This is a genomic window from Acinetobacter larvae, assembly GCF_001704115.1.
Lineage (GTDB): Bacteria > Pseudomonadota > Gammaproteobacteria > Pseudomonadales > Moraxellaceae > Acinetobacter > Acinetobacter larvae.
In genome coordinates this window covers 57,672-173,014 of record NZ_CP016895.1, presented here as the reverse complement: position 1 = coordinate 173,014, position 115,343 = coordinate 57,672, and the positions used below count along the sequence as shown (strand labels likewise).

Below are 115,343 nucleotides of genomic sequence, written 5' to 3'. Positions count from 1 at the left end.
ATTAAAAATTGTTGATAGCTCAGGTAAAGCATGTGATTCACTCTCTGGTATTAAGGGTGTATTAATTAGTGCCGCAACAAATAAATATTTATCAACTGACCCAACTGCTTTGCTCAATACCAAAGTCATTGATACTACACCTGCTGAAAATAAAGATAAGAAACCTGTCCATGTACAGATATTAGATCAGACTCAAGCCATTAACTTTAAAAACCCAACTGCAATAAAACCTGATGCAGAAGGTGTTATTAAACTTGCAAGTCAATATTATCAAGCAACAGAAGGGTCTATCGCAGCTCAAAATGTTCAAGCTGTTGTCGATTACACTTTAATCTATAACTAAGTTTTAGTTTAAATTTTGACAGCCCGAAGGAGGAGCGAAAATATGCGCCAAATATTTAAAAATTTATTTAGCAGTGCCGTGTTAATGGCATCCTGTAGCAGCTTTGCAGGTGTAACCGTACAAGGCACACGTATTGTCGTTCCTTCTAATGCCAAAAGCGTCAGTGTTCAATTACAAAATCAGTTTGAAACACCGGCATTAGTACAAGTTTGGCTCGATACTGGTGATATGAATATCATTCCGGATGCCAGCCAAATCCCATTTTTATTAACGCCAGCATTGACACGGGTTGAAGCCAATAGTGGTCAAGTGATTCGGATCTTACCGCTAGGTACGCCACAACTGCCACAAGACCGAGAAAGCTTATTTATTTTTAATATGCTAGATATCCCACCCGAAAATGTTGATACAGCAGAACAAAATAAACTAAGTTTTAATGTAAGAACGCGCATAAAATTATTTTATCGCCCAGCATCTCTACAAATGTCACAAGATAAAGCATTCCAAGCTTTAAAGTTTCAATATGATGTGCAACAGCAAACCATTGAGGTAAATAACCCAACACCATATTTTATCAACTTTTCTAAAATTATTTTAAGTGCAGATAAAGAAAATCAAAGTTTTGAGCAAGCACTCATGGTAGAACCATTTGCCAAAGCTTCATTTAAAAATATTCAATCACATATTCACCCCAATCAGATTAAATATTATTTAATCAATGACCTAGGTGGCGAAAATAACTATAGCACTGCCTTGCCTCAAGTAACACCGTAAAAGGGTATTTATGTTAGGCTCATCTCAAATCTGCTTTTTACTCTGTTGTATGATCTATGCAATACTCATACAGCAGAGTTATGCACAAGAATCTGAGGAAAATATAAATCATAAAAATTTAACTGCGCGTAATCAACAAAATTTTGTCTTTGATACAACTTCACTGTATGGGGTTAATCGTGATATTGACCTAAGTATTTTTAATATTTCTCATTATGTTGCGCCGGGACTCTATAATGTCAGTCTAACTATCAATAATAAAGAATCGATTGATACTACTGTAAAATTTGATCATGCGGATGCATCGAGCTCCGCTGTATTATGCTTGGACCCGAAATTACTAAATCTACTGGATTTAAAAGAGAAATTATTAAAAGACTTATTACAACAAGAAAATGAATGTCTGAATATTAAAGATATAAACCCTGATGCATATTATGATTTCAGTTTATCACAATTAAAATTAGATCTTTATATCCCACTGGTCGCGATACAACAACGTCCAGAGGGATACATTAATCCCAAAAGATTTGATCAAGGTGTGAGTTCAGCTTTTATTGCCTACAACGCCAATATGCATAAGAATGATCAGCAAACCCAAAACTACCTCAATTTAAATGCTGGGGTAAATTTTGCTGGCTGGTATTTTAGACATAACGGTTATTTTGAATCCACAGATGAGGGTGATCTTGGTCGCTATCGCTCCAGTCAAAATACATTATATCGAGATATAGATCGTTTACGTTCACGCTTAAGTTTAGGCGAGTTTTATAGTAATAATCTGCTCAGCGAAAACCTTTCCTTAGTCGGTGTGCAGTTGGCATCAGATGACAATATGTTGCCTTGGAGTATGCGTACTTATGCACCTATTATACAGGCTGTTGCCAATACCAATGCCTTGGTGAAAGTGTTTCAAAATGGTCAGAAGATTTATGAAAAATCAGTTCCTGCTGGTGCTTTTGAACTCACCGATTTAAATACCTCAGCAAATGGTGAATTAACTGTTGAAATCATCGAAAATGGTGGTGAGAAACGTGTGCTGTATTTTCCGATGCAGCTTAATATCAATTTATTAAAAAAAGGTTTACTGCAATATAATGTCGCCTATGGTCGTTATAAAATTGCCAATAAACTTACCCAAGAACAAGTTTTTCAAGCCAATCTCAATTATGGTTTAACCAACCATCTCACGATCGGTAGTGCGATGACCTTCGCTGAACCCTATAAAAGCATTTTAGTCTCTGCCAGCTTAAATAGTCTAATCGGTGGTATCAATACGACTGTTGACTACAGCCGTGCCAATTTATATGGGCAAGATCGAGATGGTCAACGCTACCAGTTTAAATATAGCTACTTCTGGGAAGCACAAAATTTAAATATTAATGCCAATCTATCTAGACAGTCTCGTGATTATCAAACCGCAAATAATACTTTATCGATTGCTAACTATGATCAACTCAATGACGACGAATACCGCAACTTATGGAATAACAACAACCTTAAAACTCAGTATAGTTTATCCCTGAGTAAGTCCTTTCAAGATCGACGTTGGGGCTCATTCCAAGTTGCTTTCTATCAAAACACGTATTGGACTGATCAGCAGCATTACAACCAATATACCTTTAGTTATGGTAATCGCTGGCATAAACTCAACTACAATTTAGGGGTAAACCATAGCCAAGATCGTTTCGACAACCAAAAAAACAATACATACTATGCCAGTATCTCAATACCGCTTGAATGGCGTAAAAGTAATTTATATTTAAGTAGCAATATACAACGTGCTGAATCAGATGCAATGCGTTCTGACAGTGCCAATGTAAATCTGAGTGGTACAGCAGGTCAGGATAATAATATAAACTTTGGTATAGGCATCAACCGCAATGATTATGGCAATGGGCAAAATATAGCTTATAGCGGCAATATGAATTATTTACACCCTTATGTAAATCTAGGTGCAACACTTTATCATGATGAGCATGACAGTCAGTATTCACTGTCTGCCAATGGGGGAGTAGTTGCGCATCGTTATGGTATCACTGCAACCAATCATCTCAACGACACCTATACCATTGTTCATGTCGACAAAGGTCGTGCTGCGGGTGTCAATAATGCTTGGGGGATTCGTCTAGATCGCTTTGGTAATGCCATCTATAGTACGAGTTCACCTTATGCTTATAATCTCATTCAAATTGACCCTGAGCTTATGCCTGCCAATATGAATATAAAATCAAACCAAGCAACGGTTATTCCAAGACAATATAGCTCAACTTTGGTTAAATTTAATGCCGAAATTAGCTCACTCTATGTATTACGCATTCAAAGCCCTTTGGGTAACTTACCCATGGGTGCCGAAGTTCGTACGGCAGCGCAAAAAGTGATTGGACGACTTGCACAGTCTAACCAAGTTTTACTCGATCAATTTGATCCACAACAAGATCACCAACTCACCGTGGTTTGGGGTGATATGCAGCAAAATCACTGTCAGATTCAGCTGCCACGCCTCAAAAGTAATAAAGACCAAGCCTTACAAATTGTGCCTGTGGAATGTCAATAGTATGAAAATAATACCGTCGTTATGTGCTGTGAGTATGCTACTGATCAGTGTACAGACTTATGCGAAGTGCACCCCCAACTTGAATCCCGTCACCTTTAGTTTAGGTGGTAATAACCTCATTATTAATAAAATGCTCAATAGTAGTCATCGACAAATCCCCAAAGATGCCCAGCCCTACCCTGATCGTTATGATACTGTTTTTAATAGTTGTGCGAACATAATAGGGCAAAAGACAAACTCTTTTTTTATTATGGAAGCTGACTCAAGTCTTAATCCAAATGACAGTGCAACATTTAGTACCTTAAGTGGTCCACGAAAATTTTTAGCCATTAACGCCAATGAGATTAGTATACCCGCTGGTGCTACGGCTCCCAAAGTTTATATTTCTTTTGCTGTGTATGATCCTAGACCAGAAAATGCCGGACCAACAGCAGTCATTACAGAACTGAACCGAGAATATCCGATTCTTAAAGGAGATGGCGTAAGAACGAAAACCATTGGTTTAGTCCTAGATAAAGTCTATTTATATATTATTCCAGACCAAAACTCGATTCCTGGTGAATATAAAATTAGTAATATACGTATTGGTCATTTTTTTACTCGAAGCTATGATATTCTTGGTAACGTTATTCATAGCTCAGAATCAAAAAAAGTTCCAGTCAATATTTCCCCAGCACTCACTTTTCAAATTAAAAATTCAACCTGTGCTTTAGATCAAAAAAATTACATGGTTAAATTAGATCCTGTACTCGTTGGCGAGTTTAAAGGCATTCATCAAGCAACCAAAGTACAAAATCAGAATATCATCTTGAAATGCCCAGATGAAAGTCAAGGCATTGGTTTTAATGCCACGCTGACAGATAATCATCCTCAAGCCGAAGCCAATGACTTTGGGCTACTGAAAAACCAGATTCCCACAGATCAGGGCGGTGCAAATGTCAGTATTGTTCTGCTCAACAATAACAATACTGCACTACCCATCAGTACGGGAGAAAATCAAAAAGTCTTTTCATTTGGCGCTTTAAACAGTAGTAAACAAGTGATTTTCCCACTTAAAATAGGCTATCAAGCAACCACCTTGCCCATTCGTCCTGGTCAGGTAAAAGCCGTTGCCAATATTAATGTGGATTATAATTAAGCGATGTTGGCTATAATTTCTTTCTCAATTCAGTCAAAATCTGTTGCACTACATTCCGCTGAAATGATTGCTCATGAAGTCTAAAACCGCCATACGCAGTTTACTTGCGCTCATTATACTAGGCGCAGCATATCTATATGCTTCACCTTATTGGGTGCTTTATCAAATTAAAAATGCTGTTGATCAAAATGACCAACACAAACTATCGCAATATATTGACTATCCAAGTGTACGTCAGAACCTTAAGCAGCAGTTACAAAGCCAAATTGCAGCACAATTGCAACAACCTGATCAAGGTGTATATGCTGAATTAGGCATGAAGTTCGCTAGTGTATTTACAGAAAAGATGCTGGATCAAATGATCCGCCCAGAAACGCTTGCTCTGCTATTACAAACAAAAGCACAAGCAAAAGCACTACAACACCCCAATACACAGCAATCAACAACACAGCCCACTGCGTCTACTGAGACACCTACTGCCCCAAACTCAACAGCTTCTGATTTAGCCTATCATACGGCGTATCAATCTTTTAGTCGCTTTAGGGTTTCAGTTGCAAATACAGCACAAGCAACCACACAAATCGATATTGTCCTAAAACGTCATGGGTTGAGTTGGCAAGTGAGTGAGATTATTTTACCCAATGGCATCAAATTTTAGTTGTATCAGATCAATATAGCGTAATCATGCGCATCCCTCGTAAAGATAAATAAGATTACGCTATAAAGGTAACAACGGCTCTTGCCTTGTCACAGGGACTTAACGGACTAGCGATATACAATACCGCCATCCGTTAAAATAGATTGTCCAGTAATATAATCCGAATCTTCACTGGCCAGAAAAGCAACCAGCGCAGCGACGTCATCCGGTGTTTGTGCTCGACCCAATGCAATACCGTCTACATATTTTTTGTAGGTTTCACCGATGGCAGCACCCGTAATCTCTGCAAAACGCTGATCAATCTCAACCCACATATCGGTACCGACAATACCCGGACAGTAGCCATTTACGGTAATACCATGACTGGCATATTCTTTGGCTGCAGCTTGTGTTAGGGCACGCACGGCAAATTTACTGGCAGAATATAAACCCAATAATGCAAAACCATCTTGCCCTGCAATAGAACAGGCATTGATAATTTTACCTTTTTGTTTCAGCGCCATAAACTTGGCTGCCGCAGCTTGAATCCCCCACAGCACACCACCGACATTGATATCCATAATCCGGCGGAATGCTTCGGGCTGAGCATCGCTCAATGCTTCCACCTGTGCAATACCAGCATTATTGATCATGATATCAAAGCCACCCAACTGCTTTTCGGCATGATCAATTGCTTGTCCCACCTCATCACGCTCTGCAATATTGGCGACATACGTCGTTGCTTGGACACCCAATGCTTGAATCTCAGCTTCGACAGCTGCCAATTTATCTGCATTTAAATCGACCAATGCGATATTGACGCCTTCTTGTGCCAAACGTAAAGCAATACCACGACCAATACCTTGTGCCGCGCCAGTCACTAGCGCAACTTTCTGTTGTAGACCTCTAGGCATATGATGCTCCTGAGAATAAAGAACCCAGCACAGGCAATATCTATCAAATTAAGTTTGATCACATCGCATATGCGGAGTTCGGTCAATATCCAGCTTAGATATGAATGGCACGTTGCATGGCTGCCAAAATCGACTCATGCATGGCTTCAGATAAAGTTGGATGTGGAAAAATAACCTCTGCAAGACTTTCGTCTGTTGCTTCCAGAGACTTGGCGATGGCAAAACCTTGAATATGTTCTGTCACTTCATGACCAACCATATGCGCACCCAGCAGTTCACCACTCTTGGCATCAACCACTGTTTTCACAAAACCCGCTGCCGCAGCCAAGGCCAAAGCCTTGCCATTGGCTTGAAAAGGGAATTTACCAACACGTACGGCATAGCCTGCTGCTTTAGCTTTTTGCTCAGTTAAACCAATGCTAGCCACTTGCGGATGGGTAAAAATACATGCAGGAATATTGTCACGATTCAATGGATGAACATTTGCGACCCCAGCAATTTTTTCTACACAGAGGATGGCTTCATGGCTGGCTTTATGCGCCAGACACGGTGCACCAGCAACATCACCAATGGCATAGACACCAGCAATATTGGTCTTACACCATTCATCTACCTGAATAAAACCAGCCTTAGTTTCTAGACCCAAAGCATCCAACCCCAAGTCGGTAAAATTAGCTTTTACCCCCACCGCAGATAACACGTGGTCGACCACAATCTGCTGTGTACCCTGACTATTTTCTAGGGTACAACGAACTTGACCGTTTTCGATTGCAATATCTGACACCGCTGTTTCGGTCAAAAGCTGCATACCTTTTTGCTCAAATTGCTTTTGCATATATTGTGCAACTTCAAGGTCTTCACTGGGCAATATATGCTTGGCAATATCGACCAAAGTCACTTGGCAACCTAGATCTTGATATAAACTGGCGAATTCACTGCCAATAGCACCCGAGCCAACCACCAATAAAGACTTAGGCAGCCGTGTCGGTTGTAAGGCATGATGATAGTTCCAGACATATTCACCATCGACCGGCAATTGTGCTAACTCTACGGCTTTCGCACCCGTTGCCACAATAATATGTGGCGCACTGACTTGCGTCGTTTTACCCACAGCATCTGTTAACTGTAGCTGTGATTTACCCAGAAACTTGGCTTTGGCTGTCAGCACTGTCACTTGGTTTTTTTTCAGCAAATGCGCCACACCTTGTACCAATTGTGCGGAGACCTGACGACTATGTTGCACCAAGGTTTTCATATCAAAATCGATATGTTCAATGTTAAAACCGAAGCGTTGACTATGTTTGAGTTGTTGTGCCAATTCAGCACCTCTTAGCAGTGCTTTGGTCGGAATACATCCCCAATTCAAACAAATCCCACCCAAATGTGTAGACTCAACCACAGCCGTTTTTAAACCCAATTGTGCGGCGCGAATGGCGGCCACATAGCCGCCAGGTCCTGCGCCAATCACGATAACATCAAATTGAGTATCTGACATGCGCGCCTCCTACACCAAAATTAAAGCTGGGTTTTCAACAAACTGCTTTAAGCTCGCCAAGAATTTTGCACCCAACGCACCATCAATTACCCGATGGTCACAAGAGAGCGTTGCGGTCATCATCTGTTGAACATGCACCACACCATCCACCACAACAGCGCGCGCTTCAGATGTACCCAAGGCTAAAATTGCCCCCTGTGGTGGATTAATAATGGCATCGAATTGTTTAACACCAAGCATGCCCAAATTGGAAATACTAAAACTTCCGCCTTGAAATTCATCGGCAGCTAATTTACCCGTCTTCGCCCGTGTTGCTAGATCCAGCATATCTGCTGAGATTTCTGCCATGGATTTACGATTGGCGGCTTTAATAATTGGGGTAATTAAACCCGCATCGATGGCCACAGCAATGGCAATATCCGCTTGTTCGAACTGTAAAATTTGTTGATTTTCTTCATCAAATTGCACGTTCACTTGCGGTACTTTCATTAATGCTGCTGCAGTGGCCTTGATGAGCATATCGTTAATCGACAATTTGACTTGAGGAACAGTCGCATTAATTTGTGCGCGTAGACTTTGTAAAGCCTCTACGTTCAAGTCAACTGTCAAACGGAAATGTGGTGCATTACGCTTTGCTGCTTGTAGGCGTGAAGCAATCGCTTTACGCATAGAAGACATTGCGGTAGTGCTAAATGTTGCTGTCGCGGCAGGTACAACGGAATCCGTTACTGTACCCTGCTGTGCAGCACTTGCAGCACGTTGTCGATCATATACCGCCTCGACATCTGCCTTACAAATGCGCCCACGGCTACCCGTACGACGACAATCATGCAAGTTAATACCCCAAGTCTTGGCCAAACGTCGTGCGACTGGTGTTGCGTCTAAATCACTGTCATCAGCATGAGAAGCTCTAGCAGATTGATTCAACTGTTGACGTGGTTCGGGCCATTGCCCACCTGCGGCCTGTACTGTGCTTTGCAGGTCTTTTACGCTAATACGGTTTGCTCGCCCCGTACCTACAACTTGTGTCAAATTAATATTATGTTTTGCCGCAAGCTGATCAGCATGCGGTGTTATAAATAAACCATGCGCCGCTTGATAACCTTGCAATGCTGCCGGAATCACAACGTCTTGTCCCGCAACTGTTTGCTTTGCAATAGCGGGTGTTGCTGTTGATGGCGAAGCATTCATATGAACAGGTGCGCTAGTCGCCGCCGCTACAGGCGAATCTGCTGTAGGCAGTGCTGAATCATTTTGTACGGATGATCCTGTAGCGAAAGCATCATTATTGCTCTTTTCGGTGGCATCGCTGGTTGCTCCTAGCGTTGCCAAATATGCTGCGATCTCTGCATCTGACACACTGGCATCAGCACAGACCGCAATAATACCGCCCACCAGTAACGTCGCGCCAGGTTGCGCCACAATTTTGCGTAAAGTGCTGGCAAAGGGGGCTTCGAGTACATTGACAATTTTTGTGGTTTCAATTTCACAAATATCATCACCTTTCTCAAAAGACTGACCTTCTTCTAGCAACCATTGAGCAATTGTCCCTTCTTCCATGGACAATCCCCATTTTGGGATCTCCAATGTTTTAATATCGCTCATATTAGGCCTCCAGTGTTTTACGTACAGCCTGTTCAATACGTGCAACGCTTGGTAACCATTCAACTTCTAACACAGGTGAGAAAGGTACAGGCGTATGCGGTGGTGTAACCAATTCAATCGGTGCTTTCAATGCATAAAATGCTTTTTGTGCAATCAACGCGGCAACATCATGTCCAAAACCACAGCGCGCTGCAGATTCATCAACAATAACCACACGCCCTGTTGCAGCAACAGACTCTAAGATACCTTCTTCGTCTAATGGCGAAATTGTTCTTGGATCGACCACTTCGACGGAAATTCCTTCTTTCGCCAGTTTATCGGCAACTTCATTGGCACGATGTACCATCAAACTCAACGCGATAATAGTGACATCCGTCCCCTCACGGGTATAGTTTGCCACACCGAATGGAATGCTATACGTTTCATCAGGCACTTCGCCTTTGATGTCATAAAGTAGTTTATGCTCGCAGAAAACGACAGGATCATCATCACGAATCGCTTGCGTCAGTAGCCCTTTCACATCATATGGACTCGACGGTACAACCACTTTCAAGCCAGGGACTGCAGCAAATACGTTATATGGTGATTGAGAGTGTTGTGCTGCTGCAGAGAAACCCGCACCAATCATGCCGCGCACCACCATCGGTGCTTTGGCTTTACCACCAAACATATAGCGAAATTTCGCAGCTTGGTTATAAAGCATGTCATGACACACACCATAAAAATCCATGAACATTAAATCTGCTACAGGGCGTAAACCAGTTGCTGCTGCACCTGCTGCCATACCAATAATGGCTGACTCAGTAATGGGTGTATCAATAACACGTTCTGAACCAAACTCGCTCCACAACCCTTTGGTCACGCCTAAAACACCACCAAAGCCTTCTAACTTATTGTCATCTGTGTTTTTACCACCATGTCCACCACGAACATCTTCCCCTACTACAATAACAGTTGGATCACGGCGCATTTCCTCTGCAATCGCTTCCTTGATTGCGTTACGATAGCTTTTTATTGGCATTCTTCTGGCTTCCTTTTAGTAAGACACATAAACATCGCTAAGCAATTGCGAAACCGCTGGATATTCAGCAGCACGCGCTTTGGCTACAGCGTCATCAACTTTTGCTTTAGATGCAGCATCAATTGCATCCAACTTGGCTAAATCCAGTTGCCCTTTCACTTTTTCTCTAAATATTTTCAATGGATCACGGTTTTCTTTGACCTCGTCCAATTCTTCTTTGGATCGAATCAAACCAGGATCCCCCTCAAAGTGCCCATAGAAACGATTGGTTATGGTTTCAATGACACTTGGACCTTCACCACGTCGAGCGCGCTCAATAGCAAGCTGTGCTGCATCATAAACTGCAAAGAAATCAGTCCCATCCACTTTTACAGCGGGCATACCAAAAGCCGCCGCTCGACCTGCAATATCTTTACTCCCTACCGCATAATCATGCGCAGTGCCTTCACCAAAACCATTATTTTCAAAAATAAAAACAACAGGTAATTTAAGCACTACTGCCATATTCATTGCTTCAAAGGTAAGACCTTGGTTGGAACCACCATCCCCAGTAAAAGACAGTCCTACACCCCCCGTTTTTAGGGTTTTAGCCGTTAAGGCTGCACCAACTGCCAAAGGTGGACCCCCTCCCACAATCCCATTGGCACCTAACATTCCTTTGTCTAAGTCTGCGATATGCATGGATCCGCCTTTACCACGACATAAGCCTGCATCTTTACCAAAGATTTCCAACATCATTTTGTGAATATCACAGCCTTTCGCAATGCAATGCCCATGCCCACGGTGTGTAGAAGTAATATAGTCTTGGTCATTTAAATTTTCACAAACACCAACTGCAACAGCTTCTTCACCGCTATAGAGATGGATAAATCCAGGAATATCACCTGTATTATTTTCATCATGCAACCGATCTTCGAACTCACGTATATCGCGCATCCGTTGATAAGCTGCCAGCAATTGTTCTTCCGTTAATTGCATAACTTTGATCCTTATTATTAACATTCAACCTTAACTGCTTAGCTTAGAGTGAATTAAAATCTACAGGGCTAGCTATTTAATCTATTAAAATTGCTTCCAGAGCCTCTAAACTATGCATTTAAAGTTCTTAAACGAAACTGACGTACCGCTCATTTATATAAAAGGATTATTTTAAAAATAACTATTAGACTAAAAAGATATAAGCAGCGCATTAAAACTAAAAATTAACAAAAACAATGCGTTAATTAAGAAAAATGAAATTGTAAATTTTTATTATTTTTCAATAAGATAAAAAACAAACCTTTAACCAACCCTCAATAAATATACTATTTGTTTTTTGTTTTCGACTAAACAGACTTTTATTCGAATTTAATTAGAATTTATTGATTAGCACATAGCATTTTTAAAAACAAATAAAGCCTTAGTATTTTACTTGGTTTTAAATAATAGCATAAAACCGAATAAATCCCATGCAAAAATTTATTATTCTGTCATATTCAGCCAATAATATAGTAAAGCGGCAAATGATAATAACATCACACTTTATTATCGATTATTTTACTTCAACAAAAATAGCGAATATGATCTTATTATTGATGATGAAAATATTGAAAAAATCATTTATTTTATACTATGAAAGTTATCGAAATTTGGTTAAATTTAATTGTATGTTTAATAGACAGTGTCAAGTTCTTGGTTTCACCTCAATCGCGGCAATGTCCTATCGCGCACGAGCGTATGTCATACACTTGATGCATGACGACTACGACATCATGCCGGATTTACACTCTACAGCCACAACATAAAGGAATATGTTATGAATCTGTCGAAATATCCGCTGCTTAATCTTCAAAAGCAGCATCTGATGAATCACTCCCCACTGGAGGCTGCGCCTCTCATAGCGTTATCCCAACAGGAATCCAGCCAATATTTTGAGCGTTCTATTTATAAATGTCAGTCTGAACTAAAACAAGTGGCACAACATGCCAATATGGCTATAGGTATCACAGATCATCAAGGAACACTGCGTTGGACTTGGAGTAGTCAACTCATGCGTAACGCAGCAGAACATGTCAATTTTATTGCAGGAGGTCATTGGTCAACTCAAGCGGTAGGTCGAAATGCAATTGGTTTAGCACTCAATCAGCATCGTGCAAGTTGTGTCAATTCACATGAAAATCATATGCATAGTGTGCGTGATTGGGTCTGTTATGCGGCACCTATCGTTGACCCTCTGACAGGAAAGTGCCATGGTATCCTCAATCTCTCAACGAAAAGTCAACATCACAACAGCCTTGGACTATTAGCGGTAGAGCATTGTGCCAATATCGTTCAACAAGCGATCCGCACAGAGCAAAATAATTTGCTCTACCTTAAAGGGTTGGGTACACCTTATGCTTTATTTAATGGACAATTACTCACCCTAACTCATCGACAGTTAGAAATCCTCTGTATTCTTGCATTACATCCTGATGGCTTGCATTTAGAAGACTTACATCAGGCACTCTATGGCGAACGCCCAGTCAGTAGCAAAACCTTGAAATCTGAGCTTTCTCAACTCCGGCTATTATTACCAGAAAGTATTGACTCCAGACCTTATAGATTAGTTTGTGAAGTACAAAGTGACTTTTTAGCAGCAGAAATGTCTTTAAATGCGGGGCTTATTACCAGTACCTTTGATTTATATCAAGGCGGTTTTATGAATAAGTCAGAAAGTCCAATCATTAATACTTGGCGAGAATGCTTTGATGCACGGTTAAGCCATTTTATTTATCAAATGCAAGACATTGATATTCTTTTTAAGGTTTTAAGCCGTGCCCCTGAACGCATTGACGCTGCACAACGCTTATATGAGTTACTTCCAACAGAGCATCCATACCGCGAGCGGATAAAACTACTCATTCATTAACAAATAACGAAAAAATGTAATAAGATATTAGCTTTAAATTTCAAAGGCTAATATTCTTATTACATATAATTCCGATATTAATCGTTTTTAAAAACTCTATTAGTGCATAATAAAATTTGAAAAAAAACATACCTAATCAAACCAGCAAATTTAAAAGATATAAAAGCCTACTTGAAAAATAAAAACATAAAATTCTAATATCATAAATTATATTAATTTACTAATTAAATTCTTGAGATGCTTTTTCAAGTAATCTATTAATTACAGTACGGGTTACCGAATATTCTTTTGCTAAAGAATAGACACTATGCCCCTTTTTAAATTTACTAATGACTTCTTTCTTCTGCTCATAGTTTAAAATTTCAGGTCGTCCAACTTTCTTAACAAAATTATTTGGTGGATAATTTTTATTAATTTTTTTAAACTTACCTTCAAAATCTAAACAAATTTTTAAGAAGTGTAGAAAGAAAATTTTCAGATCCCCTGCAATTTCCTTTTTTGAGTAATCAAAGCAAACTAGACGTATTTTCTTCTGATCAATTTTATTGACCATATTATAGATCTCATCGAAATTACGACCTAAACAGTCTATGCTTTTAATTAATAGGACATCGCCACTTTCAAGCCCATAATTAATTAAATTAATAAACTTATCTCGATAAATAATCGATGTATCGACAGTTACTTCCTCAAAAATCAGTCTTTGCTTTGGAATCTGATACCCATTCTTATAAAAATATGAAATATAATTGACTTCATCGCCATCTATTCCAGGATCTTTTCTAACATAAGCATATGTACGCATAGAAATTAAACCCTCTTTAAAGTTAAATAATACTATCATTAAGTCTAATAAATTTAATACACAATGATACCAATAAAAGCACACAAATAAAATGACTGTAGCGTAATAACATTCATTTTGTGAAAACATTTACATAATAAACATAGGAGTATAAAATTTATTTATTAAACACCTCTCAATGCATAACCAGAAATAGGTTTTTATGTTCTTGAACAACAACAACATATGCCAAAAATTTTATAAATAATTTTAGCTGGTGCACTGAAAGGATAAATATCCTCTAAGTTATTTTCAATGATCTTGCCATGGCTATTAATTAATACTTTATTCTCTAGCACCTCCATAATATTTCCTGTCTTTAAAATTTTATCACCGCGGTTACCATATGTTTTTTTTAAAATAAAAAAAACAAGGTCACCAGTTTTAATTTTTGAGTAATCAATCGGAATATATCCTATACAATTATTGCACTTCCAAGTATCCATTGTTATCTCTAAAGCATGCTAATAAAAAATATGATAATAAAAACGTTTAATTTTTAAAGAGTATAATATATGTAGTGCTAAATATTTTAATTTAAATCACACCATACAAATGAGAAGAGTATCACAATAAAACCAATATACTCAAAATAAAACTCAGAACAAAAATAGCTAAAAACAATTTATAATTTTTTCTTATAGATAAATTAAAAATATGTTAATTAATATGCACAAAGATTTTATACTATAAAACATAAATTAGCATAAGCAGGTGAAATTATAGAAAGTTATTTTATGATTAAAATAAAAAAATACAAAATAAACATTATACTCATTATATCTGTACTTATCTTGATTGGAAAAAATCTTATATTTAAAACATCACAAAAATTTAACTTTCAATATTTTCAACAACCTACGTAACAAAAAAAACAAGATTACGCATACACAAAGTTAAAACAGCATTGATCTCTTGTACCTTTTGTAATTGTTTATTAGTTTAGTTTTAGCAAAGTTGCATTATGTAAATCAAAAATTGGATTTAGATGATACGTTTAAATGCATTAGAGCAAATTCTTATGATTAATTTATTGAGAATTTAAAAAGAATTATCCTCACCAATAAACCACCCCATTTAATATTTAAAAGTTAGAGCGGCACCAAAGTATTTTCAACGATTTGATGAGTAATAAAATTGAATAAATCTAGTCAACATATATTTACTTATTGCTTAAACTATAGAAAAACGTGTTTAAGTTTGATCATTATATTCAGTATATTAGATGCTCATGCGAGTAATGCTGAGCAAAAAACCAACTTTTACACTAAAGTTAAACAAGGCACTATTGATTTATTTAGCCCCAAATCTGATGCAAATTTTAAAACTGTGCAACTGCAGGACTTAAGTAATTTCCAAGTAGATCAATCTATTATAAATTCGCAGCCCTTAAAAGTTATGCCGCCCAATACAACTGACAAGTTATCATCCATCAGCCCTACAAGCCCTCAATATGTTCCTATTACCCACTTAAACTTTTATGATGCGATTAAAACAGCATTATTACGCCACCCAACGCTTAGCCAAAAGATTGCGACTTTAGCTGCACAAAATGCAAACATCGATTTAGCAAAATCACAATATTACCCACAAATTTCTGGTGGCATCAGTACGGGTGATTTGACCTCTAGCCAAAAAGATGAACAAGTCTTATCTCTCACTGCAACACAGATGGTATTTGATTTTGGCAAAATAAAATCAAGCGTTGACACACAAAAGGCGAAGTTAATTGCTGAGCAAGCCAATGTCTTGGTTAATATTGATGACATCGCACAGCAAACCAGTTCTGCCATTATTAATATCTTGCGTTACCGCAAAAACATTACCATCGCCAAACAACAAATTGATGGTATTCAACGCATTCTAGCCATTGCAAATTTACGTGCCAATGCAGGAATCAGTAGCCAAGCAGATCCTGTACAAGCCCAATCATATTTGCAATCTGCACAGTCTTCACTTTTGACAGAACAAGATTTACTCGATCAGTACCAACAACGTTTGAATACTTTACTGGGCTTTAAAAGCGATGGGATGGATTGGAATATTCCCGAACAACTGGTAGCAGCCTCTGAGCTTTATAATGAACCGCTATTTAATCAAATCCCTAAACTGATTTTAGCCAATGCTCAGGTCGATATCGCAAAATATGAAAAAAAACAAACGACATTGAGTAGATATCCAACTTTATCTTTGAAAGGAAGTATTAGTAAGTCTTTGCACGGTAATTTAACCAATAGTGACAATGATGTAGATCACTCAATCATGTTAGAAGCATCCAGTAATTTCTTTCAAGGTGGAGCGACCTCAGCACGTACACGTTCTGCTAGTTTTGCTGAGCAAGCTGCAAAAGCAAATGTCAATGCTGTCTATCTTGAAGTACAGGACCAGATTGTTATGACTAGAGAAAGTATTGAAAACAAACAGCAACAAATGCAAGTACTACTCGCAAGACAAAACTCTACTGTGCAAACACGTGAGCTCTATCAAGAACAATACAAACTGGGTACGCGTAGCGTACTGGACCTACTCAATGCTGAACTAGCAATACATGCAGCAGATAAAGAATATGAAAATGCACGTTTTGATATTTATAACAATATCGTGCAATACATAGCGGCAACAGGAAAATCACGACAAGCCTACTCATTAAATAATATTTCTATACAAGGATTTGAGGTGCAACCATGAGCAAAACATTTTCTTATCAAGCTTGGTTGCAGGCTATATTATGCATCGCGAAACATTATCGGATTGAAGCCTCTGTTGAACAAGTCCGTTTGCAACTCGACTGGACTCAACCGCAAGATCTCAACCAAGTTGTCGCATTAATTTGCCGACAAGTAGGACTTCGTTATAAACAAAATTCATTTCATGAAGACTTATTAAATCCATGGCAACTTCCTGTTATTGTTGATTTTTACGATGGTCAAGTGGGTGTAATCGATAAAGCTGACCAACAAGGAAAAGTGAGTATTTTGCTAAGTGGTGATCAAGGACTTGAGCAGATTTATGATCTAGATCAATTAAAAACTGCAATACGCAGTGTCTTTATTCTGAGACCTGAGAGCTCTATTGCCGATGCTCGCGTTGATGACTATATCAAGCCCTATGAAGCCAGTTGGTTTTGGTCAATCGTACTCAAAGATTGGCGACGTTATATCGATATTATGTTTGCCTCCTTACTGGCCAATATCTTAGCGCTTGCGACGATTATATTTTCTATGCAAGTATACGATCGCGTTGTGCCATCCCAGTCTATTCCCACGCTCTGGGTTTTAGTCGGAGGCGTGATGATCGCAGCGATCTTTGAATTTATACTCAGGATTGCTCGAATTTATATCTCAGACATTATTGGTAAACGCGCAGATTTAAAAATCTCAGATCGGGTCTTTGGACATGCACTCAGAATTAAAAATAAAGAGCGTTCTAAATCAACAGGTACTTTTATTTCACAAATCAGAGAGTTGGAAGGTGTCCGTGAACTGGTAACCTCTACAACCGTCAGTGCTATTGCGGACCTACCCTTTTTCTTTATGTTTCTAGCCATTTTCTGGTTTATCGGCGGCAACCTATTTTGGGTAATGGTCTTGATTGTACCGCTCATGATTATTCCTGCCATTTTAGTACAAAAGCCTTTAGCACAATTGGCGCAAGAAGGCATGCGTGAATCTGCAATTCGCAATGCCATGCTGGTAGAAGCGGTACAAGGCATTGAAGATATTAAGTTACTCCGGGCTGAGCAACGTTTTCAAAATCAGTGGAACCACATGAATGAGGTCTCTGCAGAGATCAGCATGCGGCAACGCAAAATTGCAGGTGTCTTAACCGCATGGACTCAAAAAGTCCAAAGCCTTGCTTTCGTTTTTGTGGTCTTGGCTGGTAGCTTTATGGTGATGCGTGGTGATATGACCACAGGCGCATTGGTAGCATGTTCTATATTATCTTCACGGATGCTCGCACCGATTTCTCAAGTCACTGCAATTTTGACACGATTACAGCAGGCCAAAGTCGCTAAAACAGGTTTGGATCAATTGATGCAACGTAATGTTGATCAACCTGAACACAGTCAACTGGTACATAAACCCGTGCTACATGGCGACTACTATCTCCATAATGTGCAATTTAAATATATAGACGAAGATCCACATCTCAATCTGAATATTAGCAAATTAAAAATTCAAGCTGGTGAAAAAATTGCAATTTTAGGTCGCAATGGTGCTGGTAAGTCGACTTTATTGCAACTCTTAGCAGGTATGCAGTTTGCTGATAAAGGCAAAGTCTATTTAGAAGGATTAGATCTATCACGAATTGATCCTGCGGATATTCGTCGAGATATGGCACTACTCAATCAAAATGCGCATCTGTTTTTTGGCAGTATCCGCGATAACCTTACCCTTGGAGCCCCCTTAGCCACAGATGAAGATATTCTCAATGCCTTACATATGACCGGAGCATTAGACATCGTACATGCCAAACAAGATGGCTTAAGTCATGTGATTTTAGAAGGGGGTGTGGGCTTCTCTGGCGGTCAGCGTCAAGCCTTACTGCTAACGCGTTTATTACTACGTCAGCCAAATATATTACTACTTGATGAGCCCACAGCAGCATTAGATGAAATCTCTGAAAGGCAATTGATTGAACACCTTAAACAGTGGCTAGGACACCGTACTTTAGTGGTTGCCACACACCGCCGCGCGGTATTGGAGTTGGTAGATCGTATTATTGTCATCAATGAAGGCAAAGTGGTTATGGATGGTTCACGTGATGAGATTTTAAATCAATCGGCAGCACCGCAGCCCACTCAACAAGGAGCACAGGCATGACTGAACAAAATTCACTCGCTGAATCTTCAAAAACAGTGAACCCTCTCTCACCACCTTTGCCACGTGCTAGCTTTATGGTCTGGATTATTGGAATTGGTTTGTGTGTTTTAATACTCTGGGCTTGGCTATTTAAATTGGAAGAAGTATCGACCGGCAGTGGTAAAGTGATTCCATCATCAAAAGAGCAAGTCATTCAATCATTAGAAGGCGGTATTGTCACACAATTGAATGTTAAAGAAGGTGATATCGTACAAAAGGGGCAAATTTTAGCACAGCTTGATCCAACGCGTTTTGCCTCTAATGTTGGAGAGTCACAATCCTTACTGGTCTCTTCCCAAGCTACCGCAGCACGTCTTGTAGCCGAAGTGAGTGGTAGTCCATTAACTTTCCCAGAATCGGTGCATAAAGACCCAGAGCTGGTACGCCAACAAACAGCATTATATAATTCTCGGCGTGCTAACTTACAAGAGTCCTTAGCAGGGTTATCTCAGGCATTACGACTGGTACAACAAGAACTGAGTATGACTGAACCCTTGGTCGCCAAAGGTGCAGCCAGTGAAGTTGAAGTCTTACGGCTTAAGCGCCAAGCAAATGAATTACAAAATAAAATGACTGATATCCGCAATGAGTATTATGTCAAAGCGCGTGAAGAGTTATCCAAAGCCAATACCGATATTGAGACACAACAACAAGTGGTTAAAGGGCGTAATGATGTGCTAAGTCGTGCTGTTTTTCGTGCACCTGTACGCGGTGTCGTCAAAGAAATTGCGGTAACCACAATTGGTGGAGTTATTCCTCAAAATGGCAAACTCATGACGATTGTACCAATAGATGAGCAGTTGTTAATCGAGGCACGTATTTCACCACGCGATATTGCTTTCATCCGACCTGCCCAAGAAGCCTTAGTAAAAATTACAGCATATGACTATTCAATTTATGGCGGATTAAAGGGTAAAGTGAGCGTCATTTCACCCGATACATTGCGGGATGAAGTTAAACAAGATCAGTTTTATTATCGAGTATATATTCGTACTGACTCCGATAAACTCTACAACAAAGAAGGCAAGGCGTTTAATATTACACCAGGCATGATGGCAACCGTTGATATCCGTACTGGTGAGAAAACTGTCATGGATTATTTACTCAAACCCTTTAATAAGGCCAAAGAAGCATTAAGGGAGCGATAGTTTTAGATCATTCTATTTTTTGATTTATATGATTGCAGAGCTGTCGCACCTCATGTTTGACTTCGCCCCCAATACACGCTGAAAACAGCCTTGAAGAGCATCTTAAACCACCAACAGCAATAGACTGTGGGTGGTTGCGTTATATCTGGTTTCTATTCTGGATTATATTTATTTTTCTCTGGCTTATAGCCAAGTGCTAGCAATATACCTCATCTGAAAAATTTTGATCAACACAGCACAGCATCGACAGTATTTTGTATCGCTTGATATTTAACACAAAAATAACTTACGCAATCAAATATTTCATATAATTTCAATTAAATATAAGCAATACTACAATTAGACACGTTTGCTACAGTCATTACGCACATTTCCATACTGTTGAATATTCCCAGAGGTATTTTATGAAAAAAATATGGTGTCAAACCTTATTAGCCAGTAGTCTCTTGATCAGCACACTTGCCGATGCTTGTACACGTGCCGTTTATATTGGTGAGCAAGATGTGATGACCGCACGTTCGATGGATTGGAAAGTCGATGTGGGCAGTAATATCTGGATCCTGCCCAATAAAGTCGCGCGCAATGGTCAAGCTGGTCCACAATCACTGCAATGGACATCACGTTATGGCAGCGTGATTACCACAGGCTATGATATTGCAACCACAGATGGAATCAATGAAAAAGGACTAGCGGCGAATTTGTTGTGGTTAGTAGAGTCGCAATATCCTATGGCTGAAAAAAGTAAAAAACCCAAATTAGCGATTTCTCTATGGGCTCAATACGTATTGGATAATTTTGCCACAGTCAATGAAGCGGTTAGCGCATTAGAAAAAGAACCTTTTGTTGTGGTAACAGATCAAGTACCTGATGAAAATCGCTTGGCGACCTTGCACCTCTCTATATCAGATGCCACGGGAGATAGCGCAATCATTGAATACATCGATGGTAAGCAAGTGATTCATCACAGTAAAAAATATCAGGTGATGACCAACTCCCCAACTTTTGACCAACAGCTGGCATTAAATAGCTATTGGCAAAGTATTGGTGGCACAACCATGTTACCAGGCACCAACCGTGCAGCCGATCGTTTTGCTCGCGCCTCTTTCTATATCAATGCAATTCCTAAAAATGCCAGCCCTAAACACACCCTTGCCAGTGTCTTCGGCGTGATCCGTAATGTCTCGGTACCTTTTGGAATTAATACTGCGCAAGAACCCAATATCTCTTCTACGCGTTGGCGTACTGTGATTGACCATACGCGCAAGGTCTATTATTTTGAATCTGCCGTTTCGCCTAATATTTTCTGGGTCGATTTAAAAGATATTAATTTTAATGATGGTAAAACCCGTAAATTGGATTTAGGACCGGATCAAGCCAATATATTCTCAGGCAAAGCCAATGCGTCCTTTGTAGAAAGTAAGCCTTTTGCGTTCTTGGGCACGCTATAACAAGCATTGTTTGCGCTTATATCCCATATATTGATGCATATATATTGATGCATAACGTTAAATCTATATAGATTTATATATTTTGATTTGGAAAAAACAATGTCAAGACTTGTCCTAATAATGATGAGCGCTGCAGTGCTATCGGCCTGTAGTAATATCCCTTCTGCACAAGAACTATCCGCCACACGCGGATTGGTCCTGTGCGCACCAACTGAAATCTGCCCAATCATTAAAGTCAATTGGAATGAACAAGATAAAGCTTACTTAAAAGTGGATATCAGCTTAGATGATGCTTATCGTGCCTATAAAATTGAAAGTATTGACTTTAGTAATGGTCAGCAAAATTTACATTTTAAAGTCAGTGCGGCAGGTGAGAGTAAATATTTAGCAGGTGTATATCGCTCTAAAAATAGCGTTATTACGCCTGTTGATGTTCTTGCTCAATTAAAAGCCAGCGATCATATTAGTCTACAAGTGAACACCGACCAAGGTCATATCAAACGCTACCTGTTAAAAGATGGACAGCGTTCAAGTGCCTATCAGCAATTCATGGATTATTACCAGACAACACAAGCCCAATAAAATAAACATCGAAAAAAACCGCACAGCCCATGTGCGGTTTTTGCTATTTATATTGCTTGCCGGCAGAAAGACCTTATCTCTAGATCTCTAGGCGACGGAATCTCTCATCGACTGGAATAATACTAACGTTTCACCACGATAGAATCGATACCGCTATGTTGTAACGTTTGTTGTGCCATCACGGCAGCACTTTGGGTTTCATAGGGACCAGCTATTACGCGATACCATGTTTTGCCATTTTCAGTACTTTTAACCACATCTGCGGATAAGCCATTCAGAATAATCTCCGCACGGCGTGCATCTGCACTATCTGGATCGGTAAAACTTTTAACCTGTAAAATATAGGCTGCTTTGTTTAGATCAGATCCTTCCTCAGCCACAGCGGATGCCGTTTGCTGGCTCAAATCTGGTGCTGCAACGATGACTGGCTGACTCTGTACCGGTGCTTCTGGTACAGCCTGCTCTGGGATTGGTGTCACCTGTTGCTGTGGCAATAACTCATAGAAGCGATAATCCTTATTGGTTTCCTCTTGATAATGTTGTGATGTCACCTCATTCCGTGTTTCCACAGGAACCCAAGGTTTCCACAGCATTAAAGCGACTGCCGCAGTCATCAGTATTAAAATAACCAATAACAACACCAACCATTTCGGCACAAATGCTTTCTTGGTTGGCTGTGATCGTTCAGACACACCGCGTTGCGTTTTTCCAAACACGAGCAATCCTCTCTTCTATAAATAATGCTGCCTTGTTGTTTTTACATTTCATAAGGTGCAGATACACCTAATAAATTCAATCCATTACGCAGTACTTGTTGCACATTCACTGCCAATAATAAACGGGCTTCAGAGAGCTCAGGCTGTGTGCTATCAAGGAATTTCACACCATCTTGTGCATACCAACCATGGAACAATGCGGCTAATTCTTTGAGATAATTACCCACTTGATGTGGTTCATATGCATTGGCAGCACGCACCACAATTTCTGGATATGCAGCCAGTTTCGCTAAAATTTCTATTTCACTTTCAAGTTGTAATTGTGCAACATGTTGGCTGGCACGTGCCAAATCAAAATCAATCTCTGCTTGCGGTGCTTTTTGTAAAATACTTTGAATACGTGCATGCGCATACTGTACATAATACACAGCATTATCTTTACTTTGCGATACGGCCAAGTCAAGATCAAAATCAATATGTTGTTCCGACTTACGCATCACATAATAAAAACGTGCCGCATCATTACTCACTTCTTTACGTAAGTCTCTCAAGGTGACGAATTGCCCCGAACGCGATGACATTTGAATCATTTCACCACCACGCCATAAGCTAACAAACTGTACTAAAAGTACCGTTAACTTACTTGAATCATAGCCCATTGCATCAATTGCTGCTTTAACACGCGCAATATAACCATGATGATCCGATCCCCACACATCAATTAGGTGGGTATAACCACGTTGTAATTTATTGAGATGATAGGCAATATCCGATGCAAAATAGGTGGTCTGACCATTACGGCGTTTGACCACACGATCTTTTTCATCGCCAAATGCAGTCGATTTAAACCAGATGTTACCATCTTGCTCGTATAAATAACCACGCTGCTCTAAGGTCTGTAAAGCCTCATCAATTTTGTCATTTAAAGTGGCTTCGCTAAACCAGCGATCAAAACGTACCCCAAATTCAGATAAGTCATCTTGAATATCAAATAAAATCGCATCCAGTGCTGCTTGATGGAATACTCGATAACCCGCACCTAATAATTGCTGAGCATTGTGAATTAGACCATCGATATGTTTTTCTTTATCGCCAGATAATACGACTTTATTGCCATCAGCATCTAATGCTTCTGCATACTGTACATCTTCAGGCACAGCTGCAAATACATCGCTCACAGGGCGTATATAAGCATCACCATCTTGGTTGATAATTCCTTGTGCAATGTCTTTGACATAATCGCCTTGATAGGCATTTTTAGGGAAAGTTAGTGTTTGCCCTTGTAACTGTAAATAACGTAAATAGGTAGAAGTTGCCAAAATATCCATTTGACGACCTGCATCATTGACGTAGTATTCACGATCAACCACCGCACCAGTTGCTTCTAGTAAATTGGCAACCGTCATACCATAGGCTGCACCACGACCATGCCCCACATGTAAACTCGAAGTAGGGTTGGCCGAAACAAATTCAATTTGGATTTTTTGATCACGGTTGTGCTCTGAACAGCCGTATTGGTCTTTTTGCTGTTGAATGGTCGCTAATACGGCATAGCGTAAATCGGCCTTTAAAAAGAAATTAATAAAACCAGGACCTGCAATTTCTGCTTTTTCAATTTCGGCAACTGCAGGCAGCAGCGCAACAATTTTTTCAGCGAGATCACGAGGCTTCATTGCAGCAGCCTTCGCTGCAATCATGGCAATATTAGAAGCAAAATCTCCATGACTTCGGTCTTTGGTTCGGGTCAGGCTACTGTTATTTTGCCAGTCATTTGGAAGAATACCTTCAACTTGAAGAGCTTGAACTGCATGTTGCAGTGCTGCTTGGATTGCCATGTTCATCATTTTCAGAAAAGTAAATGCTGCAGAAAAGGTAAATATAGCAAATATCACCCATTTAGTTGAGCGCTTTTTGTAGAATAACGTCAGTTGACACAGATCATTACCCATCTCAACCCAGAAACAGACTACCATAAGCAACATGTCATCATGCAGTTGCACCGCAGGCTGGTGTTATTTTAGACAGCACTGTCTATCACATATAACATTTTTAAATTAAATAAAATTGTCTATCAATTTTATAAATATCTATTTATGGCAAATAAGCTTAACCTAATAGTGCCACAATTGTAGTACGCTAAGCTTAGAACCATTGATGGCTATGCCAGATTAACAAATATAGAGATTGGAAATGACCGCTGATAATTCAACAATCAAACACCCATTGTATATTCCGTATGCTGGATTTACTTTACTTGAATTACCATTACTCAATAAAGGCTCTGCATTTACAGAACAAGAACGGACCAATTTTAATCTACATGGTTTGCTGCCGCACCAGATCGAAAGTATTGAAGAACAACATCAACGCTCTTATCAGCAATTTACCTCGTTTAATGAAGATATCAATAAACACATTTATCTCAGAAATATTCAAGATACCAATGAAACCCTTTTTTATCATTTGATTGAAAACCATCTATCAGAAATGATGCCGATCATCTACACCCCGACAGTAGGTGAAGCCTGCCAACGTTTCTCAGATATCTATCGCCGTCATCGTGGTATTTTTATTTCCTATCCAGACCGTGAGCACATCGAAGATATTCTGCAAAACGTCAATCGCCGCAATGTCAAAGTCATTGTTATTACCGACGGTGAGCGCATTCTGGGGCTGGGTGACCAAGGGATTGGCGGCATGGGAATTCCTATTGGTAAATTATCACTTTATACTGCTTGTGGTGGCATTAGCCCAGCCTATACCTTACCGATTACGATCGATGTCGGTACCAATAACCCCAAACTGCTCAATGACCCTTTATATATGGGTTGGCGCCAACCGCGTATTAGCGGAGAAGAATATTATCAATTCATTGATGAAATCTTCAGTGCCATCAAAAGACGTTGGCCTAATACACTGATTCAGTTTGAAGATTTCGCACAAAACAATGCCATGCCGTTGCTGAACAAGTATCGTGATGCCTACTGTTGTTTTAATGATGATATTCAGGGAACCGCTGCGGTAGTCGTTGGAACATTAATCGCTGCCTGTCGTGCTTCAGGCATACAATTAAAAGACCAAAAGATTGCCTTCTTAGGTGCTGGTTCCGCGGGTTGTGGTATTGCAGAACAAATCATTGCACGTATGGTTGCAGAAGGTATCTCTGACCAACAAGCGCGTAGCCAAGTCTATATGGTCGATCGCTTTGGGCTCATTACCGATACTCAAGTAAATTTACGCGATTTCCAACAAGCTTTAGCTCATCCACATAAAACGGTCCATACTTGGGGAGATAATCCAGAAAATATTGCGCTAATAGAGGTCATTCGCCATGCTAAACCGAATATTCTAATTGGTGTATCAGGACAAGCAGGACTGTTCAGCGAAGCAGTCATCAAAACCATGCATGCCAATTGTGCGAAACCCATTGTTTTCCCACTGAGCAACCCCACTTCACATGCCGAAGCATTACCTGCAGATATCGTGCGTTGGACAGATGGACAAGCGATTATTGCAACAGGCAGCCCTTTTGCACCAGTACATTATCAAGCAAAAACCTATCCTATTGCACAGTGCAATAACGCTTATATTTTCCCTGGTATTGGACTTGGTGTCGTAGCATGTAAAGCACATCGTATTACCGATGCCATGCTCAGTGCAGCAAGCTCAGCGCTAGCCGATTGCTCACCACAATTAACAGATCCTAATGCAGCCTTATTACCCAGCTTAGATGACTTACAACAGGTCTCTAAAATCATTGCATTTAAAGTGGCTAAAGCAGCCATGGCAGATGGTGTCGCCGCGCAAATTAGCGACCAATTGCTGCAACACAGTATTGAGAAAAATTTCTGGAAACCTGCATATCGTCACTATAAACGTGTGCCATTTTAAAACTAAAATACCCGATAACGGATCAGCGTGCTGATCCGTTATTTACGATACGCGTTTGAAGGGGGGGATGCTTTATATGATTATGATAAAGCTATACCATTCGAACATGATTTATATCTGGTATTTACTATTTTCCCACTCATTTGAATTGAACCAAAGACCATGTCGCTAAAATGCTTTAAAGCCTATGATATCCGTGGGCAATTAGATACCGAATTGAATGAAGATATTGCTTATCGTATCGGGCGTGCCTATGGGCAAATTTATCAGCCCAAAACGATTGCGGTAGGCTGCGATGTCCGCCTAAGTAGCCCTGCCCTAAAACAAGCACTCATCCGCGGGTTAAATGAGGCGGGTGTCGATGTACTAGATCTCGGTCTCACAGGTACTGAAGAAGTTTATTTTGCTGCATTCCATCTCGATGTGCAGGGAGGGATTGAAGTCACCGCTAGCCACAATCCCATGGACTACAATGGGATGAAGTTGGTCCGAGAAAATGCCCGCCCCATTAGTGCAGATACCGGCTTAAAAGAGATTCAAGCACTGGTAGAGTCGCAACAATTTGTGCCAAGTACATCTACTGGCAGCTGCCAAAACTATAATATCTTGCCAGAATTTATTGAACACCTCATGGGCTATATCAAAGACCAAACCATACGCCCACTCAAGTTGGTCATGAATGCAGGTAATGGTGCAGCAGGACATGTCATTGATGCATTAGAACAAAAATTTAAGCAGCTCAAGCTACCAGTAGAGTTTATTAAGATCCACAATGAACCCAATGGGCATTTTCCACACGGTATTCCTAACCCACTACTGGTTGAAAATCGGGAAAGTACACGTCAGGCAGTGCTGATTCATCAAGCCGATATGGGCATTGCTTGGGATGGGGATTTTGACCGTTGCTTCTTATTTGATGAGAAAGGTCAGTTTATCGAGGGCTATTATATCGTTGGTTTATTGGCTCAAGCCTTTTTAGCCAAGCAAGCGGGTGAAAAAATTGTGCATGATCCGCGCCTGATTTGGAATACCACCGATATTATAGATAAGTACCAAGGCATAGCCGTACAGTCCAAATCAGGTCATGCTTTTATTAAAGAAGTCATGCGTGAGCACAATGCAGTCTATGGTGGCGAGATGAGTGCGCATCACTATTTCCGTGATTTTGCTTATTGTGACAGCGGCATGATCCCATGGTTACTGGTTCTCACCGTACTCACCCAAACGCAGCAACCGCTTTCTGTTTTAGTGGCACAAATGATTGCACAGTTTCCATGTAGTGGTGAAATTAATTTTACTGTACAAGATAGTCAAGCAACGATTCAGCGCATATTGCAGCATTATCGTTCCCAAGAACCACAGATCGATGATACTGACGGTATAAGTCTCGACTTTGGACATTGGCGTTTGAATGTCCGTGCATCAAATACCGAGCCGTTATTACGGCTTAATATTGAGAGTCGCAATAGCCCTCAAACACGCCCCATGCAATCTTATGTCGATGAATTAAGTCAGCTCATCACACAAGCTTAACCATCCAATACAACACTGCGCTCGTCGTTATAAAATACCGACTGACGCAGTGTGTAGACAGATGTATATTCTTTAGCTGACTGTCAGATTTTTCTTGAGCTCTTACTTTCTACTACTGATTTGTTTATATTGACTTATTTATATTTATGTTGTGTAGAACTATAACCTGATGGATTTTGTTGTTGCCACTTCCAACTGTCTGCCAACATTTCTGCTAAACCATATTGTGGCTGCCAAGCCAATTCTTGTACTGCACGTTGGTTATCAGAGAAAGAGGTCGCGACATCACCAGAACGTCGTGGCGCAACCTGATATGGTATTTTTATCCCAGTTACTTTTTCAAAAGCATGAATAATTTGTAGAACTGAAGACCCCTGCCCTGTACCAATATTCCAAACACGGCATCCTTGTGTAGACAAGCGATTTTCTAATGCACATAAATGCGCATTTGCTAAATCTACCACATGAATATAATCACGTACCCCCGTACCATCGATGGTATCGTAATCATCACCATAAACTGCCAATTGCTCTAAGCGCCCCACAGCAACCTGCGTCAAATAAGGCATTAGATTATTTGGAATACCCTGCGGATCCTCGCCAATAAGGCCACTGGTATGTGCCCCAACAGGATTAAAATAACGCAATAAAGCAATAGACCAGCGTGCATCTGCGGCAGATAACTTCTGCAACATTTGCTCAATAATCAACTTGGTATAACCATAATTATTATTCGGCATACCTGTCGGCATCTCTTCATGTAATGGCGAGATGTTACTGGCATCATATACTGTAGCCGATGAACTAAAGACCAAATGAAAGACATTGGCACGTTTCATGGCTTGGAATAAACAAATACTGCCTGCGATATTATGATCAAAATAATGTAAAGGCATCGCTTGACTTTCACCGACAGCCTTTAATCCTGCAAAATGAATTACAGCATCGATTGAATAACTCTGAAAGACCTGATCTAAATGATCGGCATCGCGAATATCACCTTCAATAAAAACTAAATGCTTTTGAGTAATTTTTTGGACACGACGTAATGACTCATAACGACTGTTGCTTAAATTATCAAAAACCACAACCTCATGACCGTGATTTAATAACTCAATGCAGGTATGTGATCCGATATATCCTGCGCCACCCGTTACTAAAATATTAGCCATATTATTATTATCCTCTAGTATTGATCACGCTTCAGCAATACTTGTAATAAACCTTGTGTTGAAGCGTCTAAGTGCGATAAATCTTGTTGTTGACCTTCTAAAATAGGCAGTAGTTGATTGGCAATATGTTTACCTTTTTCTACTCCCCATTGATCGAAAGGATTAATATTCCACAATACAGACTGTACAAAAACCTTATGCTCATATAAGGCAATGAGCATGCCTAAACTATAAGGATTTAACTCTGTTAGCAGTAATGTACTACTCGGTTGATTACCATCATATTGTTTATATGTAGGAATTTCCAATAAATCTTGCGAATCTAGCGCCTGATTACCAAAAGCCAATAGCCTTGATTGGGCTAAACAGTTTGACAGTGCCAAATGATGTTGTTCAATCAGTGCACTAGCATTCTCTACATACGTAAATTGCTGTGCATTATAACGATGTATCGGGGCGATAAAATCACAACTCACCGAGTGAGTCCCCTGATGTAATAATTGATAAAATGCATGTTGCGCATTGGGACCGACTTCTCCCCAAATAATTGGGCAAGTTGCAGTCTGCGTTTTTTCACCATTGCGCTGTACAGATTTACCATTCGACTCCATTTCTAACTGTTGCAAATAAGCCGCAAAGTACTTCAGCCGACCGTCATAAGGCAGTATGGCTTGGGTCTGCATATTGAGATAATTGTTATTCCAAACACCAATCAATGCCATTAATACAGGAATATTCTGGGTAAAAGGTGCATGCTGAAAATGTTGATCTATATGGTATGCACCAGCTAAAAGTTGCTGAAATCCCGCAACACCTATGGTTAACGCAATCGGTAATCCAATACAGGACCACAATGAATAACGACCACCCACCCAATCCCACATTTGAAACTGGTGCTCAGCAGTAATCCCCCAATCGGTCATTTTATCTATACGTGTCGATACCCCGACAAAATGACACTTCAATACTGAAGCAGTGCTCCCAAGAGATTTTTCCAACCATAGCCGAGCCGTTTGTGCATTGGATAAAGTATCAATCGTTCCAAAAGACTTTGATGAAATAATAAATAGTGTCGTTTCAGGTCTTAACTTATGCAGTAGATCGGATAACTGACTACCATCAATAGTTGAAACAAAATGGACCTGTAATGCCTGAGCGGTCTGGACCTTAAAATCTGATAGTGCATAACTCACCATCAGAGGACCTAGATCTGATCCACCAACACCAATATTGACCACATCTTGAATCACTTCACCGGTACTGCCACGCAATTGTCCTGCATGAATCTTTCCAACAAAATCATACATGCGCTGCAGCTGTTGATGGACTTGTTGAATGACAGGACTAAACGCTACGGCTGGCGCTTGTGCTTGTGGTACTCTCAGCGCCCAATGCATCGCTGCGCGTTGTTCTGTGCAATTCATCAAATTTTCAGAAAATAAGCTGTCGATCCAAGAACTTAAATCATGCTCTTGTGCCAATGCAATCAGGGCATCAATCACTTCAGCATGTACAAGCTGCTTACTATAATCAAAAAATAAAGCATCTAAATCGACTGAAAACTGTTGAAAACGATGCTGATCTGCTGCAAATAAATCTGTAAGATGCTGAGATTTAAAGTATTGTGCCAGTTGTATTAACTGTTGCTGGGCGGGAGAATCGATCACAGGCTGCGCCACCTCTAGATCTGGCATAGGGCGAACGGGTACTTTGTCTTTTTTCATAGTCGTCCTATCCCTGTATAGATAAAGCCCTGTGATCGGACATATACCGGATCATAAATATTTCGCCCATCTAATAGATAAGGGTGTGCCATCGCATGTTTTAGCCGCTTAAAATCAGGGCTAAAATATTGTTTCCATGCTGTCATCAAACATAAGGCATCGGCATTTTCGGTTGCTTGATACTGCTGTTCACATAAAATTAAATCATCGCGTTGACCATAATAGGCATATATTTCATGTAAGGCTTCTGGGTCATGTAGTTGTACCCGAACACCTTGTGCCCATAGTGCCGCTAACATGACATGAATCGGTGAATTTTGAATACTTGAGGTATTTTCTTTAAATGCAGCGCCCCAGATAGCAACTGTTTTATCGCGTAAATCCCCGTTGTAATAGATCCATAGTTTACGAAATAAAATCTCTTTTTGTTGCTGATTGATTTGATACACTTGTTCTAATAAACGGCTTTGCGTACCTGTTTTGGACACAGTCTTCGACAAGGTTAAAATATCATGTGAAAAATTTTCTCCACCAAAGCCACAACCTGGAGATAAATAACTTGCACCAATACGGGTATCCGCAGCTAAGCCCTGACGTACATTTAAAATATCAATCCCTAATTTTTCCGCAACCAAAGCCAGATCATTCATATAGCTAATACGGGTTGCCAACATACCCGATAGACTAAACTTCGTAAATTCAGCATCTAAGATAGGCATAAATAGGTACTGCTGAGTATGCGGAAAAATCGGTCTAAAGATTTCCTGAATCAAGGTTTGTGCTTGTGTAGAATCCACCCCAATCACGACTTGTTGCATCTGAATGAAACTGTCTATTGCCCGCCCTTCTTGCACCATATCGGGTAAATAGGCCCAATCGGTATGAGTAAAACTTTCTTTTAATTGTAGTGTTGCTTGTAAACCAAACGTCGAGCCATTAATGATCAGCTTTGGCGCAACTGCTGTATGTGCAGCTAAGGTTTTGAGCAGTTGCTCAGCCGTTTGATATGCTGAGGACTGAAAGGAGAGCAGATAAACATCAAAGTCTATCGCGAATTGTTCAGATTCACTCGGAACTAAGAACCCTTTTTCGATCTGAGTGTGTATCAGGTGATTCAGCTGATAATCTGGAATCACCTGATACGCTTGGTGTAATTCACATTCTTGTTGTTTATACCAATACACCATATGACCACACTCTGCCAATAACCCAGCCATCACCTGAGCCTGTAAGGTATTACCATATAGCGCTATTTTCATTTAGAGACCCAACTCAGCAATCATGGCTTTAAAATCAGCACCCAAAGTTGGATGATCAACAGCATAATGTAAAACTGCTTTTAAATAACCCAGCTTATTACCACAATCAAAGGTCTGACCTTGCATACGATAAGCTTCCACGCTTTCATCTTGTTGTAGCATGGCAATGGCATCGGTCAGCTGAATTTCATTCCCAGCACCCTTCGGGGTATTTTCCAATAACTGCATAATCTTAGCAGGCAAGATATAACGACCAACCACTGAAAGATTAGATGGCGCTGTACCGACTGCAGGTTTTTCTACAATTCCTCGCATCAGAACACTTTGCCCTTCAGCAGGTTGCTCCACAACATCAACAATGCCGTATTGATCAACCAAATCAGCGGCAACAGCTTCAACCATAATTTGTGCTGCATGTGTATGCTGAAAGCGAGTCATCATTTGTGCCAAATCATTTTTATGTTGAGTAGTTTTATGACGTACCAAAACATCTGGCAACAAGACCGCAAAATCATCTTGACCAATCAATTGTTTAGCACACAATACGGCATGCCCCAAACCCAAAGGCTGTGCCTGACGCACACTAACAACCTGTACATTGTCTGGAATGATCTGGGTAATTTCTGCCAATAGATCAAATTTTTTCTTTTCTCTCAGTGTTGTTTCCAATTCAAAGTGACGATCAAAATAATTTTCAATCGCACCTTTGGCACTATGTGTCACAAGAATAATTTGCTCTATCCCCGCAGCCACAGCTTCTTTCACAACATATTCAATCGCAGGGCGATCAACCACTGTAACCATTTCTTTAGGAATAGACTTACTTGCAGGCAAAAAACGCGTTCCTAAGCCAGCAACCGGTAAAATAGCTTTTTTAATCATAGAATTTCTAACAATGAATAGTGGATGTAATGGATAGTAGCTGTAATGGATAAAACATTAAGTTTCATCTTTTGAATGCGGAGTATTGTTGCCCTTAAATAATGAAGGGCCAACATGACCAGGTGCATTGACGCCTTTGCGCTGTAGCATGACAAAGACCGTCTTAAACATAATTTTAAAATCAATCAACAGATTATGATGGTCCACATACCATACATCACACTTAAAACGTTCCTCGTAATCTAATTCATTACGACCACTAATCTGTGCTAACCCCGTCATACCCGGACGTACTTCAAGGCGGCGAGCCTGTTCTGGCGAATATAAAGCAAGAAAATCTTTGAGCATTGGACGTGGTCCGACCACACTCATATCCCCCTTAATGACATTGATTAATTGTGGCATTTCATCAAGACTGGTAGAACGCAATTTTTGTCCAAAAGGCGTAATACGGAACTCATCTGCTAAAGGTTGACCATCAGCATCAACTGCATTCTTCATAGACCGAAATTTAATCATTTTAAATAATTTCCCGTCTTTCCCCGGTCTTTCTTGTAAGAAAAAAATCGGTGCACCAAAGTTCTTGTACACTTTATAGCAAACATATAAAAAAATTGGGAAAAGCAGTAAAAAAGCCGTCGAAGCGATAATAATATCAACTAATCTTTTCATGAAACTCACTCAAACCCATAATCTGAAAAATCTTTAAATTAACCTGTGCAACGTCAAAACGTTGCTGTGCTATTTTATAACTTTCTAACCCCATTGCAGCTACCATTTCTGGATTTTCGACAAAATAACACATTTGCTCAGCCAATGCCTGTGCATCCCAAGCGGGTACCAAAAAGCCATTCTGTCCATGAATCACCGTTTCACGACATCCCGCCACATCGGTACTAATGATTGCACGTCCCATCGCCATTGCTTCTTGGGTACTGCGCGGCACACCTTCCCGATAAGAAGGTAATACAAATACACTACAAGCCTCAATCCAAGGTCTAACGTCAGCAACATGTCCTGGATAGGTAAATAACTGTTCTGCAACAAGTTGAGTTAAAGTCGCTTGACTCAACGCACCCATATTTTGCGCATCAAGCCCTCCCAGGACAGTAAAGCTAACGTGGGGATAACGTGCTTTGACAATGCGAATCGCCTCAATAAACTCAAAAATACCTTTTTCTCGTAATAAACGACCAATAAATAAGAAGTTCATTGCATCAATCGGCGCTTTAGAAAACTGATAATGTTTGAGGTTTAAACCAATTCCCCCCAAAACATGACACCGCGGAATTGCCAAGGCATAGCGCTCGACTAAATCATGTTGATCATCGGAATTTAAAAAGATCATATCGTCAACACGTGGTAATGCAAGACGATATAGAAATATCTGTACAGCCCGGACCAGTTTGGCTTTATGACTAAAACCCTCAGGGCGTTCAGTAAAGGTATAACCTAGCCCTTCTAACATGGCGATTACTTTTGCTACACCGACAAATTTTGCGGCTAAAGTGCCGTAAATAACGGGTTTAGCGAAATACGATAATACAATATCTGGTTTTATCTGGCGTATGTGCTTGACTAAATAATAAAAGGATTGTAAGTCAGCAAAGGGATTTAAACCGCCTCGACTTAATGGATAACAACATGGTTTTGCCCCCAACTGTGCAATCTTTAGCAAGTCATCCGGCTGATATTCTGAAATAAAAGTATAAACCTCGTGCCCAGCAGCAATGAGCTGCAAAATGAGATCACGGCGAAAACCATAAATGCTTGCAGCAGTTGTGCCAATCAAAACAACTTTTTGCGTATTATGCATAGATTCTTAACCACTGTTGTACTGCAAGTTGTACAGAAAACTGCTCATGAACACGCTGTTTGGCGGCAGCGCGAGAAGCAGATAACAGCGCTGGATCTTCACGCAAAACATCGGCAATCGCCTGAGCAAGTCGAGTACTGTCTTCTATCGCGACCAAAGTACCAGTATCTCCCATAACCTCTTTGACACCGCCACAATCTGTTGCCACCACATAGCACTCACAAGCCATTGCTTCAGCCACAACCAAAGCAAAGCCTTCTTCCCGTGAAGATAAAACAAATACATCGGCAATGGACATTAAAGCAGCCACATCCTGCCGACGTCCTAATAAAATCACATCATCCTGTAGTTGCAAATCCATAATGAGCTGTTCGATCGCGGCACGTTGTTCCCCCTCACCGGCAATCATCACTTGAAAAGATGTTGAATGGAGCGATTTTAATTGCTGTATGGCATACAAAAGATTGGGGTAGTCTTTTTGCACATTCAATCGACCAACGGCTAAGATTAATTTACAGGCAGGATCTTGTTGGCGTGCTGCAATAATCGCACTCGGCAGGAACTCCGTCAGCTGCTCAGGACGAAATCGCTGCTTATAAAATGCCGATAAGTCTATACCGTTATATACAGTAATGGCTTGTGTTGAAAAGGCTTTTCGTTGAATAAATAGCTGTGTTGCACGTTGACTCACATGACTATTAATATCTGCCCAATGATCGGTTAAGCGATAAGCCAACATACGTAAAGCTCCACCCTCATTGGTACTATGTGCCGTACAAATGAGTTTCGGTACTTTGTGCAGAATCCGCGCGAGCCGACTGAAAATATTGGCATGTACCATGTGTGCATGTACCACATCTGGGGCATAGCTTTGGAGCAACTGTTGATAAGTACGGTAAGCAGACCAAAGCCGCCAAGGATTTTCCAATCCTAAATAGTGTAAGCCAATTTCTGGGTTTTGTGGTTGGAGAATGGGCTGCCCCTTGAGATAGGCGATTTTAACTTGATGCCCATGTGCTTGCATTTGATCTGCCAGATCAATCACGACTTTTTCGGCACCACCACCTGCTAAGCCAGTAATCACATAGAGAATTTTCATTAAAATGCATGCCTTCTAAGATAAATTGCAATATAGTTTTGATAAGGAACCCAAGCTTGTAATGCCCATACCCCCTGAAAAAACCACAACCACATAAACAAAGTATAGCTGCCCATCAGTATAAATAATAAAATCAAACGTGATTTTAAATTAGACCATGCAAACACTGCATTCAACACATATAGATCGAAAAAAACCAAATATAAATTTAATCGATCAGCAAGCGTAGAAAATGCAATCCCTAAAAACAGCATATAGACAATCAATAATACAAAAAAATCCAACAAATGCTGTTGGATCTTATGCTGGAACTGCTGTCGATAAAACCAATATAAACCTAAAGGAATAGTATGATAAGCCCAGCGCAAAAAGAAACCTTTGGATGAAAGCTCCTCATTGCCTTGCAAGTATAAATTCTGTTCTTGCAAAGAAAAATAATACATCATTAGGCTAATGATGATCAAAGAAAAAAACATATATAGGCTATATAATATATGATTACTTTTAAACTTTGCTTGTAGAACAATAGGAGCGAACAATAGTAATACTACAGCAGTCTTATGAAATAATGCCGCCAATATAATATAAATCAAAAAACGTTGTATGCGTTGTTGAAACAAATAATGAAAAGCCAATAATGATAAAGCGATCGCAACAGATTGCCGTGTGTAGCCCATCGAAACCGCTAAGATATGGTATGGGAAATAACTCAATAACAGCAACCAGTAGTAGCGCCATTTTAATGCTAAGTTGAGTAAGCAACCAACCACTATTGCCGCGCATACAGCATTGACAAAAATTGTATCTTTAAAACCTAGATGATTTCCCATGTAGTTCAGCAGATTGTAGCCCATGTCGGGTCCCAAAATAATGCTGCTCAATTGTTCATATTTTGCCAAATCATAAAAAAACAAATAATTAAACCAGTCACCACCGACTTCATAACGAAAGCCGATGATGAAGAATAAAAAAAATGCAGTAAAAATAAAAATAATTTTAGAAAATACTTTATTATAACTTGTTAAAATATTGCACAAACAGATATACATCCAAATCGCCCAATATATAATCATTTTTCTAATATATCCTTCCATTTGGAAATAATTGATCCAAGCTTATATTTTTCAGCATTATGTTTTACTTGATCAACCATTTCATTATAGTGTTCTGGGGTTATACGACTTGCTTTTAATAAATAATCTGCAAATTGTTGTATATTTTCAGCTTCAACCAAATAACCATGCTGATTATGATGAATCAGTTCTGCTGGTCCAGTATCGCAATCAAAAGAAATAATGGGTAAACCAAAAGCTTGAGCTTCTAATAACACCATGGGCAGACCTTCAAAACGAGAACTCATACAATAGAAGCTTGCAGCTTGATAATATAAACCAATGTCTTTGGTCGTGGCGAGCAGTTGTACGCGGTCTGCTATTTTTAACTCCCTTAACAACTGCTCAAGCAAAGCTTGGTCTTCCCCTCCACCAATAATTTTTAAAGTCCAATCGGTCTGTTGTTGGCAAAATTCAGCCCAAGCCCGTAACAATAAATCAAAACCCTTTTGAGCCGTAAAACGACCGACTGCTAGCATGGTTTTATGTGCCAATTGTGGTCGTGTCTCTGTTGTGGGATAAGGTGATGGGTTAGCTATTGCCGTCATTGTGGCTGAAATATGCCTTAAGCCTTGTCGCCATAAATCTTGATCACGCTGTGTTAAGGTCACGATATCATCACAATATTTTGCGGCCCATTGCCGACCAATACGGCGAAAAGTAGCTCCTAAATCAACTTTAAAATTAAAATGTTCCCAGCAAATATGCTGTACTGTAAGCCCCCATAAAGCGGGGACTGTAAATACACAGCTAATACTATCTACCACAATGAGGTGATCAATCTGTTGTTTTTTGACGAAATGCCGTATTTTCAAACAACATCCGATAAAATGCGTTTTCATAGAGACCGTATGTGGATACAACGCATGATATTGAATGCTTGAATCTAAACTAAAAAATGGCTGGTCACCCTGTTGCAAAGACAGAATATGTACCGTATAGCCCTCTGCTGCCAGTTGATTGGCAATAAGTGTCGTCACACGTTCCGTACCACCAGCATGGTTAATATTACCAATCAGAAAACAGAGTTGTTTCATTGTGCTTGCCTACTGCGTTTGAAGCGATTCGAGAGACGATCAAAAAGCTGTAAGATAAAAAAGATCGGATGCTGTATAAATAATTTGCCATATAAGCGCATAGCAGCATCGGGCTGTTGTCTTAAATAATCTGCCGCATTGATCCATGCCACACGAAGAGTAGCGGCATGAATATCTGGATGATTTTGAAACTCATTGAGAATTTGCTGGCGACCAGCGTGTATTTTCGGTAGATTCTTAGAAATATTATTGGCATGGTGGCGATAATCACAATAGATTTGATCTAAATAGTGGATCTCTCGCCCCCGTATTGTGAGCTTTAACCACATATACCAATCTTCTAAAAGAATACCGTCTTTATAGCCCCCCAAATTCAGCACATCTGCGCGTCGTAATAAGGCTGTTGGTGCAGGAATTTCATGTTGATGACGCAAAATCTGCTGAAATTGATAGCTTGTGGCTGCATGATGCCATTGTCCAACGACCTGATCATCGACATCAATTAAGCGCACACCACCAACCACCACAGCCACGTGTGGATGTTGTGCTAAATAACCTGTTTGGCTTGAAATTTTTGTGGCCAGCATTTTGTCATCAGATGCCAAAATCGCAAAATACTCCCCCTGACACCATGCCAGCGCTTCATTTAATGTTGCACTTAAGCCTTTATTGGGGCGACAACGATATTCAAAACGGCTAAATCGTTGCTGACATTGGCTGCATAAAGCTTGAATACGGACAGCGGATTGATCTTGCGAGCCATCATCAATAATAATCAGTTCTATATTGGCATAATCTTGTGCAATCACACTGTTAATGCTGTCTTGCACAAATTGCTCATGGTTATAACATGGAATAATAACGGACACTAAAGCTTGTTGATGTTGCAGCACACTATGCCTCTTTGGTGTTGTTTAATTTAGAAAATATACAAAACCCTATGACCAACCAATACACGCCATAATTCAGTACATGAGCAATGGATACGCCCTCAAAACCAAATAACTGGGTGCAAATATACGTCCAAGCAATCGATGTCAGTGCAAAAATAATTTCTGTGGTAATAAACAAACGTGTCATCGCTTTGCTCAACATTAAATAGGCTAAAATCCAGCTGCCTATTTTGAGTGCGTCACCTAACATTTGCCAGAAAAACAAATCTCGCATTGGGTGGAACTGCGGCGTGTAAAGTAAGGTGATAACCCAATCACGTAATCCATATGCCACCAGACCAGCCAAGACAGCCAAGGGGAAAATGAATTTATAGCCTATATAGATTTCTTTTTTAATGTCTTGTAATTGTGTAAGTTCTGACAAACGGGGTAGATAATATACGCTGAGCGTGGTGGTCACCAATAATAAATAGGCACTGCTAAGGCGGATCATGGCTTCCCAATAACCCGCATAGGTACTGTTAAACTGATGGCTCAAATAATCCCGAATCACCATTTGTGAGAGTGGTACACAAATTGCACTCACCAATGCCATCGCGGCAAAAGCCAAGAACTTGCTGGCAATTGCGGGATCGACTTTGCCATAAAAATGTTGCAGTTGAAACCAAGGAGCACGATAGCTAATCAAAAAGGTGACCAGAAAAGCCAAAGATTGATAAATAGAAAGCGCGATTAATGCACCATAAATACCATAAAAAATTGCTAGAGCACTGGTCAGCAATAATGAAAAAATACTTCCTAAAATATTTGCCAGCACCAGTTTAGGAATTTCTTTTTTGCCATTTAAAATGGCCAGCAAAAACGTATTTAAATTAAAAAAGACTAAAAATATGGCAAAGAAAAGTAGCACACCAGCATAGTCCGCTCGCTTAAACAAATAGCTAGATAAACTTTGATGGAATAACAACAGTAAAATAGAAAAAACAAAACTAAAAATTAAAACAAGGCTACCTGCAGTTTGCCAAATACGGCGCTGAGCTGCAGCATCCTCATGATATTCTGCAGTATATTTAATAATGCCATTGTTAATCGCACCACCAGCGAAGGCGGTAATCATTTGAATAAAATTTTGAAACTGACCAATTGCAGCATAACCGGCTGGACCAACATAGACTGCCAAAATTTTATTGAGAATAAACATGGTCAACGTCCGAATCAGAACGGCGATTCCATTTAAAATGCTGGTTTTAAATAAACCCATGGCACATTAGACTGTAAATGCATTACAGAACTGAACCACCTGCTCAGCATCTGCGAGGCTTAACGTCGGTCCAATCGGCAAACTCAGCACCTCTTGATGAATTTGCTCCGAAATTGGTAATGATAGATCTGCAAACTGATGGTAAGCCTGTTGTTTATGTGGAGGAATTGGGTAATGAATCAGGGTTTGTATGCCATGATCGGCTAAGTACTGGTGTAGTGCATCTCTATGCGTGCAACGTATCACAAATAAATGCCAAACATGTTGTAAATAATCTTTTGCTGAACCGGTAATGGTTGGAAGCTGTATCAATGGATTCTGAATATGTGTTAAATAAAACGTAGCAATTTCACGGCGTCGTGTCGTTTCAGCGAGAATATAGGACAGTTTGACATCTAGCATCGCCGCTTGAATATCATCTAAACGACTATTTATACCTTCATAAACATGTTGATATTTTTGGTAAGATCCATAATTGCCCAAAGCACGGACCAAGGCACTCAGCTCAGCATCTTGTGTGATAACCGCTCCAGCATCACCCAAAGCACCTAAATTCTTGCCTGGATAAAAACTAAAAGCAGCAGCATCGCCCCAACTCCCTGCAACTCTACCAGCGATTTGCGCACCATGTGCTTGTGCACAATCTTCGAGGACCAAGAGTTGATGTTGTTTGGCAATAGCCATAATCTCTGGCATTGCAGCCATCTGTCCGTAGAGATGTACCACCAAAATCGCTTTGGTCCGCGAACTGATAGCAGCCTCAATTTTTTGAGGATCTAGATTAAAACTCTTTAAATCGGGTTCAACTAAAACGGGTTTTAATTGGTTGGCTGTAATCGCTAAAATACTGGCGATATAGGTATTGGCTGGAACAATCACTTCATCGCCATCTTGCAGCTTGCCCATTGTTTTCCACGCTTTCAGCGTCAATATCAGAGCATCTAAGCCATTGGCAACCCCTACCGCATAAGGGCTTTGACAGAAATCGGCAAAATTCTGTTCAAAATTTTTCAGTGCTGTGCCACCAATATACCAACCAGATGTAATCACACGCTGGCAGGCATCCAATAATTGTTGTTGATATTGTTGATTGATGGACTTTAGATCTAGAAATGGAATCATAATTCGACATATCCTTGAATATAAGCAGGATTACCAACAACAATGGCATGATCAGGCACATCTTTGGTCACAACAGCACCAGCACCTACCATTGCTTTTTGACCAATCCGTATGCCCGGCAAAATCGTTGCATTCGCCCCAATACTCGCACCCTTCTCTACAACTGTGCGAGGATATTCATCGGAATATTGCTTAGATCGTGGTTTTTTATCATTGGTAAAAGTAACACAAGGGCCAACAAACACATCATCGGCTAAGTGAATACCATCCCAAACATAAACACCTGATTTAATCGTGACATTATTGCCAATAGAGACATCATTTTCGATAAAAGTATGCGCACATATATTGCAATGATCGCCAATTTTTGCACCAGCCAAAACCACACTATACTGCCAAATAGATGTTTTTTGCCCAATATGTTGGCTATGTACATCAGCCAAAGCATGAATAAATGGGCGATGGGCAAATTTTAAAAATGCATCATAATCTCGTATATAGTCCTGTTCATCATAATGCGCACTCGCCAGTACTAACAATACGCAATCATCTGAAAAATCATGCATTTCTCGCCAAATTACCCCATCAAGCAAAAGCCCTTGTCGAGGATTATCTAACACGATCGCTTGTTTTTGCTCACCATTATCGAGCACAAAACGACATTGTCCTTTTAGGCAAATCGCGATTTGCTGTAAATCTTTATGTGCATGAAAACCGCGTGGCTGCTGCGTGGTCTGAAAAATATAATATAAACGTTTGACCTCAAAAGGGATGGACTGATTTGACTCGATCGCAACTAAACCACCGCGTTCATCAGCATAATCGGGCAAATCTATTAATTGAATCAGACTCATGCTTGCTCTCTTAGCAAAGATAATAAATATTGCCCATAATCATTTTTTTGCATGCTTTGACCAATCTGTAACAGCTGTTCTGCAGTTAACCATCCTTGATTAAAGGCAATCTCTTCCAGACAAGCAACTTTATAACCTTGACGTTTTTCAAGCGTTTCTACAAATTGCGCCGCTTCTAATAAACTTTCATGTGTACCTGTATCTAACCAAGCAAAACCCCGCCCTAATCGTTCAACATGCAAGTCACCACGCTCTAAATAAGCTTGATTGATAGAGGTAATTTCTAATTCGCCTCGCGCAGACGGTCGTACTTGTTTGGCAATCTCGACGACATCATGGTCATAAAAGTACAGCCCCGTCACTGCAAAATTAGACTTTGGTTGAACAGGTTTCTCTTCTAAAGAAATAGCACGTTTCTCAGCATCAAATTCAACAACACCAAAGCGCTCTGGGTCTTTGACCTGATAACCAAAAACAGTTGCCCCATGATCACGCGCAGCAGCTTGTCTTAACATTGGGGTAAATCCTTGACCATAAAATATATTATCGCCTAAGACTAAACAGACGTGCCCATCACCAATAAATTCTTCACCAATAATAAATGCTTGCGCCAAACCATCTGGGCTCGGTTGAATGGCATATTGTAGTTTTATCCCCAAAGAAGAGCCATCACCCAATAAGCGTTTAAAGCCTTCGCTATCTTCTGGAGTGGTAATAATTAATATCTCGGGTATACCTGCCAGCATCAAAACAGATAATGGATAATAAATCATAGGTTTATCATAAATCGGCAACAGCTGTTTAGAGACTCCTTTTGTGATCGGATATAAACGAGAACCTGAACCCCCTGCAAGAATAATCCCTTTTGTTGTTTTCATTGGTTTACCTCTAATCGTTTTCCCTCGAATTGATTTACCCCTAAACGTTGCCGCTGATAACGACCATCTTGCACGCGTTGGCACCAATCTAGATGCTGCAAATACCATTGCACTGTTTTATAAATGCCAGTTTCAAAACTTTCTTCGGGTGTCCAATGCAGTGTAGCCGCTATTTTGCTGGCATCAATCGCATAACGCAGGTCATGCCCAGGACGATCTTGCACAAAACAAATTTGTTCCCGATACGATTTATGATCGGTACGCGGTTTCAATTCATCCAAAATACCACAAATATGTTCAACCACTTCTATGTTCTGTTTTTCATTATGCCCGCCGATATTATAAGTTTCACCAACACAACCTTGAGTGACAACCCGATATAAGGCTCGCGCATGATCTTCGACATACAGCCAATCCCGAATTTGATCACCACGACCATAAATGGGCAAAGGTTTGCCTTCTATGGCATTGAGAATAACCAGTGGAATGAGTTTTTCTGGGAAATGGTAAGGTCCATAGTTATTGGAGCAATTGCTGACGATCGTCGGTAAACCATAGGTACGATACCAAGCACGTACCAGATGATCTGAACTAGCTTTCGACGCCGAATACGGTGAACTTGGCGCATAATGGCTTTGTTCGGTAAATAATGCCGTCGGATCGCTCAGATCACCAAAGACTTCATCTGTAGAAATATGATGAAACCGAAAACGCTGTTGTTGACTGTGGCTACATTGCGCCCAATACTGCCGCGCCGCCTCTAATAATGTATAGGTGCCGACGATATTGGTTTGAATGAACGCGGCAGGACCATCAATGGAGCGATCAACATGTGATTCGGCCGCCAAATGCATCACTACATCTGGCTTAAAACTGCTAAAAGCCTTAGCCAATGCTTCTGCATCACAAATATCAAGTTGTTGAAATTGATAGCGTGGATTATCCGCCACACTGCTTAAAGACTCTAAATTGCCTGCATAAGTCAATTTATCGATATTTAAAACAGAATCTTGCGTGTGTTGAATAATATACCGCACAACAGCTGAACCGATAAAGCCAGCACCACCGGTAAGCAAAATGTTCATAAAATCTCTCAGTCGATATTGTGCATCACATTGCTATGACCACAATGTTGATCAGATGCTTTTAGAATTATAATCTGATATCGGTAAAGTTTTTATCTAATATATACTTTAAGTCATATAAGACATGCTTTTCTTTGCCCAAGGCTAAGAATTCTGCTGCGCTCATCTGCTTAAATTGATCATGTGCCAATGCAATAATAATGGCATCATAATGACCTTTGGTCTCAATATCAGGTATTGGTCTTAGCCCATATTCCTGTTCCACTTCATCTGGATCAACCCATGGGTCGTAAATATCGAGATCTAAATCATATTCTTGTAGCGCCTTAACCATATCTACAATTTTAGTATTACGAATATCTGGGCAATTTTCTTTAAAGCTTAAGCCCATCACTAAAATTTTAGAGCCAACAACCTGTATGCGCTTTTTGACCATTTCCTTGATCAATTGTGTCGCAACATGTTCTCCCATACGATCGTTTAAACGACGTGCAGCCAGAATAATCTCAGGATGCAAACCTATAGACTGTGCTTTGTGAGTCAAATAATACGGATCGACCCCAATACAATGCCCACCCACCAAGCCTGGGCGAAAAGGTAGAAAGTTCCATTTGGTTCCTGCTGCCTTTAGGACCTCCTCTGTATCAATATTCATCTTATTAAAAATTAAAGATAATTCATTAATAAGTGCGATATTGACATCGCGTTGTGTATTTTCAATAACTTTTGCTGCTTCAGCAACTTTAATACTTGGTGCCAGATAAGTGCCTGCTTGAATAATCAAGGCATACACTTGATCAATATACGCAGCAACATCTGCGGTTGATCCAGAGGTGATTTTTAAAATATTGGTGACACGGCGTTGTTTATCACCAGGATTAATACGTTCTGGGCTATACCCCACATAAAAATCCTGATTGAACACTAAGCCTGAACCTTGTTCCAGTACGGGTACACAAACTTCTTCCGTCGCACCAGGATAGACCGTAGACTCATAAACAACGATATCACCCTTTTTTAACACATGTGCAATCGATTGCGAGGCACGAACCAAAGGTTGTAAATCTGGTTGTTTAAAATCATCTATCGGCGTCGGAACAGTCACAATATAAAAGTTATAATCGGCTAGATCTGCTAAGTCATGACTATATTGTAACTGCTCAGCCTGCTGTAATTCTTGCGCGGTTACTTCTAATGTATGATCAACACCCTGTCTAAGCTCTTGAATTCTTTTTGAATTTATATCAAATCCAATGGTTTTAATACGTTTACCAAACTCTACAGCTAGTGGTAGACCAACATAGCCTAGTCCGATGATTGCAATTTTAAGCTGATCAAGTTGAAACATATATTAAAAACTCAATAAATTATCGCATGTTATGCAATATATTAAACTTTTTAGCAGCTAAAACATAGCAAAAATTGTGCTAGTCTTGTTCGCTCAGATTTAAAATACCATTCTAAGCAAAAATATGTTTATGTGTTTAAAAAACGGATATATGGCACAAGATTAATTGCTTTTATTTGATTCAAAAAATTATTTAAAAACTGCTATGTTTTTTAAATACCAACTTTCGAATATTTTATAAATTCAAAATACCATATATAAAATACCATAGATCGGGATATTCATTTTCTATGATTACGCTACGACAGCATTACTCTATAACCGTTAAATCAACACTATATAAATCATAAACGATAGATCGAGCACCAAAACTTTCTTTTTGATTAATCAAACCATTATTTAAATAATGACCATTATTTTCACATGATATCCCAAAATCTAAAATTTTAGCGTAAGTTGAGCACTGTAAAATAACATGATCAATCAGTAGATCTAATGCATGTAAGTCTCTTCCAAGTTTACTCGACGCTAAATATTGAGTATGTACAACTTCTTCTGTCTCAAATGTAACACATGCTGCAATATTATTTCCCTGATGCTGCGCAGCATAAACTTTAATATTTTTTGGAAATTTTTCTTTTAAATAATCTATCTCCTGCTCATTATGTACTGGATTGGCATCATGAAATTCAGATAAGACTTCACGGATGACTCCCCAAACTTCACTCGGTTTTTGTATTTCTAGACACAAAACACCCTCCCGCCGTGCCTTATTGATTCCCCAACGCTTCGCACGTGAATATTTATAAGCATTGTGAATTAATATGGATGAGCTAATATCACGTCGGTTAAGTTGCGCATTACTCCGAAATAACGCATAGAGATCCTCTTGGGCTGGATATTGATGATAGATATTCGGAATCGGTTTATAGATAATTTTTTCAATGTTCTGCTGTTTTAAGAATACTTTTACCAGCTCAAAAATTTCTATAAACTCACTCGCATGGATATTTTTATCGACCAAAAAGCCACCAAATGTTAGACCTTGATGGCTATAAAAAATATGCTGTTCAATATTACCGGGCAATATACTGACAATTTTATTTTTATCATCAACAATCAATAAGGAAAAATCCTCAAACCGATCGGCATGATATTCCATAAAATCCCGATGAAACATAAAATGATTGTTTTTACAACCAGATAAAAAAGTATTCCATTGCAACCGATCTGCTGCAACATATTTTCTAACAGAAAAAGTCATAACCATGCTCCTAGCTTTATGAGATATAACAATACAGTCATGATGAGTTTTTAATTTTATTATTTATAATATTCATTGTGAAAAATTACTTTTAATTTAAAGTAATCCAAATATAAAAAGCTTAAATCGCAATACAGCAAACTTAATACAGTCCCTATATCCTGTCTATCATTTTCAGATTAAATCTTAATTTAATATTTTTTATTTACAAACAGCGCTTTATTGTTATAAAAATTCTTTTTACAGACTTTAAATCTGCTCAATGGTCATTTAACCTAAATTTTCCGACCAATAACGACTCTATAACTTGAATGCAAGATTCTTCAGATCCCGCTGTGAAAGACAACAAGAATAACCAACGATCAGATAAATTTTATTTCACTAAACAGAGCATCATTTTGTATATTTATTTTAAAACTACAATGCCGTATTCAATTCCTTTTTACTCTAAATAAATAATAGAATAAATTTTATATACAAATAGAATAAATAGATTTTTTTATAAAAAAACCATTTATCTTATAGAATAGTCAATGTTTTTAGAAAAACTATCTTATTATTCGTATCACATTGTACTCACTAAACTCCATTATATTTTACTGAAGCACAGCAAATAGTATTTGCATCAGAATAAAGCAAAAAAATAAGATGTGTTTTTAAAGTTGCTAAACAACAATTTATCTTTTGCTAAGATTTATCTTTTGCTAAGACATGAAATCACTCTGCACATCAGTAGATAAAGGCTAATCTGCTGCTATAAAAAATAGAGTCTTTTCAACCGACCGCATAGAAATAATAAGGTCTTTATAATTCCTTCAATATCTCAACTGTCATCAAAAGACCAGTCGATATATTTTGATATCAAAGGGATCAAACAATATTTTAGCTTAGAGGATGATAGATATGAGCTATCCTCAGTGTTTTGTTTATCTATTCACGGCATATATGCTGATGAGCTGCGCCTTAACTTCAGGTCTAAAGACCTATGACCTACCAAGTCAAGGACAATTCACCACCAAGCAAGGTGCTGTAGTAGATGTCGTACAACTGACGCAACAAAATATTCCTCAAACAGGTTTTGCACTCGATACCAATATTGAAAGAATCCGTGGATTATTTAAAAAACAGCAAAAAACCTATTATCTTAGTCCCGGTGATGTTTTATCTATACAGTTATGGGCATATCCAGAAATCACTCAGCCCATACAACCCAATTCAAACAATGCTTCTGCTATCGGCTATCAAATAGATCCTTCTGGTTTCTTACAACTCCCTTTATTGGGGCGTATACATATTGCCGGTCAAACTTTAGCTGAAGCAAATCAATTCTTACAACAAAAATTTGCTGTTTATCTCAAACATCCAGATGTCGTTGTACGTGTTGTATCTTATGAAGGGCAACGCTATTTTGTAAATGGTCAGGTAGTAAAAAGCGGGCAATACACATTAAATGATCAACCCATTAGTATCTATACTGCATTAAGTATGGCGGGTGGAATCAATACAGAGTCTGGAGATAATACCAATATTCAATTAATTCGTGACCGACAAACCTATGACCTCAATGTTATTGCCCTAGAAAAAGAAGGTTTATCGCTACATCAGCTGCTGATTCAACCCAATGACACGTTATACATCAATACCAAACAAGAGCAAAAACTCTATGTCATGGGTGAATCAAACAAAAATATTGCACTCGCTCTACGCGATCAAGGCATGAAATTGAGCGATGTGCTTGGTGAAAGTGAAGGAATCAATCCTGAATCAGCAAGCTCTGCTCGCATTTATGTGATGCGCACAGATTTAAAAAATAAAACATCCACGATTTATCATTTAAACCTCAATAGTATTGGTAACTTAAGCTTAGCCAATCAATTTGAAATGCAAAGAAACGATATTGTTTATATCGATGCAACAGGTCTTACCCGATGGCAGCGCGTGATCGGTCAAATCGTTCCTTTTGCCAGTGCAATTTATTCTTTCCAACTGCTTGGAAGACCATAAATTATGCAAATTCAAAATATTTTAATTGTTTGTATGGGTAATATTTGTCGCAGCCCTATGGCTGAATACTTTCTCAAACAGCAATTTCCCAAACGACATATTTATTCTGCAGGCATTGCTGCCCTCGTCGCGCAAGCTGCTGATCAGAAATCCATTTTGGCCATGCAGAATTTTGGTATTGATATACAACAACATCGTGCCCGACAGCTACAGCTTGAACATCTCAAAACAGCAGAGCTCATTTTGGTCATGAGTAAACGTCAACAACAGCTATTAGAAACCAAGTGGCCTTTTATTAAAGGACGCGTTTTCCGTCTGGGACATTGGCAAAATGCCAACGTCGAAGATCCTTATCAGCAGGATCAAATTATTTTTGATCAGACCTGTAAGCAAATCAAAGCATATCTTGCTGATTGGCAAGAACATTTATAATAATCATTATAGTTGCTCAGTTATGAATCCGAATACTCAAAAAAATGATGATAGTCTTGACTTGAAAGAACTTTTTTTCTCTTTATTGGCGCAGTGGAAGCTCATTATACTGTGCATAAGCATCAGCCTTATCACCGCTTTACTCTATCTTAGAATTACGCCCAATATTTATTCTACGGATGCATTGGTACAAGTTGAGGATGGTAAAAGTGCCGCAGCTTCAGCTCTTTTGGGGCAACTCGGACAATTATCCAGTTCTGTTGCACAAAAATCTCCAGCTGAGGCAGAAATTGAAATTTTAAATTCCAGACTGGTATTGGGACAAGTCATTCAAAACCTAAATTTAGATCTTCGTATTGATGACGATCAAAACTCGCCTTTACAACGTTTGACCCAAAAAAGACCTTATCAAGTACATTACGATCCACATGCCGTCTCTGTGCAACAACAACTGGCACAATTCAAGATTCGTAAGTTTGATATTCCAGAAGCATTTCTCAATCAAACCTTGACACTCAGTTTTGATCAACCGCAAAAATTTACCCTACGCTATAATGATCAAGTGTTATTACGTGCGCCGCTCAACCAAGCCAATACTCTTCATCATGCACAAGGAACTTGGCAGATTCACATCGATAGTCAAAATGCGCAGCCTAAACAGAACTTTAAAATCACCAAATTGGCTATACCCACGGCGATGAACGAGTTTTATCAACATTATCAAGTATTAGAAAAAGCTAAGCTAACAGGTGTGATTGGCTTAAGTTATACCGGTACAGATCAACAGCATATTACTCAAGTCCTGAACAACGTTTTGCAAGTTTATCATCAACAAAATATCGAACGTAAAACACTCGAAGCCAAACAAACCCTCAACTTCTTAGACAAACAATTGCCTGAGCTCAAACAACAATTGGCAGATTCAGAAATAAAATTCAATAAATTTCGTGAAAAACACCATACTGTTGATGTAACCCAAGAATCAGAGCTGTTATTGAAACAAAATATAGAATTGGAAAAAGTAAAAATTGAACTCAAACAAAAATACGCCGAAATGGCATCACGCTATACCAATGATCATCCATTAATTACTGAAGTTAATGCTCAACTCAATGCAATAAACTCTAAAATCAATGAATTAGATGTAATCCTAAAAGGCTTACCCGAATTACAACGACAATATTTACAGCTCTATCGTGATGTCATGGTCAATACTGAACTGTATACCAATTTATTAAATAGTTACCATCAACTAAAAGTTGCAGAAGCAGGTGAAATTGGTAGTGTTCGCATTATTGATACCGCAATCAAACCTGTTGCCCCCATTAAACCATTGCATAGCTTAGTCATCTTATTTGCCATCTGTGCTGGCGCTTTTATTGGATTAATCCTTGCTGCATTAAGAAATCTATTTAGTGTTGGTCTTAAAGACAGTCATCAGATTGAGCAAAATCTAAACTTACCCGTCTATGCAACAATCCCGCGTTCAAAAATACAAGAAAATAGTCGCCATTTATTTAAAAAGCGCCGCCCCATCCCGATCCTTGCGGTTAAAAATAGTGAAGATATTGCTATTGAAAGCTTACGTAGTATTCGTACCACCATTCATTTCGCACTGAACCATGCGCGTAATAATATTATTGCGATCTCAGGTCCAGCCCCCGAAGTGGGTAAATCTTTTATCTCAGCTAATCTCGCCACAATCTTTGCGCAAAACAACAAAAAAATTCTATTAATGGATGCCGATCTGCGACGTGGTTACTTGCATCAATACTTTAATCATCAACATAGCCCCGGCTTATCTGAGTTCTTAAGTGGGCAAGTGGATTATGCTGAAACCATTATACAAAGTCATGTGAAAAATCTCGATTTTCTGCCACGCGGTAAAAGTCTACATACTCCCTCAGAGTTACTGACATCCACTGCATTTCAAACGCTACTCTCTACATTATCCAAGCAATACGACTACATCATTATGGATACACCACCAGTACTTGCAGTAACTGACAGCTTAATTATTTCACAATATGTTGGTGTGAATCTGGTCGTGGTCCGTTATGGTAAAACACAGTTACGTGAACTGGCACTCACGCAGAACCGTTTTGAACAAGTAGCAACTAAAATCAATGGTGTAATTATCAATGACGTACAAAATATCGGAGCGTTTGGTTACTCATATAATTATATCTACAGTTATCAAAGTCATAAGGAGAATTAAGCGATGCGCAGGATTCTTTGATATATGAGCTTTTATATATCAGCACAATCAGCACAATAAAAAGTTTAGGATCTTAGCATCTATAGTCAAACATGATCTCTAGTAGATATCGACCAATCTGCTAGAGAGTAGCCAGTAAGGGCTGAACTTAGTTATAACACAATTGAAAGATGTATATTTTTGGTTGATTTCCATTTAAAGATATACCGTTTGTCAAGGAAACGGTATATGCTGATTGCTTATGACGATATTGATCGCATGAAATAAAGATCAGAAATTGAGACCCTTATGAGTAAAGCATTACCTGTTACTGTTGCTGTCATTCTTGGCGGTGTAGCACTTGTTCCGATTTATTTTTCTAGTCAAAAAGCTGCTGAAGCTCAGACGACTGCGGCAGTCGTCAGCGATGCATCTAAACCAGCCACAGCAGCAAGCGCCTCAACAACATCCAATAGCACGATTGCCAAAGTCAGCTATATGCTCGGTTATGAACTGGGTGCTTCACAACAAGTTCCACCAAATATCGATGGTTCTGCCTTATCGAATGGCATCAAAGATGCGTCGAATGGTAAAGAGCCTAAATATAGTGAAGCTGAACTACAAGCTGCTTTCACCGAATACAAAGCGCAACTCCTGCAAGAAATGGAGCGAGAAGCTAAAATTTCAGGTGCTGAAGGGGCCAAATTCCTCGCAGAAAATGCCAAGAAGCCTGATGTTAAAACGACTGCAACGGGTCTACAGTATAAAATTACCAATCCGGGTACTGGCAAGCAACCCAAAGCTGACTCTATGGTAACAGTGCACTATAAAGGGCAGCTGATCAGTGGCAAAGTATTCGATAGTTCATATAAAAAGAATCAACCCATCGACTTTAAACTAAATGAAGTTATTCCAGGTTGGACTGAAGGCTTACAACTTTTAAAAGAGGGTGGTAAGGCGACGTTATATGTACCTGCCAAACTTGCTTATGGTGAACGCAGTGTGCCAGGCATCCCAGCCAATAGTACCCTCATTTTTGATGTTGAACTGATCAAAGTGAAATAAAAATAGTTTAAGAAGAGTAGTGACTACTCTTCTTTTTTTTCGGGAACACATGATGAAAAAAATAATCATTGCAAGCCTAAGCTTTATGACAGCGACTGCAAGCTTTGCAAGCGCACCCATTTCAGATAAAAGCTCGACCAAAGACCAAGTCAGCTATAGCTATGGCTATATTATGGGGCGAAATAATGCTGAGGTACTCAAAGATGTAAACCTCAATGCATTTATTGTAGGGGTACAACAAGGTGCAGCAGAACAAAAGCCTGCATTAAAAGAAGAACAAATGGCCAAAGTGCTCACACAATATAAAAAACGTAGTGATGCACAGCAAATCGCAGCCTTTCAGGCATTGGCGACTAAAAATGCCCAAAATGGCGAAGCATTCTTAAAAGCCAATGCAGCAAAACCAGAAGTCAAAACAACGAAATCAGGCTTGCAATATCAAGTTCTAAAAGCTGGACAAGGCGCTCGACCTAAAGCCAATTCAACTGTTACGGTTCAATATGAAGGTCGTTTATTAGATGGAACAATCTTTGATAGCTCTATTGCACGTGAACAAAGCGTTGATTTTCAAGTGAGCCAAGTCATTGCAGGATGGACTGAAGGTTTACAATTGATGCAAGAAGGTGCGTCATATCGCTTCTTTATTCCAGCTAAATTAGCTTATGGCGAGATCGGTTCAGGTGATGCGATCGAGCCCAACAGCACGCTTATTTTTGATATTGAACTGGTTAAAGTTAAACCTTAAATGGATGTATAACCATCAAAAGTACCGCAAAGCGAAATCCATGCTTATGCTGTATGGATGACTCTAAGACGCCGCAAGCTGTCCTAGTGCAACGGTAAAAACCAAAAAAATAGACATCGTTAGCATGTCTATTTTTTTGGGGTTTTTATAGCAAGCAATTTTTAATCAATGAACACGCTCTAGATCATCAGCACACACTTATTCTGGTTTTAAATGGCGTGGGCGGAAACCTGTAACCAATAAAGCAATACCATAGGCCGCCGCACCAACAATACAAAAGATCACTACTTCTATGATACGTAACCATTGTGCCGCTTGGGTGTCATACCATGTCAACGCATAATATAACGCCAATGCCATGGTAATATTGGCGATTGCAAACTGTACGAACAGTTTCTTCCAATGCCGCCCAAAACGATAAATATTACGGCGATGCAAATAGTAGTACAACATGCCAGCATTAACCAAGGCAGAACCAGATGAAGCAATACCCAATGCCATGTGTTCGGCTTCCCAGCCGATCAGCTTAAATAGACCAATAAAAATCACGTTTAAAATTGCATTGGCAGCAACAGCCATCAGACCAACACGTACTGGTGTTTTGGTGTCTTGCATTGCATAAAACCCTGGCGCAAATACTTTAATCAACATAAAAGCCAACACCCCAGCACTCATACATTGCAGGGCTAATGCTGTCATTTGCGTATCTCGTAACGTAAACTCACCATGTTGGAATAGGGCTTGAATAATAGGTGTCGATAACATAAATAGCGCAATACTGGCAGGCACGCCCACCAAAACAATCACCTTCGCTGCCCAGTCCAACATAGCTTTAAACTTTGCTTGATCTTGTTCTGCCTGACGCATAGATAAGGACGGCAAAATTACTGTGCCAATAGCAACACCAATCAAGCCCAATGGGAGTTCCGTCATGCGTTCCGCACTATATAACCAAGAAACCGAACCATCTTGCATAAACGAAGCCCAAATCGTATTGAGCAATAAATTAATCTGCGTCACTGAGACACCGAATAGCGCCGGTAACATCAGCTTTAAGATGCGATCTACCCCTTCATGTTTAAAATCAATTTTGGGTGGAATAAGTAATTTTTTACGCCACAATTCAGGAATCTGTATCGCCAGTTGTAGTACTCCCGCTGCCACAACAGCCCACCCCAAAGCCTGAATAGGCTCTGCCATATGCGGTGCCAACCACCATGCGCCAGCAATCATGGCGATATTGAGCAATACTGGAGCAAATGCTGGTGTCGAAAATGAGCCATAACTATTTAAGATGCTGCTGGCAAATGCAGTCAGCGACATAAACATCAAATAAGGAATAGTTAAACGAAACATTGAGACAGCCAAATCAAACTTGGCGGCATTATCATGAAAACCCGGTGCATATACATAAATAATTACAGGCGCTGCAATCATCGCGACTAAGGTCAACAAAGACATGGTCAACAATAAACACCCAAAGACTCGGCTAATCAGAATCTGTACTTCGGCATGTAATTTTTGTGTTTTATACTCAGTCAATACTGGAATAAACGCTTGGGAAAATGCCCCCTCAGCAAATAACCGACGAAAGAAATTGGGGATCCGAAAAGCCACTACGAAGGTATCAAAATCTTTCCCTGCACCAAATACATTGAGCAAGACCATATCACGGACCAAACCCAACACCCGTGACAGCATGGTCATTGCACTCACGATAAAGGTGGATCGCCACAGCGCCATGTATTACTCTCAATTTCAGTAAAAGAGCTTATTGTAATCAAACTACTGAAAAATAGCGTTAGTTATCAGTAATAGCTGACTTATTTTTTCATATGGTTCCGCAGCACAATGCGGTTTTATTGCCTGCTTTCCGCAGTAAAAGCCAAACTTTACGCACTCCAATATGCTTATCCGATCTTCTGCACATGGTTATTGCGCGCATGAAGTAAGCTGCGGAAATATAGCCAATCAAAATGCGGACCTGGATCGGTTTTACGTACAGGTGCGATATCGGAATGCCCTGCAATATGCGATTTAATTTTAGGATAAGCCTGTTGTATAACTGCAACCACTGCACTCAAAGATTGGTATTGTGCTTCACTAAAATCACAATCATCACTGCCTTCTAATTCAATTCCAATCGAATAATCATTACATTCTTCTTTGCCCAAATACTGTGAACGCCCTGCATGCCATGCTCGATCATTCAGATTGACAAATTGTAAGACTTCACCTGATCTTAAAATCAACAGATGCGCAGAGACTTTCATTCCTTCTATACTTTTAAAATATGGGTGTAATGACCAATCTAACTGATTTTGAAAAAACTGTTGAATGTATCCTCCACCAAATTGAGCGGGTGGCAAACTGATATTATGAATAACAATCAGCTGAATCTCAGTATCTGTAGGACGTGCATTAAAATTAGGCGAATGGTAAGTCGTTGCACCAATAACTTCACCGGCTTCAATCTGAAAATTTGGGGCATCGGGCATGCCAGCATCCTCTAGTGTCGAAGGCATTATGATGAGCACACTGAAGTTCTCGATTGAACCCCAACGATCAATCATGCAAAATTTAAAAACGTATTAAAACACAGCTTGACGATGCTAAACTAGCGCCTGTTGTGTATATCAGTGCATTTAAAGGATTTTTCATGAGCATATCGGCTTCACTCTTGCAGCAATCAATTCAAAGTAATATTCAACAGGCATTACAAGAAGATATCGGCACTGGTGATATCACGGCACTGCTTACACCAGAACAACAACATGCGACTGCAACGGTTATCAGCCGTGAAGACATGATTTTAGCTGGACAACCGTGGGTAGATGCGCTCATTGCTCATTTTGATCCAACGATTGTTGCGACATGGCATCAACAAGATGGTCAACCGGTCAAAGCCAATGAACGCTTTCTTACCCTGACTGGCAAAGCCCGAAGTTTGTTGACTATTGAACGTAGTGCATTGAATTTTATTCAATGTCTGTCCGCTGTTGCCACCAAAACAGCACAGTATGTACAGCAACTCGATGGCTTGTCGACCAAACTCCTCGATACCCGTAAAACATTGCCAGGACTACGTATTGCACAAAAATATGCTGTTGCAATTGGTGGCGGACAAAATCATCGCTTAGGCTTATTTGATGCCTTTTTAATTAAAGAAAATCATATTATGGCAGCAGGTGGAATCGCCCAAGCGATTGCGCAAGCACGGCAAATCGCTGCGGATAAACCTGTAGAAGTTGAGGTCGAAAACTGGGATGAACTAGAGCAAGCATTGGATGCCAAAGCAGATATCATTATGTTAGATAATTTTAGTCAACAGCAAATGATTGATGCCGTTCAATATGTTGCAGGTCGAAGTAAACTTGAAGCTTCTGGTAATATTACGCTGCATAATTTACGCAGCGTTGCCAGTACTGGGGTCGACTATATTTCGATGGGTGTACTCACCAAAGATGTAACAGCAATTGATCTTTCCATGCGATTTCAAAGCATTTGATATACAATATAAGATATTGATATAGCAGTATTATTTACAATGATACTGCTTTTTGAATGTTGACCAAACACTTTAAAATAGCGCATGCGGTAACATTGCAAAACGATGACACAGTCGTATAATAGCTGTTTTATTTTTCAGCACTAGTCAGACTGCAATGAAATTATGGCAACAGCAGCTCATCTTTTTACTTGTCGCTTTGTTATCTGTAGTTATTTTCTTTTTTACCCAAGAAGATATTCAACGCTTTCTCAAGTTTAGCAGCAGCTATCAACAGTTTCGCCTGTATAAATATGGCTTCTCCATTATTTTAAATTACGCATTACTCTGTGGTTTCTATTTGATTTTACGTAAAACGCTAGCCACTGTTTTACTCAGTCAATTTTTAATTATTCTGCTGACCTTTATTAATACACAAAAAGAACGTTATCTTTCTGCCAGTTTAGTACCAACTGATTTCTTTTTATTACGAGAAACATGGATCGCCACCCCCCTGCCGCTAAAATTTGGCGTACTGGCAATCTTTGCTTTGTTTATTGCTTTGTTTGTTTATCTATACCGTAAAGAAAAAGCTGAGCCATCACGCCATCTGATTTTAAATGTAGTCAGTGCAAGCCTAATTTTAGGCTTTTTTGTAGCTGCCAATTTTAAGAATAATTTCCAAGCAGTATGTACCAAGACGGATGCTTCCACCTTATGCCGTTATACCACCTATCTACCCAATACCCGTGGGGAATGGGCTGGCGATCATCTCAATATTAAAAATCTCGGTTTTAGCGCGTTCTTTTTTTCTAAATCCATCGATCAACTCAAAAATAAAATTTATCACGGACAACCCGTGAGCAAAGAAAAAATTGAACAGCTCTTTTGGCCCAATGGTCAACCAGAGCAAGTGGCGGCTTTGGCAGGTGATGCTGCCGCACCAGCTGATGAGCTCAACACACAAGCCGAAGCCTCTGCACTTATACCTTCTCAAGCAACCCCGATTTTGGTCAATGCTGAAAAGACCAGCAACGCGCACCTTCCCAATATCGTTTTTGTGATGAGTGAATCGCATTGGGATGCGGAACAACTCGATAAGCGCCTACCACGCAATTTAACCCCGCATATCAATCGTCAACAGGTCTCTAAAATCCTGTCGCCAAGCTTTGGGGGGGGCACCGCAAATGTTGAATTTGAAGTATTGACCAGCCTCAATGTCTTTATGAATCAACAAGAACTAATGTACGTTGCCAAAATTAAACGTCCAATCTACTCTTTAGCCAATTACTTCAATGATTTAGGCTATCAAAGCACAGCCATGCACAACAATGGTAAGTATTTCTATAATCGTGCTGCTGTTTATCAACACCTTGGTTTTCATCGTTTTATTTCAATCGAAAATATGACGACCACAGAAAACCGTAAACAATTTATTAATCAAGGTGGCTGGGCAACTGATGATTTAATTTATCACAGTATTGAACAACAATTGACACATGCTGACCAACCGCAGTTTATCTATGCCATTAGTGTGGAAAATCATCCAATGTATCACGATGACCGCTTTGGCAAAGGTGAGGATCTCAGTCATAACCCTGATTTAACTGCCGCGAGTCGTCGTCAAATCAATACCTATATGCGTGGTATGCAACGTGCCGATGAGAAATTACAATCTCTGATCGACTATGCCAAGACCTTAGAACGTCCAACCATGATCATCTTCTTTGGTGATCATTTGCCAAACCTGCAAAAAGTTTATGATGAATATCATTTCTTTGCTTCAGATCAACAAAAGCAGCAAAAAGATCAGCCTAAGTTTTTTACCACGCCATTGGCTGTGTGGAGTAACTTTGCTTTAGATCGTCAGCAATTTAAAGCAGATTATATTGCGACACCTTTTTTAGCGCCCAGACTCTTAACTGCGGCCCACTTGCCTTTATCGCCCTATTATCAATATATTCAGTCTGTCAATCAGTGCTATAGCGCCATTCATCAAATTGGTCTCAAACATGCCAAACAATGTCAGCCGGATGCCAAACAAATCCTTGCCGATTACCAAGCATTAAATGATGATATTTTATATGGTAAAAACTATAGCTACCAATTATTACAACCTGCAAAGACCCCTTAAACAGCAGGCTAACGCTGTAGATCACCCAGTGACATGGACCTCGGGTTCAACAAAATAAAGACAATAAAAAATGCCGACATCATAATCGGCATTTTTTAACAAAGACTTTATATAAATATCATCGCCTAGCTAAAGTGCTAAAATTTGCGCTGTTATTTACCAATCTAATGCTGTTTTTTGTTTCTGAATCAACTCCTTAATGCCTTGTTCAGCAAGTTGCAACATGCTATTGCACTGTTCGCGCGTAAAGGGTTTATCTTCAGCGGTGCCTTGAATTTCAATAAACTCACCCGCTTGGGTCATCACCACGTTTAAGTCGGTCTGGCAATTAGAATCTTCTTCATAACACAGATCCAGCAATGCCTGATCTTGGAAAATACCAACAGATACCGCAGCAATTAAGCCTTTAAGAGGATCTTGTTTAATTTTCTTTTGTTCAATTAAAACATTTACGGCATCAACCAGTGCAACTGCAGCACCGGTAATGGATGCGGTACGGGTACCACCATCTGCTTGAATCACATCACAGTCAATGTTAATGGTATGTTCACCGAGTTTTTTGAGGTCAATCATGGCGCGTAAACTACGCCCAATCAAACGTTGAATTTCTTGTGTACGACCACTTTGTTTACCACGTGCCGCCTCACGATCACTACGTGTATGGGTAGAACGCGGTAACATGCCATACTCAGCAGTCACCCATCCCTGACCTTGCCCCTTGAGAAAACGCGGCACGCTATGATCAATACTCGCAGTGCACAATACTTTGGTATGACCAAACTCGATAAGCACTGATCCTTCTGCGTAACGGGTATAATTACGGGTAATTTTAATGTCACGTAATTGATCTAAGGCACGTTGGTCTATACGCATAACTCATCCTTATAAGAGCTTAAACTGAATTTATGCCAGTATAACAGATGCCTGTTCAAACATTGATTCGACGATGTTGCCAATCAATAAATATATTCGCTTGTATTCACTCAATTAAAATCACTGCAATACCGCAAGATTACGAACCTTAATTACGCCAACGCGCTTTGAAACGGCGAACCAAACCTTGACCACTGCGCTTTAGTAACAAAGCAGCCGTCTCTGAGATGCTCAAATCATCAGGGAGAGCATGCTCAGCTAAACGTTGCCAGACGCCCAAAAATTGCTTAGCAAAATTTGCTTGATTATAGTAAAGACCATATTCCTGACATAAAGCTTCGATCTCTGGTGCAATTTCAGCATAGCGATTGGCAGGTAGATCGGGAAACAAATGATGCTCGATCTGATGGCTCAAATTTCCACTGAGGATATGCAACCACTGCGCTCCAGTAAAATTACTAGAGCCAAGTATCTGTCGAATATACCATTCTGCCCGACTTTCTTCACCATTAGGCACCTGACTAAATGTCTGTGCTTGCTCAGTAAAATGACCCGTAAAAATCACAGCCGAAGCCCAAATATTACGTATAATATTGGCAGTAAAATTGGCAGTAAATACGGCAGGCGCATTGATACCCGAGATCGCTGGGAAAAACACATAGTCTTTGAGAACTTGTCGCAACGCTTTACGACGTACCCCTGCAGACTGTTGCCAGACCGCAGACCATGTTTTGCGCTTATAAACCATGACATCTTCTAAATGCAAATTCTGTAAGCCGACATACCATTCAAAAAATAGCATCAATTGAATGGCTAAAGGAATATTCCAGATAAAACGCACCTCCCAGGGTTGTGCCTGACTGACACGTAATAGACCATAGCCAACATCATGATCCTGCCCGACGATATTGGTATAAGTATGATGGATATAATTATGACAATAGCGCCAATCATCTCCCGTGGCGATGGTATCCCAGTCATATCGACTACCATTTAAACTCTGGTCATTGAGCCAATCAAATTGACCATGCATCACATTATGACCCAGCTCCATATTTTCTACGATCTTAGAAACGCCTAACAGGGCTGTAGCAGCGAGCCAAACTGGGGGAAGCCATGCAGCGAACGTCAGTAAAGTCCGTGCACCTGCTTCACTATAACGCACAAAATTGCGAATTTTACGGATATAGCGCGCATCTTTTTCACCGAGATCAAGAATAATACGCTGGCGAATCTCATCAATGCGCTGTCCAAATTGTTCGATTTGTACAGTGCTTAAACCAGAGACATGCTGACTTGGAAAAAATTGTTGTGACATATTCATTGTAATACTCCAGCTCTATACGCATGGGTCTAAATTGTTATGGGTCTAACCTGCTTTAGCGCTATTGTTTTTAAATTGGTTTTTTAACTTCATTTTTAGCTTAGTTTTTTATAGATTAACTGATACTTTGACACACAGATCTGATGAATAAGCCGTTGCAATTTTAAATGATTGTATAGGGATATACAGCTATTCGATCTATGCTGTTTCAAGATATAGGCAACTATAAACAAAAGCCTTGACCCAAAGCTGTTTATTTTTGTGCCCTGCGCTCAATAAAATCCTGCTTTCTTCAAAAAGAATTGAAAAAACTGATATAGAACATCACACTACTTTTTAATCGTATCGCAACATACCATCTAACGGTATTTTGCAATCAAGCAGATATCAGCTGTACTTTTTTGATAGACTCAAAGGGAATGGAATGAATAGAGAACAAGAATATGTCGATTCGCGATGAGCGTAAATTACAAAGCCGTCAAGCCTTACTCAATGCAGCCTTGTCATTGAGTCGTGCAGGTCGTGCTTTTTCGAGTATCAGTTTACGCGAACTGACCCGCGAAGTAGGTCTAGTGCCAACAGCTTTTTATCGGCATTTTAATGATATGAGCCAACTGGGGACTGAGCTTGTCGATCAGGTTTCTGTTGATATTAAAACCGTTTTATATCAAATTGGGCGTAATTATTTAGTGCCTGATCGCAATCATTCTAGTTTAGATATTTTTATCACCGCTGTGGAGCAAAACCCTGCACCATGGATTTTTATGATTTCTGAGCGCTGGGGAGGTTCCGAACAATTACGTTTGGCGATTTCGCGTGAAATTAATTTTTTAGTTGAAGATTTAAGCCAAGAATTTGCCAAAATAGATGCCATACAGCAATTACAAAATCTAAATCATCTCAATGCACTCACAGGCATTTTGATTAATCTTTCTTTTACTTGGGCAATGTCATGGATTGATTTGCTGCAACAGCCACCTGCCAGTGAACAAAATGCAGAAAAAGAACGGCTCAAACAACATATCACTCAACAAGCGCACTTAATGTTTTGTGGCGCGGTTCATACTGCAAAATCAACCGCACAAGGTCATCCTTTCGATCAATAATGTCTATCACTACAATTTTGCAGTGACAACTTTCTAAGCCGCAACATTGTTTAAACGACAGAAAAAAACCTGCCGTAGCAGGTTTAATCATCAAAACAGTTCATGGTAATTTTTTATATTTTATTTGGCTGCACGTTCTTTCTTAACAAGGTAATCCAGAACTTGGGTTACTTTCCCATCTTCACCTGTCACGATGTATTTACCATTCACAACCACAGCTGGTACGCCTGTCAGTTGATATTGTTGTGCGAGTTTATTGGATTCAGCGATTTTGGCACTAATAGCAAATGAATTAAATAAACCATTGAATTTCGCTTCTGGGACACCATATGCTGTATAAAATTTTGCCAAAGAAGCTTGATCAAAAATTTGTTTATTTTCAGCATGAATTGCATGCATTAAGGGTAAATGCGTTTTTTGACGAATGCCCAATGCCTCAGATACATAATATGCACGTGCACCTTGTTCCCATAATTTATTCATTGCCGCGGGTGTACGTAAAAAGCGTACATCTTTAGGCATATTCTTTAACCAAGTTTGCATATGCGGTTCTAAGGTATAACAATGTGGGCAACCGTACCAAAAGAACTCACGTACTTCGATCTTACCAGGCACATCAACTTTACCCGGATTCTTAATCACCGTGTAGTCTTTACCTGCAACGAAATCTGCTGCCATGCTTTGCATTGAGAAGGCCATGATGCCAGCAGCGATGCCAGCCAAAATAAATTTTTTCATTACGCTGTTTATCCTCGAATTGTACAGCCTATAGCTTATGTGCTAACTATAAAACAAATATGGGAAAATCGTTTTGCTTATGTGAAGTTTTTTTCAGGATTGATCGCTTTTTTCAGAATTAGCGCTACACTAGATTAATCAATATCATTTTTTCATTCAACCAAATAGCTTAGAGGTGGCCGCTTATGTCGCAACTCAACGTCGATCCACAAGAAATTGCCAAATTTGAGGCCCTCGCAAGCTTATGGTGGGATCAGAATGCTGAATTCCGTCCATTACACCAGATTAACCCATTGCGTCTCAATTGGATCGATGACAAATCCGGTGGCATCCAAGGCAAAAAAGTTTTAGATGTCGGCTGTGGCGGTGGAATCTTAGCAGAGAGCATGGCACGACGTGGTGCAGAAGTACTGGGTATCGATATGGGTGAAGCACCACTTAACGTTGCACGCTTACATGCAGAACAAGAGAATGTACATCATATTGAGTACCGTCAGATTCCTGTAGAACAGCTCGCAGAACAGCAGGCAGGACAATATGACGTTGTCACTTGCATGGAAATGTTGGAGCATGTACCCGACCCGGCATCGATTATTCTAGCTTGCCAAAAACTCGCCAAACCCGGCGGACATGTTTTTTTCTCCACCATTAACCGTAATCCGAAAGCTTATTTATTTGCCATTATTGGTGCTGAATATGTCTTGCGCTTATTAAAACGTGGCACACACGATTATCATAAATTTATTAAACCTGCTGAACTGGCACATGATATACGCGCAGCACAACTCACCCTCAAAGATATGACTGGTCTACATTATAACCCACTAACCAAACATTATTGGTTGGGCGCAAATGTCGACGTCAACTATATGGTATATACACAAAAAGAGGCATCGGCATGACTGTGCAAGCAGTATTATTTGATTTAGATGGTACCCTGATCGACACGGCTGCTGACTTTATTCGCATCATTCAAGAAATGTGTCGTCAGGCACAGCGTCCCGTGGTCGATGCCGCACACATTCGGAGCCAAGTCTCTGAAGGTGCCCGTGCCATGGTGCAATTGGTCTATCCAGAGCTGGCAAGTGATGATCCAGTCTTTCTGGCTCACCGTCAGCGCTTTTTAGATATTTATGCCGAAAACATCGCTGTTGATACTCGTCTGTTTGCAGGCATGGATGAATTACTGCTGCAATTGGAGGCAGCACAAATTCCCTGGGGAATCGTCACCAATAAACCCCGTGCGCTCAGTGAATCTTTACTCAAAGCCTTGGCACTCGAGCAACGCTGTGCCGTTCTGGTCTGCCCCGAAGACGTACAGCATACCAAGCCTGACCCAGAACCGATGTATTTGGCTGCGAAACAATTGCAATTAGACAGTCAACATATTATTTATGTCGGTGACCATCCACGTGATATCGATGCTGGTCGCAATGCTCACATGTATACCATTTTAGCTGCCTATGGTTATTTGCCCGCAGCCTATCGAGATGACTTGGCAGCGTGGCATGCCGATGCAATTATTGATAGTGTTGCTGATTTACAAAAACTTTTAAATAGTCGCCTCGCACACCACGCAACACGAGCATATTCTTTATAAATCCTAATAACCCGAATAACCCCAAATAACAATGATGATCTGGAGGTCTTGTTATGAAATTTTCCGAGTATCAACCGCGTTCAGATTTACTTAAAGACAAGATTATTTTAATTACTGGTGCAGGTGATGGGATCGGTCGTGCAGCGGCAATTAGCTATGCCCTACATGGTGCGACGGTTGTCTTACATGGACGCACCTTAAATAAGCTTGAGGTGATCTATGATGAGATTGAAGGCTTAGGTGCGCCGCAACCAGCCATTTTACCCTTACAACTTTCAACCGCGACAGCACGCGACTATGAGCTGTTACGCAATACCTTACAGCAACAATTTGGTCGCCTAGATGGTATTTTACATAATGCAGGTATTCTGGGTGAACGCACTGAACTAGCACATTATAACAGTGAGCTATGGGATGACGTCATCGCCGTTAACTTACGTGCCCCCTTTGTGCTCACCCAAGAGTTATTGCCTTTATTGCAGCAGGCTGAACAAGCTTCTGTGGTCTTTACCAGTTCCGGCGTTGGTCGCGAAGCTCGGGCACGTTGGGGGGCTTATTCTGTATCAAAATTTGCTTTGGAAGCGATGAGCAAAATTTTCGCCCTCGAAAATACCTACCCGAATATTCGATACAATTGTATTAATCCAGGCGGCACACGGACGGCCATGCGCGCCTCGGCATTTCCAGAAGAAGATCCTAAAACACTGCCTACACCAGAACACATTATGCCCGCATATTTATATCTGATGGGCGAAGACAGTGCTCATCTCAATGGAGAAAGCATCAATGCGCAAGATTAAATGCATCGTAAAATAATTATAATTTTACGATAAACTTGCAGCGTACTACTGCCTATGCGCTGCAATTTTTATATAATAGGTCGACACTTTATACTGACTTTTAATAATTAAATCATGTAGATCATCTACAAGTTCTTCATTTAGATACACAAATATCTTCATTGTTTCTCTGCATTTAACGGGTAGATTAGTAACGTGAAAAAATATAAATTGAGTCCAAGAGGGTAAACTATGCAAAAGCTCTACGCGATTTTAGCGCTGATGTTTTCGCTATGCCTAGTGCATCAAGTTGCCAATGCAAACCCTCGTCATTATGGTGGGCCTAACGATTATAAACGTGACGCGACTGGCTATAGATTTCAAAATCTAGCCAATGAAAATAATGACGATGATAGCATGCAGCAAAGACGTCGTGAACGAGAACAACGTGGCTTAAGACGCTTGCAACAACATAAATGGCAAGCTGGTTATGTGATGCCACAACATTATCGAAGCGACAGTTATAAGGTAGATTATCGTGGTACCAATCTGCCCAAGCCTGCACGAAATCAACAATGGTATAAAGTCAACAATGACTATATTTTAGTTGATTCGGAAACCAATAATATTATTCAAATTATGGAATATTAATGTCCCTAGATGCGTCATATACAATATAGACTCGACTTCCTAGCCATACCCAATCCTAAACGCGATGCTAATTCGTATGTGTCAGCCCTGATCGCATGCAGCATTTGGTAGGCTATTTCACATTTTTTGACTAGAATAATCAAATGACAAGCGCGAGTAGAGCGCTTGTTCCATTTCGCATATTGCATGAGGTCAAATCACGTGGAAACATCGCATAGCTCCCAACCTTACGTCCATTGGTTTCGTCATTCTGCGCCATATATCAACGCGCATCGCAACAAAACCATGGTGTTAATGTTTGCGGGTGAGGCGATTCTGGATGCAAATTTTAAGAATATTATTCACGATATCGCCTTACTGCACTCACTCGGTATTCGTCTGGTGCTAGTATATGGTGCACGTCCACAGATCAATACGCACTTGCAACAAAAAGGCATTAACAGTCCATTTCATGGCAGTCACCGCATTACCACACGAGAATCTCTAGACTGTGTCATTCATGCGGTTGGTGCTATTCGACTGCAAATTGAGGCATTATTGTCTATGGGCTTGGCAAACTCGCCAATGCATGGTGCACGCATCGATACCGTTTCTGGAAATTTTGTCACCGCAAAACCGTATGGCATTCGTGATGGGATTGATTTTCAACTGACCGGTGAAATTCGCAATCTAGATATCGAAGCGATGCAACAACACCTCAATCATCATAATATTCTATTGCTGGGACCGATTGGCTACTCCACGACCGGAGAAATTTTTAATGTCTTAGCAGAAGAAGTCGCCACCAAAGCTGCGATCGCCTTACAAGCAGATAAGCTGATTTTCTTGGGTAACCAACAAGGACTAATGGATGAACACGGTAAACTGATTCGAGAACTTTCCCCACAGCAATTAGATCAGCAAATCGATAAATACCGCGATTCAAATCCAGATATCGCCCTCTATTTACACAATGCTAAGCATGCCTGCCTACAAGGTATTCATCGTGTTCACCTATTGTCTTATCACTACGATGGTGCCTTACTCGAAGAACTGTTTACGCGCGATGGTATAGGTACCATGATCAGTGATGCCCATTATGAAGATATTCGCATGGCACAGATCGATGATGTCGGCGGACTCATGAACTTACTACGCCCATTGGAACAACAAGGTATTTTGGTTTATCGCTCTCGAGAACGCTTAGAAAATGAAATAGAACAATTTGCCGTGATTGAGCGCGATGGCACTATTTTGGCATGCGCTGCGTTATATCCCATTCCAACGGGCAGCGGCGAAACCTTACAATCTGCCGAAATTGCCTGTGTGGCAGTGCATCCAAGCTATCGCAAATCCAATCGTGGCAGTCAAATCTTACACTTCCTCGAACAAAAAGCCGCCCAACAAGGCATTGCACAATTATTTGTATTGACCACACGTACTGCGCATTGGTTTATTGAACATGGCTTTCATACGGCGAGTGTTGATGATTTACCTGCTGCGCGCCAAGCCATGTATAACTTCCAACGTAACTCAATGGTCTTTAAAAAGTTAATTTCATCATCTCCGCTATAGCTTATTTTTTGCTAATGAATGCAGATTTTGATGATATTGAGATAAATACTTGAGCAATAACAAAATTGTAGTTATTGCTCAACATCTCACAAAATAAAAGCTATATCATTCATTTCTAATAATATATTAAAGATAATCCCTACGACCTTTAGATGAACTAGCCATGTGATTTCAGCATATTTAGTGATATCTACAGCATTTTTAATTTTATCTTTTTTTCTGCTGACTAAAGCCTAAAAACTTATTTTTTTGTTCTGAAAAAGACGATTAGCGTAATGGTCTATTCCATTCACGATCATCTCATTGAGGACATTATGCATACGCGTATTCACTTTGCCGGGAGAACCCAAAAACCGATCAGCAGCTCTTCAGCAAAACGAATCCTCGTTGGTTTGAGTATGTCCGGTGCATTGTTCCTGAGCGCGTGTGAACAAAAACAACAACACACTACTTTAAATATTGGCTATCAAAAATATGGTGTTTTACCCATCGTCAAAGCCCGTGGTGAACTCGATCAAGCACTCAAAGCCCAAGGTGTTGAGGTCAAATGGATTGAGTTTCCCGCAGGTCCGCAGTTACTCGAAGGGCTCAATGTCGGTAGTGTCGTCTTGGGTGAAGCAGGAGAAGCCCCTCCAATCTTTGCACAAGCCGCCAATCCAAACTTAATTTATCTCGCCAACCAGCCTGCCGCACCCTTTGCAGAAGCGATTATCGTGCCTAAAAACTCCACCATTCAGTCGGTAAAAGATCTAAAAGGCAAACGTGTGGTTCTCAATAAAGGCTCCAATGTACATTATTTACTGCTTAAAGTATTGGAAGCCAATCAACTCAGTTTGGATGATATCGAAGTGGTGTATCTGCCGCCAGCAGATGCCCGTGCCGCCTTTGAAAAAGGTGCAGTAGATGCTTGGGCAATCTGGGACCCATTCTTTGCCGCAGCTGAACAACAGTTAGGTGCAAAAGTCCTTGCCACTGGCGATAAAGTCGTCAGCAACCACCAATTCTATTTGGCTGATCGTAATTTTGTCCAACAACATCCACAAGTATTTAAGACCGTCATTCAGTCCTTAGATACCACCACACAATGGCTACAACACAATCAAGATGCCGCAGCTGAACTGATGCAAAAGCCTACCGGTTTAGCACCGAGTATTTTAAAAGCCGCAACAGCAAGAATGGGCTTTGGCGTGCAAATCATTAGCCCAACCGTGATTGAGCAGCAACAGGCTGTTGCCGATGCATTCTATCAGCAAAAGTTAATTCCTAAACCACTCAATATCCATAGTGCCGTATTAACCGATAAAGATGCCGCAGCACTCAGCCCTTAAGCCCAGACTTAAAAACATTAAAGCGCAAGCATAAAGAAAATTGAATGAAGGAAGTCATGATGAAAATTTTTTGGTTCATTCCCACCCATGGTGATAGCCGCTATTTAGGCACCAGCAAAGGCGCACGCACTGTAGATCATAGCTATATGAAACAGATTGCCATCGCTGCGGATCAGCTGGGCTATGAAGGCGTATTGATTCCAACAGGAAGATCATGCGAAGACCCTTGGATCAGTGCTGCCAGCCTCATCGATGCCACCACACGACTGAAATTTTTAGTGGCACTGCGTCCTGGTGTTACTACGCCAGCATTGGCCGCGCGTATGGCAGCAACATTCGACCGTTTATCTGGTGGGCGCGTACTGCTGAATTTGGTCACAGGTGGTGATGAACAAGAACTGCAAGGAGATGGCGTTTACGAAGACCATGCGACACGCTATAAAACAGCAGCAGAATATCTGACCATTTGGCGTGAGATTCTTCGTCGCTCACATGAGGGAGAAGACTTTAGTTTTCATGGTGAAAGTTTAAGTGTCGATCATGCCAAACTCTTATATCCACCCATACAAAAACCCTATCCACCGCTTTGGTTTGGTGGATCGTCTGAAGATGCGATTGCTTTAGCTGCAGACCAAGTTGATACCTATCTCAGCTGGGGTGAACCACCTGCTGCGGTCAAAGAAAAAATCCAGCGTGTCAAAGATGCCGCAGCAGCCAAAGGTCGACGTCTCAACTATGGTATTCGACTTCATGTCATTGTTCGTGAAACAGCACAACAAGCTTGGCAAGCTGCTGAAGAGCTCATTCAATATATAGATGACGATACCATTGCCATTGCGCAACAGAAATTTAAGCAAATGGATTCTGTCGGGCAACGGCGTATGGCTGAGCTCCATAATGGTGACCGTAGTAAATTGGAGGTTTCACCAAACTTATGGGCAGGTGTGGGCTTAGTGCGTGGAGGTGCGGGAACGGCCCTGGTTGGTGATCCTGCAACAGTCGCAGCACGGATTCAAGAATATGCAGACCTCGGCATTGATACTTTTATTTTCTCCGGTTATCCACATTTGGAAGAAGCCATCCGCTTTGCTGAATTGGTTTTCCCTTTACTTCCCCTGACCTTACAGGAAAAACTGAGTCAACCACATCTAACGGGTCCGTTTGGAGAAATTGTTGCCAATAACTATACCCCTCCTAAAACGACAGTGACAGCAGAGGTAGTTTCGGAGACAACATGAAAACAGCCCGCCATGCAACCAATCTCAATGTGGTTTCACGTGGAGTCAAACACAGTTTAACTGTTTTGACGCCTTGGCTCGTTCCGCTTTTACTCTTGATCATTTGGCAAAGTTGCTCAAGCCTGGGGCTGCTACAGAGTCGCGTATTACCTGCACCATCCAGCGTCGCCATTGCCTTTTGGGATCTCCTTAAAAGTGGTGAGTTATGGCGCCATGTGCAAGTCAGTTTAGGTCGAGCCTTATTGGGATTATGCGTTGGTGGCGGGCTGGGCTTAGTACTTGGCTTACTAAACGGCTCCTCTAAAATTGCCTCCAATTTACTCGACACCACCCTGCAAATGATTCGTAACATACCGGCTTTAGCATTGATTCCATTAGTGATTCTATGGTTTGGTATCGATGAAACTGCCAAGTTATTTCTGGTTGCAGTAGGCGTGTTTTTTCCAATTTATATCAATACCTATCATGGCATACGCGCAGTTGATCCACAGCTCATCGAAATGGGAAAAAGCTACGGTCTCAATCCATGGCAACTTTATAAAAATATCATTTTACCGGCCGCGCTGCCCTCCATCCTCGTTGGGCTACGTTTTGCTTTAGGCTTAGTTTGGGTATTACTCATTGTGGCAGAAACCATTTCAGCACAATCAGGTATCGGTTATATGACCATGAATGCACGAGAATTTCTTCAGACCGATGTGGTGCTGGTCGGAATCTTGTTATATGCATTATTGGGCAAAATCGCAGATGTACTGGCTGCCTATTTAGAACGGCGCTTATTACGCTGGCATTCAGCTTATCAAACGGGTGATTAATAATGACTTATCTCACGCTCAATCCTTATCTACATCAGCATCGCGCGCTCCCTCGGCAAATTGTTGAAAATGAAGATGCGATAGGCGCCTCCATACAGCTTAAACAGCTCAGTAAACACTATGGCGAACTCACGGTATTAGATCAACTTGATCTCAACATTCAAGCTGGAGAATTTGTTGCTATTGTTGGTAAAAGTGGCTGTGGTAAAAGCACCTTACTCCGACTAATCGCGGGCTTAGAACAACAAAGCCAAGGCAATATTGATTTTGCACAGCATAGTCACCAAGACGATGTTTCTGCCCAGCAACATGCTAGTCGTCACAACTTACGGGTGATGTTTCAAAACCCAAGGCTATTGCCATGGCAAAGTGTTATTGAAAATATCAGACTTGGTCTCGCCACAACGCAATTTTCTCAAGCTGAACAGCTTTTAAAGCATATTGGTCTCGCCGAAAAAGCCCAGCATTGGCCAGCGCAATTATCTGGTGGTCAACAACAACGGGTTGCACTCGCGCGTGCTTTGGCGCATCGTCCCCAAATTCTATTACTCGATGAACCCTTAGGTGCTTTAGATGCACTTACCCGTTTAGAAATGCAAAAACTCATTGAAAAACTGTGGTTAGAAAAAGGCTTTACGGCATTATTGGTTACCCATGATGTAACTGAAGCAGTGCTATTAGCAGACCGTATCATATTCCTGGATCAAGGAAAAATATTGCAGCAATTTCATATCAATTTAGCAAGACCACGTGTCAAAAATCATGATTTTGTTGAAATCGAACAAAATGTTTTAAATGCCATACTCAATCATTAAAACAGGGACATATCTTTTAATAAACAGGTTATTTAAACATTATCTTCGACTCAATATAGTAATAGCTAAAATATCCATGTTAATAGACATGCATTTAGGTTTTTTGGAGCTATCTGTTATTTTTTAGCCTTAAGCGACTCTCAAATACAGGTTCAAGAACAATTATGTTGAAGCAACTGCAAATTTTGACAATTCACCTTACTTGATCAAAAAATACAAATCTTCCTATTTTTTAAATACCTAGCTATTCTAAGCACAAATTTTAACAATAGAATTTACCTTTAAGCGTTAGAATTTCGTGCTTCAAAATATCTCCCAGATGTAATATTATGCAATTGACATGATATTTATTTTAATAATTTCTACACTTTTAATGACTTAACACCAGTATAACTTCATAATTAAATAAACCATTTCACTTGGTTTTGCTTTTAAGTAAAATTAAAATCAACTGTGCAAAAACAATTCAAAAAATAAAAAATACCTTATAGAATCTATACCTTTCAATTCAGTTCAAATTTAATCAATAATAAAGCCTACCATTCGATAAGTTTAACTAAACAGTACAGCAAGGAATATCACCAGAAATAAGCATTTAAGCTGTCAACAAACGCAAAAATATACCGTACAATTTAGCCACCCTTACTAACTGTCACGATATGCAATGGAACAAAAAAAGAGTACTCAAAAAAGACACCAACTCCTTGCCGCAGCTCTGGATGTTTTTTCTCAATATGGATTTAATGGGGCGAGCCTCGATGAAATTGCTCGACTTGCAGAAATGCATAAATCTAATATTTTTTATTATTACGCCAACAAAGAAGCATTATATGTAGAAGTACTCACTTCTGTAATGCAAAAATGGTTAACCCCCTTACAAACCCTAGAACCTGACTGCGAACCAACAGAAGCAATTGCACAATACTTAATAACGAAAATCGATGTTGCCATTACTGAACCCAAAGCTTCAAAACTTTTTGCTTTAGAAATTATTCAAGGTGCACCACATATTTTATCTATCTTAAAAGGCCCACTTAAAAAATTATTTAAACGTAAAGCCAAAGTTATTTTAACTTGGCAAGAACAAGGCAAAATCTCTAAAGAAATTGATCCAGAATTATTAATTATCAATATATGGGGTATTACACAAAACTATGCAGACTTTACCACGCAAATTGAAATTTTAATGGGAAAATCTTTACGCAGCCGCCACATTTACCAACGCAGTGTACAACATACTGTACACCTTCTTTTATACGGTATTTTACCGCGATAAAACCATGGGTATCTTCAGGTTATACCGCATATCATTTGGCTTACGACCATAGCAAAACTATGGTCGCCAGATCCTACATACAGACCGACCTAAGCAACTATCATCATGCTGTCATACAACTAAAAAATATCTAAAAGTCAATCTGTTGCACAGTTTAATGCCCCCCTATTGCAACTGTCTTAATCCCCGCGTAGTCCTTGCTTAACCCTTGTTTTACTCTTGTTTTACTCTTGGTTTGCATCCTGCATCGTTCTGCGTCATGTAAATAAAAATCAGTTCATATCTTTTTTAGCGTTTAAAAACACAACAACAAGACGTAAAGCTTAGATTATGGCAATATATCAACTCTTCGATATTTAGTTTTTATGGAAATCATGAAGCTGTTACGCCTAAATGCTTTATCCCCCAATAAACAATTGCCAAAAACTGCAGTGACCATTGGTAATTTTGATGGCATCCATCTTGGACATCAAGCCATGATTTCACAGCTAAAATCCATTGCTGCCGCACAGCAGCTACAATCAGTGGTGATGATTTTTGAACCACAACCCTTAGAATTTTTTAAGGGTTATGATGCACCACCACGTATTAGCTCTTTGCGTGAGAAAGTAACATATCTCAAAACACTCGGTGTCGATTATGTGGTCATTGCAAAATTTGATCATCATTTGCGCAGTATGAGTGCACAAGACTTTGCCGATCTTTTAAAATATCGACTCAATGCGCAATGTTTAGTACTCGGTGATGATTTTCATTTTGGTAAAAATCGTCAGGGTAATAGTGAATTTTTAAAACAATATGGCTTTGAAGTCATTCATCTTAACACCGTGCAATATGCAGGCGAACGGGTCAGTTCAACCCGTATTCGACACGTTTTGCAACAAGGTGACTTACAGCTGGCTGCGCAACTGCTAGGTCGCCCTTATAGCATGATCGGACGCGTCGGCTATGGCGATCAAATTGGTCGTGAACTCAACTTCCCCACCATCAATGTGGCGATGAGTCGTCATAGACCATGTCTAAAAGGAATTTATGGCGTTGAAGTGGTCTGTGAAAGTGCGGATTTTCCGCAGCTTCTCACCCAACAAAATACCGCATTAAAAGGAATAAAAGGCTACCAAAACAATAGTTTATTTGGAGCAGCCAATGTTGGAACACGACCATCAATAGAACAGCAACAGCCAGAATGGCGATTAGAAGTACATTTTCCTGAACTTTCTGCTAATCTGTATGGTTTATTGATGCGGGTGACTTTCCTCAACTACCTACATGGTGAACTGAATTATCCGTCACTAGAGGCACTCAAGACTGGAATTGCAGGTGATGTCGTGGAACTGATTGAGTTTCGTAAAACAACACCGAACTCTCCTGTTTAATTTAAACTTTAATATGAAACGCGTCAGCACGAGCTGATTTATTTGGATGACAACTTGCATGAGCGATAAGCAAAATTCTGACAATGCAGTGGACTACAAAGCCACCCTCAACCTCCCAGGTACCGACTTTGCCATGAAGGCTAACCTTGCGGTGCGTGAAATTAAATGGTTAGAACAGTGGTATGCCGACAACATTTATCAGCAAATTCGTGCTTCGCGTATTGGTAAGAAAAAATATATTTTGCACGATGGCCCTCCTTATGCCAATGGCACACTACATTTAGGTCACGTTGTTAATAAAGTACTAAAAGACATTATTGTAAAAAGCAAAACGTTAGATGGCTATGATGCACCTTATGTTCCTGGCTGGGACTGTCATGGCTTACCAATCGAGCTAAAAGTAGAAGAAAAAGTTGGTAAAGTTGGTGTCAACCTTGATGCTTCTGCTTTTCGTAAAGCTTGTCGTGAATATGCTTATACGCAAATTGATATCCAAAAGAAAGACTTCATCCGTATGGGTGTATTGGGCGATTGGGACAATCCCTATCTAACCATGAACTATAAACAAGAAGCTGATATTGTCCGTAGTCTAGGTGAAATCCAAAAAGCTGGTCATGTACAACCGGGGCTAAAACCGGTGAACTGGTGCTTAGACTGTGGCTCATCATTGGCGGAAGCTGAGGTTGAATACCAAGATAAAACATCCGATGCAATTGATGTTGGTTTTGCCATCGTCAATTTGGCAGACTTGTCACAACGTATTGATGCGAACATTAGCCACCCAACTGATATCGTCATCTGGACCACAACGCCATGGACGTTACCAGCCAACCAAGCGGTCTCAGTACATCCTGAAATTGACTATCAAGTTGTACAAGTACAAACCGATACGGGTTTACGTAATTTGCTTTTGGCCAAGGATCTTGTTGCCAGCGCATGTGAACGTTATCAGTTGGAAAATCCTGTGGTATTAGCCGACTTTAAAGGTCAGGCATTAGAACACTTACAATTACAACATCCTTTAATTGCAACACGCCAAGTACCCGTTATTTTAGGTGAGCACGTCACGGCTGACAGTGGTACCGGTGCGGTTCACACAGCGCCAGGTCATGGTGTAGATGACTATAAAGTAGGCTTACAATATCAATTATTGGTCGACAATCCAGTGGGCGGTAATGGTGTTTATTTAGAAACGTCACCTATTTTTGCTGGTGAACACATCTATAAAGCCAATCCTAAAATTATTGCCGCATTGACGGACAGCCAAAAGCTATGGGCACATGCTAAAATTCGCCATAGCTACCCACATTGCTGGCGTCATAAAACCCCCATTATCTTCCGTGCCACACCGCAATGGTTTATTAGCATGGATGCGCAAGGCTTACGCCAAAAAGCGCTCGATGCCATTGAAAATGACATTCAATTTGTACCCGATTGGGGTAAAAACCGTATTCAAGCCATGATCGAAGGTCGCCCAGACTGGTGTATTTCTCGACAACGGACTTGGGGTGTGCCAATCCCCTTCTTTGTACACAAAGATACCAATGCGCTACATCCACGCACCAATGAGCTCCTCGAACAAGTTGCTCAGCTCATTGAGCAAGAAGGCATTGATGCCTGGTATAACCGCAGTGCAGAAGATTTCTTGGGTGAAGAAGCAGCACAATACAACTGTGTACGCGACACTTTAGATGTCTGGTTTGACTCTGGCACCACCCATTATGCAGTATTACAACAGCGTCCAGAACTGGCAGCACCTGCTGATTTGTATTTGGAAGGATCTGATCAACACCGCGGCTGGTTCCAATCTTCTTTGCTGACCTCTATCGCGATTAATGGTAAAGCCCCTTATAAGTCTTTATTGACACATGGTTTCACCGTTGATGAAAAAGGTCATAAGCTGTCTAAATCGCTCGGTAACTTTATTCCACTAGAAGACATCATTAAGCAACTCGGTGCGGATGGTTTACGCCTTTATGTTGCCTCTAGCGATTATCGCTATGAAATTGCGGCAAGTAAGGAAATCTTTAACCGCGTCAGTGATAGTTATCGTCGTATTCGTAATACCTTACGTTTCTTATTGGCCAACCTCAATGGTTTCCAACCCAGTCGTGATGTATTGCCAGTAAATGAACTGGTTGCACTGGATCAATATATCTTGCAGCGCACTGCAGAAGTACAAAAAACCATCCAACAAGCCTATACCGATATGAATTTTCACGTTGCTTGCAGCGCGATTACCAATTTCTGTATTAATGACTTAGGTGGTTTCTACCTCGATATTATTAAAGATCGCCAATACACCAGTAAAGCAGATTCACAAGCACGTCGTTCAGCACAAACTGCCTTGTATCACATCGTACAAGCATTTGTCCGTTGGATTAGTCCGATCCTAAGCTTTACCGCACAAGAAGCTTGGCCACTGATTCCAGAACAACAACAAGCCTATGTCTTTACCAGCTACTGGTATGAACTTCCGACAATCAGTCAAAGCAATGCCATTTCCGAACAAGATTGGCAAACCCTTATTGCAATTAAATCTGCAGTAAATAAACAAATTGAGGTTGCTCGGGCGGCTAAACTGATTGGTGGTAACCTTTCTGCGAAATTAGAACTGTGGGTAAAACCTGAACTCAAGCAAGTACTCAATCAACTTGATGATGAACTACGCTTTGTCTTAATCACCTCTGAGGCAATCGTGCATGATGATGCAGAACAAGGTGAAGTAACTGAAATTGATGGTTTACGTGTAAAAGTATCGGCAGCAGCAGGTGAAAAATGCGTTCGTTGCTGGCATGTACTACCCGATGTAAATACCCACGCTGAGCATCCAGGTCTTTGTCAACGTTGTATTGTCAACGTCACAGGCAGTGGCGAAGTGAGAAAATATGCCTAATTCTCAACAGAATAAAAAAGCTTGGCAGTTTTATCCGGCGAACTTACTTTGGTTAGGGCTGAGCGCCCTAGCCATTGTGCTAGATCAGTGGACAAAATGGATTGCCAATACGCATTTGAACTATGCAGAACCTATTGCTGTAATGCCCTTTTTAAATTGGACACTACTTTATAACTATGGTGCTGCATTTAGTTTCTTATCCGATGCAGGTGGCTGGCAGCGCTATTTCTTTACTGGGCTAGCCAGCTTAGTTTCTATTATTTTTATTATTTGGCTCATGAGAATGCCGAAGAAGCTGATTATTCTTCCAATGGCAATTGCTTTGATTATCGGCGGTGCCGTAGGTAACTTAATTGACCGTATTGTTTTGGGTCACGTCGTCGATTTTATCCATGTGTATTACAATAATAGCCACTTTCCAGCATTTAACTTGGCCGATAGCGCAATTACACTAGGGACTATTTTATTGATCATTGACACTTTCTTCTTAGAGAAGAAACGTGTTCAAAATGCGGAAGCACAACATGACTGAAATTATTCAACCCAATGAAGAAATACGGATTAGTGAAGGTTCTCAAGTCGAATTACATTTTTCGGTTGCCATCGAAAATGGTGCTGAAATAGATAATAGTCGTAGTCGTGAAGCACCTGTGAGCTTAGTGATTGGTGATGGTAATTTACTGCCAGGATTTGAAAAATCTTTAATTGGTTTACGTGCTGGCGACCGTCGTACCGTCAGTCTTCCTCCTGAAGAAGCTTTTGGTCCGTGGAATCCAGAAAATATACAAACATTTGATACCGTTAAATTTGAGCAACGTCCAATCGTTGGTCATATGATCGAGTTTGAAGACAAAGCCAAATCCAGCTTATTTGGTGTAGTCAAATCAGTCACAGATGATGTTACCGAGATCGATTTTAATCACCCTTTAGCTGGGCGTAATATTAGCTTTGAAGTAGAAATCTTTAAAGTAACCCCTGCTGGACAGCAAGGTATTCAATTAAAATAGTATCTTTGATATACACTACAATCTGTTTATATCAAGAATCTCCATGCAAATACTACCCGCTTTCTTGAAAGTCAGTGGTATTTGCAAGCCCTCTCCTCTCACTGAAATAGAAAATAATACAATTAGCTCAAATTAATCAGATCATACTGATCGATATACCCATACAATTACACAAATATTATCAATTTCAAGTTTGTATATCCTTTTCTCTTTTGTTTTAATAAAACTTGTATTAAAAATAATCGAAAAAAGATGCCCTCTATTTACCAATTAAAACCAGCTTTTCAAAACTTATTGCGACCTTTTGTTTCATGGCTTTTCAATAAAGGCATTAGCGCCAATCAAATAACCTTATTGGCAATGTTTATTTCTCTAGCCATTAGCCTATTTATCTATCAATATTTTGCCGTACATAGTGCCAATTATATTTTACTTATTTATCCATTGTGGATGCTATTACGCATGGCTTTTAATGCCATCGATGGCATGTTGGCACGTGAGTTCCATCAACAGTCAAAACTTGGGGCATATTATAATGAACTCTGCGATGTTATTGCCGACACCGCTTTATTCAGCTGTTTAATTGTTTTTAATCTAGTTGAAGCAAAAATTTTATTGTTGATGATCTTTCTTTCTATTCTCAGCGAATACACAGGTGTTATGGCACCACTGATTGGTCAAGAACGCCGCTATGATGGTCCTATGGGCAAAAGTGACCGAGCATTTTGGAGCAGTGTATTGATCATTATTTTGATATTACAAAATTATTTTAACTTTGCAGAGAACTATTCTAGCTATGTCATCAATGCTATTTTAACGATCATCTGTTTACTGTTAATTCTGACAATTTATAACCGTATAAAAAATAGTATTTCACAGGCGAATAATCATGCATAACAACTCTTCATCTCATTTTACAAGCTTTGATGGCAGCACATTATATTATCAACATTGGGCGAGCAGCCAAAATAGTCAACCGAAAAAAGCGATTGTGTTATTTCATCGCGGACATGAACACTCAGGACGTGTAGCCCATCTGGTCGATGAACTTAATTTTCCAGAGTTTGATTTTTTTGCTTGGGATGCACGTGGTCATGGGCATTCACCTGGAGCACGTGGTGATGCGCCAAGTTTTTCTGCGTGTGTCAAAGATATTCAATATTTTATGCAGCATATTGAACAACACTATGCGATTAGCAGTGAAAATATCGCCATTATTGCCCAAAGTGTTGGGGCTGTTTTGGCGGCAACATGGGTGCATGATTATGCACCAAAATTGCGTGCATTATGCCTCGCAGCTCCAGCTTTTGATATTAAGTTATATGTGCCATTTGCAGAAATAGGATTACGCGCATTCAGTAAGATTAAGACTAACTTTTTTATTCAAAGTTATGTCAAAGCCAAAATGTTAACCCATGATCACGCTCGTTCTAGCAGCTATGATCAAGATCCCTTAATTGCACGTGCTATTTCAGCACGTGTTTTATTGGGTTTATACGATGCCTCAAAACGTATTGTACAAGATGCTTATCATCTCTATGTGCCGACCCAAGTCTTAAGTTCAGGTCGTGATTTTGTGGTTTTCCAAAAACCTCAAAAACAATTCTATGAAAGACTACCCCACCCCAAAAAAGAATTTCATGTCTTAGAAGGTTTCTATCATGATACCTTAGGAGAATTAGATCGCGATATTGCACTACAAAAGATTCATCGTTTTATCCAGCAATGTTTTGATGAACCTTATCAAGCACCACAATTATTAAATGCCGATAAAATTGGCTTGAGCTGCGCTGTAGCAGAAACATTAAGTACCCCATTCCCAGCACATTCCATCAAAAATAAAATCTGGCAACAAATTAAAGCAAACCTTAAATTTGCCAGTCGCTTTTCAACAGGTATCAAAATTGGAGAAGATACAGGTTACGATTCTGGTAGTACGCTAGACTTTGTATACCGCAATCAACCGGAAAGCACTCAACTGTTGGGTAAAATAATCGATCAACAATATTTAAATGCGATCGGCTGGCGCGGTATCCGTATTCGTAAACAGCATATTGAACAGCTGCTCATAAAATATATTGAGAAACTCCGTCAACAACAACACGCTATTCATATCATGGATATTGCAGCAGGTCATGGGCGTTATATTTTAAATACCATCAGTCAGCTCCCTGAACGCCCGAGTTCAATTTTATTACGCGATTATAGTGCACTCAATGTAACTGCTGGTCAAAAGTTAATCCATAACTTAGAGCTCGAAGATATTGCCCAATTTATTCAGGCAGATGCTTTTGATCAAGCCTCTTTAGCAGCGACAACACCACAACCGACAATCGTCGTTGTTTCTGGTTTATATGAGTTATTTAATGAGAATGCACAAATTTTAAAATCTCTTGAGGGTATATATCAGGCCATGCAACACGGTGGATATTTAATATATACCGGTCAAATTTGGCATCCACAGCAAGAGTTTATTGCACGTGCACTGACCTCACACCGCGCAGGCTCGGCATGGGTTATGCGCTTACGTGCACAAGCAGAAATGGATGCCTTGGTAGAGCATGTAGGTTTTAAAAAAGTAGATCAGTGTATTGATGAATTTGGGATATTTACAGTATCCGTCGCGCAAAAACTTGAATGACGCTTCGCTATAGCTCTAATCTAATTCATCGAGTTAAAAACTGCTGACCTATGTAATGGATATGTTTGCAGTTCTACTGAACGATAAGCCAATATTTAAAATGAAGAAAGCTTAAATCTAATACCAATATAATGGAAGCATTGCATGAGCATAAATGCATTACAACAACCAGATAAAGAACATGGCACGTGGAAACGAGGTATTGTTGTCTTATTTTTTCTTGTACCATTGTTTTTTATGAGTTATGGCTTTGCTAACGCTTATGCAAGCTATCTGAGTTTCGTACCGAGTATCGTATTTGCTTGGGAACAGCATATTCCGTTATGGGCATGGAGCATTGTGCCTTACTGGTCAATCGATCTGTTTTATGCTTTATCTTTATTATTGTGTTGGAATACGTTTGAACTAAAACAGCAAACTTTAAGATTACTTTGTGCTCAAGTGATTAGTATTAGCTGTTTCTTATTATTCCCCTTAAAATTTTCATTTGAAAGACCTGAATTATCAGGTTTCTTCGGCTTCTGGTTTGATCTATTGATGGGCTTTGATAAGCCATTTAATCAAGCACCATCTTTACATATTGTGCTATTGGTGATTTTATGGGATTTTTACCGTCGTCATAGTAAAGGTGCATGGAAATATCTCGTAGACTTCTGGTCTATACTGATAGCTATCTCTGTATTAACCACATGGCAACACCATTTTATTGATATTCCAACAGGAATTATTGTTGGTGCTTTTTGCCTATGGTTATTTCCAGTAGCAACTGTTTCTCCATTTAAAAATTCTATTCAAAAGCGCAATTCAAAACATGTTAAATTGGCAGCTTATTATCTATTCACAGCAGCTATGCTGTGCATAATCGCCTTATATTTTAAGAACACGGCATTATGGTTGCTCTACCCAGCATTCAGCTTATTGCTAGTTTCATTCGCATATCTATTGGTTAAACCGAATTTTTTCCAAAAACAAGCCAATGGAAAAATGACCAACGCAGCCCTTATTTTATTTGCACCCTATATTGTTATTGCTTGGTTAAATAGCCGACTATGGACGTTAAAACATCAAGAAGATTGCTTTGTTATACATTATCAAGACCAAGAGATATATTTAGGTCGTCTACCCAGTCAAAAAAATAGACAAAATTATCAGGCATTATTTGATTGCTGTGCCGAACTAGCGTGTCATTCACTTCAATCACAGTATCAAGCTTATACCAGTCTAGATCTAATACCTTTAGAACAACAACAGCTTCAACAAGCAGTTGTAAAATTCGATTTGTTATGGCAACAACTTCAAGATCAAAATCAATCTGGTGCTAAGCTATTAATCTTTTGCGCATTAGGATACTCTAGAAGCACTGCCATATTGGCAGCTTGGTTACTGAAGAATGGTGTGGTGAATACTGTCGAAGACGCGATGTGCTTAATCAAAGCGCAACGTCCTTGGGTCGTATTAAAAGAGCAACAAATACAACAACTCAAGCTCTATTCACTGCATTTAGCCTGAGCAATAATATGACAATCAAGTTTATCGTTCTAGCAAAATTACTCCGCTTAAATCAGTCGTTATTATTGGCAGGATACTGTTTTTTATTTTTTAGCTTATTTATTGTCATTGAACAATATACACGCTCATTTTCCAGCTTTATCTTTTGTATATTGCTAACGTTCTGTGGTTTAACACATCACTATATTTCAATTCGAGTTAATTTCGATGCAAAATTATTAGATTATTTTGCTCAAAAATCAAACTCAAAAAACATTGAAAATCTTACGGCACAACTCGATGATAGTCTAATGGCCTTTAAGCTAATGCCAACAACCAAAACAAACCGTAATTGGGATATACGTTTGAGCAATTGTATAAAATTGCTCAAAATACAGTTTTTAATATTCGCCATGCAAGTTTCTTTATTTTTAATAACATTATTTCTTTTGTTCTTGGATGGCTCTTGAAGTCACAATAAAAAAACCGCAAATAATATTTAATTTAACGATCAAAGCATTTAAAGCTATATAGAAAACTCATTTTAAATGATATATTTTAGATAAACCAATATAACATCTAGATAAATTTAAATATTTCTATACAGCTTTAAAATATATCATTAAATATTTCAATAGCGTTTATAAGGTAAAAATTTACCAGACATAGTTATTTTAACACGATCACCATTAGGATCAGATTCACGCTGTAAATTCATATTAAAATCTATTGCACTCATAATACCATCACCAAACTCCTCATGAATTAAAGCTTTAAATGTTGATCCATATACATTAACTAATTCATAAAATCGATAGATTAGAGGATCTGTCGGTACTGCAGCATCTAAACTTCCCTTATACGGCACGATCTGCAACCATGCTATAGCTTCATCACTTAAATCAAATAATGCACCAATCTGCTCTGCTTCATCTTTATTTAATGCCATTTGACCTAAACAAGCGGCTGTTAGCCATTCTTTTGATAGACCTAATCGTTGTGCAACATCAGACCACTTCATATTTTTTTTAATCTTCGCCGCAATCATTAAATCTGTTACTTCTTTACGTGTTGTAATCATATCTATTCTCTTTCTTAAAAATTGAAAATTATATTAGCTTATAAAGTTTTTTTGAGCAGCTGTCTTAACGTGAGTCGTATACAGTGTAAGACCTGTCAATATCAATCCACCGATTAGATTGCCCAAAACCACAGGAATTTCATTCCATAATAAATAATCAAGTATAGAAAACTGCCCGCCCATCATCATGGCAAATGGAAACAAAAACATATTCACAATAGAATGCTCAAATCCCATAGAGAAAAACAACATAACTGGCATCCACATTGCAATAAACTTCCCACTCACCGTTGTTGAAATCATGGCACCAATGACGCCAAGTGAAACCATCCAATTACATAATACTCCCCGAATAAAGATCGTTATCCAACCCGCAATGCCATAATTTTTATAACCTATTGTTCTATTTTCACCAATGTGGGCGATGCTTTGCCCGACTTTATCAGGCTGAGTTGAAAATCCATAGGTATACACGACTGCCATAAGCAGTGCGACAGTCAATGCTCCTGCAAAATTACCAATAAATACCTGCCCCCAATGTTTTAATATACGTAAAAGCGTTACGCCGGGACGACGATCAATCCAAGCCAAAGGTGTGAGCACAAATACGCCTGTCAATAAATCATAGCCAAGTAGATACAGCATACAAAATCCTACAGGAAAAAGTAGTGCACCAATTAATGGATAAGTTGTTTGAATAGCGATAGTAACTGCGAAAACTGCTGCCAAAGCAAGAATAGCGCCAGCCATAAATGCACGAATGAATACATCCCGTGAGTGCATATAAATCTTTGCTGCACCAATATCAACTGCTTTTTTGGAGAAGTCTTCTGGTTTGATATAGGACATCTGCTTTCCTTTATTTATTGTTATTAGAAAATATAGAAAAGCAAAATTCAAGCCAAAAAAAATCCCCCAAGTTTAACTTGGGGGATTTTAGAATTAATGAGCTGGCGATGACTTACTCTCACATGGGTAACCCCACACTACCATCAGCGCGAAGAGGTTTCACTTCTGAGTTCGGGAAGGGATCAGGTGGTTCACTCTTGCTATTGTCGCCAGCACAACTGTTTATGGTGATTTCTGGTCTGATCTGAACATTTTTATTCAGTGCCATACTTTCTTAACCAAATGAGTTATTAACGGATTAGAACTGGGTCTGTATTGTAACTAGAATTTCACATGAATCAAGTAGATTTGATTTTAAATGAATCGAATGAGCTTTATACAACAACTGTTTGGGTGTTGTATAGTCAAGCCTCACGAGCAATTAGTATTGGTCAGCTTCACATGTCGCCATGCTTCCACATCCAACCTATCAACGTCGTAGTCTTCAACGGCTCTTTAGTGGAGATAAACTCCAAGGGAAATCTAATCTTGAGGTAGGCTTCCCGCTTAGATGCTTTCAGCGGTTATCCCTTCCGAACATAGCTACCCGGCGATGCGACTGGCGTCACAACCGGTACACCAGAGGTTCGTCCACTCTGGTCCTCTCGTACTAGGAGCAGATCCTCTCAAATTTCCAACGCCCACGGTAGATAGGGACCGAACTGTCTCACGACGTTCTAAACCCAGCTCGCGTACCTCTTTAAATGGCGAACAGCCATACCCTTGGGACCTGCTTCAGCCCCAGGATGAGATGAGCCGACATCGAGGTGCCAAACACCGCCGTCGATATGAACTCTTGGGCGGTATCAGCCTGTTATCCCCAGAGTACCTTTTATCCGTTGAGCGATGGCCCTTCCATACAGAACCACCGGATCACTAAGACCTACTTTCGTACCTGCTCGACTTGTTGGTCTCGCAGTTAAGCGCGCTTTTGCCTTTATACTCTACGCGTGATTTCCGACCACGCTGAGCGCACCTTCGTACTCCTCCGTTACTCTTTAGGAGGAGACCGCCCCAGTCAAACTACCCACCAGACATGGTCCTCGATCCCGATTAGGGACCAGAGTTAGAACCTCAACATTACCAGGGTGGTATTTCAAGGATGGCTCCATGGTAACTAGCGTCACCACTTCTAAGCCTCCCACCTATCCTACACAAGTAAGGTCAAAGTTCAATGTCAAGCTGCAGTAAAGGTTCACGGGGTCTTTCCGTCTAGCCGCGGGTACACTGCATCTTCACAGCGATTTCGATTTCACTGAGCCTCTGCTGGAGACAGCGCCGCCATCATTATGCCATTCGTGCAGGTCGGAACTTACCCGACAAGGAATTTCGCTACCTTAGGACCGTTATAGTTACGGCCGCCGTTTACTGGGGCTTCGATCAAGAGCTTCGCTTACGCTAACCCCATCAATTAACCTTCCAGCACCGGGCAGGCATCACACCCTATACGTCCACTTTCGTGTTTGCAGAGTGCTATGTTTTTAATAAACAGTTGCAGCGGCCTGGTTTCTGAGGCTGCCAACCGCTCATCCCGCGAGGGGAATCACCGTCAGCAGCGTACCTTCTCCCGAAGTTACGGTACCATTTTGCCTAGTTCCTTCAGCAGAGTTCTCTCAAGCGCTTTGGTCTACTCGACCTGACCACCTGTGTCGGTTTCGGGTACGATTCCTGTGTAACTGTAGCTTAGAGACTTTTCCTGGAAGCAGGGTATCAGCCACTTCGCTAGTAAACTAGCTTGCTATCGACTCTCAGCATAGAGCACCCCGGATTTGCCTAAGATGCATGCCTACTGTCTTCCACCTGGACAACCAACGCCAGGCTGACTTAACCTTCTCCGTCCTCTCATCGCATTACACAGAAGTATTGGAATATTAACCAATTTCCCATCGACTACGCCTCTCGGCCTCGCCTTAGGGGTCGACTCACCCAGCCCCGATTAACGTTGGACTGGAACCCTTGGTCTTTCAGCGAACGGGTTTTTCACCCGTTTTATCGTTACTCACGTCAGCATTCGCACTTCTGATACCTCCAGCAGACTTCTCAATCCACCTTCTTCGGCTTACAGAACGCTCCCCTACCACGTATACATAAGTATACATCCGCAGCTTCGGCACATAGTTTTAGCCCCGTTACATCTTCCGCGCAGGCCGACTCGACTAGTGAGCTATTACGCTTTCTTTAAAGGGTGGCTGCTTCTAAGCCAACCTCCTAGCTGTCTATGCCTTCCCACATCGTTTCCCACTTAACTATGATTTTGGGGCCTTAGCTGGCGGTCTGGATTGTTTTCCTCTTGACTACGGACGTTAGCACCCGCAGTCTGTCTCCCGGATAGTACTCATTGGTATTCGGAGTTTGCATCGGTTTGGTAAGTCGGGATGACCCCCTAGCCGAAACAGTGCTCTACCCCCAATGGTATTCGTCCGAGGCGCTACCTAAATAGCTTTCGGGGAGAACCAGCTATCACCGAGTTTGATTAGCCTTTCACCCCTATCCACAAGTCATCCCCCGGCTTTTCAACGACGGTGGGTTCGGTCCTCCAGTTAGTGTTACCCAACCTTCAACCTGCTCATGGATAGATCACCCGGTTTCGGGTCTATACCCAGCAACTAGACGCCCTATTAAGACTCGATTTCTCTACGGCTCCCCTATACGGTTAACCTCGCTACTGAATATAAGTCGCTGACCCATTATACAAAAGGTACGCAGTCACTCCAAAATGGAGCTCCCACTGCTTGTATGCATGCGGTTTCAGGATCTATTTCACTCCCCTCACAGGGGTTCTTTTCGCCTTTCCCTCACGGTACTGGTTCACTATCGGTCAGTCAGGAGTATTTAGCCTTGGAGGATGGTCCCCCCATATTCAGACAAGGTTTCACGTGCCTCGCCCTACTCGACATCATCATATTTGCTCTTTCGTGTACGGGAATATCACCCTCTACGTTTGCACTTCCCAGTGCATTCCACTAAAACAAATATGACTTAATGGGCTGTTCCCCGTTCGCTCGCCGCTACTCAGGGAATCTCAATTGATTTCTTTTCCTAAGGGTACTGAGATGTTTCACTTCCCCTCGTTCGCCTCAATAACCTATGTATTCAGTTATTGATACCTACCTTAAAGTAGGTGGGTTTCCCCATTCAGACATCGCCGGATCACAGGATATTTGCCGCCTCCCCGACGCTTTTCGCAGGCTATCACGTCTTTCTTCGCCTCTGACTGCCAAGGCATCCACCACATGCACTTAATTACTTGACTATACAACCCCAAACAGTCGCAAGCACCTACAAGGAGCACTAACAACATCGCAGTTCGAAGTTTCGTGTACTTAAACACTGTACAGCTTCAATCTAAATTCACATACCAAAACGCTTGATTCAGTGTTCATTTACTAGTTCTCAATTTGTCTTTTCAAACAAATCAAGTTGAACAATTTATTTCAGACTCAATTTCTAATCTGTTAATGATTTATCTTGCCTTCGTCAGGTCAAGATACTGTGATAAATCACAGAGGTTAAATATAATCAGCTCATGCCAATTCTTATTTAAACTCTATAATCGATCTTTCATTTTAGCTTTAAGCTTCTTTCTTAGCCTTACTCATCATAATGAGTGGTGGAGACTAGGAGAGTCGAACTCCTGACCTCCTGCGTGCAAAGCAGGCGCTCTACCAACTAAGCTAAGTCCCCAGCTTAAATCTACGAGATTATTTCGTATCTACTTTTCCGTCACCCTCTCACAAGATACCTTGCAAGCATAGTTAGTGGTGGGTCTGACAAGACTTGAACTTGTGACCCCACGCTTATCAAGCGTGTGCTCTAACCAACTGAGCTACAGACCCATCGTAGACACTGAAGAACAACTTGTTGTGGATTCTTACCAATCACTAATCTTTCGTTAAGGAGGTGATCCAGCCGCAGGTTCCCCTACGGCTACCTTGTTACGACTTCACCCCAGTCATTGGCCACACCGTGGTAAGCGGACTCCTTACGGTTATCCTACCTACTTCTGGTGCAACAAACTCCCATGGTGTGACGGGCGGTGTGTACAAGGCCCGGGAACGTATTCACCGCGGCATTCTGATCCGCGATTACTAGCGATTCCGACTTCATGGAGTCGAGTTGCAGACTCCAATCCGGACTACGATCGGCTTTTTGAGATTAGCATCCTATCGCTAGGTAGCAACCCTTTGTACCGACCATTGTAGCACGTGTGTAGCCCTGGCCGTAAGGGCCATGATGACTTGACGTCGTCCCCGCCTTCCTCCAGTTTGTCACTGGCAGTATCCTTAAAGTTCCCATCCGAAATGCTGGCAAGTAAGGAAAAGGGTTGCGCTCGTTGCGGGACTTAACCCAACATCTCACGACACGAGCTGACGACAGCCATGCAGCACCTGTATGTGAATTCCCGAAGGCACCAATCTATCTCTAGATCGTTCTCACTATGTCAAGGCCAGGTAAGGTTCTTCGCGTTGCATCGAATTAAACCACATGCTCCACCGCTTGTGCGGGCCCCCGTCAATTCATTTGAGTTTTAGTCTTGCGACCGTACTCCCCAGGCGGTCTACTTATCGCGTTAGCTGCGCCACTAAAGCCTCAAAGGCCCCAACGGCTAGTAGACATCGTTTACAGCATGGACTACCAGGGTATCTAATCCTGTTTGCTCCCCATGCTTTCGTACCTCAGCGTCAGTATTAGGCCAGAAGGCTGCCTTCGCCATCGGTATTCCTCCAGATCTCTACGCATTTCACCGCTACACCTGGAATTCTACCTTCCTCTCCCATACTCTAGCCACCCAGTATCGAATGCAATTCCCAAGTTAAGCTCGGGGATTTCACATTTGACTTAAATGGCCGCCTACGCACGCTTTACGCCCAGTAAATCCGATTAACGCTCGCACCCTCTGTATTACCGCGGCTGCTGGCACAGAGTTAGCCGGTGCTTATTCTGCGAGTAACGTCCAATACACTTAGGTATTATCTAAGGTACTCTCCTCCTCGCTTAAAGTGCTTTACAACCATAAGGCCTTCTTCACACACGCGGCATGGCTGGATCAGGGTTCCCCCCATTGTCCAATATTCCCCACTGCTGCCTCCCGTAGGAGTCTGGGCCGTGTCTCAGTCCCAGTGTGGCGGATCATCCTCTCAGACCCGCTACAGATCGTCGCCTTGGTAGGCCTTTACCCCACCAACTAGCTAATCCGACTTAGGCTCATCCATTAACGCAAGGTCTTACGATCCCCTGCTTTCCCCCGTAGGGCGTATGCGGTATTAGCGCTCCTTTCGAAACGTTATCCCCCATTAATGGGCAGATTCCTAAGCTTTACTCACCCGTCCGCCGCTAGGTCCAGTACCGAAGCACCTTCCCCCGCTCGACTTGCATGTGTTAAGCCTGCCGCCAGCGTTCAATCTGAGCCATGATCAAACTCTTCAGTTAAAATCATTAGTGACTTAAGGTCACAATTCTGGCTCATCAATTACTGACAAAAAATTTGCTCAAATAAACTTCGAGTAATTCCTACCAATCAATCAATGATAATATTTTCGATCAATCAACCAGTAAAAATCCACACAAGTTGTTCTTCATAATCTCTTAATGATCTTCTTACTACTTCGTCAGGAGTAAGATCAACGCAATAAAAAACCCTTCAACTTAAGCCCAAGAGCTAAGTTGTTTAAGCTGTATCGCGTTGGGATGAGCTCATTATAGGGCAATTTATCGAACAAGCAAGTACTTTTGCAAAGACGAATGAACGAGTGCTTTAAATTTACGCACCAAAATAGAACACTTTATAAGCATAATAAGTATAAGTTTATAATAATAAAGCAGAAATATGACAAATATATTTCTGCAAATACTTTCGTTTTTTTATTTGCTATCACTGATTATTTGGATGGACTGTATGATTACAGGCTGTTTAGGGACATTTTGGTGCATGCCATAATTACTTGTTGGCACACCACTAATACGATCTACAACGTCCATACCTTTCACAACTTGTCCAAATACAGCATAGCCTGCATCAAAAGGCGAACGATCTAATGCAACATTATCATTTAAATTAATGAAAAACTGGCTTGTGGCTGAATCAGGATTACTGGTACGCGCCATTGCCAAACTACCACGCACATTCTTTAAACCATTATTTGCTTCATTCTTAATGGCGGCTTGTGTGGTCTTCTGAACCATTTGCCCACTAAATCCGCCCCCCTGAATCATAAAATTAGGAATAACACGGTGGAAAATTGTTCCTGCATAAAAATTTGCTTTGGCATAGTTTTTAAAGTTCTGAACCGAGATAGGGGCTTTATCATCATATAGCTCTATATCAATATTGCCTTGTGTGGTTTTAATCTGCATTAAGCTATTGGCTTGTAGCATCATACTACTGCTGGCTAAAGCTACAGCAACAAGAATTTTTTTAAACATCATATTCAATCTACACTCTAAACGATGATCAGATACTATCCTCCCATTCCATAAACAACAAATCCAGATCAATGATCTGGATTTTTACAATTGAAATACTGATGCAAAATAACTTCTATCGCTATCGCAAACCGCTTCAAAATAGCTTTTTATTGCTCAGCCTTAATTACTCAACTATTTTTATCCCAAAACGCGCGGAATGCTTTACTAATTTCTATTAAATTTTTCCTGGCTTTTTTAGAGACACTGGTTAAATTAACAAAGCCATGCGTTTGGTCTTCATAATCAACATATTCTACTTTAACGCCATTTTGGCGAAGTTTATAAGCATATATTTTACCCTCATCATGCAATACATCATGTCCAGCGGTTACCACAAACGCTGGAGCTAGTTTTTTTAATCGACCATAATGCGGTGAGATTATTGGATCTTCTAAATCAATATGATACTGCTTGGCATAATAATGCGTGACGGTATCAATATCTTGCCCTGTTAAAATTAAGCCTTGCTGATAACCATAATATGAAGGATGTCGACTTTTAAAATCAACCACAGGATAAATTAATAGTTGAGCATGTGCTGCATAATTTGTTTGCGCAGCGCGCTGTGCAACGATGGTACTAATATTCCCACCTGCACTATCACCACCAACAGCAATACGATTTTTTAAAATTTTAAACTGATTTCTATGCTGATATACCCAAGCTAATGCATCCTCACAACATTGAATCAACTCATGTGGACCTACTTCTGGTGCCAATGGATATTCAATACTCAACACTTGAACTTTGGCGTATGCTGCGATCATACGACAAACCTCATCATGACTTTCGATGCTGCCCACAATAAATCCACCACCATGATAAAAAACTAACATCGGCAATTTCTTATTGGGTGCTGGATGATAATGTCGTGCATAGATATTGCCACTACGCAATGCCACCGGAATGTCTTCTATATGACTGATCGGTGTCGGCTTATGTACGATAGATTGCATGTTGGCATCGAATTGCTGCCTAGAAGATTCGATATGATGCGGATCAATAAGGTTCTGATAACCTTGTTTGAGTTGTGCAGCCATTAAGGCTTTGGTGAAACTATCAAGCTGTGGATAGTGATAAGGATAAGCTAATAATTTTGCAATGGCTTCTTGTGCAACCTTTGGCATGCGGTCTAGAGCTCGTGCACTGGGACCGCGACCTTTATCGATATACTGTTGTAAAGATTTTAATAAAATCACAGATATAGCCCTCTATATACGCATGAATGACAGAGACGATGAACCCTTGACCTTGCATATTTAACATAAATCATTCTGCAATGAATATACGCTATGGGCTTTTGCTAGGATTGTCATTGACTTTATCAATCTTTTAAAAGGTAAATATGTGATTTTATGAATATCATGAGCTAAACCTATCATGATAGGTTTAGCTCACTCACATGGGATCATCTTTATTCAATTCATTATTGTACGGTATCTTCAGTTGCAGGTTGTTCTAGAATAACCGCGGGTTGTTCTTCAGTTGCGGGTACTGGTGTAACAACTGGCGCTTCTGATTGTATTGAGGCTGGTAAACCACTATCTGCTTGTGGAGTCGGTTCTTCGAGAGAACGCTGTACGGTCGGCACAGATGTTGAGTCAACAGAATCTGTGGTGGGATGTGAACTACAGCCAATAATTAGAAAAAGCCCTGTAGACAAGAGCGCGAGGGAAATAACTTTCTTCATTCATCTATCCTTCATATTAAAAGAAACACTGATCTCTCAGAACTATCTATCTTTTCCCGAGTCGCAAGATTTATCATCCCTACTCAGTAGCGATTTTTACAGCCACAAGTTGCCATATACCATGTTTGTTTAAATTCAACAGGTTATTTTGTAAAAAAAGTGATTAGTCACATAACTTCATCTTATTGTTTTTTAATTGTTTATCTACTTTAGCCCAATATTGAGCGACCCATAGCCCCCTGTTCAACGGGTTATTTTTAATATTTAACGCTTAGAAAACAACAATTCAAATATACTTGATTACAAATCAGAGCTATATCGCAAGAGTTTTGCAATATAGCTTATAGAGAATTGTTGGAAGGCAGAAAATTGTTTAAGGATGATTATTTTGCTGGAAATTCACATTATTTCTTAAATAATTCAGCAAATAACTTGAATTTTAAAGGGTATGCCCACACTTCATAAATATTCATAAATTACAAGTCATGGCAGTTCAGCAATTCCCAGTAAAACTGAAGCCTTGAAAAGGACTGTACATGTTTAAGAACCCATTTAAGCGGAGATCATCCATGGCGAATGAGCATAACGAACCAGCTCAAGATCTGCAGCAACAGGCTGAGATTGAGAACGATCAGAATCTTGCAGATGCAGAAGCACCGAGTGAAGTTTCTATTGAAGAGTTACAAGCACACATCGCTAAACTTGAAGAAAGCCTAAAATATGAAAAAGCAGTTGCTGCCAATGCCAAATACGAGGCAGAAAAGAGCAAAGAGCGTTTAGAACGTGAAGCAGATAGTGCGAAAAAATTTGCTCTAGAAAAGTTTGCCAAACAACTTTTAGAAACAGTCGACAATTTAGAGCGAGCAATTCAAGCAGCTGGTGATGAAGAAAACCCTGTGCTTGAAGGGGTGAAATTGACACACAAATCACTCCTTTCAACCTTAGAAAAATTTGAGGTTGTCGTGGTCGATACCGAAAATGGTTTTAATGCTGAATGGCACCAAGCAGTGGGTATAGACCCATCTGCAAAAGCTGGTGAAATCAGTCAAGTTTTGCAAAAAGGCTACACTTTATCAGGTCGTCTACTTCGTCCTGCAATGGTTATGGTAGGTCAATAGTCTGTCTTTGGTGAGAAATTCTGAAAAAATTTTTATAGATACTCTTGAAAAATTTTGGATGGCTCTCATATCGGATAACAAGCATAAATCACTGCAAAAAAATTTGAGGAAATAACTTAATGGCTAAAATCATTGGTATAGATTTAGGTACAACAAACTCATGCGTTGCTGTACTTGAAGGCGATAAAGTAAAAGTAATTGAAAACGCTGAAGGTGCTCGCACAACACCATCAATCGTGGCGTATAAAGATGGTGAAACTTTGGTGGGTCAATCTGCAAAACGTCAAGCAGTAACCAACCCTAAAAATACATTATTTGCAATCAAACGTTTGATTGGTCGTCGTTACGAAGATGGCGCGGTACAAAAAGACATCGGTCTTGTACCTTATAAAATTATCAAAGCTGACAACGGTGATGCTTGGGTAGAAGTAAACGACAAAAAACTTGCACCACAACAAGTTTCTGCAGATATCTTGAAAAAGATGAAAAAAACTGCTGAAGACTATTTAGGTGAAACTGTTACCGAAGCTGTGGTTACCGTACCTGCATACTTTAACGATGCGCAACGCCAAGCAACGAAAGATGCTGGTAAAATTGCGGGTCTAGATGTAAAACGTATTATCAACGAGCCAACTGCTGCTGCACTTGCATTTGGTATGGATAAAAAAGAAGGCGATCGTAAAGTTGCAGTCTATGACTTAGGTGGTGGTACTTTTGACGTATCAATCATTGAAATTGCTGACTTAGATGGCGATCAACAAATTGAAGTATTGTCTACCAATGGTGATACCTTCCTCGGTGGTGAAGACTTTGACAATGCGCTGATCGAATACTTGGTAGATGAGTTCAAGAAAGAACAAAACTTCGACCTTAAAAATGATCCACTTGCATTGCAACGTTTAAAAGAAGCTGCAGAAAAAGCTAAAATTGAGTTGTCTTCTTCGAATTCAACAGAAATTAACTTGCCATACATCACTGCTGATGCGTCTGGTCCTAAACACTTAGTGATCAACGTAACACGTGCAAAATTAGAAGGTTTAGTTGCTGATCTTGTGGCTCGTACCATTGAACCATGCCGTATCGCATTAAAAGATGCTGGCTTAAGCACTTCTGATATTTCTGATGTAATCTTGGTAGGTGGTCAATCTCGTATGCCGCTTGTACAACAAAAAGTACAAGAATTCTTCGGTAAGGAACCACGTAAAGATGTAAACCCTGATGAAGCTGTAGCGATTGGTGCTGCGATCCAAGGTGCGGTACTTTCTGGTGACAAAAATGACGTTCTATTATTAGACGTTACACCATTAACACTTGGTATTGAAACAATGGGCGGTGTATTAACTCCAATCATTGAGAAAAACACCACGATTCCTGCGAAGAAATCTCAAGTGTTCTCAACTGCTGCAGACAACCAACCTGCTGTAGACATTTCTGTTTACCAAGGCGAACGTAAAATGGCTCAACAAAACAAATTGTTGGGTAACTTCCAATTAGGCGACATTCCACCAGCACCACGTGGCATGCCACAAATTGAAGTATCATTTGACATCAACGCTGATGGTATCTTGAAAGTTTCTGCAAAAGACAAGAGCACAGGCAAAGAACAATCTATCCAGATCAAAGCAAACTCAGGTCTTTCAGATGCTGAAATCGATGCAATGATCAAAGATGCTGAAGCGAATGCAGAAGAAGACCGTAAGTTTGAAGAACTTGCCAAAGCGCGTAATGAAGCAGATGCATTAATTTCAAGTGCACAAAAAGCCGTTAAAGATCTTGGTGACAAAGTCACTGATGATGAAAAAGCGGCGGTTGATAGCGCGGTTTCTGAACTAGAAGCTGCTGCGAAAAACAACGATGCTGATGAAATCAAAGCAAAAACTGAAGCATTACAAAACATCTTGATGCCAATCACCCAACGTGCTTATGAACAAGCACAACAAGCGGGTGGTGCTGAAGGTTTTGATCCAAATGCATTCCAAGGTGGTGATGCTGCTGGTCAAAAAGCGGATGATGGCGTGGTTGATGCTGAATTCACCGAAGTTAAAGATGATAAAAAATAAGACTTGCGTTTAAAATTAAGTCTTATCCCCCTCAGTGGCGTGATCGCAACTGAGGGGTTTTTGTTTATATAGGCATTACACTTTATTAGCAAACAGCATCATAGGGTTCATTCTATACTGGTTGCTTGTTTAGGAGCCGCGTGTTTATACCAGTCAATGAGAATATTGCGCACGATCTATGCTATTTTAAACCATTGCAAATATGGGGATCTGTAGAATGAAAAGCATCGGCTTGCTTGGTGGCATGAGTTGGGAATCAACAGATTTATATTATCAATACATCATTGACATCCTCTCCGACCTTAAAGGACGGTGATTCCTCCTGCGAGACGCTCATGCCCGAGCGCAAGAATATTCAGTGCGGAATTTACATCCCGATCCCATGAGCTACCACACTCACGACACTGCCATTCTCTTATTCCAAGTCCTGCTCTACCTTTCGGACTACTGCAGCGTGAACCACAGCACGAGCAAGTTTGGGTGGTATAGGCTTCATTGACTTCTTCATACCATACTCCTGCGTTCTCGCATTTATACTTGAGCATAGTTCTTAATGTTGACCAACTTGCATCCAGCACAGACTTCGCTAATCTAGTCTGTGCTAATGCTTTGGCATTCACATTGCCAACAAAGATCGCTGCATGTTCATTAACCAATTTACGGCTAAATTGATGCAGCATGTTTTGACGGATATTTTTAATCTTGGCGTGAAGCGCTCTAAGACGTTTCTTATTTCTTGCTCGTTGAGCAATGCCAAGTTTGTGTTCATATTGCCGATAGATTTTAGGGGCTTTCAGCTTTACGCCATCTGAACAAGTCGCTAAATCTTTTAAACCTAAATCTATGCCAATTGCGGTTTTAGCGGTGGTTTTCTCAGTTTTAATGGAATCAACCACAAGGCAAACGTACCAACGTCCGCGGCTGTCCTCTACAAATGATCCTGTTTTAACATTGTATTTGCTTAATCCGTAGCTGTCCCATAGTTTGAATTGATGCTTAGCATATTGAACATAGCCATCAGCATATTTAATTGCGACTTTCTTGAAGGGTATCCATCCTAAAGAGCGTCTAGCTGATTTTTTATTGCTGACACGCCATTTTAATTTTGCTTTCTTGAATTGCTTGCGCCTTGTCACTAATTCTTCTGTAACTGCCTGTATGGTTTGGCTGTGCAAGTTGCATTCTTTGGATGCACCTTTGGTATATTTTGCTATATCGTATGCCGAAAAGAATTGTTGTTTTCGCTGTAGATGCTTGAAGCACAAATCATTGACATAATTCCAGACAAAGTTCACCTCTAATGCTAGTTGGTCTAGCATCTTACAATGTTTATCTTTTATGCGTAATTTAAGTGTCTTCATACTTAAAATATATTGGGTCTATGGCTAACAGTAAATAGTAATTTCTAGCTTAGTGAATAGTTTAAAGGGTGCTTCCAGTCGCATTCTAAGAATCAAACACCCTGAAATTAAAACAAGCTATGGGGAAATGCTCTGTGGTCGCCTAGCTACTTTACTGCATCATGTGGCGGTGCGCCAATTAAGATGATTAAACAATACATCCAACAACAGCAAACACCACACTACACACGAATGGCTTACGCCAGTCGCTTATATCCTCGGGCTAAACCCCGAGGTTTTACGCTCCAAAGGATAAAGTCTCAGATACGATTCAACAAGCGCTTTCGATTCCCTTTCTACATATTGCAGATAGTACCGCACAGACCATTCAACAGCATACCATTCAGAAAGTTGGATTATTAGGTACAGCTTTTACCATGGAACAAGATTTTTATAAAAACCGCCTGCTTGAGCAAGGTATTTCCGTGATTACCCCAGATGCTACACAACGTAAAATCGTGCACGATATTATTTATATTGCCTTTTCAGTTCCCTTATTTGATACCACGATCATTCATGCCGATGCCGCCGTTGATTTTGCTTTAGCACAAGAATAATAGACCTAGGCTAGTCGTAAGAAATACATCGTCAATTTACTTTATAGAGTATAAAAAATAAGTTATCCTACGCATAGTAACGTATATAACTGAGTAGAATATCTCTACACATGTTATATCAGCACAAAACGATTAGATAATATCTGCTTTATTTTTTTCATTTCATCATAGGACCATACAGCTCATGAACAACGCTGCATAAATAGCCCCACCGTGGTTATTCATTTTCTCAGCCGAATGCTCAGAAATTTGCATGCATGTTATTGCTGTTCATCCTATTCATTACAGAGCACCATCAAACAGAGCGTCATCAAAAGAATAAGCTTTCGGCTACCCGTATTGCTAACGAGTATTTCATATGCCACATTCAAATTCTTCAATGAAAACACCATATCTCGAACATAATCGTCAAGCATGGGACCACATGGCACAGCAAGATTGTCCTTGGTCACGTGCTGTCAGTGCAGCTGACATTGCTGCTGCCCGTGCGGGACAATGGCACGTTAAGCTCACCCCGAATGCTATGCCTAAAGGATGGCTAGATGAAGTGAAAGGCTTAAAAATCTTATGTCTAGCTAGTGGTGGCGGACAACAAGCACCGATTTTGGCTGCGGCAGGTGCCGATGTCACTGTGCTGGATGCCTCTTTACAACAGCTTGCACAAGATCAAATGGTCGCAACACGAGACCAATTACAACTGCAAATCATCCAAGGTGATATGTGCGATCTCAGTCAATTTAACGATCAACAGTTTGATGTGATCTTTCATCCTATTTCAAACTTATACATTCCTGATCCAATGCCAGTATGGCAAGAATGTTTTCGCGTATTAAAAGTTGCTGGGCATTTACTCAGCAGTTTCTATAATCCAGTAGTTTTTGTGGGTGACCGTCAAGATGACGTTAATGCCGGCATCATTCATGCCCGTTATAAAATTCCCTACGCGGATGTTAAAGATCTAAGTCAGGCACAATTACAGCAAAAAATACAGCAGCAACAGGCTTTGGTTTTTGGGCATAGCTTAACGCAACAAATTGCTGGGCAACTCGATGCTGGATTTTTATTAAAAGGGTTTTATGAGGATTTTCAACCGCAACCGCGCTTTGTAATCGATCACTATTTGCCAACTTTTTTGGCAACACGTGTGGTTAAGCCCTAGTTGATCGCTACCACACAGCTCAGCATGTGAGTATTTTCACTTGCTGAGCGAAGAGGAGTTAACTTTGAGTATCTTGCCAGCGTCTTTGTTGTAGGCGCTCCCCTTCAACCTCGCGTTTATTGCGTGCAGACTGATAGAGTTTAGTTCCCTGTAGTTCAGGTGGCAGATATTCCTGCTTCACAAAATGCTCAGGATAGTCATGTGGGTAAAGATAATCTATGCCATAGCCTTGTTGTTTCATCAACTTGGTGGGTGCATTTCTAAGATGCAGTGGAACTGGCAGATTGGCTGTTTTTTCAGCCAATGCCATGGCTTTATTGATGGCTAAATAAGTGCTATTACTTTTGGCGCTGGTAGCCAAATATACAGCCGTCTGCCCTAATATAATCCGTGACTCTGGCATACCAATCACTTGCACACTACGAAAACATTCACCCGCCAACAACAAGGCATTCGGATTAGAATTACCAATATCTTCCGATGCAGCGATTAACATACGACGTGCAATAAAAACCGGGTCTTCACCGCCCTTTAACATACGCGCCATCCAATATAATGCAGCATCAGGGTCGCTACCTCGGATCGATTTAATAAAAGCCGAAACCAAGTCATAATGCTGCTCACCTGATTTGTCATAGCGTGCAATATTTTGCTGTGCGACTTTAACAACCAATGCATCCACGATATGATTTTCAGTATCTTCACTAAATGTACTGGCGACTAAATCTAATAGATTGAGTGCTTTACGCGCATCACCTGCCGCAAACTGAATGAGGGCATCATACTCATCAATCGAAATATGACGTTGCTTGAGAAAAGCATCTTGTTGCAATGCACGATGAAGTAGATCTTGAATCGCTTGCCCATCCAAGGCATTTAAAGTGTAAACCTGACAACGTGACAATAAGGCACTATTCACCTCAAATGAGGGATTTTCTGTAGTTGCACCAATTAAGGTAATTTTGCCTTTCTCAACAGCATTTAATAATGCGTCTTGCTGTGATTTATTAAAACGATGTATCTCATCAATAAAAACCACTGGGCTAATCAGATCACCACTTTCTGCAATAATCTCTCTTAATTCCTTCACCCCAGTATTTAATGCGGACAAACTTAGAAAAGGTCGATCGACAGCCTGTGCCAATAATAAGGCGATAGTGGTTTTCCCTACCCCAGGCGGACCCCAGAAAATGATTGAAGGCAAATGCCCCTGATCAATCATTTGTCTTAAAGGCGCATCTTCACCCAATAAATGGGCTTGTCCAATAATCTCGGATAAATCACGAGGACGCAGACGTTCAGGTAAAGGAATGTGATGATCTGACATAGAAATCTTTTAGCTCAGCATTGAATGGCTATAGTAGCCTATTTGTACAAAACTACGAAATCACATACGGTCATTCTATAGGGTCTAAGCTTTGACCAATATTGCAGTGGCTACAATGCAAAATGAGTATTTTAACGTACCCAGCGCACAATATAATCTTCGATGTGTTCTTCATCGATTTCTATTTCAGAAATACAGCGTCCAGCAGCGGATTTTTTGGCACGGATAACGCTTTGTCGTGTACCAGTATTGAGGTAATGCCAAGACGGTAAATTTTTACCCTCTTGTAAACGGCGGTAAGCGCAACTTGGTGGTAACCAAGAGATTTCATTCAATAGCGCAGGGCTCAGTGTAATACAATCAGCGACGTGCTGTGAACGATGCGGATAATCACGACAACGTGCAGTTTGGCAATCTAATAATTTACAGGCAACTTTGGTATAAGCAACCTCATGGGTATCTTCATCTTCTAATTTCACCAAACAGCACAAACCACAACCATCACATAAAGCTTCCCACTCCACAGGATTTAATTCGTGTAGAGGATAATTTTTCCAAAATAAAGGACGTAAAGATTCGGTTAAACTCATGATTGTGCTACTAGACATGAAATATGATAAAAGCCAAAACAACATGCTCAGTGCAGATCAACGCCTGCGCATTAAGGCAGCAGTATAACAGCTTTTGTGCCAGCGCTGGGTCTGGGGATGACGATGCCTGACAGCATTATGTTGTCAGCTCAATCTGACACGCTGCGCACTGCAATCGATAAGACCATCAGCATATATTTGATTCATTAGATTTTTCTGTTACAGAATCACATCGTTTAATTTTCAAACAGATCGTTATACTCAGAGAACACTTATGCAAGGAGGATGAATTATGTTTCGTTGGGCCATAATTTTTGCAATCATCGCACTCATTGCCAGTTTCTTAGGCTTTGGCGGCGTCGCAGGAATCTCTAAAGACTTTGCTGTGATCCTACTCATCGTTGCTGTAATTTTAGCGATTGTTGGTTTTCTTACCCGTGGTAAAAGCTAATAAGCTGCCTAAATTATAGACGCTTAAATTACAGACACTTAAGCCATAGCGACTCGGCTTAAACCTTTGACTTTATAAACAATAAAACAACTGAGAAGGGGAATATTCCCCTTCTTTTACATGCTATTTTTGTGTATTGGGCGATTTATACGACAGCTCAAACATTTACTGACATTTCTTTTAATTCAAAATAAAATTCTGCCATTTTTCACAGGGCATTTTATGATTTAATCAAAGATATTATTCAATTTCACCACTTTAGATAGGATATAACTATGGCTCAGCCAATCATTACACGGGAAATTCAATATACTGCTGCCGATGGTAGCCAACTGATAGGTTATTTTGCCGCCCCTGATGATGCTCAAGCACATGCTGGCATTATTGTGGCACCCGAATGGTGGGGTAGAAACGAGTATACCGAACGACGTGCACGTGAATTGGCAGAACAAGGTTATGCAGCTCTTGCCATCGATATGTATGGTGAGAAAAAAGTAACAACATCGGCGGCTCAGGCCAATGAATGGATGACGCAAACCTTTGAAAAAGCAGATACGATTGTACAACGAGCGCAAGCTGGTCTAGAAGCACTTGCTGCGCAAACTGAAGTCGATGCCAACCGTTTGGCGGCAATTGGTTTCTGTTATGGCGGTAAAGTTGTGCTCGATTTGGCACGTGCTGGCGCTACACTCAAAGCAGTTGCCACCTTCCATGCGGTACTCGCCACCCAGCAGCCTGCACAAGCAGGTCAAATTCAAGCAGAAATCTTAGTCATGCATGGGGCCTTAGATAGTATGGTCAGCCTTGATGATGTTGAGCAATTTAAAACTGAAATGGCCAACGCCGCTGTGAATAGCAAGGTTTTAATCTTAGAGGGTGCAAAACACGGCTTTAGTAATCCTCAAGCCGATGAACGTGCGAAAGCCAACCAAGTCGACTTAGGCTATAGTGCCAGCGCTGAAAAAACCAGTCTTGCCGCCATGTATGATTTATTAAAACGTCAACTGGCTTAAGCCCTGCCAATGGCTGAAGTAGTTTTTTATAGCAATAAAGAGGATAAACCATGACAGATCAACACTGCCCTTATTGTGAATATGATGAATATGACATTATTTCTAAAAATGAATATGGCGTCATTTTGCCTGATGTAAATCCTTTATCTAAAGGTCATTCCGTTGTGATTCCGCATCGTCATGTGACATCATTCTTTGATGTCACAGATAAAGAACGTAAGAGCTTACAATCCTTATTAGAATTGGCACGAAATGAATTAAAACTCAGATATCAGCCACAAGGTTTTCATATTGCCTTTAATGATGGTCGAGTCTTTGCAGATGATGAAGACCAACATTTTCACATTCATATTATCCCACGTTACCAAGACCAAGCCTTAAAACTTGATCAACGTTGGGGCATTATCAGCCAATAAATCCCAAGCAGTGAGTACGTTTAAACCAGTACGTTTAAACCACTACATCACGCTAAACTGCACAGACTAAAACGGCGACCCAGTGTTTTACCATGCTGGGTCTCATTTTTTGGGCGCACAAAATAAGGACAATTGGTTATACTAGCCGCCCTTTCCTCTATTGCAGAAGTTATGACCGGTTTTTCTTTCGCAGATGCACTACTCACTTGGTTTGATCAACATGGTCGCCATGATCTGCCATGGCAAGTTGCAGATGACCCCTATAAAGTTTGGGTCTCTGAAATTATGCTGCAACAAACACAAGTCAAAACCGTACTGCAATACTTTGATCGCTTCATACAACGCTTTCCAACGGTACATCATCTCGCACAAGCAACATGGGAAGAGGTTGCTCCCTATTGGGCAGGATTAGGCTACTATGCGCGTGCCCGAAATCTACATAAAGCTGCTGCAATCGTTGCAAGCGAGGGACTGCCCAACAACTTAGCAGCTTGGATGGCACTACCCGGTATTGGACGTTCTACAGGCGGTGCACTGATGTCATTGGGATTACGTCAATATGGCGTGATTATGGATGGCAATGTCAAACGTGTTTTATCGCGTTTTTATGGGTTGAGCCAAGACTTAACGACTCCAGCTGCCCAGCGTGAATTATGGCAACTGGCAGAAGCATTATGCCCAGTCGAACGTAACCATGACTATACCCAAGCCATTATGGATCTAGGCGCAACCATTTGCACGCCGAAGAAACCCTTATGTTTATATTGCCCGATGCAACCACATTGCCAAGCCTATCTCGAAGGCATGACCGCACAAATTCCCTTTAAAAAACCCAAAACAGCCGTACCCATAAAAACAGCACAAGTACTGCTCTTTGCCACCGCACAACAACCGCAAACTTGGCTCTGGCAACAACGCCCCAACCAAGGTCTATGGGGAGGATTGTGGAGTTTGCCCATTATTGAAGATCCGCAACATTGGCAACAATTGGTTCAGCAATATGCATTGCAACACAAACCAATGCAGACACAGATTACTCATCACTTTACCCATTTCACTTGGCATTTACAGGCTTATCAAATCATGATTCCCTCCGCACAACAACCCGCTTTGGCTGAGCATTGGCAAGCAACATGGTTGGAGAATGAACAAGCTGCCGCTCAGGGAATCCCAACTGCAATGAAAAAATTGATCTCTGCTTTAAAAGTGTGACATATTCAGGTCTTATAATGTATTTCTTCAGTCAGCATCATTAGAAAATCAAAAAGGAAGATCTGTGCATAAGCTTGTCACGATTAGTCTCATCAGCTTGAGCTGCATTTTACTCAATGCCTGTAGCACTGCGCCCAAAAAGACCAAACAACCAGCACCGATCAGCTCAGATCAAGCGGCACGTTTGAAGGCCATGCCAATGCCCAAACGCTTAGCCATACCTGTTGCCAACGTAAACCCTCAGCAATTGACTGATACTTGGGGCTCAGCACGAAGTCAAGGACGGCGCCATGAAGGAATTGATATCATGGCGAATCGTGGCACAAAAGTTTATAGTACAACCGATGGCATCATTGCCAGCCTCAAGGGCAATAATCTTGGTGGCACTGTAATCTGGATTTTAGGTCCGGCGGGTTCATGGCATTATTATGCACATCTGAATGCCCAACATCGTGATCTCAAAGAAGGCGCTTATATCAAGAAAGGCACTCTGATTGGCTATGTGGGCAATACAGGCAATGCACGTCATACGGCGCCACATCTGCATTATGGGATTTATCTAGACGGTAAAGGTCGCGGTGCAGTCAACCCTTATCCATATTTACGTTAACCGCGAACAACTTCTTTGTACGCTATATTGTTGTAGGAAATATTCATGGCTGCTGTTTTGCTTGACCGTCTGATTCAATTTGCTGAATCTGGTAATCAACAAAAAATTCAATTAAAAGATCAATGTTACCAAGGTTGGGTGATGGAAATCACCGACACTGCCTTATTGATCAGCACAGGCTTTGCCGATAAATCTGGTAAAGACCAATGGCTAGAGTTTACTGACTTAGAGCATGCCACACTCAGCTATTGGGACAATCAACAAGATCAATGGATTAATTTTGCTTTATCCTAAACACTGATATTTTATCTTCAAGGAGCGAATATGGCACAGCATCAAAGTCTACACCGTTGTGGTTGGTGTAGTGATGACCCCTTGTATCAGCATTACCATGATCAAGAATGGGGAAAACCAACGCATGAGGCTGCACTATTATTTGAAATGTTGTGCCTTGAAGGTCAACAAGCGGGTCTCTCTTGGATTACCGTACTGAAGAAACGTGCAGCATATCGGCAGTATTTTTTTCAACACCCGATTGCGGATATTGCTACGCTGAGCGATGCTACACTCGCACAATATTGCCAAGACAGCGCTTTAATTCGTCATATCGGCAAATTAACGGCTATTCGCGATAATGCCAAAGCATGGCTACAACTGAGTCAGCAACATGATGTGGTGCAATGGTTATGGAATTTTGTTGAGGGTGAAACCATACAGAACACAGTGCCTGACTATAAGCAAGCACCGGCACAAACAGAAATCAGCCAACGTATGTCCAAAGCACTGAAAAAAAATGGCTTTAAATTTGTTGGACCGACCACCTGCTATGCCTTTATGCAGGCGGTAGGAATGGTCAATGATCATGAGGATCACTGTAGTTTTAAAGATTAAAAGCGGTATTACAGATTCCAGTGCAAATCAACAGACTGTAAATCAACAGCCCGTAAATCATTGTGATGACTAGATGACTAGAGCTGCTGTTGAGTCCATGCAGCCAAACAGTCAATTGCCTGGGCAATGGCGCCATTCAGCTCATGTCCAGCATTGAGTCGAATACAGTTCTTATAACGTTGCTCTTCACCAAAAACGATACCGGGCACAATATTAATGCCCTGTTGTTTGGCATATAAATACAGCTGCATACTGTCTATATGTTCGGGAAGTTGTAACCATAAGGCATAACCACCGCTTGGGTTTGACAGGCGTACCTCTACATCAGCAAAACTTTGGATAATATAATCGCGATATTGCTGCACCTGCTGCATTAATACCGGTCTTAATGCTGTTAAATGCTCACGATAAGCACGACTATAAATAAAATCAGCCAAACCCAATTGTAATGGCGTATTCACCACCACAAGATGTAATAAGATTTGCGCACGATACTGTTGCAATCGTGGCGGCAAACTAAACCACCCCACCCGATAAGACGGTGAAATCACTTTCGAAATAGAGCCGCAATAAATCACATAACCCTGTTGATCCCAATATTTAATCGGTAAGGGACGAACGGGGGTATGACTGCATTCGGCATAAATATCATCTTCAATAATAAAACACTGATAACGTGCAGCCAATGCCGCAATTTTTTGTTTCTCGTCATTACTCAGGACAAAACCCAAAGGATTATGAAAATTAGCTGTGAGCAAACAAAGTTTAGAATTTGAATCGCGCATCGCTTGTTCTAGCCGATCTAAATCGATGCCTTGATGATGTGCAGGCACCTCAATAATTTTTCGCTTCAAGGTCCCCAATAACTGTAATTGCCCATTAAAGCTTGGCGTGGGCACAATAATACTGTCACCTATTTGCGTGAGTGTCTGAATTAATACTGCCAATGCAGGCATACAGCCATTGCTAATATAAATTTCAGAGACAGGAATATAAAAACCATCTTCGGCCCAATGTGCAGCCAGCGCCTCTTGTAATTGCCGATTGCCTTGTCGATCACTATATAAAAAGTCTTCAGAATGACTGTGTTTTAGCGCACGTTGTAATGAACGACGTAAACTGCTACTTGGAATCAAACGTGGTGATAGCTGTATAGAGCCCAAATGTACCAAACGTGGATCAACAGAATCTTCTTGAATTTCAATTTGTAATTCTAAATTAGAAATACGCCGTGGCGTGGTTTGAAAATCGGGATGTACTGGCATAGCCACCGAGGGATGCGCATTGCGTACTGGCTGTACAAAATAACCCGCCTTAGGACGGACATAAATCAAGCCTTGTGCTTCCAATAAGGCATAGCAATGTTGTGCAGTATTCAAACTAACCTGCTGTAGCTTGGCAAACTGGCGTAATGAGCTTAAACGTTGTCCCGCAGGCAATTCACCTTGATAAATCTTTTGCGCCAATTGTTGGGCCAAAATTTGATATTGAAAGCGCATGACAGCAAATACTCAGTTCTGTACTTATTTTTTAAATATTATTGTATCTGTACCCATTTCACCAGTGCTTTTATGCTCAAACCATTGTTTTATCAGTCACTCAGGGCAGTAGCCAGCATGAAAAAGTATCTTATAATGATGATGAGTTTATGGCTCAGTGCATGTCAGCAACCTGAAAGCAATCATCAAAGTCAGCAACAGCACTTTATTTGTAAATCTTTGATTGAAGGATATTTAAAAAGCCAAGCTCTGCAAAACTACCAGTTTTATAGCATGCAGCCCACCTTACAGTTTAGCAGTGCTACACGACATTATCATTATCAAAGCTCGATGGCGCATCAATCGGTTTTAGTCCAGCAACCACGTCGTAAAAATATTGACTTTATCTGTCAGCAGCAACAGCAACGGTTTACCCTGTCTTTATTGCCCAATGAACACGCGACCACAGCAAAACAGGTCACCCCCATTCAGCTACTACAGCTCGATTTACCGATGCAAGACAGTCAAGACAATCAAAACAATCCATCAGCACTGCCTAATTATGCAGCAAGAGGGCTTTGACATTGTTTATTGTGATCGATCGCTTACTCAATACATCGGCTAGGTCAAGCGTCATCTCATAGACCGCTTCAGCATAGCAAGAAATCAAGAAATAGTAATAAAATGCCCAAGTCTGGCTTGGGCGATCGAGATCATCATCAACCTGAATAAAATCTAGGTCTTGATCCGCTACAGCACAAGCTTACAGCTGCTCTAAACCCAGTACATCTTGCATATCATATTGTTGTGCTGGTTTACCCACCACCCATGCCGCAGCACGCACTGCACCAGCAGCAAAGTTCATGCGATTGCTGGCTTTATGGCTAATTTCCACACGTTCACCATCACCAATAAACATTACGGTATGTTCACCGACAATGTCACCACCACGAATGGTTTCAAAGCCAATGGTTTGACGATCACGCGGTCCAGTATGTCCTTCACGACCATAAACCGCCACTTCTTTTAAGTCACGTCCTAAACGTTCAGCCACCGCCTCACCCATCATTAAAGCCGTTCCTGATGGTGCATCAACTTTATGGCGATGATGTGCTTCAACAATCTCTACATCGACACTGTCACCAAATGCTTGCGCCGCAAGCTGTAGCAGTTTAATTGAGACATTAACCCCTACAGAATAGTTTGCAGCATAGACCACGGGGATATGCTGTGCCGTTTGCTGCATTTGTTGTTTTTGTGGTTCAGAAAAACCCGTCGTACCAATCACAATAGCCACATTGGCAGCTTGGCAAATATTAAGATACTGTGCGGTGGCTTCAGGCGTACTAAAGTCGATGATGACATCACAGTTGGCGATAACCTTCGTTAGGTCATCGACTACCGTTAACCCCAATCGCCCAATACCGACCAGTTCTCCTGCATCGGTACCTATCAGCGAGCTACCAGAACGCACCACTGCTGCCGCTAAAGGATAACCTGCTTGATGAACAGCTTGAATCAACATGCGGCCCATACGACCACCAGCGCCGACGATGCCAATACGTGGATGTGCTGACATAAAATTTCCCTACTCAATCTGTTTAAAAAATAAATCTAATATAACAATTTAAACAATAAAAAACTGCCCTGTATGATCATCTCTTGACACTAGCCCCCAATCTTAGGTTTGCCAGCAAGGAGAATACATCCAGAGCAGTTTGTTAGGGATTGCCGTTGCATCGCTGCTATTTAACGGCTTAACGGCGCTTGATCGGCCAATCCCCCTAATTTTAAGCCACTGTGCTAGTGAGCTTAGTCAAATAAACGATCAAAGAAAGATTTTTTCTTCGGTGTTGATTTGTGTTCATCACCATCTAGGGTATCTTGTAGTTCTTGCAGTAACTCACGCTGTCTCGCCGTTAAGTTCACAGGCGTTTCCACCACAATACGGCAGAGCAAATCACCTTGCATACTGTCACGTACTGGTTTCACGCCTTTACCACGCAAACGGAATAACTTGCCGGTTTGTGTACCTTCAGGGATTTTTAGGCTAACACGACCATCAAGGGTCGGGATTTCAATCTCTTTACCCAAGGCAGCATCCGCAATACTGACTGGTACATCCATATATAAATCAGCACCATCACGTTGGAATACATCGTGTTCACGAACCACAACTTCAACGTATAAATCGCCTGCTTGCCCCCCACGTATAGCCTCGCCTTTGCCCGTAAGACGCACGCGATCGCCATTGTCTACGCCCGCAGGAATCGTGACTTCAAGTGTTTGTTGACGATCACTCACACCAGAACCATGGCAGCTATTACAAGGGTTTTTAATCATCTTCCCTTGACCACGACAGGTACTACAAGTCTGTTGTACCGAGAAGAAACCTTGTTGCATACGGACTTGACCTGCGCCATGGCAAGTTCTACACGTTTCTACATCATTAGGATTTTTAGAACCTTTACCATCACAGCTTTCACATGGTGCCGGTGCTGTAAAACTGATGGTCTTTTTAACGCCACGAACCGCTTCTTCTAAGGTCAGTTCCATCACATAACGGAGGTCAGAACCTTGGCGTCGTTGACGTTGCTGGCCGCGACCACCGCCGCCAAATGCACCACCAAAAATATCACCAAACTGGCTAAAGATATCTTCTGCACTAAAGCCGCCGAAGCCGCCACCACCGCCCATGCCACCTTCGAATGCACTATGCCCCATACGGTCGTACATGTTGCGCTTTTCTGCGTCAGACAGAACTTCGTAAGCTTCAGCTGCTTCTTTAAATTTTTCTTCTGCTTCAGGATTGTCTGGATTGCGGTCTGGATGATATTTCATCGCCAACTTACGGTAGGCTTTTTTAATTTCATCATCACTAGCGGTTTTTGAGATGTTCAAAACCTCATAATAATCACGTTTAGCCATATCTGGCGATGCTCCACAGAATTTGTATAACTCAACTGCGTCATAGGTGGGGATGAATGCATCATTTTACAAGCGAATAAATAAAAAAATTAGAAAACAGCTTTATTTTTTATGTATTTACTAAAGCCGACTAACCATGCATTGAGTAAATAAAGCCATGCCACCACACTCAATATGACCCCGATCACAGTACAAGCTTTTACCCATAGCATACTATCCCAATAATAAAAAAATAATGGGATGAACCATAATGCAGCGAAGGCTGCCAAGAATAAAAATAGCACGGTACTACGGACTACCCATAATGCTTGTGCATGCATCCATACTTCAGCTTCTGCAGCATTTGCAACCTTGCGTGCCAATATATATGAAATCACGATACTTACAATGCTAAACAGTGCAAGAAACATAAACACATAAGATGTGGTCATCAAACGCTGGTGCTGTTGTAAATTATCTTGCCCCATGGGTATTTTTCTACCTCAATCCATTATTAGCCGTGTTCACACGCTAGCAATGACATTAAACATTATGATCGTCTTTTACTTTAAATTAGATATATCAACATGAGGCTTCCTGCATCAGATATCCAATATGTTTCAAGAAAAAGAGGTACAATTCGCCAGCATTTTAATTTTAAACAGCATGTCTTACAATGCAGTTTTTACAACAAGCTAAATAATATTGCATTGATTGCGATCAATTACTCAATTTGATTGTTATTTCATAAAATACATGTGCTTAAGTTTGATTATTGTGCGTATGTACTATCTATATAATGAGAAACATTTTGCTGAGCTTGTTTATCATCATGATTGGATGACAATCACAACAACCCTAGTCGGTCATTATAGTCAAAGTCCCAGCAAATAGACAATGAAAATCAGTCTTGATCATCGGCAATTTGATTGGATTATCCAGTCAGCAAAGCCTGACCAGACAAAGTCCCTAGCCTCTAGAAAAAATAATATAAAAAATAAGTATTTAATCTAATTAATTTTATTATAAAAAGTAGCATTCTATGGGCGAAATATAACAAATCATGCGCGTTCGCACCAAGGATATGCTATACATAGATTTGATCGATGAGAACATCAATAGATCGCTTGAAATTGCTGGACTTTATCGCGTTTAAACTTTGATAGCGTTTGCCAGAACAAAGCATTGTCGTGCAATTGCACACTGCTTGAGCAGTGGTGGCTAGGTGCTATAACGGCATCCTGTCGTTGCGGCTGGAAAATATTCTATTTACGCCCGACTTTGGTATAAAAGCCTCTTGGCAAGTCCTATTTTTACGTTATAACTATTTTAGTTTAGGCGGTTTTTTATTTCGTTTAGACCGTTTTTACTGTTATAACGATTTACGTTAGATTCTTAGGTTATAACCATTTCTTCGCTATAACCATTTAAGTTAGACCGTTTCGTTTTGAGTGTAGACCATTTCGTTTCAAGCGATATTTAAATCGATAGACGACTTTAGCAAAGTAATTTAGGAGACGGGCAATGATCCAACCCATTGATGCGCCATTACGTGAAGATGTACGACTACTCGGCAATCTTTTGGGTGAGACCTTAAAAGAACACGCAGGAGAAGATTTATTTAATCAGGTTGAGCAAATTCGCGCTCTCAGCAAAGGTGCTCGTGATGGTCAGGTTGCTGCGGAAAAAGAGTTAGAGCAATTATTTCTCAGTCTAAAAGATGAGGAGATTTTACCGCTGACCCGTGCTTTTTCTCATTTTTTAAACTTTGCCAATATTGCAGAGCAATATCATGTGGTGCGTAGTCGCCGTCAAAATGAGTCTGATCCCGAACAGCCATCCCCCAATGTACTTGAGCACCTTTTCACGCGTTTCCAACAACAACAGATCAGCGCGGAAGAGTTATATCATCAAGTCTGTAATTTAAATATCGAATTGGTACTGACTGCGCATCCAACAGAGGTCAGTCGGCGTACCCTCATTCAAAAATACGATGGAATTAATGATTGCCTTAGTCAATTTGATCAACAAAAATTAACGCCCAAACAACGTCAACAATTATTACAACAACTTAAGCAATTGATTTGCTCGGCATGGCAGACCGATGAAATTCGCCAGCAACGCCCAACACCCGTAGATGAAGCCAAATGGGGATTCACCACGATTGAACAAAGCCTCTGGTATGCCGTACCACAATTTATACGTGAATTGGGACAGTTAGTACAAACCCAATGTCAGCGTGATCTGCCCTTGGATATCGCACCGATTCGTTTTGCCTCTTGGATGGGGGGCGACCGTGATGGCAATCCCAATGTCACCCATCAAGTCACGCAAGAAGTATTGTGGTTATCTCGTTGGAAAGTTGCCGATTTATATCTTCGCGATATCGAACAATTACGTTGGGAACTGTCAGTACAGGCCTGTTCTGCTGAGCTACAACAAGCGCTGGCTAAACCACATGCAGAGCCCTATCGTGAATATCTACGGGATATCCGTCAACGTCTTAAATTGACACGCCAATGGTTAGCCGATCAATTACAAGGTCAGCATTCTCAGGTCGATCCTGCACAAGTTATTCACTATAAAGAAGAATTATTACAACCGCTGTTGCTGTGCTACCGCTCACTGATGGCATGTAATTTGCCAGAGATTGCCCAAGGCAGCCTGCTCGATTTTATTTATCGTGTTAATTGTTTTGGGATTGAGCTCCTACGCTTAGACATTCGCCAAGAATCGGGGCGTCATCGTCAAGCCATTTCGGCAATTACCGAATATCTTGGTTTGGGGCACTATGCCACATGGAGCGAACAGGCACGGCAAAACTTCTTATTGCAGGAATTACAAAGTAAACGTCCGCTCCTGCCTAAACATTTGCATGAGCCAGCGCAGAGTTTAATTGCTGATCCTGATGTCAAAGAAGTTTTTGCCACCATGCGCATGCTGGCAGAACAACCCAGCGAGTCCTTGGGTGCTTATATTATTTCAATGGCGGAATACCCAAGTGATGTTTTGGCAGTGTTATTACTGCAAAAAGAAGCTGGGATCAGCAAGCCGCTACGTGTGGTACCTTTGTTTGAAACACTCAAAGACCTCGACGGCGCAGCAGATACCATGCATAGCCTCTTTAATATGCATTGGTATAAACAGCATATTCAAGGTCGGCATGAGGTGATGATTGGGTATTCCGACTCTGCCAAAGATGCTGGTTTTATGTCTGCCAACTGGGCACAATACCGTGCCCAAGAACAACTCACAACAGTTGCACAACAGCATCAAGTAAAACTTACCCTATTTCATGGTCGTGGTGGCTCCATTAGTCGTGGTGGCGCACCAACCCAGCAAGCACTATTTTCTCAACCACCCGGCTCCATTTCAGGTGCGATTCGTGTAACTGAACAAGGTGAAATGATTCGCTTCAAATTTGGTCTCACTGAAATTGCCCAACAAAACCTTGAAATCTATACAGCTGCGACATTAGAAGCCACCTTACTCCCACCGCCAGAACCCAAGCCACACTGGCGTGAGTTGATGCACCGCATGACAGAACATTCGGTCAAGGTATATCGCCATACCGTACGTGACAATCCTGTATTTGTACAATATCTACGCACGGTCACACCCGAACTAGAACTACAAATGCTCCCCCTCGGTTCGCGTCCAGCGAAGCGTAAAGTCAGTGGTGGTATTGAATCTTTAAGGGCAATTCCATGGGTATTTGCTTGGACACAGATCCGGCTGATGTTACCCGCCTGGTTAGGCACAGGCGCGGCACTGAAGCAAGTGATTGAACAAGGTGAACAAGCAATCCTTGATGAAATGCTAGCTGAATGGCCTTATTTCCAAACACTGATCGATATGTTGGAAATGGTTTTATCTAAGTCAGATCGGCATATTGCACTATATTATGAGGCACACTTAACCGACGATCCTGAACTCAAAGCTCTGGGAGTTGAATTACGTCAACGCCTACACGACGCCGTACAAAATCTATTAGCGGTCAAAGGTGAATCAAAACTACTCAGCTCAAATGAAGTACTCGACCAGTCAATGAAAGTACGTAAACCTTACTTACTACCACTGCATTTATTACAATCGGAGTTGATGAAACGTCGGCGTGATTATTTGCGCAGTCATCAAACTGAACGAACTCCTGTCGATCATGCCTTGATGGTCAGTATTGCCGGCATTGCCGCAGGCTTACGCAATACCGGTTAAGGCGCGCAATCGCACCCAGCATATCCTCAGCTTCAATCAGTCTGGTAAGCTCTAAGCAGTATCCTCAGCCCCGATCAGTGAAAACCAACTGACCGGGGCTTTATTGCTCGAAGCTTTACTATTGATCGAAGCTTTACTGATCAAAATTTTGATGCTGGACCACCTGAGCGAACATCGCCAAATACTGAAATCTCAGGATTTTACCAAGGGCTTAAACTCTTGAGTCCACATCAAAAATAGCGCTACACCGCTTGCTGTTCTGCAAAATTTTCGAGCAATATAAAGCAAATTCAGCTGGATAACTTTGCAACAAGACATCAATTTTTATGCAAAGAATAGTATCATGTGCCGAATTGAGTAGTAGAGCATTTCCCTATGTCCAATGGGTTCCCCAAATGGCGTCCTTATCGTGGTCAAATAGATCACCAACCTGTACGCACTGACGAATATTTACCCCCAGCCCAAAGTATTGTATTAGGTATACAACATGCTTTTGCCATGTTTGGTGCCACGGTACTTGCTCCCTTCCTCATGGGCTTTGATCCAAATCTGGCCATTTTAATGTCCGGTATTTGTACCATCTTATTTTTTATTATTACGGCAGGTCGTGTGCCCAGTTACTTGGGTTCAAGTTTTGCATTTATTGGGGTCGTCATCGCTGCCACAGGTTATAGCGCTTCTGGCAGTGGCTTACCCAATCTCAACTTAGCCCATGCCGCCGGCGGTATTATGGTCTGCGGTATTTTATATGCTGTGTTTGGCGTCATGGTCATGCTCACTGGCACACGTTGGATTGAAAAACTGATGCCGCCTGTGGTGACTGGTGCGGTGGTGATGATCATTGGTCTAAACCTTGCACCCACAACGGTCAAAAGCGTCAGTACCGATAGCTTCAACATGTGGATGGCTTTGGTCACCGTGCTGTGTATGGGAATAATTGCTGTCTTTAGTCGTGGTCTAGTACAACGTTTATTATTACTACTCGGTTTATTATTGTCCTATGCCATTTACTATATAGTGGCTAATGTCGCAGGTTTAGGGACAG

The 115,343-nt window shown here is 40.7% G+C and carries 94 protein-coding genes, 2 tRNA genes, 3 rRNA genes and 3 pseudogenes (2 of these 102 cut by a window edge); 54 read left to right on the top strand and 48 right to left on the bottom strand.

What is annotated here, in order from left to right; all coding sequences use genetic code 11:
• The 5 genes from BFG52_RS00715 to BFG52_RS00695 all read left to right on the top strand — a co-directional run.
• Positions 1 to 343, top strand: the 3' portion of a protein-coding gene (locus BFG52_RS00715) for a fimbrial protein (RefSeq protein ID WP_067551267.1). It extends 230 nt beyond the left edge of the window; 343 of the gene's 573 nt are visible here — the last part of the coding sequence; the start codon falls outside the window, past its left edge; the stop codon is at positions 341 to 343.
• Positions 344 to 385: 42 nt separating this feature from the next.
• Positions 386 to 1,117, top strand: a complete 732-nt coding sequence (locus BFG52_RS00710; protein ID WP_067551264.1) for a fimbrial biogenesis chaperone — start codon at positions 386 to 388, stop codon at positions 1,115 to 1,117.
• A 10-nt stretch (positions 1,118 to 1,127) separates the two neighbouring features.
• Positions 1,128 to 3,674: a fimbria/pilus outer membrane usher protein gene (locus BFG52_RS00705; RefSeq protein ID WP_081408579.1), complete on the top strand. Its 2,547-nt coding sequence runs from the start codon at positions 1,128 to 1,130 to the stop codon at positions 3,672 to 3,674.
• 1 nt (position 3,675) lies between these two features.
• The gene (locus tag BFG52_RS00700; RefSeq protein WP_081408578.1) at positions 3,676 to 4,812 is read left to right on the top strand and encodes a fimbrial protein; all 1,137 of its coding nucleotides are present in this window, start codon (positions 3,676 to 3,678) and stop codon (positions 4,810 to 4,812) included.
• Positions 4,813 to 4,885: 73 nt separating this feature from the next.
• Positions 4,886 to 5,470 carry a DUF2939 domain-containing protein gene (locus tag BFG52_RS00695; protein ID WP_067551254.1) on the top strand — a complete coding sequence of 195 codons (585 nt, stop codon included), beginning with the start codon at positions 4,886 to 4,888 and terminating at the stop codon, positions 5,468 to 5,470.
• A 107-nt stretch (positions 5,471 to 5,577) separates the two neighbouring features.
• On the opposite strand, the gene BFG52_RS00690 is transcribed toward BFG52_RS00695, so the two are convergent.
• The 5 genes from BFG52_RS00690 to BFG52_RS00670 form a co-directional block, all read right to left on the bottom strand.
• Positions 5,578 to 6,363 carry an acetoin reductase gene (locus tag BFG52_RS00690; RefSeq protein WP_067551251.1) on the bottom strand — a complete coding sequence of 262 codons (786 nt, stop codon included), beginning with the start codon at positions 6,361 to 6,363 and terminating at the stop codon, positions 5,578 to 5,580.
• 94 nt (positions 6,364 to 6,457) lie between these two features.
• A complete protein-coding gene (gene lpdA / locus BFG52_RS00685; RefSeq protein WP_067551249.1) occupies positions 6,458 to 7,858 on the bottom strand; it encodes a dihydrolipoyl dehydrogenase in 1,401 nt (466 codons plus the stop codon).
• A 9-nt stretch (positions 7,859 to 7,867) separates the two neighbouring features.
• On the bottom strand, positions 7,868 to 9,463 hold the full coding sequence (locus BFG52_RS00680) for a dihydrolipoamide acetyltransferase family protein (RefSeq protein WP_067551246.1): 1,596 nt from the start codon (positions 9,461 to 9,463) through the stop codon (positions 7,868 to 7,870).
• Position 9,464: 1 nt separating this feature from the next.
• Positions 9,465 to 10,484, bottom strand: coding sequence for an alpha-ketoacid dehydrogenase subunit beta (locus BFG52_RS00675; RefSeq protein WP_067551244.1), 1,020 nt, complete (start codon positions 10,482 to 10,484; stop codon positions 9,465 to 9,467).
• 15 nt (positions 10,485 to 10,499) lie between these two features.
• Positions 10,500 to 11,462, bottom strand: a complete 963-nt coding sequence (locus BFG52_RS00670; protein WP_067551242.1) for a thiamine pyrophosphate-dependent dehydrogenase E1 component subunit alpha — start codon at positions 11,460 to 11,462, stop codon at positions 10,500 to 10,502.
• A gap of 865 nt (positions 11,463 to 12,327) precedes the next feature.
• Between BFG52_RS00670 and BFG52_RS00665 the strand changes: the two genes are divergently transcribed.
• Positions 12,328 to 13,371, top strand: coding sequence for a sigma-54-dependent transcriptional regulator family protein (locus BFG52_RS00665; protein WP_228703787.1), 1,044 nt, complete (start codon positions 12,328 to 12,330; stop codon positions 13,369 to 13,371).
• Between the two features lie 220 nt (positions 13,372 to 13,591).
• On the opposite strand, the gene BFG52_RS00660 is transcribed toward BFG52_RS00665, so the two are convergent.
• Both BFG52_RS00660 and BFG52_RS00655 read right to left on the bottom strand, forming a co-directional pair.
• Complete coding sequence (locus BFG52_RS00660; protein ID WP_067558945.1) at positions 13,592 to 14,176, bottom strand: recombinase family protein; 585 nt, start codon at positions 14,174 to 14,176, stop codon at positions 13,592 to 13,594.
• Positions 14,177 to 14,376: 200 nt separating this feature from the next.
• The gene (locus tag BFG52_RS00655) at positions 14,377 to 14,661 is read right to left on the bottom strand and encodes a hypothetical protein (RefSeq protein WP_067551236.1); all 285 of its coding nucleotides are present in this window, start codon (positions 14,659 to 14,661) and stop codon (positions 14,377 to 14,379) included.
• Positions 14,662 to 15,418: 757 nt separating this feature from the next.
• On the opposite strand from BFG52_RS00655, the gene BFG52_RS00650 reads away from it, so the two are divergent.
• The 5 genes from BFG52_RS00650 (at position 15,419) to BFG52_RS00630 (ending at position 22,255) form a co-directional block, all read left to right on the top strand.
• Positions 15,419 to 16,903 carry a TolC family outer membrane protein gene (locus BFG52_RS00650; RefSeq protein WP_407639238.1) on the top strand — a complete coding sequence of 495 codons (1,485 nt, stop codon included), beginning with the start codon at positions 15,419 to 15,421 and terminating at the stop codon, positions 16,901 to 16,903.
• Entirely contained in the window at positions 16,900 to 19,038 is a 2,139-nt protein-coding gene (locus BFG52_RS00645) for a type I secretion system permease/ATPase (protein ID WP_067551233.1), read from the top strand. The genes BFG52_RS00650 and BFG52_RS00645 overlap by 4 nt, the downstream gene beginning before the upstream one ends.
• Positions 19,035 to 20,225 carry an HlyD family type I secretion periplasmic adaptor subunit gene (locus tag BFG52_RS00640; RefSeq protein WP_067551231.1) on the top strand — a complete coding sequence of 397 codons (1,191 nt, stop codon included), beginning with the start codon at positions 19,035 to 19,037 and terminating at the stop codon, positions 20,223 to 20,225. The genes BFG52_RS00645 and BFG52_RS00640 overlap by 4 nt, the downstream gene beginning before the upstream one ends.
• A 404-nt stretch (positions 20,226 to 20,629) precedes the next feature.
• Positions 20,630 to 21,673: a linear amide C-N hydrolase gene (locus BFG52_RS00635; RefSeq protein ID WP_067551228.1), complete on the top strand. Its 1,044-nt coding sequence runs from the start codon at positions 20,630 to 20,632 to the stop codon at positions 21,671 to 21,673.
• Between the two features lie 99 nt (positions 21,674 to 21,772).
• Positions 21,773 to 22,255 (top strand): hypothetical protein, encoded by a 483-nt coding sequence (locus BFG52_RS00630; protein ID WP_067551226.1) that lies wholly within the window; start codon positions 21,773 to 21,775, stop codon positions 22,253 to 22,255.
• 122 nt (positions 22,256 to 22,377) lie between these two features.
• Here BFG52_RS00630 and BFG52_RS00625 read toward each other — a convergent pair whose 3' ends face one another.
• Together BFG52_RS00625 and argS are read right to left on the bottom strand one after the other, a co-directional pair.
• The gene (locus tag BFG52_RS00625; protein WP_067551224.1) at positions 22,378 to 22,971 is read right to left on the bottom strand and encodes an SPOR domain-containing protein; all 594 of its coding nucleotides are present in this window, start codon (positions 22,969 to 22,971) and stop codon (positions 22,378 to 22,380) included.
• Between the two features lie 41 nt (positions 22,972 to 23,012).
• Positions 23,013 to 24,812: an arginine--tRNA ligase gene (argS, locus tag BFG52_RS00620; RefSeq protein WP_067558938.1), complete on the bottom strand. Its 1,800-nt coding sequence runs from the start codon at positions 24,810 to 24,812 to the stop codon at positions 23,013 to 23,015.
• A 349-nt stretch (positions 24,813 to 25,161) separates the two neighbouring features.
• Here argS and BFG52_RS00615 point away from each other — a divergent pair, with 349 nt between their 5' ends.
• Together BFG52_RS00615 and BFG52_RS00610 are read left to right on the top strand one after the other, a co-directional pair.
• Entirely contained in the window at positions 25,162 to 26,862 is a 1,701-nt protein-coding gene (locus tag BFG52_RS00615; protein WP_067551221.1) for an NAD-dependent malic enzyme, read from the top strand.
• Positions 26,863 to 27,024: 162 nt separating this feature from the next.
• Complete coding sequence (locus BFG52_RS00610; protein ID WP_067551219.1) at positions 27,025 to 28,395, top strand: phosphohexomutase domain-containing protein; 1,371 nt, start codon at positions 27,025 to 27,027, stop codon at positions 28,393 to 28,395.
• 134 nt (positions 28,396 to 28,529) lie between these two features.
• Here the strand turns inward: BFG52_RS00610 and galE are convergent, their stop codons facing one another.
• The 17 genes from galE to BFG52_RS00525 form a co-directional block, all read right to left on the bottom strand.
• Positions 28,530 to 29,567 (bottom strand): UDP-glucose 4-epimerase GalE, encoded by a 1,038-nt coding sequence (gene galE, locus BFG52_RS00605; protein WP_067551217.1) that lies wholly within the window; start codon positions 29,565 to 29,567, stop codon positions 28,530 to 28,532.
• Between the two features lie 14 nt (positions 29,568 to 29,581).
• Positions 29,582 to 31,261: a glucose-6-phosphate isomerase gene (gene pgi / locus BFG52_RS00600; RefSeq protein WP_067558934.1), complete on the bottom strand. Its 1,680-nt coding sequence runs from the start codon at positions 31,259 to 31,261 to the stop codon at positions 29,582 to 29,584.
• A 26-nt stretch (positions 31,262 to 31,287) separates the two neighbouring features.
• A complete protein-coding gene (locus BFG52_RS00595) occupies positions 31,288 to 32,550 on the bottom strand; it encodes a nucleotide sugar dehydrogenase (protein ID WP_067551215.1) in 1,263 nt (420 codons plus the stop codon).
• Positions 32,551 to 33,432, bottom strand: coding sequence for a UTP--glucose-1-phosphate uridylyltransferase GalU (gene galU, locus BFG52_RS00590; protein ID WP_067551213.1), 882 nt, complete (start codon positions 33,430 to 33,432; stop codon positions 32,551 to 32,553).
• Between the two features lie 57 nt (positions 33,433 to 33,489).
• Positions 33,490 to 34,104 (bottom strand): sugar transferase, encoded by a 615-nt coding sequence (locus tag BFG52_RS00585; RefSeq protein WP_067551211.1) that lies wholly within the window; start codon positions 34,102 to 34,104, stop codon positions 33,490 to 33,492.
• Complete coding sequence (locus BFG52_RS00580) at positions 34,088 to 35,248, bottom strand: glycosyltransferase family 4 protein (RefSeq protein WP_067551209.1); 1,161 nt, start codon at positions 35,246 to 35,248, stop codon at positions 34,088 to 34,090. Before BFG52_RS00580 ends, BFG52_RS00585 begins: the two co-directional genes overlap by 17 nt.
• Positions 35,241 to 36,347 (bottom strand): glycosyltransferase, encoded by a 1,107-nt coding sequence (locus tag BFG52_RS00575; protein WP_067551206.1) that lies wholly within the window; start codon positions 36,345 to 36,347, stop codon positions 35,241 to 35,243. The genes BFG52_RS00580 and BFG52_RS00575 overlap by 8 nt, the downstream gene beginning before the upstream one ends.
• The gene (locus BFG52_RS00570) at positions 36,347 to 37,420 is read right to left on the bottom strand and encodes an EpsG family protein (RefSeq protein WP_067551204.1); all 1,074 of its coding nucleotides are present in this window, start codon (positions 37,418 to 37,420) and stop codon (positions 36,347 to 36,349) included. The genes BFG52_RS00575 and BFG52_RS00570 overlap by 1 nt, the downstream gene beginning before the upstream one ends.
• Positions 37,417 to 38,496 (bottom strand): glycosyltransferase family 4 protein, encoded by a 1,080-nt coding sequence (locus BFG52_RS00565; RefSeq protein ID WP_067551202.1) that lies wholly within the window; start codon positions 38,494 to 38,496, stop codon positions 37,417 to 37,419. The genes BFG52_RS00570 and BFG52_RS00565 overlap by 4 nt, the downstream gene beginning before the upstream one ends.
• Positions 38,493 to 39,389 carry a glycosyltransferase family 2 protein gene (locus tag BFG52_RS00560; protein WP_067551200.1) on the bottom strand — a complete coding sequence of 299 codons (897 nt, stop codon included), beginning with the start codon at positions 39,387 to 39,389 and terminating at the stop codon, positions 38,493 to 38,495. The genes BFG52_RS00565 and BFG52_RS00560 overlap by 4 nt, the downstream gene beginning before the upstream one ends.
• 1 nt (position 39,390) lies before the next feature.
• The gene (locus BFG52_RS00555) at positions 39,391 to 40,650 is read right to left on the bottom strand and encodes an O-antigen translocase (protein ID WP_067551198.1); all 1,260 of its coding nucleotides are present in this window, start codon (positions 40,648 to 40,650) and stop codon (positions 39,391 to 39,393) included.
• 6 nt (positions 40,651 to 40,656) lie between these two features.
• Positions 40,657 to 41,772, bottom strand: coding sequence for a DegT/DnrJ/EryC1/StrS family aminotransferase (locus tag BFG52_RS00550; RefSeq protein WP_067551196.1), 1,116 nt, complete (start codon positions 41,770 to 41,772; stop codon positions 40,657 to 40,659).
• Positions 41,769 to 42,626: a WxcM-like domain-containing protein gene (locus BFG52_RS16540; RefSeq protein ID WP_071890059.1), complete on the bottom strand. Its 858-nt coding sequence runs from the start codon at positions 42,624 to 42,626 to the stop codon at positions 41,769 to 41,771. The genes BFG52_RS00550 and BFG52_RS16540 overlap by 4 nt, the downstream gene beginning before the upstream one ends.
• Positions 42,623 to 43,504, bottom strand: a complete 882-nt coding sequence (gene rfbA / locus BFG52_RS00540; protein WP_067551195.1) for a glucose-1-phosphate thymidylyltransferase RfbA — start codon at positions 43,502 to 43,504, stop codon at positions 42,623 to 42,625. The genes BFG52_RS16540 and rfbA overlap by 4 nt, the downstream gene beginning before the upstream one ends.
• The gene (gene rfbB / locus BFG52_RS00535; RefSeq protein ID WP_067551194.1) at positions 43,501 to 44,589 is read right to left on the bottom strand and encodes a dTDP-glucose 4,6-dehydratase; all 1,089 of its coding nucleotides are present in this window, start codon (positions 44,587 to 44,589) and stop codon (positions 43,501 to 43,503) included. The genes rfbA and rfbB overlap by 4 nt, the downstream gene beginning before the upstream one ends.
• Positions 44,590 to 44,656: 67 nt before the next feature.
• On the bottom strand, positions 44,657 to 45,937 hold the full coding sequence (tviB, locus tag BFG52_RS00530) for a Vi polysaccharide biosynthesis UDP-N-acetylglucosamine C-6 dehydrogenase TviB (protein ID WP_067551193.1): 1,281 nt from the start codon (positions 45,935 to 45,937) through the stop codon (positions 44,657 to 44,659).
• 310 nt (positions 45,938 to 46,247) lie between these two features.
• Positions 46,248 to 47,201: a GNAT family N-acetyltransferase gene (locus tag BFG52_RS00525; protein ID WP_067551192.1), complete on the bottom strand. Its 954-nt coding sequence runs from the start codon at positions 47,199 to 47,201 to the stop codon at positions 46,248 to 46,250.
• A gap of 903 nt (positions 47,202 to 48,104) precedes the next feature.
• Between BFG52_RS00525 and BFG52_RS00520 the strand changes: the two genes are divergently transcribed.
• The 5 genes from BFG52_RS00520 to BFG52_RS00500 all read left to right on the top strand — a co-directional run bounded on the left by BFG52_RS00520 (position 48,105) and on the right by BFG52_RS00500 (position 53,644).
• Entirely contained in the window at positions 48,105 to 49,205 is a 1,101-nt protein-coding gene (locus tag BFG52_RS00520; RefSeq protein ID WP_067551191.1) for a polysaccharide biosynthesis/export family protein, read from the top strand.
• A gap of 3 nt (positions 49,206 to 49,208) precedes the next feature.
• Positions 49,209 to 49,637, top strand: coding sequence for a low molecular weight protein-tyrosine-phosphatase (locus BFG52_RS00515; protein WP_067551188.1), 429 nt, complete (start codon positions 49,209 to 49,211; stop codon positions 49,635 to 49,637).
• A 22-nt stretch (positions 49,638 to 49,659) separates the two neighbouring features.
• Positions 49,660 to 51,855, top strand: a complete 2,196-nt coding sequence (locus BFG52_RS00510; protein WP_067551186.1) for a polysaccharide biosynthesis tyrosine autokinase — start codon at positions 49,660 to 49,662, stop codon at positions 51,853 to 51,855.
• Positions 51,856 to 52,143: 288 nt separating this feature from the next.
• Positions 52,144 to 52,899 (top strand): FKBP-type peptidyl-prolyl cis-trans isomerase, encoded by a 756-nt coding sequence (locus BFG52_RS00505; RefSeq protein WP_067551184.1) that lies wholly within the window; start codon positions 52,144 to 52,146, stop codon positions 52,897 to 52,899.
• 52 nt (positions 52,900 to 52,951) lie between these two features.
• The gene (locus tag BFG52_RS00500; RefSeq protein WP_067551181.1) at positions 52,952 to 53,644 is read left to right on the top strand and encodes an FKBP-type peptidyl-prolyl cis-trans isomerase; all 693 of its coding nucleotides are present in this window, start codon (positions 52,952 to 52,954) and stop codon (positions 53,642 to 53,644) included.
• A gap of 198 nt (positions 53,645 to 53,842) precedes the next feature.
• On the opposite strand, the gene murJ is transcribed toward BFG52_RS00500, so the two are convergent.
• Positions 53,843 to 55,387, bottom strand: coding sequence for a murein biosynthesis integral membrane protein MurJ (gene murJ / locus BFG52_RS00495; RefSeq protein WP_067551178.1), 1,545 nt, complete (start codon positions 55,385 to 55,387; stop codon positions 53,843 to 53,845).
• Between the two features lie 167 nt (positions 55,388 to 55,554).
• Positions 55,555 to 56,142: a 1,6-anhydro-N-acetylmuramyl-L-alanine amidase AmpD gene (gene ampD / locus BFG52_RS00490; protein ID WP_067551175.1), complete on the bottom strand. Its 588-nt coding sequence runs from the start codon at positions 56,140 to 56,142 to the stop codon at positions 55,555 to 55,557.
• Between the two features lie 161 nt (positions 56,143 to 56,303).
• Here ampD and nadC point away from each other — a divergent pair, with 161 nt between their 5' ends.
• Complete coding sequence (gene nadC / locus BFG52_RS00485) at positions 56,304 to 57,152, top strand: carboxylating nicotinate-nucleotide diphosphorylase (RefSeq protein WP_067551172.1); 849 nt, start codon at positions 56,304 to 56,306, stop codon at positions 57,150 to 57,152.
• A gap of 157 nt (positions 57,153 to 57,309) precedes the next feature.
• Positions 57,310 to 59,265, top strand: coding sequence for an LTA synthase family protein (locus BFG52_RS00480; RefSeq protein WP_067551169.1), 1,956 nt, complete (start codon positions 57,310 to 57,312; stop codon positions 59,263 to 59,265).
• Positions 59,266 to 59,421: 156 nt separating this feature from the next.
• On the opposite strand, the gene rph is transcribed toward BFG52_RS00480, so the two are convergent.
• Positions 59,422 to 60,138 (bottom strand): ribonuclease PH, encoded by a 717-nt coding sequence (gene rph / locus BFG52_RS00475; protein ID WP_067551166.1) that lies wholly within the window; start codon positions 60,136 to 60,138, stop codon positions 59,422 to 59,424.
• A gap of 148 nt (positions 60,139 to 60,286) precedes the next feature.
• Positions 60,287 to 61,462, bottom strand: coding sequence for a fatty acid desaturase family protein (locus BFG52_RS00470; RefSeq protein WP_067551163.1), 1,176 nt, complete (start codon positions 61,460 to 61,462; stop codon positions 60,287 to 60,289).
• Between the two features lie 443 nt (positions 61,463 to 61,905).
• Here BFG52_RS00470 and BFG52_RS00465 point away from each other — a divergent pair, with 443 nt between their 5' ends.
• Entirely contained in the window at positions 61,906 to 62,568 is a 663-nt protein-coding gene (locus BFG52_RS00465) for a TetR family transcriptional regulator (RefSeq protein ID WP_067551161.1), read from the top strand.
• A 120-nt stretch (positions 62,569 to 62,688) separates the two neighbouring features.
• Here the strand turns inward: BFG52_RS00465 and BFG52_RS00460 are convergent, their stop codons facing one another.
• The gene (locus tag BFG52_RS00460; protein WP_067551158.1) at positions 62,689 to 63,306 is read right to left on the bottom strand and encodes a thiol:disulfide interchange protein DsbA/DsbL; all 618 of its coding nucleotides are present in this window, start codon (positions 63,304 to 63,306) and stop codon (positions 62,689 to 62,691) included.
• 185 nt (positions 63,307 to 63,491) lie between these two features.
• Between BFG52_RS00460 and ubiG the strand changes: the two genes are divergently transcribed.
• The 17 genes from ubiG to BFG52_RS00375 all read left to right on the top strand — a co-directional run bounded on the left by ubiG (position 63,492) and on the right by BFG52_RS00375 (position 82,791).
• Positions 63,492 to 64,208, top strand: a complete 717-nt coding sequence (gene ubiG / locus BFG52_RS00455) for a bifunctional 2-polyprenyl-6-hydroxyphenol methylase/3-demethylubiquinol 3-O-methyltransferase UbiG (protein ID WP_067551156.1) — start codon at positions 63,492 to 63,494, stop codon at positions 64,206 to 64,208.
• A gap of 2 nt (positions 64,209 to 64,210) precedes the next feature.
• The gene (locus BFG52_RS00450; RefSeq protein ID WP_067558928.1) at positions 64,211 to 64,906 is read left to right on the top strand and encodes an HAD family hydrolase; all 696 of its coding nucleotides are present in this window, start codon (positions 64,211 to 64,213) and stop codon (positions 64,904 to 64,906) included.
• Positions 64,907 to 64,959: 53 nt separating this feature from the next.
• Positions 64,960 to 65,706 (top strand): YciK family oxidoreductase, encoded by a 747-nt coding sequence (locus tag BFG52_RS00445; RefSeq protein WP_067551154.1) that lies wholly within the window; start codon positions 64,960 to 64,962, stop codon positions 65,704 to 65,706.
• A 231-nt stretch (positions 65,707 to 65,937) separates the two neighbouring features.
• Entirely contained in the window at positions 65,938 to 66,336 is a 399-nt protein-coding gene (locus BFG52_RS00440; RefSeq protein WP_067551152.1) for an RcnB family protein, read from the top strand.
• A 186-nt stretch (positions 66,337 to 66,522) separates the two neighbouring features.
• Positions 66,523 to 67,890: an amino-acid N-acetyltransferase gene (gene argA / locus BFG52_RS00435; protein ID WP_067551150.1), complete on the top strand. Its 1,368-nt coding sequence runs from the start codon at positions 66,523 to 66,525 to the stop codon at positions 67,888 to 67,890.
• A 314-nt stretch (positions 67,891 to 68,204) separates the two neighbouring features.
• On the top strand, positions 68,205 to 69,218 hold the full coding sequence (locus BFG52_RS00430; RefSeq protein WP_081408574.1) for a sulfonate ABC transporter substrate-binding protein: 1,014 nt from the start codon (positions 68,205 to 68,207) through the stop codon (positions 69,216 to 69,218).
• 59 nt (positions 69,219 to 69,277) lie between these two features.
• On the top strand, positions 69,278 to 70,456 hold the full coding sequence (gene ssuD, locus BFG52_RS00425) for an FMNH2-dependent alkanesulfonate monooxygenase (RefSeq protein WP_067551148.1): 1,179 nt from the start codon (positions 69,278 to 69,280) through the stop codon (positions 70,454 to 70,456).
• Positions 70,453 to 71,271 carry an aliphatic sulfonate ABC transporter permease SsuC gene (ssuC, locus tag BFG52_RS00420; protein WP_067551146.1) on the top strand — a complete coding sequence of 273 codons (819 nt, stop codon included), beginning with the start codon at positions 70,453 to 70,455 and terminating at the stop codon, positions 71,269 to 71,271. The genes ssuD and ssuC overlap by 4 nt, the downstream gene beginning before the upstream one ends.
• Before the next feature lie 2 nt (positions 71,272 to 71,273).
• Complete coding sequence (locus tag BFG52_RS00415; RefSeq protein ID WP_067551143.1) at positions 71,274 to 72,086, top strand: ABC transporter ATP-binding protein; 813 nt, start codon at positions 71,274 to 71,276, stop codon at positions 72,084 to 72,086.
• A 664-nt stretch (positions 72,087 to 72,750) separates the two neighbouring features.
• The gene (locus BFG52_RS00410; RefSeq protein ID WP_067551141.1) at positions 72,751 to 73,362 is read left to right on the top strand and encodes a TetR/AcrR family transcriptional regulator; all 612 of its coding nucleotides are present in this window, start codon (positions 72,751 to 72,753) and stop codon (positions 73,360 to 73,362) included.
• Between the two features lie 374 nt (positions 73,363 to 73,736).
• The gene (ribF, locus tag BFG52_RS00405; protein WP_067551138.1) at positions 73,737 to 74,738 is read left to right on the top strand and encodes a riboflavin biosynthesis protein RibF; all 1,002 of its coding nucleotides are present in this window, start codon (positions 73,737 to 73,739) and stop codon (positions 74,736 to 74,738) included.
• Between the two features lie 58 nt (positions 74,739 to 74,796).
• Positions 74,797 to 77,634, top strand: a complete 2,838-nt coding sequence (gene ileS, locus BFG52_RS00400) for an isoleucine--tRNA ligase (protein ID WP_067551135.1) — start codon at positions 74,797 to 74,799, stop codon at positions 77,632 to 77,634.
• Complete coding sequence (lspA, locus tag BFG52_RS00395) at positions 77,627 to 78,166, top strand: signal peptidase II (RefSeq protein ID WP_067551132.1); 540 nt, start codon at positions 77,627 to 77,629, stop codon at positions 78,164 to 78,166. Before ileS ends, lspA begins: the two co-directional genes overlap by 8 nt.
• On the top strand, positions 78,159 to 78,641 hold the full coding sequence (locus BFG52_RS00390) for an FKBP-type peptidyl-prolyl cis-trans isomerase (RefSeq protein ID WP_067551129.1): 483 nt from the start codon (positions 78,159 to 78,161) through the stop codon (positions 78,639 to 78,641). The genes lspA and BFG52_RS00390 overlap by 8 nt, the downstream gene beginning before the upstream one ends.
• A gap of 252 nt (positions 78,642 to 78,893) precedes the next feature.
• Positions 78,894 to 79,538, top strand: coding sequence for a CDP-alcohol phosphatidyltransferase family protein (locus BFG52_RS00385; protein ID WP_067551126.1), 645 nt, complete (start codon positions 78,894 to 78,896; stop codon positions 79,536 to 79,538).
• On the top strand, positions 79,531 to 81,282 hold the full coding sequence (locus tag BFG52_RS00380; RefSeq protein ID WP_067551123.1) for a bifunctional alpha/beta hydrolase/class I SAM-dependent methyltransferase: 1,752 nt from the start codon (positions 79,531 to 79,533) through the stop codon (positions 81,280 to 81,282). Before BFG52_RS00385 ends, BFG52_RS00380 begins: the two co-directional genes overlap by 8 nt.
• A 144-nt stretch (positions 81,283 to 81,426) precedes the next feature.
• On the top strand, positions 81,427 to 82,791 hold the full coding sequence (locus BFG52_RS00375) for a phosphatase PAP2/dual specificity phosphatase family protein (protein ID WP_067551120.1): 1,365 nt from the start codon (positions 81,427 to 81,429) through the stop codon (positions 82,789 to 82,791).
• Between the two features lie 610 nt (positions 82,792 to 83,401).
• Here BFG52_RS00375 and cynS read toward each other — a convergent pair.
• The 10 genes from cynS to BFG52_RS00320 form a co-directional block, all read right to left on the bottom strand.
• Positions 83,402 to 83,851 (bottom strand): cyanase, encoded by a 450-nt coding sequence (gene cynS, locus BFG52_RS00365; RefSeq protein ID WP_067551114.1) that lies wholly within the window; start codon positions 83,849 to 83,851, stop codon positions 83,402 to 83,404.
• A gap of 33 nt (positions 83,852 to 83,884) precedes the next feature.
• The gene (locus tag BFG52_RS00360; RefSeq protein ID WP_067551111.1) at positions 83,885 to 84,700 is read right to left on the bottom strand and encodes a formate/nitrite transporter family protein; all 816 of its coding nucleotides are present in this window, start codon (positions 84,698 to 84,700) and stop codon (positions 83,885 to 83,887) included.
• A gap of 99 nt (positions 84,701 to 84,799) precedes the next feature.
• Positions 84,800 to 84,914, bottom strand: a 5S ribosomal RNA gene (rrf, locus tag BFG52_RS00355).
• A gap of 186 nt (positions 84,915 to 85,100) precedes the next feature.
• A 23S ribosomal RNA gene (locus BFG52_RS00350) occupies positions 85,101 to 87,992 on the bottom strand.
• A 355-nt stretch (positions 87,993 to 88,347) separates the two neighbouring features.
• Positions 88,348 to 88,423 (bottom strand) — tRNA-Ala (locus BFG52_RS00345).
• 75 nt (positions 88,424 to 88,498) lie between these two features.
• Positions 88,499 to 88,575, bottom strand: a tRNA-Ile gene (locus tag BFG52_RS00340).
• Between the two features lie 57 nt (positions 88,576 to 88,632).
• Positions 88,633 to 90,169, bottom strand: a 16S ribosomal RNA gene (locus BFG52_RS00335).
• Together the 16S, 23S and 5S rRNA genes with 2 tRNA genes alongside form the textbook arrangement of a ribosomal RNA operon.
• Before the next feature lie 432 nt (positions 90,170 to 90,601).
• Positions 90,602 to 91,162, bottom strand: coding sequence for a peptidylprolyl isomerase (locus tag BFG52_RS00330; protein WP_067558920.1), 561 nt, complete (start codon positions 91,160 to 91,162; stop codon positions 90,602 to 90,604).
• Positions 91,163 to 91,332: 170 nt separating this feature from the next.
• Complete coding sequence (locus BFG52_RS00325) at positions 91,333 to 92,403, bottom strand: alpha/beta hydrolase (protein ID WP_067551108.1); 1,071 nt, start codon at positions 92,401 to 92,403, stop codon at positions 91,333 to 91,335.
• Between the two features lie 227 nt (positions 92,404 to 92,630).
• Complete coding sequence (locus BFG52_RS00320) at positions 92,631 to 92,894, bottom strand: superantigen-like protein SSL4 (protein ID WP_067551105.1); 264 nt, start codon at positions 92,892 to 92,894, stop codon at positions 92,631 to 92,633.
• A gap of 569 nt (positions 92,895 to 93,463) precedes the next feature.
• Here BFG52_RS00320 and grpE point away from each other — a divergent pair.
• The 3 genes and pseudogenes from grpE to BFG52_RS17400 form a co-directional block, all read left to right on the top strand.
• Positions 93,464 to 94,012, top strand: coding sequence for a nucleotide exchange factor GrpE (grpE, locus tag BFG52_RS00315; RefSeq protein ID WP_067551102.1), 549 nt, complete (start codon positions 93,464 to 93,466; stop codon positions 94,010 to 94,012).
• A gap of 119 nt (positions 94,013 to 94,131) precedes the next feature.
• The gene (gene dnaK, locus BFG52_RS00310; protein ID WP_067551099.1) at positions 94,132 to 96,072 is read left to right on the top strand and encodes a molecular chaperone DnaK; all 1,941 of its coding nucleotides are present in this window, start codon (positions 94,132 to 94,134) and stop codon (positions 96,070 to 96,072) included.
• 217 nt (positions 96,073 to 96,289) lie between these two features.
• Positions 96,290 to 96,385, top strand: a pseudogene (locus BFG52_RS17400) (aspartate/glutamate racemase); the annotation flags it as partial.
• On the opposite strand, the gene BFG52_RS00305 reads toward BFG52_RS17400, so the two are convergent.
• Positions 96,375 to 97,433: an RNA-guided endonuclease InsQ/TnpB family protein gene (locus tag BFG52_RS00305; protein ID WP_067551096.1), complete on the bottom strand. Its 1,059-nt coding sequence runs from the start codon at positions 97,431 to 97,433 to the stop codon at positions 96,375 to 96,377. The pseudogene BFG52_RS17400 and the gene BFG52_RS00305 sit on opposite strands and share 11 nt — an antisense overlap.
• 34 nt (positions 97,434 to 97,467) lie before the next feature.
• On the opposite strand from BFG52_RS00305, the pseudogene tnpA reads away from it, so the two are divergent.
• The 3 genes and pseudogenes from tnpA to BFG52_RS00295 form a co-directional block, all read left to right on the top strand.
• Positions 97,468 to 97,655: pseudogene (gene tnpA, locus BFG52_RS16535) on the top strand (IS200/IS605 family transposase); the annotation flags it as partial.
• A gap of 71 nt (positions 97,656 to 97,726) precedes the next feature.
• A pseudogene (locus tag BFG52_RS16730) lies at positions 97,727 to 98,029 on the top strand (aspartate/glutamate racemase family protein); the annotation flags it as partial.
• A gap of 358 nt (positions 98,030 to 98,387) precedes the next feature.
• The gene (locus BFG52_RS00295) at positions 98,388 to 99,188 is read left to right on the top strand and encodes a class I SAM-dependent methyltransferase (RefSeq protein WP_081408572.1); all 801 of its coding nucleotides are present in this window, start codon (positions 98,388 to 98,390) and stop codon (positions 99,186 to 99,188) included.
• Positions 99,189 to 99,246: 58 nt separating this feature from the next.
• On the opposite strand, the gene BFG52_RS00290 is transcribed toward BFG52_RS00295, so the two are convergent.
• Together BFG52_RS00290 and BFG52_RS00285 are read right to left on the bottom strand one after the other, a co-directional pair.
• A complete protein-coding gene (locus BFG52_RS00290; RefSeq protein ID WP_067551087.1) occupies positions 99,247 to 100,515 on the bottom strand; it encodes a replication-associated recombination protein A in 1,269 nt (422 codons plus the stop codon).
• A 131-nt stretch (positions 100,516 to 100,646) separates the two neighbouring features.
• Positions 100,647 to 101,105: a YcgN family cysteine cluster protein gene (locus BFG52_RS00285; RefSeq protein WP_067551085.1), complete on the bottom strand. Its 459-nt coding sequence runs from the start codon at positions 101,103 to 101,105 to the stop codon at positions 100,647 to 100,649.
• 292 nt (positions 101,106 to 101,397) lie between these two features.
• On the opposite strand from BFG52_RS00285, the gene BFG52_RS00280 reads away from it, so the two are divergent.
• The 7 genes from BFG52_RS00280 to BFG52_RS00250 all read left to right on the top strand — a co-directional run bounded on the left by BFG52_RS00280 (position 101,398) and on the right by BFG52_RS00250 (position 105,698).
• Positions 101,398 to 101,556, top strand: coding sequence for a DUF1328 family protein (locus BFG52_RS00280; RefSeq protein WP_067551082.1), 159 nt, complete (start codon positions 101,398 to 101,400; stop codon positions 101,554 to 101,556).
• A 275-nt stretch (positions 101,557 to 101,831) separates the two neighbouring features.
• On the top strand, positions 101,832 to 102,569 hold the full coding sequence (locus BFG52_RS00275; RefSeq protein ID WP_067551079.1) for a dienelactone hydrolase family protein: 738 nt from the start codon (positions 101,832 to 101,834) through the stop codon (positions 102,567 to 102,569).
• A gap of 50 nt (positions 102,570 to 102,619) precedes the next feature.
• Positions 102,620 to 102,985, top strand: a complete 366-nt coding sequence (locus BFG52_RS00270; RefSeq protein WP_067551076.1) for an HIT family protein — start codon at positions 102,620 to 102,622, stop codon at positions 102,983 to 102,985.
• A gap of 171 nt (positions 102,986 to 103,156) precedes the next feature.
• Positions 103,157 to 104,197: an A/G-specific adenine glycosylase gene (gene mutY / locus BFG52_RS00265; RefSeq protein ID WP_067551073.1), complete on the top strand. Its 1,041-nt coding sequence runs from the start codon at positions 103,157 to 103,159 to the stop codon at positions 104,195 to 104,197.
• A gap of 64 nt (positions 104,198 to 104,261) precedes the next feature.
• Positions 104,262 to 104,807, top strand: a complete 546-nt coding sequence (locus tag BFG52_RS00260) for a M23 family metallopeptidase (RefSeq protein WP_067551070.1) — start codon at positions 104,262 to 104,264, stop codon at positions 104,805 to 104,807.
• A gap of 45 nt (positions 104,808 to 104,852) precedes the next feature.
• Positions 104,853 to 105,101, top strand: coding sequence for a hypothetical protein (locus BFG52_RS00255; protein WP_067551067.1), 249 nt, complete (start codon positions 104,853 to 104,855; stop codon positions 105,099 to 105,101).
• 30 nt (positions 105,102 to 105,131) lie between these two features.
• Positions 105,132 to 105,698 carry a DNA-3-methyladenine glycosylase I gene (locus tag BFG52_RS00250; protein ID WP_067551064.1) on the top strand — a complete coding sequence of 189 codons (567 nt, stop codon included), beginning with the start codon at positions 105,132 to 105,134 and terminating at the stop codon, positions 105,696 to 105,698.
• 77 nt (positions 105,699 to 105,775) lie between these two features.
• On the opposite strand, the gene BFG52_RS00245 is transcribed toward BFG52_RS00250, so the two are convergent.
• Positions 105,776 to 107,197 (bottom strand): aminotransferase-like domain-containing protein, encoded by a 1,422-nt coding sequence (locus tag BFG52_RS00245; RefSeq protein ID WP_067551061.1) that lies wholly within the window; start codon positions 107,195 to 107,197, stop codon positions 105,776 to 105,778.
• 117 nt (positions 107,198 to 107,314) lie between these two features.
• On the opposite strand from BFG52_RS00245, the gene BFG52_RS00240 reads away from it, so the two are divergent.
• The gene (locus BFG52_RS00240) at positions 107,315 to 107,758 is read left to right on the top strand and encodes a hypothetical protein (protein WP_067558916.1); all 444 of its coding nucleotides are present in this window, start codon (positions 107,315 to 107,317) and stop codon (positions 107,756 to 107,758) included.
• A gap of 181 nt (positions 107,759 to 107,939) precedes the next feature.
• Here the strand turns inward: BFG52_RS00240 and dapB are convergent, their stop codons facing one another.
• The 3 genes from dapB to BFG52_RS00225 all read right to left on the bottom strand — a co-directional run bounded on the left by dapB (position 107,940) and on the right by BFG52_RS00225 (position 110,571).
• Positions 107,940 to 108,755: a 4-hydroxy-tetrahydrodipicolinate reductase gene (gene dapB, locus BFG52_RS00235; protein ID WP_067551058.1), complete on the bottom strand. Its 816-nt coding sequence runs from the start codon at positions 108,753 to 108,755 to the stop codon at positions 107,940 to 107,942.
• A 233-nt stretch (positions 108,756 to 108,988) separates the two neighbouring features.
• Positions 108,989 to 110,104, bottom strand: a complete 1,116-nt coding sequence (gene dnaJ, locus BFG52_RS00230; protein WP_067551055.1) for a molecular chaperone DnaJ — start codon at positions 110,102 to 110,104, stop codon at positions 108,989 to 108,991.
• 89 nt (positions 110,105 to 110,193) lie between these two features.
• Positions 110,194 to 110,571 (bottom strand): hypothetical protein, encoded by a 378-nt coding sequence (locus BFG52_RS00225; RefSeq protein ID WP_067551052.1) that lies wholly within the window; start codon positions 110,569 to 110,571, stop codon positions 110,194 to 110,196.
• A 1,036-nt stretch (positions 110,572 to 111,607) separates the two neighbouring features.
• Here BFG52_RS00225 and ppc point away from each other — a divergent pair.
• Together ppc and BFG52_RS00215 are read left to right on the top strand one after the other, a co-directional pair.
• Complete coding sequence (ppc, locus tag BFG52_RS00220; RefSeq protein ID WP_067551049.1) at positions 111,608 to 114,298, top strand: phosphoenolpyruvate carboxylase; 2,691 nt, start codon at positions 111,608 to 111,610, stop codon at positions 114,296 to 114,298.
• A gap of 375 nt (positions 114,299 to 114,673) precedes the next feature.
• On the top strand, positions 114,674 to 115,343 hold the 5' portion of the coding sequence (locus BFG52_RS00215; RefSeq protein WP_067551046.1) for a solute carrier family 23 protein. It continues 635 nt past the right edge of the window; 670 of the gene's 1,305 nt are visible here — the first part of the coding sequence; it begins with the start codon at positions 114,674 to 114,676; its stop codon lies off the right edge, out of view.

Excerpts from the sequence above, each read along its gene's own strand:
- BFG52_RS00255 (WP_067551067.1), top strand. The coding sequence starts at position 104,853 with ATGGCTGCTGTTTTGCTTGACCGTCTGATTCAATTTGCTGAATCTGGT.
- BFG52_RS00305 (WP_067551096.1), bottom strand. The coding sequence starts at position 97,433 with ATGAAGACACTTAAATTACGCATAAAAGATAAACATTGTAAGATGCTA.
- BFG52_RS00375 (WP_067551120.1), top strand. The coding sequence starts at position 81,427 with ATGAGCATAAATGCATTACAACAACCAGATAAAGAACATGGCACGTGG.
- BFG52_RS00460 (WP_067551158.1), bottom strand. The coding sequence starts at position 63,306 with ATGAAAAAATTTATTTTGGCTGGCATCGCTGCTGGCATCATGGCCTTC.
- ssuD (WP_067551148.1), top strand. The coding sequence starts at position 69,278 with ATGAAAATTTTTTGGTTCATTCCCACCCATGGTGATAGCCGCTATTTA.
- BFG52_RS00555 (WP_067551198.1), bottom strand. The coding sequence starts at position 40,650 with ATGGGTTTATTTAAAACCAGCATTTTAAATGGAATCGCCGTTCTGATT.
- BFG52_RS00690 (WP_067551251.1), bottom strand. The coding sequence starts at position 6,363 with ATGCCTAGAGGTCTACAACAGAAAGTTGCGCTAGTGACTGGCGCGGCA.
- BFG52_RS00380 (WP_067551123.1), top strand. The coding sequence starts at position 79,531 with ATGCATAACAACTCTTCATCTCATTTTACAAGCTTTGATGGCAGCACA.
- BFG52_RS00640 (WP_067551231.1), top strand. The coding sequence starts at position 19,035 with ATGACTGAACAAAATTCACTCGCTGAATCTTCAAAAACAGTGAACCCT.
- BFG52_RS00615 (WP_067551221.1), top strand. The coding sequence starts at position 25,162 with ATGACCGCTGATAATTCAACAATCAAACACCCATTGTATATTCCGTAT.
- BFG52_RS00585 (WP_067551211.1), bottom strand. The coding sequence starts at position 34,104 with ATGAAAAGATTAGTTGATATTATTATCGCTTCGACGGCTTTTTTACTG.
- BFG52_RS00470 (WP_067551163.1), bottom strand. The coding sequence starts at position 61,462 with ATGAATATGTCACAACAATTTTTTCCAAGTCAGCATGTCTCTGGTTTA.
- BFG52_RS00430 (WP_081408574.1), top strand. The coding sequence starts at position 68,205 with ATGCATACGCGTATTCACTTTGCCGGGAGAACCCAAAAACCGATCAGC.
- BFG52_RS00670 (WP_067551242.1), bottom strand. The coding sequence starts at position 11,462 with ATGCAATTAACGGAAGAACAATTGCTGGCAGCTTATCAACGGATGCGC.
- BFG52_RS00465 (WP_067551161.1), top strand. The coding sequence starts at position 61,906 with ATGTCGATTCGCGATGAGCGTAAATTACAAAGCCGTCAAGCCTTACTC.
- BFG52_RS00225 (WP_067551052.1), bottom strand. The coding sequence starts at position 110,571 with ATGGGGCAAGATAATTTACAACAGCACCAGCGTTTGATGACCACATCT.
- BFG52_RS00270 (WP_067551076.1), top strand. The coding sequence starts at position 102,620 with ATGACAGATCAACACTGCCCTTATTGTGAATATGATGAATATGACATT.
- BFG52_RS00575 (WP_067551206.1), bottom strand. The coding sequence starts at position 36,347 with ATGAAAATTCTCTATGTGATTACTGGCTTAGCAGGTGGTGGTGCCGAA.
- pgi (WP_067558934.1), bottom strand. The coding sequence starts at position 31,261 with ATGCCAGATCTAGAGGTGGCGCAGCCTGTGATCGATTCTCCCGCCCAG.
- ampD (WP_067551175.1), bottom strand. The coding sequence starts at position 56,142 with ATGCCCGATGCCCCAAATTTTCAGATTGAAGCCGGTGAAGTTATTGGT.
- BFG52_RS00630 (WP_067551226.1), top strand. The coding sequence starts at position 21,773 with ATGTCAAGACTTGTCCTAATAATGATGAGCGCTGCAGTGCTATCGGCC.
- BFG52_RS00275 (WP_067551079.1), top strand. The coding sequence starts at position 101,832 with ATGGCTCAGCCAATCATTACACGGGAAATTCAATATACTGCTGCCGAT.
- rfbB (WP_067551194.1), bottom strand. The coding sequence starts at position 44,589 with ATGAACATTTTGCTTACCGGTGGTGCTGGCTTTATCGGTTCAGCTGTT.
- dnaK (WP_067551099.1), top strand. The coding sequence starts at position 94,132 with ATGGCTAAAATCATTGGTATAGATTTAGGTACAACAAACTCATGCGTT.
- BFG52_RS00695 (WP_067551254.1), top strand. The coding sequence starts at position 4,886 with ATGAAGTCTAAAACCGCCATACGCAGTTTACTTGCGCTCATTATACTA.
- lspA (WP_067551132.1), top strand. The coding sequence starts at position 77,627 with ATGCCTAATTCTCAACAGAATAAAAAAGCTTGGCAGTTTTATCCGGCG.
- BFG52_RS00480 (WP_067551169.1), top strand. The coding sequence starts at position 57,310 with ATGAAATTATGGCAACAGCAGCTCATCTTTTTACTTGTCGCTTTGTTA.
- rfbA (WP_067551195.1), bottom strand. The coding sequence starts at position 43,504 with ATGAAAACAACAAAAGGGATTATTCTTGCAGGGGGTTCAGGTTCTCGT.
- BFG52_RS00550 (WP_067551196.1), bottom strand. The coding sequence starts at position 41,772 with ATGATTCCATTTCTAGATCTAAAGTCCATCAATCAACAATATCAACAA.
- BFG52_RS00510 (WP_067551186.1), top strand. The coding sequence starts at position 49,660 with ATGAATCCGAATACTCAAAAAAATGATGATAGTCTTGACTTGAAAGAA.
- BFG52_RS00445 (WP_067551154.1), top strand. The coding sequence starts at position 64,960 with ATGAAATTTTCCGAGTATCAACCGCGTTCAGATTTACTTAAAGACAAG.
- dapB (WP_067551058.1), bottom strand. The coding sequence starts at position 108,755 with ATGTCAGCACATCCACGTATTGGCATCGTCGGCGCTGGTGGTCGTATG.
- BFG52_RS00415 (WP_067551143.1), top strand. The coding sequence starts at position 71,274 with ATGACTTATCTCACGCTCAATCCTTATCTACATCAGCATCGCGCGCTC.
- ubiG (WP_067551156.1), top strand. The coding sequence starts at position 63,492 with ATGTCGCAACTCAACGTCGATCCACAAGAAATTGCCAAATTTGAGGCC.
- BFG52_RS00645 (WP_067551233.1), top strand. The coding sequence starts at position 16,900 with ATGAGCAAAACATTTTCTTATCAAGCTTGGTTGCAGGCTATATTATGC.
- BFG52_RS00565 (WP_067551202.1), bottom strand. The coding sequence starts at position 38,496 with ATGAAACAACTCTGTTTTCTGATTGGTAATATTAACCATGCTGGTGGT.
- BFG52_RS00700 (WP_081408578.1), top strand. The coding sequence starts at position 3,676 with ATGAAAATAATACCGTCGTTATGTGCTGTGAGTATGCTACTGATCAGT.
- BFG52_RS00570 (WP_067551204.1), bottom strand. The coding sequence starts at position 37,420 with ATGATTATATATTGGGCGATTTGGATGTATATCTGTTTGTGCAATATT.
- ileS (WP_067551135.1), top strand. The coding sequence starts at position 74,797 with ATGAGCGATAAGCAAAATTCTGACAATGCAGTGGACTACAAAGCCACC.
- BFG52_RS00360 (WP_067551111.1), bottom strand. The coding sequence starts at position 84,700 with ATGTCCTATATCAAACCAGAAGACTTCTCCAAAAAAGCAGTTGATATT.
- galE (WP_067551217.1), bottom strand. The coding sequence starts at position 29,567 with ATGGCTAATATTTTAGTAACGGGTGGCGCAGGATATATCGGATCACAT.
- argS (WP_067558938.1), bottom strand. The coding sequence starts at position 24,812 with ATGAACATGGCAATCCAAGCAGCACTGCAACATGCAGTTCAAGCTCTT.
- lpdA (WP_067551249.1), bottom strand. The coding sequence starts at position 7,858 with ATGTCAGATACTCAATTTGATGTTATCGTGATTGGCGCAGGACCTGGC.
- argA (WP_067551150.1), top strand. The coding sequence starts at position 66,523 with ATGAGGTCAAATCACGTGGAAACATCGCATAGCTCCCAACCTTACGTC.
- BFG52_RS00295 (WP_081408572.1), top strand. The coding sequence starts at position 98,388 with ATGCCACATTCAAATTCTTCAATGAAAACACCATATCTCGAACATAAT.
- BFG52_RS00675 (WP_067551244.1), bottom strand. The coding sequence starts at position 10,484 with ATGCCAATAAAAAGCTATCGTAACGCAATCAAGGAAGCGATTGCAGAG.
- ppc (WP_067551049.1), top strand. The coding sequence starts at position 111,608 with ATGATCCAACCCATTGATGCGCCATTACGTGAAGATGTACGACTACTC.
- tviB (WP_067551193.1), bottom strand. The coding sequence starts at position 45,937 with ATGTTTCAACTTGATCAGCTTAAAATTGCAATCATCGGACTAGGCTAT.
- BFG52_RS00660 (WP_067558945.1), bottom strand. The coding sequence starts at position 14,176 with ATGCGTACATATGCTTATGTTAGAAAAGATCCTGGAATAGATGGCGAT.
- BFG52_RS00250 (WP_067551064.1), top strand. The coding sequence starts at position 105,132 with ATGGCACAGCATCAAAGTCTACACCGTTGTGGTTGGTGTAGTGATGAC.
- BFG52_RS00440 (WP_067551152.1), top strand. The coding sequence starts at position 65,938 with ATGCAAAAGCTCTACGCGATTTTAGCGCTGATGTTTTCGCTATGCCTA.
- BFG52_RS00665 (WP_228703787.1), top strand. The coding sequence starts at position 12,328 with ATGAATCACTCCCCACTGGAGGCTGCGCCTCTCATAGCGTTATCCCAA.
- BFG52_RS00705 (WP_081408579.1), top strand. The coding sequence starts at position 1,128 with ATGTTAGGCTCATCTCAAATCTGCTTTTTACTCTGTTGTATGATCTAT.
- BFG52_RS00515 (WP_067551188.1), top strand. The coding sequence starts at position 49,209 with ATGCAAATTCAAAATATTTTAATTGTTTGTATGGGTAATATTTGTCGC.
- ssuC (WP_067551146.1), top strand. The coding sequence starts at position 70,453 with ATGAAAACAGCCCGCCATGCAACCAATCTCAATGTGGTTTCACGTGGA.
- grpE (WP_067551102.1), top strand. The coding sequence starts at position 93,464 with ATGGCGAATGAGCATAACGAACCAGCTCAAGATCTGCAGCAACAGGCT.
- BFG52_RS00525 (WP_067551192.1), bottom strand. The coding sequence starts at position 47,201 with ATGACTTTTTCTGTTAGAAAATATGTTGCAGCAGATCGGTTGCAATGG.
- BFG52_RS00580 (WP_067551209.1), bottom strand. The coding sequence starts at position 35,248 with ATGCATAATACGCAAAAAGTTGTTTTGATTGGCACAACTGCTGCAAGC.
- mutY (WP_067551073.1), top strand. The coding sequence starts at position 103,157 with ATGACCGGTTTTTCTTTCGCAGATGCACTACTCACTTGGTTTGATCAA.
- murJ (WP_067551178.1), bottom strand. The coding sequence starts at position 55,387 with ATGGCGCTGTGGCGATCCACCTTTATCGTGAGTGCAATGACCATGCTG.
- BFG52_RS00290 (WP_067551087.1), bottom strand. The coding sequence starts at position 100,515 with ATGTCAGATCATCACATTCCTTTACCTGAACGTCTGCGTCCTCGTGAT.
- BFG52_RS00655 (WP_067551236.1), bottom strand. The coding sequence starts at position 14,661 with ATGGATACTTGGAAGTGCAATAATTGTATAGGATATATTCCGATTGAT.
- BFG52_RS00245 (WP_067551061.1), bottom strand. The coding sequence starts at position 107,197 with ATGCGCTTTCAATATCAAATTTTGGCCCAACAATTGGCGCAAAAGATT.
- galU (WP_067551213.1), bottom strand. The coding sequence starts at position 33,432 with ATGATTAAAAAAGCTATTTTACCGGTTGCTGGCTTAGGAACGCGTTTT.
- BFG52_RS00610 (WP_067551219.1), top strand. The coding sequence starts at position 27,025 with ATGTCGCTAAAATGCTTTAAAGCCTATGATATCCGTGGGCAATTAGAT.
- BFG52_RS00635 (WP_067551228.1), top strand. The coding sequence starts at position 20,630 with ATGAAAAAAATATGGTGTCAAACCTTATTAGCCAGTAGTCTCTTGATC.
- BFG52_RS00240 (WP_067558916.1), top strand. The coding sequence starts at position 107,315 with ATGAAAAAGTATCTTATAATGATGATGAGTTTATGGCTCAGTGCATGT.
- rph (WP_067551166.1), bottom strand. The coding sequence starts at position 60,138 with ATGCGTATAGACCAACGTGCCTTAGATCAATTACGTGACATTAAAATT.
- BFG52_RS00520 (WP_067551191.1), top strand. The coding sequence starts at position 48,105 with ATGAGCTATCCTCAGTGTTTTGTTTATCTATTCACGGCATATATGCTG.
- BFG52_RS00505 (WP_067551184.1), top strand. The coding sequence starts at position 52,144 with ATGAGTAAAGCATTACCTGTTACTGTTGCTGTCATTCTTGGCGGTGTA.
- ribF (WP_067551138.1), top strand. The coding sequence starts at position 73,737 with ATGAAGCTGTTACGCCTAAATGCTTTATCCCCCAATAAACAATTGCCA.
- BFG52_RS00710 (WP_067551264.1), top strand. The coding sequence starts at position 386 with ATGCGCCAAATATTTAAAAATTTATTTAGCAGTGCCGTGTTAATGGCA.
- cynS (WP_067551114.1), bottom strand. The coding sequence starts at position 83,851 with ATGATTACAACACGTAAAGAAGTAACAGATTTAATGATTGCGGCGAAG.
- BFG52_RS00280 (WP_067551082.1), top strand. The coding sequence starts at position 101,398 with ATGTTTCGTTGGGCCATAATTTTTGCAATCATCGCACTCATTGCCAGT.
- BFG52_RS00500 (WP_067551181.1), top strand. The coding sequence starts at position 52,952 with ATGAAAAAAATAATCATTGCAAGCCTAAGCTTTATGACAGCGACTGCA.
- BFG52_RS00320 (WP_067551105.1), bottom strand. The coding sequence starts at position 92,894 with ATGAAGAAAGTTATTTCCCTCGCGCTCTTGTCTACAGGGCTTTTTCTA.
- dnaJ (WP_067551055.1), bottom strand. The coding sequence starts at position 110,104 with ATGGCTAAACGTGATTATTATGAGGTTTTGAACATCTCAAAAACCGCT.
- BFG52_RS00595 (WP_067551215.1), bottom strand. The coding sequence starts at position 32,550 with ATGAAAATAGCGCTATATGGTAATACCTTACAGGCTCAGGTGATGGCT.
- BFG52_RS00410 (WP_067551141.1), top strand. The coding sequence starts at position 72,751 with ATGGAACAAAAAAAGAGTACTCAAAAAAGACACCAACTCCTTGCCGCA.
- BFG52_RS00385 (WP_067551126.1), top strand. The coding sequence starts at position 78,894 with ATGCCCTCTATTTACCAATTAAAACCAGCTTTTCAAAACTTATTGCGA.
- BFG52_RS00680 (WP_067551246.1), bottom strand. The coding sequence starts at position 9,463 with ATGAGCGATATTAAAACATTGGAGATCCCAAAATGGGGATTGTCCATG.
- BFG52_RS00330 (WP_067558920.1), bottom strand. The coding sequence starts at position 91,162 with ATGTTTAAAAAAATTCTTGTTGCTGTAGCTTTAGCCAGCAGTAGTATG.
- BFG52_RS00390 (WP_067551129.1), top strand. The coding sequence starts at position 78,159 with ATGACTGAAATTATTCAACCCAATGAAGAAATACGGATTAGTGAAGGT.
- BFG52_RS16540 (WP_071890059.1), bottom strand. The coding sequence starts at position 42,626 with ATGAGTCTGATTCAATTAATAGATTTGCCCGATTATGCTGATGAACGC.
- nadC (WP_067551172.1), top strand. The coding sequence starts at position 56,304 with ATGAGCATATCGGCTTCACTCTTGCAGCAATCAATTCAAAGTAATATT.
- BFG52_RS00285 (WP_067551085.1), bottom strand. The coding sequence starts at position 101,105 with ATGAGTTTAACCGAATCTTTACGTCCTTTATTTTGGAAAAATTATCCT.